The following is a 110,915-nucleotide window of genomic DNA, read 5'->3' as shown; positions in this document are numbered from 1 at the left end:
CACGGTCCGCGGGGCGCTGCTGTTCGAGACCGGCCTGCCGCCCCAGCTCTACGTGCCCGAGGAGGACCTGCGCACCGATCTCCTCGAGCCCAGCGACACCACGACGCACTGCCCGTTCAAGGGCGACGCGACCTACCGCAGCCTGCGCGTGGGCGACCGGGTGGTCACCGACGCGGTGTGGGCCTACCCCACCCCGATCGCCGAGTCGTCCTGGCTGGCCGGGCGCGCCGTGCTCGCGCCGGGGGCGGCCGACCGCTGGCTCGACGAGGACGACGAGGTCCTCGGGCACCTGCCCGACCCGTACCACCGCGTGAACCTGCGGAACACCAGCCGCCACGTCACGGCCGCCACCACCGACGGCGTGGCCGTGGCCGACGCGGCCGGGGGCATCCTGCTGGGCGAGACGGGCCTGGTCGACCGCTTCTACATCGCGCGCGAGGCGCTGCGGGGCACGCTGGAGCCCAGCGGGAAGCGCACCGTGTGCCCCTACAAGGGCGTCGCGACCTACTACTCGCTGCGCCTGGACGACGGGCGCCTGCTCACCGACGCGGCGTGGTCCTACGAGTCGCCGACCGACGAGTCGCGGGCGATCAAGGACCTCGTGAGCCTCGCGCACGACGACCTGGTGGTCACGGCGAGCTGAGCGTCCCCGGCTCGGCCTCCTGCGCGGCGTCGCGCAGCACCTGCGCCTGCCCGGCATAGCGCGCGGTCTCGGTGATCAGGTGCAGCAGGATCCAGCGGAGCTCGATGTGCCCGCGGCGGTCGTCGCGCACGGCGTCGTCGAGGGACTCGGAGCCGGCCAGCGCGTCACGGCCGCGCTCACACACCTCGAGGTACGAGCCGACGACGTCCTCGGGCTGCTCCACGTCGGCGAAGCGGAAGCCCGGATCGGGGTCGTCGACGTAGCTCGGCGCGTGCGCCGTCGGGTTGCCACGCTCCCCCCAGCGCTCCACGAGCCACGTGCGCTCGAGCTCGGTGAGGTGCTTGACGATCCCCAGCAGGCTGGAGCCCCGCTCGGCGGGGATGCGCCGGCGCAGCGCCGTCTCGTCCAGCCCGTCGAGGGCCAGGACGACCAGCGCCCGGAAGTAGTCGAGCCATCCCTCCAGGGCCTCGCGCTCGTCGGCCACCTCGGGTGGCGTGGGTCGGCGTTGCAGGGGTGCCTGGAACCGCACCGGCTCTCCCGGGGTCGCATCGTTCACACCTGACACACCCTCTGTCGTCAGCCGAGCGCAGATCGTTACATCCCGTGGCGCAGCGCGCCTCCTCGGTCACTCCTCGACGAGACGCTCCAGCGCCGGCAGCGCCGCCTCGAGGGCTGCGCGCTGCTCGGCGTCGAGCCGGTCGAGACGCTGCGCCAGCGAGGCCGTCCGCTCCGTGCGGATGTGCCGGATGGCCTGGTGCCCCTGGTCCGAGAGGTGGATCAGGGCCGACCGCGCGTCCTGGGGGTCCGGCGTCCGGATGAGCAGACCGGCCTCGTCGAGCGCCGCCAGCACCCGGCTCATGGTGGGCGGGGTGACCGCCTCCCGTCGCGCCAGCTCGGAGAGCCGCAGCGGGGCGGCGTCCTCCAGCGTCGCGAGCACCGACGTCTGCAGCGGCGGCAGGGCCGCGTTCGAGTCGACGCGGATGCGCCGGTTGAGCCGTCCGACGGCCAGCCGCAGGCGCGAAGGGAGGTCAGGGTCGGACGAACCGGACCTATCGGTCGGGTCGGCCTGTGTCCCGGTCGCGGAAGTGGACATACCTCATCGTCCCATCCCCACGGCCCCGACGGGCGAGGTGTCGCCGTCCGTCACGGCCGTGTCACGCGGTTGGGCCACCCGAGTCACAGCTCTGCCCGGGTCACAGCTTTCCCCGGGTCACAGCTTACGCAGCCGGATGCGCCGCACGGTGTGGTCGCCACCCTTGGTGAGGACGAGGTCCGCCCGCGAGCGGGTGGGGGCGATGTTCTCGCGCAGGTTCGGCCCGTTGATCTCGTCCCACAGGGTGGCCGCCTGGGCCCGGGCCGCGGTCTCGTCCATCTCGGCGTAGCGCCGGAAGTACGACGCGGGGTCGCGGAACGCCGTCTCCCGCAGGGCCAGGAAGCGCTCGACGTACCACCGGCGTACGTCGGTGGGGTGCGCGTCGACGTAGATGGAGAAGTCGATGAGGTCCGACACCGCGAGCGCGCTCGCCCGCTCGCCGGTCTGCGGGGCCGGCTGGAGCACGTTGAGGCCCTCGAGGACGAGGATGTCGGGGCGCGCGACGACCCGGTGCTCGTCGAGGACGTCGTAGGTCAGGTGCGAGTACGTCGGCACGGGCACCTCGGGCTTGCCCGCCTTGATGTCGGAGACGAACCGCAGCAGCGCGCGCCGGTCGTAGGACTCCGGGAAGCCCTTGCGCCGCATCAGCCCGCGCCGCTCGAGCTCGGCGTTGGAGTGCAGGAACCCGTCGGTGGTCACCAGCGCGACGTTCGGGTGGTCCTGCCAGCGCGCGAGCAGCAGCCGCAGCAGCCGGGCCGTCGTCGACTTGCCGACCGAGACCGACCCCGCGATCCCGATCACGAACGGCGTCGCCTGCTCGTCCTGGCGCAGGAACTGCCGGTAGGCGTCCAGCAGGCCCGCCGTGGCCCGGACGTGCAGGTCGAGCAGGCGTGAGACGGGCAGGTAGACCTCGCGCACGTCGTCGAGGTCGACGGGGTCGCCCAGGGAGCGCAGCTCCTCGAGCTCCTCGGCGGTGAGCGGCACGGCGCTGGTGTCGCTCAGCTGCGACCAGGAGTCCCGGTCGAAGTCGACGAACGGGCTACCGCTCACGACACGTTCCCCGCTCCGGGTTCCCGCACATGGCGGGCCATTGTTCTCGCGGGCGCCCGGTGCCGCGCCACCACGTGCGGCGCAGGTCACCGTCCGAGGGGTCAGGAACGCATCTGCGCGGTCGAGGTCAGCGCGTACTCCACGACGCACACCTCCGGCGGCAGCCCGAGCACGTGGACCACGGCCGCGGCCACGTGCTCGGGCGTCAGGCCCTGGGCGTGCATGCGCTCGCGGAAGGCGGCGACGTCCTCGCGCTCGGCCCCGTCGCCCGCCGTGAGGTCACCCGCCGTGAGGTCGCCCACCATGAGATCGGTGGCCACGAAGCCCGGAGCGACGGTGGTGACGCGCACGCCGCGCGCCCCCGCCTCGCGGCGCAGCGTCTCGTCGACGGCGTGGGCGGCGTGCTTGCTCGCCGCGTAGACCCCGCCGGCGGCCGAGGGCACGCGCCGCCCGGACATCGAGGAGATCGTCACCCAGCTCGCGCCCTCGCCGAGGCGGGGCAGCGCCGCCCGCGCGGTGGCGAGCAGGCCGTGCACGTTGACGTCGAACACCTCGCGCCAGCGCTCCGGGTCGGTCTCGCCCACGGCCCCGAGGTGCATGGTCCCGGCCGCGGCGACGACGCCGTCGAGGCCGCCGAGCTCCACGGCCAGGCGGTCCACGGCATGGGTCAGCGCCGCGGTGTCGGTGACGTCCGCGACCCCGACGACCGCGGCGCCCCCGAGCTCGTCCGCCAGCCCGGCGAGGCGCTCGGCCCGCCGTGCCACCAGCCCGACCCGCGCACCGGCGGCGACGGCGGCCCGCGCCGCGGCCTCCCCGATGCCCGAGGACGCGCCCGTCACCACGACCCGCCGGCCGTCCAGGGAAGCCACGCGATCACCGTAGCCCGGGCCCACGGCGTCGGGGCGGGCCGGGCACGCGGCTACGCTCGTCGATTGTGGTGAACGTGGCGACGAACGACCGGGTGGGGCGCGAGGAGCTCGACGCGTTCCTGCGCACCCGACACAAGGCGATCGTGGTGACGCGCCGCTCCGACGGCGGTGACCAGACCTCCCCGGTGACGCTGGGCATCGACGCGGAGGGCCGCCTGCTCGTGTCGACCTATCCCGAGCGGGCGAAGGTGACCAACGTGCGCCGCGACCCCCGGGTGGCCATGTGCGTGCTCTCCGACGACTTCGACGGCCCCTGGGTGCACGTCGAGGGCACCGCCGAGGTGCTCGACCTGCCCGACGCGCTCGAGCCGCTCGTCGAGTACTTCCGCTCGATCTCCGGCGAGCACTCCGACTGGGACGAGTACCGCGAGGCGATGGCCCGCCAGGGCAAGAGCCTGATCCGGTTGACGGTGCAGCGGTGGGGCCCCATCGCCACGGGCGGGTTCCCCGCCCGGTTGGCAAGCAGCTGACGGGGGACCCGGTACTCCGTGGACGTCCTCCTGTCGGTGCTCGGACTCATCGGGTTCGTCGCCGTCACCTTCGGCACCGCGATCTTCGTGGCGGCCGAGTTCTCCCTGACCAGCCTCGAGCGCAGCCAGGTCGACAACCACGTCGACGAGGTCGGCGACCGGCGCTCGAAGATCGTGCAGCGCGCGCACCGCAACCTGTCGTTCGAGCTCTCCGGGGCCCAGCTGGGGATCACGATCACGACGCTGATCACCGGTTACCTCTCCGAGCCCGCGATCGCGACCCTGATCTCCCCGCTGCTCGAGGACGTCGGCCTGCCGCCCGGCGCCGCGGGCGGGACGGCCTCGGTGATCGCGCTGGTCTTCGCGACCGCGCTGTCGATGGTGTTCGGCGAGCTGGTGCCGAAGAACCTGGCCATCGCCCGCCCGATGGGCACGGCGCGCATGGTGGCCGGCATCCAGGCCGGCTTCTCCCGGGTGCTCTCGTTCTTCATCAGTGGGCTCAACGGCTCGGCCAACTGGATCGTGCGCCGCCTCGGCGTCGAGCCGGCCGAGGAGCTGCGCTCGGCGCGCTCGCCCCAGGAGCTCGGATCGCTCCTCACCACCAGCGCCCAGCAGGGCACGCTCGACGAGGGCACGGCCGAGGTCATGGCCCGCTCCCTGCGGGTGGGTGAGCGCAACGCCGACGAGATGATGACCCCGCGCGTGCGGGTCGAGTCGCTGTCCCAGGACGACACCGTGGACGACCTCATCGCCGCGACGATCCGCACCGGCTTCTCGCGCTTCCCCGTCGTCGACCGCGACCTCGACGACATCCGCGGCGTCGTCCACGTCAAGCAGGCCTTCTCCGAGCCCCGCACCCGGCGCGCGACCACCAAGCTGCGCAACCTCATGCGCACCGCCACCACCGTGCCCGACTCCCTCGACGGCGACGAGCTGCTCGACCGTCTGCGCGGGGCCGGGCTCCAGATGGCGCTGGTGGTCGACGAGTACGGCGGCACCGCGGGCATCGTCACGCTCGAGGACCTCGTCGAGGAGATCGTCGGCGACGTCCGCGACGAGCACGACCGCGGCGAGGCGGCCCGGGTGCGCGGCGAGGGCGAGGACAGCTGGATCGTCTCCGGGATGCTGCGCTCCGACGAGATGGCCGAGGTCGTCGGCTGGTCGTTCCCGGAGAGCGAGGTCTACGAGACGCTCGCGGGCTACATCACCGCGGAGCTCCAGCGCCTGGCCAACGTCGGCGACGCGGTCACGCTCGACGACTGGCAGCTGATCGTCACGCGCGTCGACGGCCGACGCATCGCCGAGGTCCGCGTGGTGCGACCACCCAAGGTGCCCGCCGCGGTCGCCGTGAGCGGCGAGGAGGCCTCCCCGTGAGCGACGGCGTCGCCCTGCTCCTGATGTTCGCCCTGCTCGGGGCGAACGCGTTCTTCGTGGGCGCGGAGTTCTCGCTGATCTCCGCGCGCCGCGACCGTCTCGAGGCCCTGCACACCGAGGGCGCCGCGGGCGCCGGGACGGTGCTGCGGGCCTCCGAGCACCTCTCGATGATGCTGGCCGCCGCCCAGCTGGGCATCACGATCTGCTCGCTGGCCCTGGGCTCGCTCGGGGAGCCCGCGGTGGCCCACCAGCTCGAGGTCGTCCTCGAGCCGATCGGCGTCCCGTCGTTCCTGATCCACCCGATCGCGTTCGTGGTCGCGCTGACGATCGTCACGATCCTGCACATCGTGATCGGCGAGATGGTGCCCAAGAACATCGCCATCGCCGGGCCCGAGCGCACGTCGCTGTGGCTCGTGCCCGCGCTCGTCGCGTTCCTCAAGGTCACGCGCCCGGTGATCGTGGTGCTGAACTGGGTCGCCAACCACATTCTCAAGGCCTTCGGTGTGACGCCGGTGGACGAGCGCGAGTCGGCCTACACCCCGCAGGAGATCGCCGGGATGCTCTCGGAGTCCCGCGCCGAGGGCCTGCTCGACGCCTCGCAGACCCGCCGGCTGACCCAGGCGCTGAGCTCGGCGGAGCACACCGTCGCCGACGTCCTGATCCCGCTGGACCGGGTCACCGTGCTGCCCCCGAACCCCACGGTCGGCGCCGTGGAGGAGGCCGTGGCGCGCACCGGGTTCTCGCGCTTCCCCGTGCAGGCGCCGACCGCACCCGACGCCCACCCCCGCCTGGGGACGGACCCCCTGGAGCCGGGCACCACCCCGATCACGCCCGAGGGGGAGAACGCCGAACACGCGCCGGTCGTCGAGCTCGCGGGATACCTGCACGTCAAGGACGTGCTCGACCTCGGGGACGGCGACGGCGACGGGGCCTCGGACGACGAGGCCGCCGACCGCCCGGTGCCGGCCGATCGGGTCCGCGTCCTGCCGGAGATCTCGCTGTCGGCGCCGGTGGACGAGGCGCTGGCGGCCCTGCGGCGCGAGGGCTCGCACCTCGCCCGCGCCGTGGACGCCGAGGGCTCGACGGTCGGGCTGGTGGCCATGGAGGACCTCCTCGAGGAGTACGTCGGCACGGTCCGCGACAGCACGCACGTGACGAGGTCGGGGGCACGCTCGTGACGTCTGCGGAGATGCGGCGCGAGGTCCTGGTCGTCGGCGGCGGCATCAGCGGGATCGCCTGTGCCCGCGCGCTCACGGCCGCCGGGACGCCGGTGCGGGTGCTGGAGCGTTCGAAGCGCCTCGGGGGACGGATGGCGGCGCGGCCGCTGCCCGAGGGGGCCGATCACGTCGTCGACCTCGGCGCCGCCTACTTCACCGCGCGCGACGACGAGTTCGTCGCCGTCGTCGAGGACTGGCAGCGGCGCGGGCTGGCGGTCCCGTGGACCGACACGCTCGCCGCCCGCGGCGAGGACGGCACGTGGTCGTCGACGTCGGGCCCGCAGCGGTGGTCCGCGCCCGGCGGCCTGCGCTCGCTGGTGGCCGACCTCGCCGAGGGGGTCTCGGTCAGCACCGGCCACACGGTCTCCTCGGTGACCCCCGGCCCGGCGGTGGACGGGAAGGCCGCGTGCGCCGTCGTGCTCGCCATGCCCGACCCGCAGGCCGCCCGCCTGCTCGATCCCGCCCTGCGCGCGAGCGCGGCCGTCGCCGACCGGGCCTGGAACCCCGTCATCTCGGTGGCGCTGGGCTACGGGCACCGCGGCTGGGAGCGCCTGCCGGCGGCGTTCGTCAACGGCCATCCCGACGTCGACCTCATCGCCGACGACGGCGACCGCCGCGGCGACGGCGCCCCGGTGCTCGTCGCGCACTCCACCGCGGAGCGGGCGCGCCGGCACCTCGACGACCCCGACGGCGCGATCGGCCCGGTCGTCGCCGCGGTCACGGACCTTCTCGGCCTGGACGACGCGCCGGCCTGGACCCACGCGCACCGCTGGACGTATGCGAGTCCCGCCCAGCCGCGCGAGGAGGAGTTCTCCCTCGACGACGACCTCGTCGGGCTCTGCGGCGACGGCTGGGGCAGCCCGAAGGTCGAGACGGCCTGGCGCTCGGGCACCCTGCTCGGCCGGGCGATCGCGGCCCGCGTGTCCTGCTGACCGGCCGCTGACCGGCCGCTGACCGGCCGCTGACCGGCCGCCGTCGCGCTGCGGGACCCGGTCGTCGCGGCCGGTGACCGCCGACCGCGGGGTTCCTCCCGTCCGCCGTCGGGGAGGCAACCCGGCCTGGTCGGCGCGTCCGGTTCGTCTACTCTCGCTCACGGAACGGTTACGAGAAGGTCACGGCGCTCCCCACGACGGACCTTCGCTCCCCCGTCCGGCAGCACCGACCCCGACGGTGTCGCCAGGCCGTTCCGTGATCGGAAGGCAGAACGTGACACGGCAACGCTCCCCCTGGGGCCGTGACGCAGAGGCAGGCACGAGCCGACGCGAGCCCCGAACGGTCCCCTTCGTCATGCCCGAGGGCGCCGTCCGTGGCGCATCGCGCCACCGCTCCCCCGCCCGCTCCGCGATGCGCCACGGCGCCGTCGCGGCCGGGCTGACCGGCAGCGCGCTCGCGCTCGTCGGCCCGGCGGTCATCGCCCTGCCCGACCAGGACCCCCAGGACGCGGCCACCACGCTCGAGCTCTCCGCGCAGGGCGCCTCCCTCGCCGACACCGCGTCGGCGTCCTCGTCGTCCGTCGGCTCGGCCGTCACCCCCGTGAGCGAGCCGTCCGGGGGCGCCGCGTCCGCGGACCTCATCAAGGCCGCCGAGCGCGACCGCGCGGCCGACGCCGCCACGGCCCGCCGGGCCGAGGCGGACGCCGCCGCGCAGCAACAGGCCCAGCAGGCCGCCGCCGAGGAGGAGCGCACCGCCTCGGTGACCGGGTGCGGCGCGTCGGGCTCCTACGGCGGCGTCGCCGACTCCGTGCAGGAGGTCGGCAACGCGATGGAGTGCGTCTTCCCGGGCCACGACGTCCTGGGCGTCGGCAGCCGCGGCGGCCAGTCCGACCACCCGGGCGGCTACGCGCTCGACTTCATGACCACCAGCGGCGACGCGATCGCCGACTGCGTCATCGAGAACAAGGGCGACCTCGGGGTCGAGTACGTGATCTGGGACCAGCGGATCAACACCGGCTCGGGCTGGGAGAGCATGGAGGACCGTGGCGGCGCCACGGCCAACCACGAGGACCACGTCCACATCTCGTTCGAGCGCGGCGGCTCCCCCGACGTCTCGGCCCTGCGCAGCTGCGGCTGATCCTGCTCTTCACACGCCCTTGACTCACCTGGTCCACTGAGCGGGTGTCGACGGAGACGAGCGGGTCGAGCACGGACAGTGAGCTCGGGCGCCGGACGGTGCGCCGGGTCGTCTGGCGGTTGATGCCCCTCCTGGGGCTGCTGTACTTCATCAACTACCTCGACCGCGTCAACATCGGCTTCGCCGGGCCGAACGGCATGAACGCCGAGCTCCAGATGACGGCCACGGTCTTCGGGCTCGCGTCGGGCATCTTCTTCGTCGGCTACCTGCTGCTCGAGGTGCCCAGCAACCTGGCGCTGCACCGCTTCGGCGCGCGTCGGTGGATCACCCGGATCCTGGTGTCCTGGGGCATCGTCGCCTCGGTCATGGCGTTCGCGCCGAACGCGACGGTGCTGATCGTCCTGCGCTTCCTGCTCGGCGTGGCGGAGGCCGGCTTCTTCCCCGGCATCATCCTGTATCTGACCTTCTGGTTCCCGGCCGAGTACCGGGCCCGCGCGGTCGGCTGGTTCATGGTCGCGGTGCCGATCTCGACCGCGGTCGGGTCGACGGTCAGCGCCCTGATCATCTCCCTGGGCGACGGCCTCTTCGGGCTCTCGGGCTGGCGGGTGATGTTCCTGTTCGAGGGCATCCCCGCGATCCTGCTCGGCATCGTCACGTTCTTCGCCCTCACCGACCGTCCCGAGCAGGCGACGTGGCTCTCCGAGGACGAACGGTCGTGGCTGAGCCGGCGGCTGGCCGCCGAGTCCGCCGAGGTGGAGGCGGCCGAGCACTGGACCCTGCGCCGCGCCCTGACCGCGCCACGCATCCTGGTGCTGGCCTTCGTCTACTTCGGCGTCACCTACGGGCTCTATGCGCTCGGCTTCTTCCTGCCCACGATCGTCGCCGGGTTCGAGCAGCAGTTCGGGACCAAGCTCGGCATCGTCGAGAAGGGCCTGGTCACGTCCGTGCCGTACGCGGTGGCGGCGGTCGGCATGGTGCTCTGGAGCCGCGCGGCCGACCGCTCCGCCGCCCGCACCGACGGCGGGTTCCTCGCCGGCGAGTCGGGACGGCGCTGGTGGCTCGCCCTGCCGATGATCCTCGGCGGGATCGCCATCCCGATCGCGCTCTACCAGAGCAACCCCTTCTGGACAATGGCGGCGGTGACGGTCTGCGCGGTCGGGACCTGCTCGGCGCTGCCCACCTTCTGGCCCCTGCCCTCGCAGTTCCTCACCGGCGCGGCCGCGGCCGGCGGCATCGCGCTGATCAACTCCTTGGGGAACCTCTCCGGGTTCGTCGCGCCGTACGTCACCGGCGGGCTCGCCGACCTCACCGGCAGCCAGCGTGCCGGGCTCTGGGTCGTCGGCCTCGTGACGATCCTGGCGGCCGTCCTGGCGCTGGTCGTCGGGCGCACGCGTCACCCTTCCGCCGTAGCGGACTCCTCGGGTTAAGCTCCCCGCCACCCGCTCGACGGCGACGCGGATCACCACCTGACCGAGGCCCTGAGGGGGACGTGTGCCCGGACCGGACCGCACCGCCTGGTTGCGGCGCAAACCGATCGCCACCATGGCGGCCGAGACCGGCGCCGACGCCTCCGCGGGCCACGAGGGCGGGGACCTCAAGCGCTCGATCGGGCTCGGTCAGCTCGTGGCCATCGGCATCGGGTCGACCGTCGGCACCGGCATCTTCTTCGTGCTTTCCGAGGCCACTCCGAAGGCCGGACCCGCGGTGGTCCTGTCCTTCGTGATCGCCGGGATCACCGCGGGGCTCACCGCGCTCTGTTACGCCGAGCTGGCCTCGGCGGTCCCGGTGTCCGGGTCGTCGTACTCCTACGCCTACGCCACCCTCGGCGAGGCCGCGGCGATGGGCGTGGCCGCCTGCCTGATCCTCGAGTACCTCGTCTCCTCGGCCGCCGTCTCGGTGGGCTGGTCGGAGTACCTCAACGCCCTGCTCCAGAGCACGGTCGGCGTACGGGTGCCCGAGGCGCTGTCCGGGGCGCCCGGCGCCGGCGGCATCGTCAACCTCCCGGCGATCGTCCTCGTCGTCCTCTGCACCCTGCTGCTGATCCGCGGGGTGAGCGAGTCGGCCACCGCCAACGCGATCATGGTGGTGATCAAGCTCGCGGTCCTGCTGCTGTTCGTCGGGCTGGCGTTCACCGCCTTCTCCGCCGACAACTTCGCGGAGTTCGCGCCGCTCGGCGTCGGCGGCATCGGCGCCGCGGCCGGCACGGTGTTCTTCTCGTTCATCGGTCTCGACGCCGTGTCGACCGCCGGCGAGGAGGTCAAGGACCCACGGCGCACGCTCCCCCGCGCCCTGATGCTCTCGCTCGTCGTCGTCACCGTGGTCTACCTGCTGGTGGCCGTCGCGGCGCTCGGCGCGCAGCCGTGGGAGCAGTTCGAGGGCCAGGAGGCCGGGCTCGCGGCGATCCTCACGCAGGTGACGGGCGCCAGCTGGCCCGGGATCGTCCTCGCGGCGGGCGCCGTCATCTCGATCTTCAGTGTCACCCTGGTGACGATGTACGCCCAGAGCCGGATCCTGTTCTCCATGAGCCGCGACGGGATGCTGCCCCCGCTGCTCTCGCGGGTGAACCCGCGCACCCTCACCCCGGTGCCCACGACGATCCTCGTCGGCATCGCCGTCGCCGTGCTGGCCGGTCTGGTGCCGCTCGACGTCCTCGCCGACCTCGTCAGCGTGGGGACCCTGGTGGCGTTCAGCGTCGTGTCGATCGGGGTCATGGTGCTGCGCCGGACCGCGCCGGACCTCCCCCGCGGCTTCCGCGTGCCCGGCTACCCGGTGACGCCGGTCCTCTCGATCGCGGCCTGCGTCTACCTCATCCTCGGGCTCTCCTGGATCACCCACGTCGTGTTCGTCCTCTGGCTGGCGGTCGCCCTGATCTTCTGGTGGTTCTACGGGGCCCGGCACTCCCGGCTCATCGGGTCGACCAGCCCGGCCGGTCCGACCGAGGGGGCGTCGTCGTGACCGTGCTCGTCGGGCACATGCCCGGGACCGACCCCGACGCCGCGATCTCGCTCGGGACGCGGCTGGCGCGCGTGATCGGCGGCCCGCTCGTCGTCTGCACCGTCTCGCCGCCCGGGCACGACGACGCCCCGGAGGCCACCCCCGAGATCGAGGGTGTCGACGTCGAGGTCGAGCACATCGCGGACCGCTCGGTGCCCGGCGGCCTGGCCCGGGCTGCGCACGCACGCCAGGCGGACCTCGTCGTGCTCGGCGACGGCCCGCCCCGCCCGGGCTCGGTCGGCGCCCGCCTCGCGCGGGCCGCCGACGTGCCGGTCGCGCTCGCCGGGCACGTCGCGCTCGCCGACGGTCCCGTCACCCGTGTGACCTGCGCGTTCGGCCCCGGGCGCCGCGCCCGCGGCGTGCTCGCCACGGCTGCCGACCTCGCCCGACGGGCCGACGCCGCCCTGCGCGTCGCGTCCTTCGCCCCGCAGCGCGGGCCGACGGTGCCGCCGGAGGCGGGCCTGCACGCCGAGCGGGTGGTCGTCGAGCAGTGGCGCGAGCAGATGATCGGCGCGCAGCGCGAGGCGCTCCAGGGCCTGGGGATCGCCGGCGCCGAGACCGTCGCGGTCGCGGACGACACGGTCGAGGAGGCCGTGCGGTCGCTGGAGTGGGGCGAGGGTGACCTGCTCGTCGCCGGGGCCTCGCCCGCCGGCGCCGCCACCCGGCTGCTCATCGGCGACCCCGGCGCCGCCGTCCTCGAGGCCTCACCGGTGCCGATCGTCCTGTCCCCGGGGGCCACGGCGCTCTGAGTGGGTGTCAACGTCGGTTGACACCTCCTGCCCTGTCAACCTAGATTGACACGCATGGCTGATGCGACGGCGGTGGCGGCAGCGGCGTCCTCGCGGGACCCGACGACGGGTCTCGCGGCGGTGGTGTCCCTGCGGGCGCTCCTCGAGTCCCTCGAGGAGCTGCAGGTCCGCAACGCCCGCGACCAGGGCTGGTCCTGGCAGCAGATCGCCGACGGGCTGTCGGTCAGCCGGCAGGCGGTGCACAAGAAGTACCGCCGCAGCGGGGTCGTCTAGGGGATCGTCCAGGAGGTCCGACCATGTTCGAACGCTTCACCGATACGGCGCGCCGGATCGTGGTCCTGGCCCAGGAGGAGGCCAGCGAGCGCGCCGACGACCACATCGGCAGCGAGCACCTCCTGCTCGGCCTCTGCCGGGCGGGAGACACCCGCGGGGCGGCGCTGCTCGCCGCCCAGGGAGTGACCCTCGCGGTGGTCGAGGAGGACCTGCGCCGCGCGGGGCCACCCGGCCTGCCCGACCGCGAGGCGCTGGCCGGCGTGGGCATCGACCTCGACGAGGTCCGCGCCCGCGTCGAGGCGGCCTTCGGCCCGGGTGCGCTCGAGAACACCCGGGCCGCGGGCGGGCGGCGACGCCGGGTGTGGGGTCACATCCCCTTCGACCGCGGCGCGAAGAAGGTCCTCGAGCTCGCCCTTCGCGAGGCGGTGCGCCGCGGCGACCGGACCATCGGCTCCGAGCACGTCCTGCTGGGCATGCTCCACCGCGAGACCGGGCGCGCGGCGCCGCTGCTGCACGCCCGGGGCGTCACGCTGCACCAGATGCGGGCGGTCCTCGACGACGACGCCCCCGGGGCGGCCAGCGGCTGACCGCCCCGGGGTCGCCGAGTGATCGACGGAGCGATACGGACGTTGAGTGTCTGCGACGGCACGCCGCTGACATCCTCAGGACTCACTCGGCGAGCTCCTCCAGCGGCGGGCAGGAGCAGACGAGGTGGCGGTCGCCGTGGGCGGCGTCGATGCGCCGCACCGGCGGCCAGATCTTCGTCGGGCGCCCGCCGGCCGGGAACGCCGCCTCCTCGCGGGAGTAGGCGTGGTCCCACGCCCCGCCCAGCACCGAGCGGGCGGTGAAGGGCGCGTGGACCAGCGGGTTGTCGTCCGCCGGCCACTCCCCCGCCTCGACGCGGGCGATCTCGCCGCGGATGGCGATCATCGCGTCGATGAACCGGTCGATCTCGGCGAGGTCCTCGGACTCGGTCGGCTCGACCATCAGCGTCCCGGCCACCGGGAACGACATCGTCGGCGCATGGAAGCCGTAGTCGGCGAGGCGCTTGGCGACGTCGTCGACCGTGATCCCCGAGGCCTTGGTCAGCGGGCGCAGGTCGAGGATGCACTCGTGGGCGACCATGCCGCCCGGCCCGGTGTAGAGCACCGGGAAGTGCTCGTCCAGGCGCTTCGCGACGTAGTTGGCCGCGGCCACGGCGGTCAGCGTCGCGCGGCGCAGCCCGTCGACGCCCATGAGCCGGACGTAGGCCCAGGAGATCGGCAGGATCGACGCCGAGCCCCAGGGCGCGCCGGCGACGGGGCCGATCCCGGTCGCGGGACCGGCCGACGGCTGGGCCGGGTGGTTCGGCAGGAACGGCGCGAGATGCTCGACCACGCCGACCGGGCCGACGCCGGGGCCCCCGCCGCCGTGCGGGATGCAGAAGGTCTTGTGCAGGTTCAGGTGGCTGACGTCGGCGCCGAAGCGACCGGGGCGGGCGAGCCCGACCAGGGCGTTGAGGTTGGCGCCGTCGACGTAGACCTGCCCGCCGGCGTCGTGCACCGCCGCGCAGACCTTGCGCACGCGCGGCTCGTACACCCCGTGCGTCGACGGGTACGTGATCATGATCGCCGCGAGCGTGTCGGCGTTCTCCCCGATGACCTTCTCCAGGTCCTCGACGTCCACGTCGCCGCGGTCGGTGGTCTTCACGACCTTGACGCGCATGCCCGCCGAGATCGCGGACGCGGCGTTCGTGCCGTGTGCCGACGACGGGATGAGGCACACGTCGCGGTGCTCGTCGCCCCGCGAGCGGTGGTAGGCGCGGATCGCCAGGAGGCCGGCGAGCTCGCCCTGCGAGCCGGCGTTGGGCTGCAGCGAGACCGCGTGGTAACCGGTGAGATGCACCAGCCAGTCCTCGAGGTCCGTGATCACCTGGAGCATCCCCGGCGCGTCGGACTCCGGCGCGAACGGGTGCAGGTCGCCGAAGCCGGGGTAGGTGATCGGCTCCATCTCGGCGGTGGCGTTGAGCTTCATCGTGCAGCTGCCCAGCGGGATCATGCTGCGGTCGAGCGCGACGTCCTTGTCGGAGAGCTCGCGCAGGTAGCGCAGCAGCGCGGTCTCGCTGCGGTGGCGGTGGAAGACCGGGTGCGTGAGGTACGACGACGTGCGCTCCAGCGTGGCGGGCACGGCGTCGGCGGTGGCGGCGTCGAGGTCCGAGACGTCGAGGTCGCCCGCGCCCAGGGCGCGCCACAGGGACCGCAGGTGCTCGCGCGTCGTGCGCTCGGAGCAGGAGACGCCGACGTGGTCGGCGTCGACCTCGCGCACGAGGATGCCCTCGGCGCGGCAGGCGGCGACGGCGGCCGGGGCCTCGCCGGGCACGCGCACCAGCACGGTGTCGAAGAACTCGCGGTGCACCACCTCGACGCCGCCCTTGACCAGGCCGGCGGCCAGGACGGCGGCCATCCGATGGGTGCGCCGCGCGATCGTCCGCAGCCCGGTCGGCCCGTGGTGCACGGCGTACATCGCGGCGATCACCGCGAGCAGGACCTGCGCGGTGCAGATGTTGCTCGTGGCCTTGTCGCGGCGGATGTGCTGCTCACGGGTCTGCAGGGCGAGGCGGTGGGCGGGGTCGCCGTCGGCGTCGATCGACGTGCCGACGAGACGCCCGGGCAGCTGGCGCGCGAGGCCCTGGCGGACGGCGAGAAACCCGGCGTGCGGGCCGCCGAAGCCGAGCGGCACCCCGAAGCGCTGGGTGGAGCCGACCGCGACGTCGGCGCCCAGGTCGCCGGGCGGGGTGACCATGGTGGCGGCGAGCAGGTCGCAGGCGGCGATCACCGCGGCGCCACGGTCGTGCACGGCCTCGATCACCGCGCGGTGGTCGCGCAGCGCCCCGGAGGCGCCGGGGGCGGCGAGCAGGAGACCGAAGAAGTCGTCGGTGGGCAGCGCCACCCCTTCTCCCGTTGCTCCGCTCGCCCCGGAGGAGACGTCGACGATCTGCAGCTCGATGCCCAGCGCCTCGGCGCGCGTCTCCAGCACCGCGACGGTCTGGGGCAGCGTGTCGGCATCGACGAGGAAGCGGTTGGACTTCGTCTTGTCCGCCCGGCGCAGCAGCAGCATCGCCTCGGCCGCGGCGGTCGACTCGTCGAGCATCGAGGCGCCGGCGACGTCGAGGCCCGTGAGGTCGCAGACCATCGTCTGGAAGTTGAGCAGGGCCTCGAGGCGGCCCTGGCTGATCTCGGGCTGGTAGGGCGTGTACGCCGTGTACCAGGCCGGGTCCTCGAGGACGTTGCGTCGGATCACCGGCGGGGTGAGCGTGCCGTGGTAGCCGAGGCCGAGCATCGGCTCCAGCGTGGTGTTCCGCGCGGCCATCCCGCGCAGCTCGTCGAGCACCTGGGCCTCGGTCGCCGGCGGCGGCGGGGCGTGGCCGGTGGGGTCGTCCGACCAGTCGGCCGGGTCGGTGCGGATCGAGCTGGGCATCGCCGTGTCGGCGAGCTCCTCCAGCGAGCCGACCCCGATCGTCTCGAGCATGCGCGCGAGGCCCGCGGCGTCCGGACCGATGTGCCGGTCGGCGAAGGGCACCCCGTGCTCGAGCGCGGCGAGGGGAGCGGACTCCCAGGAGGAGCGGGCGGGCGAACCGTGCGGTGCGGACATGACGCCTCCGGTGGCAGGGCGAGCAGGGGCCTCGCACGCCGCGGACGTCGCCGTCCGTCGCGTACGGCCTCCCCCTCTGCCGCTGCCCGCTACCGTGCGGGCGCCTGAGAGCTTCGCCGGTGAGGTGGGCTCACCCTCGGCTTGCACCATCGGCGGGTGGTCGACCCCGGCCGGAACCGGGCCCGATCACCTCTTTCCAGAGGTCGTCTCCTCCGCGCGGTCTGGGATGCCTGAGAGGTTCCGGGGAGGAGTTGCTCCTTCGGCGCCTGCGGCCAGAGGCTTCTGTGTGCAGGTCTCTCCCGCGCGGTGTCCAAGTACGACGGGATGAGGGTAGCGCAGTCGGGCGGTCGGACCCAGCGTCCGCGTGGCCCGTGTCACCCGGTGGGTGTCAGCCGGCGGAGCGGGCTCCACGGTTGCGGCGCGAGGCCAGCTCGTCCTCCGGCGACGGGTCGACGACGGCGGTATCGGCCCGCTCGGCGGGGAAGCGTGCGATGCTGCCGGAGATCTCCCGCATGGCCCCGCCCACGGCGATCCCGAAGACGCCCTGGCCGCCCTGCAGCAGGTCGACGACCTCCTCCGGGGAGGTGCACTCGTAGACGGTGACCCCGTCGGAGAACAGGGTGATGCGCGCGAGGTCGCGCACGCCGTGGCGGCGCAGCTGCTCGACGGCGACGCGGATGTTGTTCAGCGAGACGCCGGTGTCGAGGAGGTTCTTGACCACCTTGAGCACCGCGAGGTCCTTGAACGAGTACAGCCGCTGGGAGCCGGACCCCGTCGCGGAGCGGATGCTCGGGACCACGAGCTTGGTGCGCGCCCAGTAGTCGAGCTGGCGGTAGGTGATGCCGACGATCTGACACGCGGCCGGCCCGCGGTACCCGACGACGTCACCCGAGGGCGGCCCGTCGCCGAACACTTCTTCGGCGAACAGCGAGCCCTGCTCGCCCTCCGGACCGAGGGGCTCGAGCTCGGGGCCGGCGGGTCCGCCGTCCTGACCACCGCTCACCGATTGCCTCCCTCGTTCCGTTGTGGCGCCGACGGTACGAGCGGCGGAGATGGGGGTCAACGCGACGCGCGGCGACTCTCGACCTTGACTTCAGGGTGAGAGTACAGCCCCCGTACTCCACGCCGTCCGACGGCTGACGTCTCGCGACGGAGGAGCGTGAGGTCAGCGCTCGGCCTTGGCGCGAGACTAGGTGTCGGCTCCGCGGAAGTCCTCCGGCGACACGGAGTCGAGGAACTCGCGGAACTTCTCGACCTCGTCCTCCTGCTCGTCCGGGATCACCAGACCGGCCTCGGAGAGCACACCCTCCTCGGCGTGGATCGGCACACCGACCCGCAGGGCGAGGGCCACCGAGTCGCTGGGGCGGGCGGAGACGCGGATGTCGCCGTCGAACACCAGCTCGGCGTAGAAGGTGCCCTCCTGCAGGTCGATGATCCGGACCTGCTCGAGCCGGCGGTCCAGCGCGCCGAGCACGTCCTTGAGCAGGTCGTGGGTGAGCGGTCGGGCGGGCTTGACGCCCTGCTGCTCGAGGGCGATGGCCGTGGCCTCGACGGAGCCGATCCAGATCGGCAGGTACCGGTCGCCCTCGGCCTCCCGGAGAAGGAGGATCGGCTGGTTCGCGGGGAGCTCGACCCGAACCCCCACGACACGCATCTCGCTCATGCGGCTCGCCTCCTTCGATCGACGGATCGAGACGCTACACGCTCGGGAACCCCTACGCGCGAGTCCGCGAGGGCCTCCGCGGGCCTCCGAGGGCTCCGTCGCCCAGCGGGCCGACGGCCGTGTGACGGCCCTGTGACGGGCCGGTTCAGCGCTTGAGACCGTGGCGCAGACCCGCCCCGACGAGCAGCGCGTGCAGCCGCCCGGAGAGCGCCGCCAGCTCGGCGGAGAGCTCCTCGGCGCGGCGGGCGGCCTCGGGGCCGCGGCTGCGGGCCACGGGGGTGACGAGCTGGGTGAGCAGACCCACCTCGCGGTCCGCGCTGGCGCGCGCCGAGCGCAGCAGGCGCGGCTCGACGCCGAGACGCGCCAGGGACGCCGCGGTGCGCGCGACCAGGACGTCCTCGGGCTCGTAGCGGCCGTCGGCGTCGGGACGCAGGATGCCGTGGTGCTCGAGGCCATCGAGCAGGGAGGCGTCCACGCCGTCCTCGGCGAGCAGCACGTCGCGGCTCACGGTGTCCCCGCGCGCGGTGCGGGCGCCGTCGGGGTCCTCGTCGGGCTCGACGCGGTCGGCCACCGAGGCGAGGCTGCGCACGCGGGCGGTGGCCGCGGCGCTCGGGCCGGAGGGCGTGGTCGGACCGCCGGGTCCGCCGGGGCCGCCAGGTCCACCAGGCCCGCCAGGTCCACCGAGTCCGGGTCCACCGGACTCCGGCGGCGCCGCCGTCGCGAGCGCGCCGTCGACACCGCCCGGGGTCTCCCCCGGCAGCGTCGGGCCGCCGTCGACGGGGTTGCGGTCGAACTCGTCGAGCCGGGCCCGGATGACCTTGAGGGGCAGGTAGTGGTCGCGCTGCGCGGACAGCACGAACCGCAGGCGCACGACGTCGGCGTGCGAGAACTGCCGGTAGCCCGCCGGGGTGCGCGCCGGACGGATCAGGCCCTCCGACTCGAGGAACCGGATCTTGGAGATCGTGATCTCCGGGAAGTCGGCACGCAGCGCGTCGAGCACCGAGCCGATCGAGAGGGGGGATCCCCCAGGCTCGGACAGCCCGGCGGCGGTCACTCCAGCCCCGCCCCCGCCCCGGCCGACCCGCCGTCACGGGGACCGGTGAGGAAGACGAGGCGGAACTTGCCGATCTGCACCTCGTCGCCGTTGGCGAGCACCGCGGTGTCCACCGGCTCGCGGTTGACGTACGTGCCGTTGAGGCTGCCGACGTCGACCACCACGAACTCCGCGCCGTCGCGGCGGAACTCCGCGTGCCGGCGGGAGACGGTGACGTCGTCGAGGAAGATGTCCGAGTCGGGGTGCCGCCCCGCGCTCGTGGTGTCCCGGTCGAGGAGGAAGCGCGACCCGGCGTTGGGGCCGCGCTTGACCACCAGCAGCGCGGAGCCCGCGGGCAGCGCGTCGACCCCGGACACCGGAGCGCCGCGGGACTCGGTCTCGGGCTCGGCCAGGAAGTCGGCCCGGAAGACCGACGTCGTCTCGCCCTGACGCTCGGGGGGGACCGGGGGACCGCCTGTGCTCACCGTGCTCCTCCGTCGTGTCGTGCTCGGTCTCGTGCTCGATCGAGGTGTCCCGCCCGTCCCCGGCCGGCTCGGGGACCCTGGAAGGGGGCCCCGTCCCCGGCCTCGGTGACGGATCGTCGCGAGGTGGCCGTCACGGTACCGGTCCCCGCCACGGGGTCGAGGCCCTCCCCACCCACCGTGAGCGAGAGTCCGCGTGCCGTGGCGGAGCGTCAACGGTGGCGGCCGTCCGGGGTCCCCGTACGAGGGCCCGCGGACGGTCAGGAGCCGTCGACGATCTCCTGGTAGGCGGCCGCGTCCAGCAGGTCCTCGAGGGCGCGCGGGTCGGGCAGGCGCAGCTCCATCATCCAGCCCGAGCCGTACGGGTCGGAGTTGATGAGCTCCGGGGTGTCCGCCAGCCCGTCGTTCACCGCGGTGACCTCACCGTCGAGCGGCGCGTAGATCTCCGAGACCGACTTGGTGGACTCGACCTCGGCGACGGACTCGCCGGACGACACCGTCGCCCCCACCGACGGCAGCTGGACGTACACGACGTCGCCGAGCTGGTCCTGGGCGTAGTCGGTGATGCCGACCCGGACGATCGACGGGTCGGCCTCGCTCGTGGTGATCCACTCGTGCTCGGCGGTGTAGCGCAGGCCCTCGGGGACCACCGGCGACTCCTCACGTCAGGGGTTGTGCTCGGTCCGGCCCGGGTTCTCCCCGGGCGGCGGCAGGCTAGAGCGCCGGGCACCGGCGGGCCAAGCCGGGACCGTGCACGTCACGCCGTCGCGACCGGTGACCGGACGAGTTGGACGAGGTAGAGCGCGCCCGACCACAGGTGCAGAGCGACCCCCCACACCGTGAAGGCGTAGGCGAACGGGCGGGCGATGTCGGCGCCGGGCCAGTCCATCTGCGCGAGCAGCAGCAGCGGGAACGCGTAGAGCAGGTTGAGCGTCGCGGCCTTGCCGATGTAGAGCACGGGGAAGGCCAGGTAGCCCTTGCGTCGCAGCAGCGGCAGCGCGAGCGAGACGACGACGTCACGTCCGATGATCAGGACGAGCACCCACCACGGCACGATCCCGCGGATGAGGAACGCGACCAGCGTCGCGACGGTGTAGAGCCGGTCGGCCAGCGGGTCGAGCAGCTCACCGAGGCGGCTGTACTGGTCGAGGGCGCGCGCGATCCGCCCGTCGAGCCAGTCGGTGATGCCGCTGGCGACCAGGACGACGAGCGCCCAACCGTCGGCCTGCGGACCCAGCAGCAGCCAGAGGAACAGCGGCACCCCGAGCAGGCGCACGAAGCTCAGCGCGTTGGGCACGGTGAGCCAGCGCTCGCCGGCGAGCTCGCGGAGGGTCACGGCGGCGAGTATCCCCCGGACCCTCCGGGCGCAGCAGGGTCAGCGCGCCGTCCAGCCCATGTCCATCGTCACCGGGGATCCGGTGAAGGTGGACCCGGCCGGGGTCTGCAGGAACGCGACCACGTCGGCCACCTCCGAGGGCTCGATCAGCCGCTTGCGGGCGTGCGGCGTGAGGATGACCTCCTCGATCACCCGGTCCTCGCTGATCCCGTGGGCGCGGGCCTGGTCGGCGATCTGCTTCTCGACCAGCGGGGTGCGCACGTAGCCGGGGCAGACGGCCGTGGCGGTGATCCGGTCCTCGGCGCCCTCGAGCGCGAGGGTCTTCACCAGCCCGAGGACGCCGTGCTTCGCCGAGACGTAGCCCGCCTTGTACGGCGAGGCGGCCAGGGCGTGCGCCGAGGCGATCGCGACGAAACGCCCGCCCTCCGGGGCCGCCCGCAGGGCCTCCCACGCGTACTTGGCCAGCAGGAACGGGCTGGTCAGCAGGATCGCCTGGAGGGCGTCCCAGCGGTCCTCGTCGAAGTCGGCCACCGGCGAGACGTGCTGGAAGCCCGCGTTGGGCACCACGAGGTCGAGGCGGCCGAACTGCTCGAGCGCCGTGTCGATCGCGGCGCGGTTGCCCTCGCGGGTGGTGAGGTCGGCGGCGAGGGAGGGGCCGGGGAGGGTCTCGTCAACTTTGAGGTCCACGCCCAGGACCGACCAGCCGTCGTTCGTCAACCGGTCGACGATCGCCCGGCCGATCCCGCTGCCCGATCCGGTCACCACCGCTGCTCGCTGCTCGCTGCTCATCCCCCGACCGTAAGGTGTCGCGCCGTGATCGCTCCCGCCAGCGGCCCCGCTCTGGGCCTGCCGGCTCAGCCCGCTCCCCCGGTCCCCGACGTCCGGCGCCTCGTCGTGCTGCGGGCCAACGGCCTCGGCGACTACGTCGTCGCCGAGCCCGCGCTGGCCGCCCTGCGCGCCACCTACCCCGACGCCGAGGTGACGCTGCTCGGCGCCCAGCACCACGTCGGGCTGCTCGCCGGCAGGCCGTCGCCGGTCGACCGGGTGGTCACCGTGCCCCTGATGCCCGGCGTGCGGGTCGGTCCCGAGCCCGACGCGAGCGAGGACGAGATCGAGGCGTGGGCCGCCGAGCAGCGGGCGTACGGCTACGACCTCGCGGTCCAGATGCACGGCGGCGGGCGGAACTCCAACGCGCTGCTGCTGCGGCTGGGCGCCCGCGTGACGGCGGGGTCGGCGACCCCGGATGCGCCGCGCCCCGACCGCTGGGTGCCGTACTGGCCCTTCCAGCACGACACGGTGCGCTGGCTCGAGGTGGCCGCCGCGGCCGGGGCCACGCCGACCCGGGTGGAGCCGTGCGTCGAGGTGACGGCCGAGGACCTGGCGTCCTCGCGCGCGGTGGTGCCGGCCGGCGACGCGCCGCTGCTCGTGGTCCACCCCGGCGCCACCGACGCCCGGCGCTGCTACCCCGAGGAGCGCCTCGGGGCGATCGCCCAGGACCTCGCCGACCGCGGCGCCCGGGTGGTCGTCGCGGGCGGGCCGTCGGAGGCCGAGCGGGTCGCCCGCGTGGTCTCGGGCATGCGCTCGACCCCCGAGACGGCCGTGGGCACGCTCGACCTGCCGGGACTGGTCGGGCTGCTGTCCCGCGCGACGCTGGTGCTCGGCAACGACTCGGGCCCGCGGCACCTCGCGGGCGCCGTCGGCACCCCGACCGTCGCCGTGTTCACCTACGCCAACCTCGCGGACGTGGCGCCGCTGACCCGCGTCTGGCACCGCGTGCTCGTCTCCTGGCACGGCGGGTGCCGCGTGTGCGGGATGCGGGTGCTCGACGGCTGGTGCGGGCACGAGGAGAGCGCGACCCACGACGTCGACGTCGCCGAGGTCCGCGAGGCCGCGCTCGACCTCTGGGAGCAATCAGAGGGAGCACGCCGATAGGGATGCTCCGCACGTGAGTGATCTGGGTCGTCCCGACGACCCGGATCACTCACGTGACGCGGAGCGTCCTCCCCTCCTCGGCGGCGACGATCTCGCCGACCACGGGGTGGCCGGGGATCTCGCCGGCGAGCAGCAGGCCGCCGGAGGTCTGGGCGTCGGCGAGCAGCAGGGCCATGGTCTCGTCGACGTCGAGGCGCGCGTGCGGACGCACCCAGTCGAGGTTGCGCCGCGAGCCGCCGGGCACGTAGCCGTCGCGGGCGGCCTCGCGGGCGCCGTCGAGGAACGGCACGGCGCTGCTGTCGATCACCGCGGTGACCCCGGAGGCCCGCGCGAGCTTGTGGGCGTGGCCGAGCAGGCCGAAGCCGGTGATGTCGGTGCCCGCCCGGATGCCCGCGGCCACGGCGGCGCGCGAGGCCTCGCCGTTGAGCGTGGTCATCACCTCGACGGCCGCCGCGAACGACTCGCCGGTGGCCTTGTGGCGGTTGTTGAGCACGCCGAGGCCGAGCGGCTTGGTCAGCGTCAGAGGCGTGCCCGGGCGGGCGGCGTCGTTGCGGATCAGCGCCTCGGGGTCGGCGATCCCGGTGACCGCCATGCCGTACTTGGGTTCCGGGTCGTCCACCGAGTGCCCGCCGGCGACGTGGCAGCCGGCGAGGTCGGCCACCGCCAGGCCGCCGCGCAGGACCTCGGCGGCGAGGTCGTAGGGCAGCACCTCGCGCGGCCAGCACAGCAGGTTCAGCGCGATCACCGGGCGCCCGCCCATGGCGTAGACGTCGGAGAGGGCGTTGGCCGCCGCGATGCGTCCCCAGTCGTAGGGGTCGTCGACGACGGGGGTGAAGAAGTCGGTGGTCGCGATCAGCGCGAGGCCGTCGCGGATCCGCACGGCCGCGGCGTCGTCGCCGTCCTCGAGCCCGACGAGGAGCTCGCCCTCGCGCGTCGTCGACGGGGACGGCATCAGCCCGCGCACCACGTCCTCGAGCTCGCCGGGCGGGATCTTGCAGGCGCAGCCGCCGCCATGGGCGTAGCCGGTGAGGCGCGTGGCAGGGGACGTCGCGGTCATGCCCCCGTTCTACAACCTGTGCAGGCCCTCCAGCACGCGCGCCATGATGTCGCGGGACGGGGCGCCCGAGGCGGCGACGGCCCGCGGGTGCACGAGCAGCAGGCCCGCGCCCACCATGTCGTCGATGATCACCCGGGCGACGCCCAGCGGCACCGAGAGCAGGGCGGCGACCTCGGCGACCGAGCGCGGGTCGCCGACCACGTCACCGAGCGCCACGTGCTCGGGGTCCTCCAGCGGCGGGCGCGGCGAGGGGATGGACACGAGGGTCTCGACGGCCAGGTCGGCGCGCGCCTTCGTGCGCCCGCCGGTGCGGACGTACGGACGCACGCGGGTGCGCGTGCTCTCCGGCGGCGGGGTCGCGGTGATGAACAGCGGCAGGGTCGGGGCGTCGTCGGCCTCGGGCTCCGGCGACGCCGCCGAACGGCGTAGCGGCGGCGCGGCCTGGGCGGGCACCACCGCGTCCTCGGCGGCCTCGCGCTCGGCCGCCCGGCGGGTGCGCCGGCGCTGCGAGCCGAACCGGGCCCCGGTCCGTCCGAGGGTGGAGTCCTCGGGCGTCTCCTCGGGGGCGGGCTCCTGGACGGGGACGGGCTCCGAGACCGGGCCCTGGTCCTCGGGGTCGTCCTGGACGATCCCGCGCGGGAAGCGGGCGCCGGTGCGGCCGACGCGCGTGCGACGACGCGGCCGGTCGGTGCCGTCGTCCTCGCTCACGCTCCGCTCCCCTCGGTGGTCCCGATCGGCGTATCCCACCGGCCGAGCCGCCTCGCGCGGCGGCCGGGATGGTGACCATGACGCGAGGGCGGGAGCCACGATAGAGCAGGTCTCGGCCCGATCACACGGTCTGCCCGGACCGCACCGCGAGCGGTGACCGAACGTGATGTCCCGGTCACACGGTGACGGCAGGATCACGGCCGCAGGACGACCCGATGTCAACCGGATCGGCCGCCGTGTCCAGCGACGACGGTGTCGGGTGGGGGCGCTAAGCTACTGCTCAGCCCCACCTTGACCTCTCTCCGTGGGGCTGTTCCCACCGAGACTCGGGGTCGTCGTCGTTCCACCCGGTTCGCCGGGACGTCGACCCCGAGTCTCGTTGTTTGTACTCATCAACCCTCCGAGCGACGGACCCGGATCCGCTCCCCCGCGAGGGCCACGACGTCCCCGGGCGCGATCTGCCGGCCGCGCCGGGTCTCGCTCCGGCCGTTGACCGTCACCTCGCCGGCCTCCAGCACCTCCCGCGCCGCCGCGCCGTGCTCGACCAGACCGGCGAGCTTCAGGAGCTGACCGAGGCGGATCCCCTCGTCGCGGATGTCGACGTCACGGACGGGCTGGCGCTCCACGCCCTCGAGTGTGCCGGGCGGTGCGTGCCTCCCGGTGGTGGGATGGCGCGCGATGGACGTCGTGCTGCTGGTGGTCGCGGGGCTGGGCGCCGGGCTCACCGGGTCGATGGCCGGGCTCGCGTCGCTGTTCTCCTACCCGGCACTGCTGGCGATCGGCCTCTCCCCCGTGGCGGCCAACCAGACCAACACCATCGCCCTCGCGGTCAGCAGCGTCGGCTCGATGCTCGGCTCCCGACCCGAACTGCGCGGGCAGGCACCCCGCGTCCTGCGCCTGCTTCCCCTGACGATCCTGGGCGGGGCCATCGGCGCCGGCCTCGTGCTCCTGACCCCGTCCGATGCCTTCGCCCTCATCGTCCCGTTCCTCGTCGCCGGCGCCTCGCTCGTGCTGCTCCGGCCCCCGCGGATCGACGCGGCTCCGGTGGCGACGCGCGGCGGGCGCGCCGCGACCGTCGTCGGGGTCGTCGCGGTGGGCGTCTACAGCGGCTACTTCGGCGCCGCCGCGGGCGTCGTGATGATGGCCCTGCTCGTGCGCGCCCTCGCCGACTCCCTCGTGCGCGTCAACGCGGTGAAGAACGTGCTGCTCGGCGCGTCCAACGCCGTCGCCGCGATCGCCTTCGCGGTGGTCGGCGAGGTCGCCTGGTCGGCCGCGCTCCCGTTGACCTGCGGGCTGCTCGTCGGCAACTACTGCGGCCCCGCGATCGCCCGCCGCCTCCCGCCGACGGTGCTGCGCCTCGGCATCGCCGTCGCGGGCCTGGTCCTGGCCGGGGTCCTCCTGCAGCGGGCCCTGACGACCTGAGCGCGCTACAGCGTCTGGCCCCCGTCGACGACGACCGTCTGGCCGGTGATCGCGCGGCTCGTGACGAGCCCGAGCACCGCGGCGGCGACGTCCTCGGGCGTGGTCTCCCGGTCGAGCAGGGCCGAGGCGGCGAGCTCGCGGCCGCGCTCCTCGTCGCCCGCCCACCAGCGGGTCAGCACCAGGCCCGGGGCCACCTCGTTGACCCGCACGGGCGCGAGCGCGTGCGCCAGCGAGCGGGTCAGGCCGTGCAGGGCGGACTTGCTCACCGCGTAGGGCAGCGAGGACCCCTTGCCGGTGAGCCCGGCGATCGAGCCGATGTTGACGACGCAGCCGTCGTCGGCGGCGCGCAGGTCGCCGGCCGCGGCGCGGGCGCAGTACCAGGGCGCCATGAGGTTGACCGCGAGCATCCGCTGCCAGACGTCGTCGGAGGCGCCGTCGAGGTCGTCGAGGGGCATCGGGACCGTCGCGCCGGCGTTGTTCACCAGCACCCCGATCGGCCCCAGTTGCTCGCGGGCCGCGGCGACCATCGCCCGGACGGCCGCGTCGTCGGTCACGTCGGCCTGCACGGCGACCGCCCGGCCGCCCTCGGCGGTGATCTCGTCGACGACCGACCCGGCGTCGTCGGCCGACCGGCGGTACGAGATCGCGACGGGGTGGCCCGCCCGGTGCAGCGCGAGGCTGCAGGCCCGCCCGATGCCGGTGCCGCCGCCGGTGACGAGCGCGGTCCTCACGAGCCGCTCAGCTGGCGCTTCACCTCGCCGGACACGCGCCGGCCGTCGGCCTGCCCGGCCACCTTGGGCTGCACGACCTTCATCACCGCGCCCATCTGCTTCGGGCCCTCCGCGCCGGTCTCGGCGATGGCCGCCGCGACGATCGCGGTGAGGTCGTCGTCGGAGAGCTGGGCGGGAAGGTAGTCGGCCAGCACGAGCTGCTCGGCGCGCTCGCGCTCGGCGAGCTCGGTGCGGCCCGCGCCGTCGAAGGCCTCGGCGGACTCCCGGCGCTTCTTCGACTCGCGCCCGAGGACGGTGATCACCTCGTCGTCGGTGAGCTCGCGGTGCTGCTCGCCCGCGACCTCCTCGGTGTTGATCGCCGACAGCGCCATCCGGATCGTCGAGACCCGGACCTGGTCCCGGGCCTTCATCGCGGTGGTGAGGTCGGTGCGCAGTCGTTCCTTCAGCTGTGGTTCTCCGGGATGGGACACGCGAACCACCGTAGTCACGTGAGGCGACGGAGAATCGGCGTCGGCATCACCCGCAGCAGCCGGCCGAGCGCCGCCCACGGCCACGTCGGCACGTAGGCGAAGGCAGGCGCCTTCTCGATCGCGTCCGCCATCGCCTTCGTGCCGGTCGCCGCGTCCACGGAGAAGGGCCGGCTCATCCCCCCGTTGAGCTCGGTGCGGATGTAGCCGGGCGCGAGCGTCGTCACCCGGATCGGCGTGTCCGCGACGTCCACCCGGATGCCCTCGGCGAGGTGCGAGAGCGCGGCCTTGGTCGCCGCGTAGGTCGTCTGGGCGCCCTGCAGGCCACGGTCGGCGGCCACCGACGAGACCACGACGAGGTGCCCGGCGTTCTGCGCGCGGAAGATCTCCATCGCCGCCTCGCACTGCGCGAGCGCGGCGACGAAGTTGGTCCGCGCCGTCGCCAGGTTGACGTCGAAACGACCGGTTCCGATCGGCGCGCCCTTGCCCACCCCGGCGTTGACGACCACGCGGTCGAGGACCCCGAGCTCGTCGCGCATCGCCCGGAATGTCGTGAAGACGGCGTCGTGGTCGTCGACGTCGAGCGTGGCGACGACGATCCGGACGCCGGTGGGCGCGAGCTCGTCGCGCAGGGCCTCGAGACGGTCGAGGCGCCTGGCGACGAGGGCGAGGTCGTGGCCGCGCGCGGCGAGCTCGCGGGCCATGCCCTCGCCCAGGCCCGCGCTCGCTCCGGTGATCAAGGTCCGCATGGGGCGCGAGCCTGTCAGGTCACCGGTGGGCGAGCACGTTCACCACCACGCCCTGCGGCGTGCGCACGAAGAACCGGCGCACGCCCCACGGCTCGTCGGTGAGCGGGTGGACGATCTCGTACCCGGCCGCCACGGCACCGTCGTGGACCGACTGCAACGCCGCGAGGTCGGCGACCTCGACCGACACGCGGCTGTCCTCCGGGGCGGTGGCGTCGCGGCTGATGAGCTGCACCTGGGCGGTGCCCGCGCTGTGGTTGACGACCCAGCCCATGTCCATCGGGGTGTCGAGCCCGAGGAGGCCGGTCCAGAACGGGGCGTCGGCGACGGGGTCGGCGACGGCGAGGTTGGCGACGATGCGACGCACGGTCGGGGTCATGTCCGGCAGCCTGCCGTCCCGGGGGCGTCGAGGGCTTGGAGGAATCCGACCCGCCACGGATCCCGTGGGTCTGGTGTTCTCCTGGACGTGGCGGACGACGAGCAGCTGCGCACCGCGCTGGTCGAGGACCTCGACGCGGGGTTCGAGGCGGTGGTGCGCGCCCACGGCGACGTGGTGCACGCCGTCGCGCGCCGGACCTCCGACCGCGCGGCCGACGCCGAGGACCTCGCCGCCGAGGCGCTCCTGCGGGCCTACCGCGCCCTGCGCGGCTACACCCCGGAGCGCATCGAGGGACTGACCCTGCGGCCCTGGCTCCTGACCATCCTGCTCAACACCGCCCGCAACGACCGTCGCGCCGCCGCCCGCCGGCCCCGGACCGACGGCGTCGCCCCCGTGCCCGACCGCGCGAGCCCGGCGCCCGGACCCGCTGAGCACGCCGAGACCGGCGACCTCGGCGACCGACTGGCCGGGCTGCTCGCCGAGCTGCCGGTCGCCCAGCGCACGGCGGTGGTGCTGCGCCACGTCGTCGACCTGCCCGTCGCCGAGGTGGCCGCCGTCCTGCACTGCAGCGAGGGCACCGCCCGGTCGCACGCCGCCCGCGGGCTCGCGGCGCTCCGGACCCGCCTGACCGCCGACACCACCGAGGAGACGGCATGACCGACGCCCCGACCGCCGACCGCCCGGCCCCCGACCCCCTGCTGTCCGGCCTGCGCGACCTCGCCGAGCCCGCCCCCGCCACCCTGACCGACCGGGTGGTCGACGGCTGGGTGCGCGCGCCGAGCCCGCTCGGCGAGGTGTACGCCGTCGCCGGCGCCGGCGGGGTGCGTCTCGTCCGGACCGCCGCCCACGCGGGCGACCTGGAGGTCTTCCTCGAGGACTACCGGACGCGCCACGGCCGCCCGGTGCGCCCGGCGACGCGTCCGCCCCGGGGCCTGCTGCCCGCCCTGCGCGGGACCGGCGGGCCGCCGGAGCTCGACCTCACCCACGTCGGCGACTTCGCCCGGAAGGTGCTCGCCGCGACGGCGCGCATCCCCGCGGGCCAGATCCGCCCGTACGGCTGGGTGGCCCGCGAGGCCGGGCACCCGACGGCCGTGCGGGCGGTCGGCACGGCGCTCGCCCGCAACCCGGTCCCGCTGCTCATCCCCTGCCACCGCGTGGTGCGCGGCGACGGTGGCCTCGGGCAGTACCTCTCCGGCGCCGGGGACAAGGCGACGCTGCTGGCGGGCGAGGGCCTGGACCTCGACCGGGTCGCCGACCTGGCCGCCGCGGGCACCCGCCTGATCGGCAGCGACACCACCGGCGTCGTCTGCTTCCCGTCGTGCCACCACGCGCGCCGGATCACCGACGCCCACCGCCACGGGTTCGCGAGCCTCGACCGGGCCCGCGCCGCCGGCTACCGCCCCTGCCGCGACTGCCGCCCCTGACCCATGTGCGTGATCTTCTGAGCGATAGCTCAGAAGATCACGCACGTAGGTCCGTCCCTCCGTGAGTGAAGCTCCCGGCCATGGCCGGGAAGTTCACTCACGGGTCCGGCCACTCCGTGAGGGCGGCGCGGTAGACGGCGCGGGCGCGGTCGAGGACGGCGCGGTGGTCGGCGAGCTGGGCGTCGCGGCGCCCGGGGTCGAGGCGACCCTCCTCGACCACCAGGCGCTCCAGGCGGTCGAGCAGACCCAGGCACCACCGCACGTCGGCCTCCCGGGCGACGCGCCGCCCGCCCACCTCGACGTGCACCGCCGAGGTGTGGGCGAACACCGGCCGCGCGGGGTCCATCGGGTGCGGCCCGCCCCGGGCGCTCGCTGCGAGCCACAGGGGCCCGTCGACAGGGACCTGCGCGGTCAGCGTGACGTCGGGACCGTCGACCGCCCGCCGGGCCAGCTCCCCGTCCGGGCCGTGGAGCACGAGCTCCTGGGCCCCGCTCCCCCGGACCCGCGCGCGGACGTCCAGGACGTCGCCCGCCTCGGCGTCCAGCACGGAACCCGGACCGGCGCCGTCCACGGTCAGCGTCAGGAACGGCCCGTTCGTCGCCATTGTTCGCCCCGCCCGGACGGCGTCGCGGACCGCCTCGGCCGACACCGGCGCGTCGCCCAGGTCGGCGTACATGCGGACCCAGCCCGGGGGGTTCGACGCCACGCCCGGGCCGTGGGCGAACGAGAGGAAGACGTCGCTGCCCGCCACGGCCGCGGGGCGCAGGCCGCTGCCGAGCAGGCGGTGGAAGAGCTCCGCGCCCGCCGTGTCGTCGAAGCACGACACCACCTCGAGGCCGTCGACCAGCCCGAGGGCCACGTCGGCGACGAGCTCGCGGGCCTCGACCGTCCGGTGCGGGGCGAGGAACGGGCCGTAGGGGTCGTCGGGATCGTCGCCGAACCCCGCGAACACCGGGTGCGCATAGGCCACCGAGGCGGCGGCGTCCCGCAGGTCCGCGCAGGCCTCGGCGTTGGGCGGCCAGTCGTGCGGGTGCTCGGTGCCGGGGTGCCCGGTCTGGTACCGGATCGGGGGCCGCGACGGCGCGAGGGCGTGCACGTGCCCGAGCAGGTCGTTGCGGAACTCGACGGACGCACGAGCCACGGCGTCCCCGGTCCACAGGTCCTCGCCGACGGTGCTCTCGAACAGCGCCCGGTCGTAGACGTGCGGGCCACCGAGGTTGCCGGCGGTGAGGTTCATGAGCTCGAGGCCCTCGCCGCGCTGCATCGCCCGGGCCCGGGCGGGGTCGACGACGAGGTCGCCGGAGTAGTTCAGGTGCACGTGCAGGTCGGCCGACCGCCACCCCTCGGCGGCCGGGTCGACGAGGCGCTCCGGCTCGAGATCGACGCCCTCGACGGAGCCCACGGTCACCGTCGTCGTCACCGGCGCGTGCTCGGGCCCCCGGGTGCACGTGACCGTGAACGACCCCGCGGGCACCTCGAGCACCGTCTCCCGGGCGTGGAAGTACGGCCGGTGCGCGCCGTCGTGCTTCGGCGGCACGCCCTCGGGCCACCAGCCGCCGCCGGCCTCGTCGACCACCGACCACCGCGACCACGCCGAGCTCCGCACCCGCAGGGACGCCGCGGGCCGCACCTCCACCGCGCCGGCGACCTCCAGCGCGCCGACCCTCAGCTCCGGCCCGTCGACGTCGACCGTCACCACGGCCGCGCCGCCGGCCTCGACCGTCACCGGGGTCCCGGCCACGTCCAGCTCGACGTCGACGAGGGAGTCCACGACGACGTCGAGGGTCACCGCACGCCCGGCGCACGCCAGCCGGGGCGCCCCGACCCGCGGGGTGACGGTGCCGCCGGCGTCGACGTCGAGCACCACGAGCCCCGGCGCGGGCGTGTCCCCGGCGACCCGCCGGATCGCGGCCGGCCAGTCGCCGCCCGTCGCCGCGAGCGCGTCGGTGAGGTCCCCGAGGCGGGAGAAGCGCGCGAGCCGGAAGAACTCCGGCAGCTCGTCGTCCCCCCATCCCCAGCCCCGCTGATCGCGCAGACGCCGGTAGTGGGCGAGCGCCTCGATCGCCGCCGCGGGCAGGTCGAGCACCTGGTCGTCGTCACAGCACATCAGCAGCAGCAGATCATCAGTGGCTCACCGCGCGGTGAACCCCGCGTCGACGGGGAGCGCCACGCCGGTGACGTAGCGGGCCTCGTCGGAGATCAGCCAGGACACGGCCGCGGTGATGTCGCCGGGCTCGAGGAGCCCGACGGGCAGCAGGTTGCCGACGTCGGGCACCTCCCCGGCGGGCGGGTCGGTGAACAGGGCGGCGACGGCGTCGTTGAGCACCATCGTCGTCGCGACGCCCGAGGGGTGCACCGAGTTGACGCGGATCGAGTGCGGCGCGAGCCAGTGCGCCCACCCGCGCACGAGCCCGACCAGCGCGTGCTTGCTCGCGATGTAACCGTCCATCTGGCCGCTGCCGTCGCCGCCGCGTCCGGACAGGCCCATCGACGAGCTCGTGACGACCACCGCGCCGCCCCGTCCCTGCGCGATCATGGTCGGCGCGGCGACCTGCACGGTGTTCCAGACGCCGACGGTGTTGACGTCGAGCTGGTCGCGGAACGCCTGCGCGGCGCTGACCTCGGGCGACGCCATCCCGATCCCGGCGTTCGCGAGCACGGCGTCCACGCCGCCGAGCTCCTCGACCCCGGCCGTGACGGCCTTGCCGATGGCGTCGGCGTCGCGGACGTCGGCGACGTGGGCGCTCACCCGCCCGCCGTGCTCACGGATGCCCGCGACGGTCTCGTCGAGGTCCTCGCGGGTGGCCATCGGGTAGGCGACGCCGGCCAGCGGCGCGCAGATGTCGACGGCGATCACGTCGGCGCCCTCGGAGGCGAGCCGCAGCGCGTGGCTGCGGCCCTGCCCCCGGGCGGCGCCGGTGACGAGCACGACCCTGCCCACCTGACGCCCGGTGCGTTCGGTCATGGTTCGACCGTAGCACCGGGTGGTTGCAAAAATGAACCAGGCGTCACACCGGGGTCTTCTCCCCCGCCTCGACGGGCACCGTGACGACGTTGCCCCCGGGCGGCAGCGGGCAGGTCGCGAACGCGCTGAACGCACACGGCAGGTTGATCGTGCGGTTCAGGTCGATCCGCACGGTGCCGTCGGCGGCCGGCTCGTCGGTGCTCAGGGTGCGCCCGCCGCCGTAGGTCGAGTGCCCGGACGTCCCGTCGCGGAAGTGGAGCTTGAGCTCCCCTGCCTGCCCGGCCAGCGCGACGAGCTCCTGCTCGGCGCCACCGGCCGTGAAGCGCACGGTGCCGACGGCCGTCGGGTGGAAGCCCAGGCCGTCGATCACCGTGTCGACGTCGATGCGCTGCGGCACGTCCCAACGCTCGAACCGCCCGGTGACCACCCACGACGCGTCGACGGGGAACGCCGGCACCCCGGAGAACCGCTGCCGGGTCGGCGCCTGCGGGTCGCGGACCCGCAGCGCGACGTGCTCCTCGCGACGGATCACCTCGACCCGACGCTCGCCCACGGTGACGAGCACGCCGGGCTTGCCGTCAACGGGCTCGACGCGGGCCGTGCCGTCCACCACGGCACCGTCGACGACGATGCCGTCCGCAGCCCGGGCCGCGATGTCGGCACCGCCGTCACGCGCGCGCCAGGTGCCCGGCAGGTCCTGGTACGAGCGGGGCTCGCCCACCAGCCAGTGCAGCCCGGTGAGGCTGAGCCACCCGTGCGGAGCGCGCAGGACGTCCTCGCGCTCCGCGTGCCAGGCGGCCCACTCGCCGGCGAGATCCGTGTCCGCGGCGCCGACCGTCGCCGTCACGCCGAGGTCGTCTCGCGGCGCGGCAGCACCCAGCCGGGACGGACGAAGTGGCACGTGTAGCCCCAGGGCTGCTTCTGCAGGTAGTCCTGGTGCTCCGGCTCCGCCTCCCAGAAGGCACCGGCCGGCTCCACCTCGGTGACGACCTTGCCGGGCCACAGGCCCGACGCGTCGACGTCGGCGATGGTGTCGTGCGCGACGCGCTCCTGCTCGGGGTTCGTGTAGTAGATGGCCGAGCGGTAGCTCCGGCCGATGTCGTTGCCCTGGCGGTCCCGGGTCGACGGGTCGTGGATCTGGAAGAAGAACTCCAGGATCTCGCGGTAGGAGATCACCTCGTCGTCGAACACGACCTCGACGGCCTCGGCGTGGTCGCCGTGGCGACGGTAGGTCGCGTTCGGGGTGTTCTCGTCCCCCGAGTAGCCGACCCGGGTGGAGAGGATGCCCGGGCGCTTGCGCAGCAGCTCCTGCGCGCCCCAGAAACATCCACCGGCCAGGATGGCGGTCTGTGTGGCCACTGATGGACCTCCTCGGTCTCGGCGTGCTTACGGACGAACGCACGCCGGCCGGGCGGTGTTCCTCATCTCTCCGGGCCGACCACCGAGCGGAAGCGGACCGGCGCCTCGAGCAGCTCGTACGGGCCGTGCTCGCCCTCGCCGTCGAGCGCCAGCGCGTCGCCGGCGCGCAGCGTGTGCCGGGCGTCCCCGTGGCCGTAGACCAACGCGCCCTCGAGGACGTAGAGGACGAGACCCCCGGTGTGCCGCTCCGACGGGGCCTCGTCCAGCAGGGCGGACACCGGCACCGCGAGCGCGTCGGCCAGCCGCGCCAGGGTGGACAGGCTGCACGACGTCCGGCGGTGCTCGATCTTCGACAGCATCGCCTTGGAGATCCCCGCCCGGGCCGCGAGGGCGCCGTTGGACAGGCCGAGCGCCTCGCGGCGGCGACGGACCTGGGCGGCGACCGTGTCCTCGGGACTCGGTCCGGGCACGGCGTCGGCGAGCGCGTCGGTCATGTCCTCCCGCCCCCGAACCGATCCCTCCGGTCCGTCACCCCACAGCGTCGTCCGACGGGACGTGCCGTGGGTTACGGCGGCGTTTCCGCTCGTCCCCCGACGGGTCGGCCGCGATCGGATGACCGGGGGTGACATGCTCCGCACCGTGAGCGAGCAGCGCATCGAGGTCCCCCGCTGGATCGAGGCCGAGCCGGCGACGATCTTCGACGTGCTGCGCGACCCGCACGGGCACGTCGCCATCGACAGCTCGGGGATGCTCATGCAGGCCACGGGCGAGCCGGTGGAGGCCGTCGGCGACCGCTTCACCGTGCACATGGACCGCGAGGCGCTCGGCGACCGCCCCCTCGGGCGCTACGACGTCGACGTCGTCATCACCGTCTACGAGCCCGACCACGAGATCGCCTGGACGATCGAGGGCCAGGTGCGCCCCTACATCGGGCACGTCTACGGCTACCGCCTCGAGCCCGTCGAGGACGGCACCCGGGTGGTCTCGTACTACGACTGGTCGTCCATCCACCCCGAGTGGGCCGAGCGCGACATCTTCCCGGTGATCTCCGAGCAGGCGCTCAAGGCGACGCTGGGCATCCTCGCCCGCACCGTCCAGAAGCGCTGACCCGCAGCGGGGGTCAGCCCCGCAGGAGGACCTCGGCGCCGACGTCCCAGGTGTCGGTGCGGACCATGAGCTGGACGCGGTCGATGCGGACCGTCAGCGGCAGCCGCGGGGCGAGGGCCTCCTCGGCGGCCCGCAGCACCGCCAGGGGCGCGGCGCGGCGCAGGCCGACGGTGAGGTGCGGGACGAGCTCGCGCTCCTCGGGGGCCAGGCCGGGAACGTGACGACGGGTCCGGTCGGCGATCTCCCGGAACGGCGCCACCGGATCCGGCGCGAGCCACAGCACCCGCGCCCCGAACCACCGCAGCGCCCCGAACGTGCACGGGAACGGCGCCACCGGGGCCACCGCGGCGCGCAGGGCGTCGACGGTCGCGGGCGTGACGGCCGCCGGCTCGACGAAGGGGTACACGAGCGTGAGGTGCGCGCCCAGCCCCCGCCGGGCCGTCGGGTCCAGCTCGTCCCGGAACGGGCCGACCAGCGCGTCCGCCCCGGGCACGAGGGCGGCGACCATGGTGCGGCGGGCGTGCGGCGCGAGCGGGACGGCCTCGTGACTCAGGGGTCCAGCGGGGCGAACCCGCCGAACGCCCGCCGCCAGCGGTGCGCGTCGTCGCACTGCCACCAACCGCCGACGGGGTCGTCGTCGGCGACCACCCAGTACATGTCGAGACCGCACGTGGGACAGAACATGCGTGACTGTAGGCCCGACGCCGGACGGGTCCGCAAGTCGTGCGCGAACCACCGCATCGACGCGCGGGGGCCCGCGAGCTCCTGGGCCGGCCGGAACCCGCTGCGCTCGGCCACGCGCAGCGAGGCGGCGTTGTCGGCGTCGATGCGCAGGACGGCCAGGGTGGCGGTGGTCCGGGTCGCGAGGAACGCGCACATCAGCGCGACGGCCCGCGACCCGAACCCGCGGCCCCGCCAGGGCGGGAAGACGCTGTAGGACAGGTTCGCCGCGCCCGCCGGGAGCTCGGGCTGCACGAGCTGGACCTCGGCGGTCCCCGCCAGGGCCCCGGTCGCGGCGTCCCGGACACCCCAGGCGAGCTTCGTCCCGCCCCGGTACCAGTCGCCGCGCCAGTCCTCGGCGCGCTCGCGGATGTGCCGCTGGGCCGACGCCGGTGTCGCCGGGCCGCCCGCCAGCCGCCGGACGATGGCGTCGTCCTCGCCGGCCACGAGCGCCGCGGCGTCGCCGGCGGTCATCACCGCCAGGGTGATCACGCCGTCGGTCAGCATGCGGGCCTCGCGGCGCCTACCCGGCCCGCTCCTCGGTGTAGTCCCGGTCCCGCGTGTAGCGGGGCACGCCGTCCCTGTTCACCCCGGCGTGGGTGTAGACGAGGATCGTGACGCGGTAGATCTCGGTGCCGTCCGGTTCGGTGCGGACGAGCTCCCGCGACCCGACGATCTCGACCTCGGCGGGCGGGCCGCCGTCCGGACCGGGCGGGCGCTCGACCCCGCCGTCGTAGCGACCCGGGCCGGCGATGACCAGATGCATGCCGGCAGCCTAGGCCCGGTCGTCGCCCAGGAACACGTGCTCCGGGTGGGGATGGCTGAGGAAGTCGTGGTGCGAGATGTCCCAGCCGTAGGCCCCGGCGAGCGTGAACACCAGGATGTCGCCGGCCCGCAGCCGCGCGACCGGGACGTCGCGGGCCAGGACGTCCTTCGGGGTGCACAGCTCCCCCGCCACCGTCACCCGGTCGTCGGTGACCGAGGGCCGGGGCACCGACGGGTCCCAGCGCTCCACGGGCAGCACCGTGAACGGGTGGCTGTGCTGCCAGGAGACGGGCAGCCGGAAGTGGTGGGTCCCGCCCCGCACGAGCGCCCACGCCGTGCCGTGGGTGCGTTTCACGTCGAGCACCTCGACGGCGTAGCTCCCGGATGCCGCGGTGAGGTAGCGCCCGCACTCGAACTGGATCTCGCGCCAGTGGGCGGGGACCGAGTCGACCCAGTCGCCGAGCCCGCGGGTGAAGCCGTCCCAGTCGAAGCGGTGGGCGGGGTCCTGGTAGTCGATCCCGATCCCGCCACCGACGTCGAGCACCTCCACGACGACCCCGAGCTCCTTCTCCCAGCCCACGACGGTGTCGCGGTAGAGACCGAGCATCTCCAGGTGGGTCTCGGCGGAGAGGTTGTTCGACAGCGAGTGCAGGTGGAAGCCCGCGAACCGCAGGCCCGGCAGCGTGGTGGCGGCCTCCGTCGCGGCGGGGAGATCGGCCTCGTCGATGCCGAACTGGGTCGGGCGCCCGGCCATCGCCAAGGTGGCCGACGGGAACGGGCCCGCGAGGTTGACGCGCAGCAGCACCTCGGCCGTCGTCCCGCGGGCCACCGCCGCGGCGGAGATCCGGTGCAGCTCGAGCACGCTCTCCACGTGCAGGCGCGTGACCGCGGCGTCGAGGGCCTGGCCGATCTCGGACGGTGTCTTGGCCGGCCCCCCGAAGAGGATCGGCGCGGCGGGGGCGACGGCCCGGACCTTGGCGATCTCGCCGCCGGAGGCGACCTCGAAGCCGGCGACGATCGGCGCGAGGGTGTCGAGGACCGGGGCGGCGCTGTTGGCCTTCATCGCGTAGTACATGCGGCACCGCGGCGGGAGCGCGGCCACGACCTCGGCGACGTGCCGGCGCAGGCCGTCGAGGTCGTAGGCGAACAGGCAGACGGGCTCGTCGCGGGCGGCCCGGTCGCGGAGCAGGGCGTCGAGGGTGGTCACGTCGAGGATGGTCACGGGGCCTCCGGGTCGGCACGGACGCCACGGTGGGCCTCGAGGTGGGCCTCGAGGTGGGCCCGCAGGGCCCGGGCGGCGATCCCGCGCTCCTCGCCGAGCACGAAGGCCCGGACGCCACGGGCGGCCCACGCCCGGTGGTCGTCGGCGGTCCGGGGGATGGCGCAGAACTCCACGCCGTGCGCCCGGCACGTGTCGGCGATGCGGGTGAGGGCCTCGCGCACCACCGGGTGCCGCGTCTGCCACGGCACGCCGTAGGACTGCGAGAGGTCGGCGGCGCCCTCGAGGACGAGGTCGACGCCGGGCACCGCGAGGATGTCGTCGAGGGCGTCGACGCCCTCGGCGTCCTCGATCATCGCGACGACCATGATCTCGGCGTTGGCCCGGGCGAGGTACTCGCCGAGGTCGAGGCGCCCGAAGCCCGGCACCCGCCCGCCGTTCAGCGACCGCATCCCCTCCGGCGCGTACCGGGCGGCGCGGACGGCGGCGGCGAGGTCGTCGGGGGTCCGCACGTGCGGGACGACGACGCCCATCGCGCCGGCGTCGAGTGCGCGCAGGATCGCGCCGGGGTCGGCCTCCGGGACGCGGACGAACGGGGTGAGGTCCACCGCCTCCGCCGCGCGGACGAGGTTCTCCAGCTCCTGCGGGTCGACGAGGGCGTGCTCGCTGTCGAGGACGACGAAGTCGTAGCCGGCGCACCCGATCATCTCCACCAGCGCCGGGGCCGGGACGGCGCAGAAGAGCCCGTGGACCTCCCGGCCCCCGGCCAGGGCTGCCCGGACGGCGTTGGGGCGCAGCATCAGCGACCCCCGAACCGGTGCAGCGGGTTGGACACGCGGTGCAGGGCCAGCTCGGTGTCGGGCGTGAGCCGCCGGGTGGTCAGCTTCTCGACCTCGAGGGTGGGCGCGGAGAGGTCGAACGCCCCGGAGCCGTGCCGGCGGTCGTGGGCCCGGACCCGCGTGGCGACGATCGTCCAGAACTCCGTCTCGTCCATCAGCCCGTGCGAGGCGAGGAACAGCCCGAGCTCGCCGAGGTTGACGAAGAAGAACGCGTCGAGCAGGAAGTCGGTCACGAGGGTCGGCTCGTCGGTCTCGACGAACGAGTTCCGGTTGGTGTGGTGCGCCGGCGGCGGGGCGAGCACCGGGGCGTCGTCGGGGTCGGCGAGCAGGCGCCGGCAGAACCGGACGCCGTCGTGGAAGTCCTTGAGCGCCACGCGCGCGGGCAGGCCGTCGCGCAGGACCAGCGACATGTTCTGGGCGTGCGACTCGAGCGCCAACCCGTGGGCCACGAGCAGGTGCACCAGGGGCAGCGCGACGGCGTCGACGAGGGCCTCGACCCACGTCCGGGCGCCGTGCGCGGCGAGCCAGGGCGCGATCAGCGGGGTGCCGTCGTCCTCGGTCGTCGTCAGCCCGGTGACCGGGACCGCCCGCTCTCCCGTGTCGAGCCGCGACGCGAGGCTCGTGCGCCAGATCGCGGCCAGCGCACCCTCGGTCTCGGCGCGGACGAGGTCCGACGGGGGCGCCGGGACCACGGCGACGCCGTGGACCTCGCCGAGCACGATCACCCGCGCGTCCCGGGCGAGGAAGTCGTCGCGCGCCACGATGCGGGCCAGCCAGTCGGAGATCGGGGCGGCGTTGCGGACCGTGTGCGGGGCGAGCCGGCGGGACGTGGAGGTGTTCGTGATCGAGAGCGCCGTCTTGAGGTGGCTGCGCGCGGGGTCGTCGCGGCAGCTCAGGGTGCGGATGGACTGCTGGGGCGAGAACGACGCGGGGTCCGGGCCGAGGGCGACCAGGCGGCCGTCGGCGAGCAGGTCGGCGAAGGCCCGCCGGAGGCGCTCGCGCCACTGCCACGGGTGGACGGGCAGCCACGCGTAGTCGGCCGGGTCGCCGCCGGCGTCGTGGATCCGGGCGTCGAACGCGGCCGCCGCCGTCGGGCCCAGCTCGGCACGGGGATCCGGCGGGTCGACGGACGAGGTGGTGACCTCGGCGACCGAGCGGTGCGCGGCGACCCAGAACGGGTGGAGCACCGGGAGGAACTCGGGGCCGTAGGCGACGTCGTCGTCGAGGTCGAAGCCGATCCGCGACTTGTAGGCCGGGTGGTAGCGGTGCCCGTCGGTGATCAGGCCCTCGAGCGCCTCGTGGTCGGCGTCGGCGAGCAGCTGGTGGCGGCCCGCCCGCACGTACTCGGCCAGCACGTCCTTGACGCGCGTCTCCTCGAGCTCGACGGCGAAGCGCGCCAGCTGCTCGGGGTGCTCACCGCCGAGGATCGCGGCACGGACCTCGCCCAGGAACTGCGGCAGCGACGCGGCCTCGGCCACCGCGCCGTCGGCGTCCTCGCGACGCACCGGCTCCGCCGACAGACGCACGCGGTCGAACCCGACGGCTCGGTCGGCCTCGAAGAGATAGCGGACGGGGCGGCCGTCGCGGTCGATCCCGGCGATCACGTGCTCCCGGCCGTCCGCCGACACGTCCGCCGCACCCTCGTAGACCAGCGAGGCGAGGGTCTGGCGGAACAGGCGGCGGCGGACCGCGGTCGCGGTGGGTGCGCGCAGCGCGGGCACGAGGACGTCGTCGACCCGATCGGTCATCCCGCGGCCTTCCTGATCGGGTTGGACAGGTCGACGTAGAGGGGGCTCTCCCCGCGTCCGGCGAAGCGGCTCAGGAGGTTCGCCTTCGCCGGCAGGGCGGGGCTCGTGAGCAGGTCGGCAGCGTACGGAGCGCCCGGGCCGGCGACCTCCGCGAGCACCTCGGCGACCACCCGCCACAGCGCCGGTTCCCCCGGCGGGAGCGCGGCGCCGAGGGCCGCGACCACGCTGGTCAGCCCGTTGACCACCGCGTGGTAGCGCAGCCGCTGCCACGCCTCGTCCTCGTCGTAGACCAGCGGGCTCGCCGCGTCGAGGCCGGCGGGGAGGCGGTCGCGGCTCACGTGCGCACCCTCCATGTCCCGCACCCAGAACCGCGCGGGGACCCCGTCCTCGGTGTGCAGCAGGGTGTTCTGCAGGTGGGCCTCGAAGCCGAGGCCGTGCGCGCCGAAGATCGTCAGCATGGGCACCAGCGAGACGCCCAGGTACGCCCGCAGCCACGCCTCGGTGTCGCTCCCGGCCGCCCGGACCTCCCCGACGAGCGCCGGCTCCTCGCCCCGCGGCCCCGGCTCGAGGAGCCCCGCGAGCACGCGCGGGGCGGCGGGGTCGACGACGAACGGGTTCTCGCGGAACAACGTGACCAGGTCCTCCGCCTCGTCCTCCCCCACCGCGGCCGGGTCGACCCCCCGCCACCCGGTCTCGATCAGCACCTCGAACCCCGGCGCAGGCCACCCCGGCCGCAGGGACGACGCCAGCCGGCTCGCGTCGACCGCGCGCCGGGCGTGCTCGACCGGGATGGTGCGCACGAAGTTGGTGATCCGCAGGTGCAGCGGGAGCTTCCAGGCGGTGGGGAACGCGGGGTCGCAGACGGTGCGCACCGACGAGGTCGGGTAGACGGGTGCCCCGAGGGAGCCGAGGTCCCGGAGCCGCCCGTCGGCCAGCAGCGCCGACGTCCCCGGCAGCCCGCGCAGGTGCGTGATCTGCCAGGGATGGACGGGCAGGACGGACCAGCCGTCGGGGGCGTGCGCCGCGACCTCGCCGGGGGTCCAGGGACCGGGCGCGACCCGCTCCTCCACGACGAGGTCGGGGTGGACGGCGAGGTGGTGGCGCCGGAAGGACACCCCGAGCTCGGGGGCGAAGCGGTCGGCGGTCTCGTGGTCGACCCCCTCGATGCTCTTCGGCGCGGGGTGGAAGGGGTGCCCGGTGCGCACGGCCTGCTCGGCGTGCCGGGTCCGGCCGGCGGCGTCCGCAGGCTCCGGGCGGACCGGGGCGGCGAGGTAGCGCGCCGTGCGGGCCACGCTGGTGCGGACCTGCGCGCCCAGGGCCCCCACCCGGTCCGTCGGGGCACGGCACGGGTCCGGCAGGGCCGGGTCCGGCAGGGCCGGGTCAGGAAGGGCCTCGTCGAGCAGGGTGAGCAGGAGGTGGACGAACTCCTCGTGCGACACCGGCCGGGTGTGCGACCCCGTGTCGAGGACGATCTCCTCGCCCCACCGGTGGTGCCCCGACGGCGACCACCCGATCACCTCGGCGACCAGGGCGCCGCTCTCCAGCAGGTCGAGGCGCCAGGGCCCCGGCCCGCCGGGCGGGAGCTCGAGCTCCCGCGCCGCCGCGTTGAGCAGCCGCTCGCGCGCGGCGGCCCGGGCCCGGACGACGGCGTCGGCGGGGAGGGACGGCGCGGTCATGGGTCCATCCTCCGACGGCGTCCGTCGCGTCACGCCACCCCGGGTGGGAAGCGTTGCCGACGGGCCGTGGGAGAAAGTGCGGGAATGGATCCTCAGCCGTTCAGGAATGCCTCGACGGCGAGCCACACCGCGAACACGAAGAACAGCACCGCGGCGCCGATCCGGATCGCCCTCTCCGGCAGGTTCCGGCCCAGCACCCGGCCCAGGATGATCGCCAGGCCGTCGGCCACGACCATGCCGATCGTCGAGCCGAGCCAGACGCCCGTGACGCCGCCGGTGCCGGGGTACTGGGTGGCGAGCGTGACGGTGGCGAGCATCGTCTTGTCGCCGAGCTCGGCGAGGAAGAACGCGACCCCGACCGTGACGAACGCGGAGCGCGTGGTGGCGCCGCTCTTCTTCTCCTCGTCGGCGGAGAGCGAGTCGCCGCGCAGGGTCCACAGCCCGAACACGACGAACGCGACGGCCGCCGCGAGGGAGATCCAGAAGGTGGGGAGCGTGGCCCCGAGCAGGTAACCGACGCCGACCGAGACCGCGTGCGTGACCGCCGTGGCGGCGGTGATGCCGAGCAGCACGGGCAGGGCCCGGAAGCGGGTGGCGAACGTCAGCGCCATCAGCTGGGACTTGTCACCGAGCTCCGCGACGAAGATGACGGCGAAGCTCAGGGCAGCGGCGGCCAGGAAGCCGGTCACGGGGGCGCGCTCCTCTCGGTCGGATCGGACCGAGGGCGCATGCTCCGGCCCGAACCCGTTGCACGGGTCGGTGCCGAAGGTCTCGCCCGCCACCGATACAACCGGCGGCCGCCGCGGCCGGACGCAGGGCGTCAGTGTGTCGACCGCGATGTTGGGAGCTACTCCCCTTCGCTGCGACGAACGTAGCACCCGTTCGCCGCGCACTGCGATTCCCGGTGGCACTCCTCACCGGGGTCGCCGGCGCGAATTCGAATATTCGGCGTGCCGAGATCTCGAATTCGCCGGCACCGATCGACACGTGTCGGCGGGGCCGAGGCATGATCGCCGGATGGCCACGGTCGAGGAGCTCATGCAGCGCAACCTGCTCGGGGTGTTCAACGAGCGCGACGCCGCGCGCCGCCGGGAGGCGATCGCCGCGGTGTACGCCGAGGACGTCCTGTTCCAGGACCCGGAGGGCCTCGTGCGGGGTCGCGACCAGATCGACGCCAAGGTGTCGGCGCTACTGGACGGCGCGCCGGACTTCGCGTTCCGCCCCACCGGCCTCGTGCGGGTGAGCGGCGACCTCGGCGTGCTCCCGTGGGGCTTCGGGCCCGCGGGCGGCGCGCCCGTCGTCACGGGCACCGACATCGGCCTCGTCGAGGACGGCCGCATCGCCCGGCTCCACACCCTGCTGGACTCCGGCTCCTCCTGACCGCCCGCCCCGCCATCGGGGAGCATGGGCCGATGCAGCAGGACGGTGAGCGGCTGGCGGGCCTGCCGCCGGTGCGGGCGGTGCCGGCCGGGGAGGTCCGGGCGGCGCTGGCCGGGACGCCGACGGTCGTGGTCCTCGACGACGACCCCACCGGCACGCAGACCGTCCGCGACCTCCCGGTGCTCACCCGCTGGAGCCCCGACGACGTCGACTGGGCCCTCGCGCAGGGAGCGCCGGCGTTCTTCGTCCTGACCAACACCCGCAGCCTCGCCCCCGACGACGCCGCGGCGCGCACCCGCGAGGTCGTGCGGACGTGCCTCGACGTCGCCCGGCGCCGCGGCGTCGAGGTGATCGTCGCCAGCCGCAGCGACTCGACGCTGCGCGGGCACTTCCCGCTCGAGACCGACGTGGTCGCCGCCGAGATCGGCGCCGAGGCCGTGGTCCTCGCGCCCGCCTTCCCCGACGCCGGGCGGGTCACCCTCGACGGCGTGCACTGGCTGCGCGAGGGCGACACGCTGACCCCGGTGGCCGAGAGCGAGTTCGCCGCCGACGCCACCTTCGGCTACCGCCACTCCCGCCTCGCCGACTGGGTCGCGGAGAAGAGCGGCGGGGCGATCCCGGCCACCGACGTCGCCGAGGTCGGCATCGCGAGCCTGCGCGCGGGCCCGGTGCCGCTGCCCCGGGCCCGGGTGATCGTCCTCGACGCCGTGGTCGACGACGACCTGCGCGCCGGGGTGCTCGCGATCCTCGCCGCCGAGCGGGACGGCGCCCGGTTCGTCTACCGCGTCGGCCCGTCGTTCGTCCGCGCCCGCGTCGGCCAGGGCGAGCAGCCGCCGATCGCCGACGCCGACCTCCGTGACGCCGTCGGGACCGGTCACGGGCTCGTCGTCGTCGGCTCGCACGTGGCCCGCACCAGCCGCCAGCTCGACCGGCTCGGTGCGCGGCGGGAGCTCGCCCGCGTCGAGATCGACGTCCCGACGGTGCTGGCCTCCGACCCGCGGCACCTCGACGACGTGGTCGCGGAGGTCGCGACATCCCTCGAGCACCGCACCACCGTGCTGAGCACCTCACGCACGCTCGTGACCGGGCGCGACGAGGCCGAGAGCCTGGAGATCGCACGCCGGGTCAGCGCCGCCCTCACCGGGGTCGTCGGGCGGATCGTCGCCGCGAGCCCGCCGGCCTACGTCCTCGCGAAGGGCGGGATCACGTCCTCGGACGTCGCGACCGAATCGTTGCGGGCCGACCGGGCGTGGGTGCGCGGATCGCTGCTGCCCGGGATCGTGTCGCTCTGGGCGGCGGCGAGCGGCCCGCCCCTGGTGGTGTTCGCCGGGAACGTGGGCGGCGAGGACGCGCTCGCCGACGTCGTCGACCGCCTCGAGGAGGCCGCATGCGCGTGATCGTCACCGGCGGGGCCGGGTTCCTCGGGACGCTGCTGTGCCGCCGCCTGCTCGCCGGGCCGGTCGCGCTCGGCGGGGCGGCGCCGGCCGACGTCACGCGGCTCGTCGTCGTCGACCTCGTCGCACCGGCCGACGACGTCGCCGCCGACCCGCGGGTCGAGGCCCTCACGATCGACTTCGGTGCGGGCGGGCTGAGCCGGACCCTCGCCGACGAGGCGGATGCGGTCTTCCACCTCGCGGGGGTGGTCAGCGGCGCCGCCGAGGCCGACTTCGATCTGGGCATGCGCACCAACCTCGACGGCACCCGCGCGGTGCTGGAGTACGCGCGCGGCCACGCCGTGCCCCCGGTGCTCGTCTTCACCAGCTCGCTCGCGGTGTTCGGCAGCGATCCGGCGATCGGACCGGTCGGCCCCGTCGACGACGACACCCTGCCGCGCCCGCAGTCGAGCTACGGCATCCAGAAGTTCGTCGGCGAGCAGCTCGTCGCCGACTACACCCGCAAGGGTTTCGTGCGCGGCCGGACGGTGCGGCTGATGACGGTGTCGGTGCGGCCCGGCCGTCCCAACGCCGCGGCCTCGAGCTTCCTGTCCGGGATCATCCGCGAGCCGCTGGCCGGCGAGCGCGCCGTCTGCCCGGCGCCGCCGGACATGCCGGTGGCGCTCTCGTCGCCGCACCGCACGCTGGAGGGCATCCTCCGGGCCGCCGAGGTGGACGACGCCACCTGGGGCAGCCGGACCGCGATGAACCTCCCGGCGCTCACCACCACGCCGCGCGAGATGACCGCGGCCCTCGACCGCGTCGCCGGCCCGGGCACGAGCGCGCTCGTCGACTGGGTCGAGGACCCGGCTGTCGTCGCCATCGTGGGCAGCTGGCCGTCGCGGTTCGAGACCCCGCGCGCGGCGGCGCTCGGTCTGGCCGCGGACACGTCGTACGACGAGATCGTGCGCGCCTACCGGGACGGCTGAGCCCGCGCCCCGGAGGTGCGGGACGCGGGCCCAGGTCCGTCAGCGCCGGGGTCCGTCAGAGGTGGGTCAGCACCGCGTCGGCGGTGGAGACCTCGTGGTCCGGCGGGGCCGCCTCCACGTCGATCCAGGTCAGGGTGCCGTCGTCGATGATCGCCGCGTAGCGCGACGACCGGACGCCCAGCCCGAAGTCCGAGGCGTCGATGCTCAGGCCCATCGCCGTGGCGAAGAGCGCGGCGCCGTCGGCGAGCATGATCACGCTGTCGCCGACCCCCTGGTCCTTCGCCCAGGCGCCCATGACGAACGGGTCGTTCACCGACACGCAGACGATCCGGTCGACGCCCTTGGCGCTGATCTCCTGGGCCTTGGCCACGAAGCCCGGGAGGTGCGCGTCGCTGCAGGTCGGGCTGAAGGCGGCGGGCACGCCGAACAGGACGGTGCGGCCCGTCCCGAAGAGCTCGCCGGAACGCACGGGGTTGGCGCCGTCGGCGCCGACCGTCGCGAGCGGCACGTCGGGGATCTTGTCTCCCACTGAGATCATCGTTCAGGTTCTCCTTCTGGGAACGGCCGGTCGCCGTCGGGTGTCCGAGTGACGGTTCGTCCTCGTCGACGACCGGGTTCACACTGTCGTCCCCGGACCTCCCACGGAAGGGCCCACCATGGGCAGGATCGTGCTGTACATGTGGATGTCCCTGGACGGCTTCGTCACCGGACCGGAGGACGGGCCCGATCAGGGCCTGGGGATCGGCGGGGAACGGCTGCACGAGTCCCTGGTCCTCGCTGCGGGCGACGATCCGGCCACCGCCCGAAGCGACGACGACGTGGACGCCCTCGTGCTCGCCGAGGCGATGGCCACCGGCGCGGTCCTCACCGGCCGGCGGACCTTCGACCACGCCGGGCACTGGGGCGGCGACCACCACGACGGCGTCCCGATCATCGTGCTGACCCGCTCCGTCCCGGATGCGCCCGCCCCCGGCCACGCCCGCTACGTCACCGACGTGCGGGAGGCCGCGGCGGCGGCCCGGGAGGCCGCGGGCGACCGGGACGTGCTGCTGCACGGCGCCGAGGCGGCCCGGGCGTTCCTGCGGGCCGGGGAGGTCGACGAGCTGGCGCTGCAGGTGGTGCCTGTCCTGCTCGGGCAGGGCCGGCGCCTGTTCGACGACATGCCCGCCGAGCTCGTCGAGCTCGAGCCGATCCGCACCCTCGACGGGCCGGGGACGGTGGCCCTGCGCTACCGCGTGCTCCCCGGCACCGAGTCCGGGGAGGAGTCGTGACGGCCCTGTGTCTGGACATGACCGTCTCCCTCGACGGCTTCGTCGCCGGCCCGGACGACGGCCCCGACGCGCCCCTGGGTCGCGGCGGGTTTCGCCTGTTCAACTGGCTCGACCGGCGCCACGACCCGGGGCCGAGCGGCGAGGTCTACGCCGAGGCGACGGCCACCCGCGCGGTGCTCGCCGGGCGCCGCACGTACGAGCTGGCTGGACGCTGGGGCGGCGACCACCACGACGGCGTCCCGATCGTCGTGCTGACCCACGACGTCCCCGACGAGCCGCCGCCGGGGACCGTCGAGTACGCCACCGACCCGACGGAAGCGGCGGACCGGGCGCGTGCGGCGGCCGGGGGCGGCGACGTCCTGGTCCTCGGGGCCGGCGCGGCGCAGGCCCTGCTGCGCGTCGGTGCGCTCGACGAGATCGCCTTGCACGTCGTGCCGGTCCTGCTCGGCCGGGGGCGCCGCCTGTTCGAGGGTCTCCCGGCAGAGCTCGTCGAGCTCGAGCTCGTACGGCGGCGGGAGACCCCGGACACCGAGGACCTGGCCCGGCGGGTCACGCACCTGCGCTATCGCGTTCGGAAGGGACGTTGACCTCGGCGGTACCCGTGGCGGCCCCGTGGCTCAAGCGGCGCGGGCGCGGGCGCGAGCGCCCGCACCGTAGTCATTCATCCGAGGGCTGTAGACGGAGGCTTGGCTCTCGCTTGAAGACGTAGTAGCCCACGGTCTTCCCTTTGACAGAAACGTTCTGCCCGGTCGAGAGAAACTTGTCGCGACTCTCCTGGCCCTGCTCCACGAAAGTGAAGGATGCGGTCAGCAAGTCCCATCCTTCTCTGCACACCGCATTGAGGACCTGCGACGGATCGTGAGTGCGTTGCGCAGTCGTTCCGCCGGTCATGGCAAGGATGATGGCCTGCTGACTCATGACATCGACGGACGTCTGGAACACCAGGTCACCGTTCGCGAAGGCCTGCTGTGCCTGGCCGACCGGGGACTCGTGGAACTCACGCCGCTCCTTCTCAGCTTCCTTGGCTAGCCGACGCTGTTCCTGCTCCTTCTCCCACGCCTCGGCGCGGGCTTTCTCCTCGCCAGAGACCTTGAACAGCACTGTCACAGCCCAGACGCGAGGTCCCCGAGAGCCCTGACGACGAGGGCGTCGTCGCCGGTGTCGAGGCCGTGCACCACGGCGTAGCAGGGGCCCACGCGTCGCCAGTCGCGGGCGCGGACGGTCAGGTCGGCGCCGTACGCCTCGATCACGGCCGGGGCGACGCCGGTGTCGAGGAGCAGCCACTCCAGATCCTTGGCCGGGTCGCCGGCGCGCGCGTCGCCCCAGTCGATGACGCCCGTGAGCCCGCCGTCGGCGGCCAGGACGTGCTCGGCCCGGAGATCACCGTGGACGACGGCGTCGGCCGGTGCCACGCGCAGACGGTCCAACGCGGCGCGCAGCCGGCGGTCGTCGGGCAGACGGGGCGCGACCTCGTCCTCGAACCGCGCGACCGACCGGTCCCGCCACCCGCGGGTCGTCGCCGGGTCCGGGAGCCCGTGCGCCACGGCCCCGTCGACGGGGACGTCGTGCAGCGCGCGCAGGAACGCCCCGAGCCTGCGCCCCTGGTCGGCGGACGGGGCGTCGAGCGCCGTTCCGGGCACCCACGGATGGCGCACGGTCAGCGGCGTCTCGCCGACCACGACCGGCCGTGGCACGGGGAGCGGGAGCCACGCCGCGAGCCACGGCAGCAGGCGCGCCTCCCGCCGCAGCCCCGCCTCGGCAGCGGGACGCCGGGCCGTGCGCTCGACCCACCGGCCGTCGACCAGGACGGCGTGGGAGTCCCAGCCCGAGCCGAGCGGCACGCGCCGGGACGGCGTCACGGGTCCGGTGGACCGTGCCCGGCCGTCACGGGACTCACTTCTTCCCGGCCTTCTTCGGGATGTAGAGGTCGGTGAGGGTGCCTTCGAAGGCCTCGGCGGCCATGCCGATGGTCTCCGAGAGCGTCGGGTGCGGGTGGATCGTCAGGCCGATGTCGGCGGCGTCGGCACCCATCTCGATGGCCAGCGCGGCCTCGGCGATGAGGTCGCCCGCCGCGGGGCCGACGATGCCGGCACCGAGGATCCGGTCGGTCTCGGTGTCGAAGAGGACCTTGGTCGAGCCCTCCGAGCGCCCGAGCGACAGCGAGCGGCCGGACGCCGCCCACGGGAACGTCCCCGAGCCGTACGACAGGCCGCGCGCCTTCGCCTCGGTCTCGGTGACCCCGACCCACGCGACCTCCGGGTCGGTGTAGGCGACCGACGGGATGCAGCGGGCGTCGAAGGCGCTCTTCTGCCCGGCGGCGACCTCGGCGGCGACCTTGCCCTCGTGCACGGCCTTGTGCGCGAGCATCGGCTGGCCGACGACGTCGCCGATCGCGAAGACGTGCGCGACGTTCGTCCGCATCTGCGCGTCCACCCCGACGAAGCCGCGCTCGTCCACCGAGACCCCGGCCGCGTCGAGGTCCAGCGCGGCGCCCAGGGGACGCCGCCCGACGGCCACCAGCACGGCGTCGAACGTGTCGGTCTCGGGCGCTGTCTTCCTCCCCCCGGCCGGGCCCTCGAACGACACCACGAGACCCTTCTCCGTGGCCTCGACGCCCGTGACCTTGGTGGAGAGGTGGATGTCCTCGTAGCGCGCGCCGATGTGCTTGGCCAGCGGGCCCACGATGTCCTTGTCCGCGCCGGGGATGAGCTGGTCCATCAGCTCGACCACGGTGATCCTCGAGCCCAGCTCGGCGTACACCGTCGCCATCTCGAGGCCGATGATCCCGCCGCCGAGGACGAGCAGGCGCTCGGGCACGTCGGCGATCTCGAGCGCCGAGGTCGAGTCGAGCACGCGCGGGTCGTCGTGGGGCACGAACGGCAGGCGGACCGGCTCCGAGCCCGCGGCCACGATGACCTGGTCGAAGCCGACGACGGTGGTCGCACCGTCGGGCGCGGTGACCTCGAGGCGGTGCGGCGAGAGGAACCGTCCCGTCCCCTGCAGCGTCGAGACCTTCCGCTGCTTGGCCAGGCCCTTCAGCCCGCCCGTCAGCCGGTCGACGACGCCGTCCTTCCACGTGCGGAGCTCGTCGAGGTCGATCTCCGGCGCGCCGAACTTCACGCCGTGCCCGCTCATCTCCTTGGTCTCGGCGATGACCTTCGCCGCGTGCAGCAGCGCCTTCGACGGGATGCAGCCCACGTTCAGGCAGACCCCGCCGAGCGAGTCGCGGGCGTCCACCACCAGGACCTCGAGCCCGAGGTCGGCGGCCCGGAACGCGGCCGTGTACCCGCCCGGCCCCGCGCCGAGCACGACCAGCCCGACGTGGCGATCCGCGTCACCGACCGCACCGTCGTCCGCGGCCGCCGGCGCGGTCTGGTTCCGCGACGGCACCCGCTCGGAGGCGCCCGTCTTGGCGACGGGTGCCGGCGTCGCCGGAGCCTCGACGTCGCTCGGCGTCAAGACCAGGATCGGTGTGCCCCGCGAGACCGTGTCGCCGACCGCGACGCGGATCTCGGTGACCGTCCCGGCGGTCTCGGCGGGGACGTCCATCGTCGCCTTGTCGGACTCGAGGGTGAGGACCGGCTCGTCGAGGGCGATCTCGCTGCCCACGGCGACGTGGATCTCGATGATGGGGACGTCGGTGAAGTCGCCGATGTCGGGGACCTCGACGACCACGGTGTCAGCCACGGCGAATCTCCTCGGCAGGTGTCACAGCAGCAGGCGGCGCTCGTCGCCCATGGTGTGGGCGAGGTGGCGGGTGAAGCGCGCGGCCAGGGCGCCGTCGATGACGCGGTGGTCGTAGGACAGGCACAGCGGCAGCAGGGTGCGCGGCACGAAGGCCTCGCCGTCCCAGACCGGCGCGACGCGCGAGCGCACGACACCGAGGATGGCGACCTCGGGCGCGTTGACGATCGGGGTGAACGCCGTGCCGCCGATCCCGCCGAGGCTGGAGATCGTGAACGTGCCGCCGCTCATGTCGTCGGCCGTGAGCTTGCCGTCGCGCGCCCGCGCCGACACCTCCCCCAGCTCCTTCGACAGCTCGACGATGCCCTTGCGGTCGACGTCGCGGATGACGGGGACCACCAGCCCGCCCGGGGTGTCGACGGCGACGCCGAGGTGGAAGTAGCGCTTTATGATCAGCGCGTCCTTCTCGGGCGTGAGCGAACTGTTCAGCGTCGGGTAGGCCTTGAGCGCCGAGACCGACGCCTTCATGAGGAACGCGAGCAGCGTGACCCGGTAGCCCTCGGCCTTGCCCTGGGTGTCGAGCTCCTTGCGGAAGCGGTCGGTGTCGGTGATGTCGGCGTCGTCGTTGTGCGTGACGTGCGGGACGTTCAGCCACGAGCGGTGCAGGAACGGGCCCGAGATCCGCGTGATCCTCGACAGCGGCTGCGTCTCGACGGGCCCGAACTTCGAGAAGTCCTGCGCCGGGATCTCGGGGATGCCCGAGCCGCCGGACGGGGCCGCCGCCGGGGCCGCGGCGGGCGCCTGCGCGGGGCCGCGGACGTAGGCCAGCAGGTCGGACTTGGTGATCCGTCCCTTGGGCCCGGTGGCCGGCACCTGGTCCAGGTCGACCTCGAACTCGCGGGCCAGCTTGCGCACGCTCGGGCCCGCGTGGACGGGGAGCCCGGAGCCGTTGCTGGAGCCCTTGCCCGAGCCGTTGGTGGACGGTGCCGGCGCGGCCGCGTCTGACGAGGCCTTCTCCGTCTCGGGCTCCTGCGCCGTGATCTCGGCGTCGGCGGCCGCGGGCGCGTCCTTCGGCACCGGGGCGTCGGTCTCGGTGGGGCCGTCCTCCACCGGCTCGCCCTCGGCGGCGTCGAGCCGCAGCACCGGCGTACCCTGGCTGACGGTGTCGCCGACGGCCACGAGCACCTCGGTGACGCGCCCGGCGTGAGACGACGGCACGTCCATCGTCGCCTTGTCGGACTCGAGCGTGGCCAGCGGATCGTCGACGGCGATCACGTCGCCGACCGCGACGTGGAGCTCGATGATCGGGACGTCGGTGAAGTCGCCGATGTCCGGGACCTCGACCTGTGTTGTGGCGGGGGCCGTCATGGGATGCCTCGCGGTCTCGTCGATCTCGTCGGGGGTCAGGCGTGCGCGGGCGCGGGGCGCTCGGGGTCGATGCCGTAGCGCTCGATGGCCTCGGCGACCTTCTCGGTCGGGACGGCGCCGTCGCGGGCCAGGGCGGACAGGGTCGCGACCACCACGTAGCGCCGGTCGACCTCGAAGAAGTCGCGCAGCGCCTTGCGGTAGTCCGAGCGGCCGAAGCCGTCGGTGCCGAGCACGGCGAAGCGCCGGTCGCCGACCCACTCGCGGATCTGGTCGGGGAAGGCGCGCATGTAGTCCGTCGCCGCGACCACCGGGCCGGCCGGGCGGTCGGCCAAGCACTGCTCGACCCACGAGAGCCGGGGCGTCTCGGTGGGGTGGAGCATGTTCCAGCGGGTGACGTCCATGCCGTCGCGTCGCAGCTCGGTGAAGCTCGGCGCGCTCCACACGTCGGCGACGACGCCCCACTCGTCCTCGAGCATCTCGGCGGCGGCAATCACCTCGCGCAGGATCGTCCCCGAGCCCATGAGCTGCGCGCGCGGCTTCTGCTTGGCACGGCTCCTCCGGGCTCCCGCCGCCGCTGCGCCGCCACCCGCCCGCCCGGTGCCCTCCCGGAAGAGGTAGAGACCCTTGACGATCCCCTCCTCGACCCCCTCGGGCATCGCGGGGTGGTGGTAGTTCTCGTTCATCAGGGTCAGGTAGTAGAAGACGTCCTCCTGCTCGGCGTACATCCGCCGCAACCCGTCCGCGACGATCACCGCGACCTCGTAGGCGAAGGTCGGGTCGTAGGACACGCAGTTGGGGATCACCGACGAGAACAGGTGCGAGTGGCCGTCCTCGTGCTGCAGGCCCTCGCCGTTGAGGGTCGTGCGCCCGGCGGTGCCGCCGAGCAGGAACCCGCGGGCGCGCAGGTCGCCCGCGGCCCACGCGAGGTCGCCGACACGCTGGAACCCGAACATCGAGTAGTAGATGTAGAACGGGATCATCGGGACGTCGCTGACGGAGTACGCCGTCGCCGCCGCGATCCACGAGGACATCGCGCCCAGCTCGTTGATGCCCTCCTGGAGCAGCTGGCCGTTCTCCGCCTCCTTGTAGAACATCAGCTGGCCGGCGTCCTCGGGCGTGTAGAGCTGCCCGACCCGGGAGAAGATCCCGAACTGGCGGAACATGCCCTCCATGCCGAACGTGCGCGACTCGTCCGGGACGATCGGCACCACGCGGTTGCCGATCTTCTTGTCGCGCAGCAGCGTGTTCAGGACGCGGACGAACGCCATCGTCGTGGAGTTCTCGCGGTCGCCCGAGCCGGCGAGCTGGCCGCCGAAGGCGGAGAGGTCGGGTACCTCCAGGGCCTCCGACGTGCGGCGGCGCGCGGGCAGCGACCCACCGAGCGCCTCGCGGTGCTTCCGGAGGTAGATCCCCTCCTCGCTGTCGGGTTCGAAGCGCAGGTAGGGCAGCGACTCGATGGCGTCCTCGTCGATCGAGAGGTCGAAGCGGTCGCGGAAGAGCCGCAGGTTCTCCTGCGCCATCTTCTTCTGCTGGTGCGAGATGTTCTGGCCCTCGCCGGCCTCGCCCATGCCGTAGCCCTTGACGGTCTTGGCGAGGATCACCGTGGGCCGGTCGGGCTCGTCCACCGCCGCGGAGTAGGCCGCGTAGATCTTCGACGGGTCGTGCCCGCCGCGCGTCAGCGCCCAGATCTCCTCGTCGGTCCAGTCCTCGACCATGGCCGCGGTCTCCGGGTAACGGCCGAAGAAGTGCTCGCGGACGTAGGCGCCGTCCTTGGACTTGAAGGTCTGGTACTCGCCGTCGACGGTCTCCTCCATCAGACGCCGGAGGTGGCCGTGCTCGTCCCTGGCGAGCAGCTGGTCCCAGCGGCTCCCCCAGATGACCTTGACGACGTTCCAGCCCGCGCCCCGGAAGACGCCCTCCAGCTCCTGGATGATCTTCCCGTTGCCGCGTACCGGCCCGTCGAGGCGCTGCAGGTTGCAGTTGACGACGAAGATCAGGTTGTCGAGGTGCTCCCGCCCGGCCAGCGAGATCGCGCCCAGCGACTCGGGCTCGTCCATCTCGCCGTCGCCCAGGAACGCCCAGACGTGGCGGTTCTCGGTCTCGGCCAGCCCGCGGCCCTGCAGGTACTTCAGGAAGCGGGCCTGGTAGATCGCCATCAGCGGGCCGAGGCCCATCGAGACGGTCGGGAACTGCCAGAAGTCCGGCATCAGCCACGGGTGCGGGTACGACGAGAGGCCGCTGTGCCCCTTCCCCTGGCTGCCCGCCTCCTGCCGGAAGGAGTCCATCTGCTCCTCGGTGAGGCGGCCCTCGAGGAAGGCGCGCGCGTAGATGCCGGGCGAGGAGTGCCCCTGCATCATCACGAGGTCGCCGCCGTGGCCGGCCGACGGTGCGTGCCAGAAGTGCTGGAAGCCGGTGTCGTAGAGCGTCGCCGCGGACTGGAAGCTCGCGATGTGCCCGCCGAGCTCGGAGGACTCCTTGTTCGCGCGCAGCACCGTCGCGACGGCGTTCCAGCGGATGGCCGAGCGGATGCGGTGCTCGACTGCCCGGTCACCCGGGTGCGGCGGCTCGTCCTCCGGCGCGATCGTGTTGACGTAGGGCGTCGTCGCCGAATAGGGCACGGGCGCGCCGGCCGCGCGGGCCTGCGCGATCAGCTCGTCGAGCAGGTCGTGGGCGCGCTGGGGGCCCTCCACCGCGAGGACCGACTCGAGCGCCTCCCGCCATTCGTCGGTCCCGGTCGGGTCCTGGTCGTCGTCAACCATGCGCGCAGTCCTGTCAGGGCTCGGAGGGTGTGCGGGGAGTGCTCACGTGGCGCCGAATCGTCATCGTCTCCGGGACCCCACCTGGTCAGGGACCCTGCGTCAACCGCCGTTTCGAGCACGGGAAGGTCTGGTTCCCCGCGCCTGACCGGAGATGTCACGGCGGAGCGCGCCATCTCGTCCTGGGAGACATGAGCACATCGAAGAAGCGGGTCCTGGTCATCGGCGCCGGCTACGCGGGCGCGACGGTCGCCGTGCGGCTGGCCGGCCGCTCGCGAGGGCGGGCCGAGGTCACGGTGGTCAACCCTCGCCCGCAGTTCGTCAACCGGCTCCGTCTGCACCACGTCGCCATCGGCCGCGCGGTGCCCGCCCCCGACCTGCGCCGGATGCTGGGGGCGGGGGTCACCCTCGTCGAGGGCCACGTGACGACGCTCGACCCGGACGCCGGGCGCGCCACCGTCGCCGGGCCCGACGGCGTGCGGACCCTCGCGTTCGACCGGGTCGTCGTGGCCACGGGCAGCACGACCGCGGCCGCGCCGGTCCCGGGCGGTGAGCTCGTCCACGCCGTCGGGGACCTGGAGTCCGCCCACCGGCTGCGCACGGCGTTCGCCGCGCTGGCCGCGGGCACGCCCGTCAGCGTCGTCGGCGGCGGGTTCACGGGCCTGGAGACGGTGGCCGAGCTGGCCGAGAGCCGCCCGGACGTGCCGGTGCGGCTGGTGACCGCGGGCGAGGTCGGCGGGTGGTTCACCCCACCGGCGGCGGAGCACGTGCGCCGCACGTTGGAGGATCTCGGCGTGGAGGCGCTCGGCGGGACCCGGGTGCGGGCCGTGGCGCCGGACCGCCTGGTGCTCGAGGACGGCGCCGAGGTGCCGTCCGGGCTCACCGTCTGGTGCGGCGGGTTCGCCGCGCCCCCGCTGGCCCGCGACGCGGGGATCGCCGTCGACGACCGGGGCGCGATCCTCACCGACGCCGCGCTGCGCTCGCTGTCGCACCCGGCGGTCCTGGCCGTGGGCGACGCCGGGCACACGCCCGCGCCGGACGGCGCACGGTTCAGCATGTCCTGCCAGTTCGCGTTCCCGTCCGCCGCGCACGCCGCCGACGCGCTGGTCGGGGACACCGTGATCGGGTTCGACGGTGCCGTCGACGATCGGCCGCTCGACCTCGGCTTCACCGCCCGCTGCGTCAGCCTCGGACGCCGCCACGCCGTGCTGCAGCCGACCACCACGACCGACGTGGCCCGGGGACGCGCCGTGACCGGACGGGCGGCGGTGCTGGCCAAGCGGTTCCAGGTCCGGGGCACCGTGGCCGCGATCGGCCTGGAGCGGCGCCTGCCCGGGGCGATCCGCTGGCCGCACGCCGACCGGCCGGTCCAGGACGCCCCGACGACCGCAGGATCGGCGCCGTGACCCGCACCGAGGAGTTCACCGCGCTGCGCCCGCTGCTCTTCGCGATCGCCTACCGGATCCTGGGCAGCGTCAGCGAGGCCGAGGACGCCGTCCAGGAGACGTGGCTGCGCTACGAGTCGTCCGCGGTCGAGCCCGCGTCGGTGAAGTCGTACCTGTCGGCCGTGGTCACGCGGCTCTCGATCGACGTCCTGCGCTCGGCCCGGGTCCGGCGGGAGTCCTACGTCGGGCCGTGGTTCCCCGAGCCGCTGCTGACCGACCCCTACGAGGACCCGGAACGCTCCGCCGAGCTCGCGGACTCGGTGTCGATGGCGGCGCTGCTGCTGCTCGAGCGCCTGAGCCCGCGGGAGCGGGCGGTGTTCGTGCTCCGGGAGGTGTTCGCGTTCGACTTCCCGGAGATCGCCGCGGCGGTGGGGCGCTCGGAGGCGGCGTGCCGCCAGCTCGCGGTGCGGGCCCGCCGGCACATGGAGGAGGGCCGGCCGCGGTTCGCGGCGGACCGGCGGGAGCGCGAGGAGCTCGCGGCCCGGTTCTTCGACGCCTTCGCCGACGGCGACCTCGACGGGCTCCGCGAGCTGCTCGCCCCCGACGTGCAGGCGGTCAGCGACAGCGGCGGCAAGGGCCCGGCGCTCGCCCGGCCGGTGGTCGGGTCCGAGAACGTTGCCCGTCTGATCGGCGGGTTCGCCGCCCTCATGCCCGGGATCGTCGACATGGGCCCGCGCACGATCAACGACCAGCCCGGGGCGATCCTGCGGGACCAGGAAGGCAAGATCGTCGCGATCATCGTGCTCGACGTCCTCGAGGGGCGGATCCAGACGATCCGCACGGTGATCAACCCCGACAAGCTCGAGCACCTCGGACCGGTCGCCGACGCCTGGGGCGTGCGTGCGGACGCGATCGCCCGGCGGCATCGGCGAGACTCCGGGGCGTGAGCTTCTTCGTGCGCCCCGCGGGCACCGGCGACCGGTACGACTTCGACGGCACGACCTTCACGGTGAAGGCGGACGGCGGCGACACGGAGGGACGCGTCGCGGTGATGGAGCAGGAGGCGCCCGCCGGGCTGACGGTGCCGGCGCACACCCACGACGGCGAGGACGAGATGTTCTACGTCCTCGAGGGCGAACTGGCGGGGTTCTGCGGCGACGAGCGCTGGACGGCCTCGGCGGGCGCGTTCCTCTTCCTGCCCCGCGACGTGGAGCACGGCTTCGAGGTCGTGGGCGACGCCCCGGCGCGGGCGCTGACCATCGTCGGCCCGGCGCGGTTCGATGCGCTGGTCATGTCGCAGGGGCGCCGGCTGGACGGGTGATCACTCGCTCGCCGCGCGCAGCAACGTCCACAGGGTGCCGCCGAGGGCGTCCGCGGACTCGGCGCCGATCTGGGCGCGCAGGCGCTCGTCGACGCCCGCGATGACGCTCGCGGCGGCCCGCGCCAGCCGCTCCCCCTCGGCCGTGACGTGCAGCTCGGCGGTCCGGCCGCGCCCGGGGTCGGTGTCCCGCACGACGGCCCCGCGCTGCTCGAGGGCGTGGAGCGTCGCCTGCATGCTCTGCGGCGTGATGCGCGCCCGTCGGGCGAGCTCGCTGTAGGACATGCCCGGGTTCGGCCCGAGGTGCCCGAGCGCCGAGAGGTGGCGCAACGAGATCCCCTCGGCCTTGAGCCCGGCCTCGACCTCCTCGCGGATGCGGCCGCCGAGGGTCATCAGCAGGAACGCGGGGCTGGTCGCGCGCGGTTCTCCCCCGGCGGCTGCCTGGCTCACGGTCTCCCCTCCTGGCCTCGGTTTCAGTGCCACTGTAGGTTGTTGCAGCCAGACTGAAACCACGGAGGTGGCGATCATGCGTATCCAGATCGTGCTGTTCGACGGATTCGATCCCCTCGACGTCCTCGGCCCGTTCGAGGTCTTCCACATCGGGGCCGGCCTCACCGGCGGCCGGCTGACCGTCGAGCTCGTCAGCGCCGAGGGCGCCCGGCTGGTGCCCAGCGGGCTCGAGGCCGTCTCGCTCACCGCCACCGCGGCGCTGGACCCGGCGGCGGACCTCGTCGTGGTGCCCGGCGCGGTCGGGGCGCTCGCGCTGGACCCCGAGGTGGACGGCGGCGACCTGGTCAGCGCCGGCAACGTCACCAGCGGGATCGACCTGGCGCTGCACCTGATCGAGCGGGAGGTCGGCCCCCAGGTCGCCCACGCCGTCGAGCAGGTCATCCGCCACGAGCGGCGCGGCACGGTGTGGCGGGCCGCAGGGGTCGCGGTGACCGAGGCGTGACCGCGGTCCTCCTGTCCCTGCACGTCCTCGCCGCGATCCTGGCCGTCGGGCCGGTGTGCGTGGCGGCGAGCATGTTCCCGCCGGAGGCCCGGCGGGCCGCGGCGGACCCGGACGCCGGAGCCCGACTGCGGGTGCTCGGGCGCATCTGCCGGACCTACGCGCTGATCGGCATCGCCGTCCCGGTGCTCGGCCTCGCCACGGCGGCGGCCATGGGCGTGCTGACCGAGGCGTGGGTGCTCGTGTCGATCGTGCTGACCACCGCCGCGGCGGGGGTGCTCGCCGGCGTCGTGCTGCCCCGCCAGCGCGCGCTGCTCGCCGCGAGCGGGCCCACCGATACGGTCACCGCCCTCACCGGGCGCCTGGCCGGGGCCACGGGCGTGTTCAACCTGCTCTGGGCGACGGTGACCGTGCTGATGATCGTGCGCCCGGGGTCGACGACGGGGGTGTGACGCGGGGTCGGCGCCTCAGAGCGGGGCGTCGCGCAGCGCGAGCACCACGCGCATGACCCGCTCGACCGCCGTCTCGAACAGGGCGCCGCGCAGCTCGCCGCGGTCGGCGAGGTTCTGGCCCGCGAGCTCGACCATCGTCTCCGGCCCCACCCGCGCGACCAGCAGCGCGGCGACCTCCTCCAGCTCGAGGCCGGGGTTGTCCAGGCGCGTCAGCGCGAACTCGACGATCAGTTCCTCGTCCCGCACGGCGAACCCCTCCCCCTCGCTCCCACGGTAGTCGGCCGCTCGCGCGTCCGTCATCCCCGACGGGTCGGGGAGTCGAGCACCTAGAACGGCGGCGGATCGTCGGCGGAGCTCCGGTCCGGCGCGGTCGGCGGCGCGGACGGCGGCTCGCCCGACGGCGCGGGCCCGGCGGTCCTCCTGAGGAAGGTCCGTCGCCAGCTGACGTCGTCGGTGTCGGGGTCTCCGTGGGGGCCGTCGACGGGCAAGGGCCGTGGGCGCGCGGCGGGCCGTGGTCGCGGCAGCGGCTCGAGGATCTTCTTGGGGCGGGTGGTGTGGTGGACGCCCGCGCGGGTGCGGATGGTGAAGCGCCCGGGCGCGGGTTGGCGGATCCGCCAGCGAGCGTGGTGCTTGGCGCGGTGGTGGTGCAGGTCGACGACCCCGAGGTTGGCGTGCACGCTGGGCCCGCCCAGGGCGTGGTCGATGGTGTGGTCGAGCTCGGCGCGGTGGGCGGGGCGACGGCAGGCGGGCACGATGCAGTGCCGGTCGCGGACCCGGACCCAGCGGTCGGTCTCGGCACGGGGCCGGCGGCGGATGTGGTCGTCGGGGCCTGCCCGCGGCGGACCGTCGCGGCCGGCTCCCAGGCGCTGGTGGAGCTCGGTGAGCAGGGACGCCCAGTCGCCGGTCCGGGTGCGGTGGTCGACGGGAGTGAGGGCAGCCAGCACCGTCGTCGGGACCTGGAGCTCGACGATCGCGCTGCACGGCTCGCCCCGTGGTCGGGGCCCGGTATCTCGGCGAGGCCCGGGGCGGCGCCGCGCGAGCAGGACGCGCTGCAGGCGGCCGTCGTCGTCGGTGAGCACGATGCGCCACTCGCCGCCGTGGTGGCGGTGCAGCAGGGCGCGGGCGTGAGGGGCGAGCACGGTGCCGTAGCCGGGCACCGCGGCGGGGTGCTCGTCGAGCCCGAGGGCGGTGGTGAGCCGCAGCCGCAGTTCGGTGGTGCCGGAGCGGACGCGCCCGGAGCGGGGATCGGGGCCCTCGATCATCGGCGGCAGGTCGGGGAGATCGGGGAGGTCCAGCAGGCCCTGCCCGGGGCCAGGCGTGCCGGGCACTTCGGCCGGACCTGTGCCGTCGGTCGGAGCGCCGTCGTCCGGCCCGCCGTCGTCCGGCCCGCCGTCGTCCGGCCCGCCGTCGTCCGGCCCGTCGTCGTCCGGCCCGCCGTCGTCCGGCCCGCCGTCATCGGGGTCGTGATCGTCGTGGTCGTGATCGTCTGGGCCATCGTCGGTGGGCCCGTCGTCACCCGGCCCGCCGTCACCCGGCCCGCCGTCACCCCGCTCGGTGGCCTGCCGGTGGTACTCGGCCGCGAGCAGGAGAGCGACGTCCCGGTCGGTGAGCCCGGCGGTCGTCCCGTCGAGCAGGCGTGCGGCGACCTCGGCGCGCAGCGCCCCGATCGGCGTCAGCACCCCGAGCCCACGGACCGCCGCGGCCAGCGCGTCGACCCGGTCGCGCATCGCCAACCCCGTGGGCGCAGCCAGGTCGCACACCGAGAACGTCGCGGTCCCCGTCGGGTTCGGCGAGAGGATGACGCGGGCGTTCTTCTCCGCACGCCGGGCCCGCCGCGCCGCCCACTCGGGATCGAGGGCCGCCGCGGTCTGCTCGATCCGCCGGATCAGCTCCCCCACCGGCAGCTCCGGCGCCTCGGGCAGCACCACCTGGCACACGTGCCGGGCGTGGTCGTCGGCGAGATCGCGGGTCCACTCGCAGAACCGGGTGGCCTTGGGCTCGTCGAGCCACCCCTCCCACAGCGCCTCCCCGACCGCCGGCAACCGGTCGGCCAGGTCCTCGGCCAGATCGAGCTTGCGGCTCGCCATCGTGCGGGACCAGCCCAGCACCGCGGCGACCTCGTCACCGGAGAACTCGTCCACCGCCGCGAGCCGCTCGCACCCCTGGGCCCGCGCCCGCCCCAGGTGGTGCATCGCGTCCAGGACCCGGGCCGCGCCCCGGCTCTGGGCCCGGGCGCACCCGCGCAGATAGGCAGCGAGGTCCTCACCGGTCAGCGCCGCCGGCGACAGCCGCTCCAGGGCAGCGACCAGCCCCACCCCGGGCGGCAGGGCATCCAGCTCGGCCGCCCGGCCGGAGCGGACGTCCTGGTCGGTGCTCACACCCGGAACGCTAACCGCGACCCCTGACAGTCCCGGGGCGCCGACGACCTCGGCGGCCCCACCGACAGGTCACGGAAGGACAACGATCGCCAGCTCATGGACGCGATGGCTCAGCGGACGGACCCGAGGGTCGGCCCGACGGTCCAGTCGCGGAAGGCGACCTCGGCGGGCCGGGTGATCGTGGGCTCGCGGGCCAGGCCGGTCTTCAGGTAGCTGGTCTGGCCGGGATAGAGGGTGCCGCCGGGCGGGTGGTAGCAGCCGACCTCCTGCTCGCCGTCCTGCCAGGCGCTGACGCTGCCCTCGTCCGGGTTCGCGGAGAACCGGACCCGGACGACGACGTCCGACCAGCGACCCACCGGCGCCGGACCCAGGCTGCGCGTGAACGTGGACGGGCCCGAGGGGTGGCCGTGGCCGCCGTGGAGGACGAGCTGTCCGTTCCACACCCGCAGGTCGACCGGCGCCGAGCCGGGGCTGTCGTTCTTCCACTGCGTGATCACCTGGCGGCTCGAGCCATTGGCCGGGAAGGCCTCGTCGAGCCGCACGGAGAACGCGAAGTAGAGCTCGTCGCCCTCCTCGAGCGCGGGCACGGCGGGTTCGAGCTCGGTGCGCTGGTAGGGACCGGACACCGCGAAGCGCAGCGCGTCGCCGTCCATCCGCGGCGGCGTGGTGCCGACCGTGTTCCACGGGGTGGCGCGGAAGGCCTCGGGGCCGTCGGCGAGCCACAGCGGGGCGGCCGGCGCGGTCGTCTTCGGGGTGGCGACGGCCGGTGTCGGGGTGACGACGGCTCCGTCGCTCTGCGGAGCGGCCGCCACGTCGGGGTCGGGCTCCTCGACGCGATCGGACGCCGCGGCTGTCGCGGGGCCGGGACCGGTATCGGGGCCGCCGTCCGAGCCGGGTCGCTGGGACGGCGGACCGTCCGCGGAGGTGAGCTCGACGGTGGAGGCCAGCGCTCCCCCGGCGACGACGCTGGCGAGCGCCACGGCGGTGAGGTTGCGGGCGTTGCGCGGGGGCCGACGGTGAGAGGTCCCGCCGGTCATCCGACGGAGCCGGGCCTCGACCTCACCGTGACGGTCGAGCAGGCGATGTTGCGGCATGCGGTGTTCCTCCTGGTCACCGGAGGATGCCAACGCATCACGCCCCGACAAACGCTTGTGCGCAATCCGATGTCGCGGCGGCCCATCGAGATACGCCGTCTGCCGCGCAGAGCTACCCGCGGTGACCCAGTACCGGTCACGACCGTCGACCGGGGCCCACCACGCCCCTCGTGCACAGTGAGCGGATGGCGTCCCGCTCCGATTCCTCCGATGTCTGGTCCGGCACGCTGGTCCTGCCCGGTCGCACCGTCGTCCGCGGACGCGGCGTGCGGGACCCCGTTCCCGGCGGCCTCGAGCCCGACTTCGGCCTCTACCTCGGCGTCGACTACACGCCGCGCTGGGAGCACGAGCGCCTCGAGTGGCCCGACTTCGGCGTCCCGCGCGATCCGCTCGCCGCGGTCCGGGCCATCGAGCGGCTCTACCGGCGGGCCCACGGCGGCGAGCACGTCGAGACCGCCTGCAGGGCCGGCAAGGGACGCACCGGCACCGTCGTCGCCTGCCTGGCGATCCTCGACGGCCTCACGCCCAGCCACGCCGTGAGCTGGACGCGCGAGCACTACCACTACCGCGCGGTGCAGACGCCCTGGCAGCGGCGCTGGGTCCTGCGCTTCGCCGAGATGTCGCGGCGACGCGCCTAGGTCACATCTGCTCCCGCGCGAAACCCTGCGCCTGGCGCGCCCAGAAGTCGCGGGCCGTGTCGACGTGGGCGCGGTAGCGCAGGTAGCCGTCCGCATAGCAGCCCTGCGCGTCCCGCGAGGGCTCGACGGTCCGCGACGGCGCGGCCCACGCGGCGGGGTCGAGGTCGTCGCCGAGGGCCCGCGCAGCCGTCACGGCCGCTCCCCGCGTGCCGAGACCGGGGTCGTCGGGCACCTCCAGGGGGCGGTCGAGGACGTCGGCGAAGATCTGCGCCCAGGGCCCGGACTGCGAGCCGCCGCCGCAGGCCACGAGCCGTCCCTGCGCGTCGGCCGACGAGGACGCGCGCTCGAAGCAGTGCTTGGCGGTGTAGGCGATGCCCTCGCACACGGCGCGGACGACGTCGCCGCGCCCCGTCCCCAGCGTGACGCCCTCGATCTGCCCCCGGGCGCGGGTGTCGACGAACGGCGCCCGCTCCCCCGAGGCCGCCAGGAACGGCAGCGCCGAGACGCCCCCCGCGCCCGGGCCCGTGCCCGCGAGCAGGTCCTCGAGGGCGTCGATGCCGACGCCGAGGAAGTCGAGCAGCCAGTCGAGCCCCGCGGTGCCGACCATCGCCGGCATGGCCCGCAGCCAGAGCCCGTCCTCCGGCGTGCAGAGCCACATCCCGGCGGGGTCGGGCACCTCGTCCGGGTCGACGCGGTCGGTGAACACCTCGCAGGCCAGCGTCGTGCCGATGATCAGGAGACCGTCGCCCGGCGTGGAGAGCCCGGCCCCGACCGCGCAGGCCGGCAGGTCGAACGGCCCACCGGTCACCGGGGTGCCCTCGGGCAGGCCGAGGAGCTCCGCGCCGCGGCGGTCCAGGGCGAAGACGGTGCCCGACGGCGCGGGGTCCGCGAGGAGCCCGCGCCGCTCGCCGAGCCCGCACGCCGCGAGCGCGCCCTCGTCGTAGGTCCGGGAGACGACGTCGAGGAAGGGCAGCGACGCGTCCGAGGCGTCGACGGTGATCTCGCCGGTGAGGCGCTGGACCAGGGCGTCGACGCAGTAGCCCGCGACCACGGCCCGCTCCAGCGACTCCGGCTCGTCGCGTCCGAGCGCGGTGAGCAGCGGCGCGTGACATCCGGGGAACAGGCCGACGCCGGTGCGGCGGTAGACCTCGGCGACGGTGCCGTCGTCCTGCCAGCCGCGGACCACGTCGGCGGCCCGGTCGTCCAGCCAGGAGATCGGCGGGCGCGTCGCGGCGCCGTCGGCGTCACGCAGCCACAGCCCGTCGCCCTGCCCCGTGAGGGCCAGGGCCCGCACGGGCTGCCCGGCGTCGGCCACCACGCGGCGCACGACGTCGACGACCGAGGAGACGACGTCCTCGAGGTCCTGCTCGACCCGGCCGTCGGCGAACTGCTCGAGCCGCGACGCCTGCTCGGCCGACGCCAGCTTGCGGCCCGCGTCGTCGTACGCGTCGGCCTTCGTCATCGACGTCCCCACGTCCACTCCGACGATCACGACGCCACCCCCTCGGTGCGTGCGCGGGCGATCTCGTTCGCCGGATGCCGCAGCGGCTCGCCGCGCAGGAACCGCGCGGCCTCGCCGGCGGAGATGGACGCCGCGCGGTGCGCGGTCTCCTTCGTCGCCCCGGCGAGGTGCGGTGTGGCGACGACGTTCGGCGCGTGGTGGAGGGGCCAGTCGTCCGGGGGCGGTTCGACGTCGTAGACGTCGAGCGCGAGCCCGCCGAGCCGTCCGGAGCGGAGGGCCTCCGGGAGGGGCTCGTAGTCCAGCAGGCCGCCGCGGGCGGTGTTGACCAGGACCGCGCCCTCGGGCAGCAGGTCGAGCTCGCGGGCGCCGATCATGCCGCGGGTCTCGTCGGAGAGCCGCGCGTGCAGGCTGACCACCGACGAGGAGCGCAGCAGCTCGTCGAGCCCGACGAGCCGGACGCCGTCGGCGCCGGCCGTGGCCTCGTCGGTGTAAGGGTCGGCGACGAGGACGGTCGCGCCGAACGCGCCGAGCACCCGGGCGACGATCCGGCCGATGGCGCCGTACCCCACGAGGCCCACGGTGGCGCCGTCGAGCTCGCGACCGGCCTCGTCGTAGGCGTAGAGGTCACCGCGCCAGACGCCGTCGCGCAGCTCGCGGTCGGCCATCGGGATGCGGCGCAGCGCGGCGAGCGTCATGCCCACCGCGTACTCGGCCGCCGCCGCCGCGTTCCGGCCGGGCGCCTGCGCGACGGCGACGCCGGCCCGGTCGGCCGCCGCGAGGTCGACGTTGACCGGGCCGCCGCGGGACACCGCGACCATCTCGAGGTCCGGCGCCGCGTCGAACACCCGGGCCGTGAACGGCGCCATCTGCGTCAGACAGACGCGCGCACCGTCGAGGGCGGCGACGAGGTCGTCCTCGGTCCCCGACGCCTCCTCCACCCGCGCGCCCTCGGGGCCGACCGGGCCGAAGGGCTCGTGGGGCCAGCCCGCCGTGAGGTGGGCGATGTCGAGGTCACCCACGTCGGGCTCGGCCCGCAGGGCCTCGTCGAACAGGGTGGAGACGACGAACTCGTCCCCGGCGGCGAGTACGCGCGTCATCGGGCGGCTCCGGTCGGTACGCCGTCGAGCAGGGCGAGGATCTCGCGGTGGGCCGCGGGGACGCCGTCGGCGACCCGGGTGGTGAGCTCCATGGCGTCCGGCTTCGGCGGGTAGGTGGGGTTCGGGATCGCGACGACGGTCATGCCGGCGGCGTGGGCGGCACGGATGCCGTTGCTGGAGTCCTCGACGCCGACGCAGGCGGCGGGGTCGACACCCAGCCGTCCCGCGGCCTCGAGGTAGACGTCGGGGCTCGGCTTGCCGCGCGGGACCTCGGCACTCGAGACGGTGGCCGTGAACGTGGTGTCGAGCCGGTGGCGCGCGAGGACGGCGTCGAGCAGCCGGCGGGCCGCCGAGGTGCCCAGCGCGATCGGCACCCGCTCGGCGACCTCGCGCACCATCACCACCGCGCCGTCGTAGGGCTCCATCCGCCCCTGCTCGAGCGCCTCGACCATGTCGTCGACGACGGCCCGCTCGGCCGCGGCGGCGTCACCAATGCCGGCGCGTCGGGCGAGGTGGTCCGCCCACTCCGGGGCGCTCATGCCCTGGACGTGGCCGGTGTCCTCGGCGGTCCAGGTGACCCCGGAGCGGGCCGCGTAGCGGGTCCACATCTCCTCCCAGAGGTGCTCGCTCTCGATGAGCACCCCGTCGAGGTCGAAGACCACGGCGGCCGGAGCGATCCGGTCCGCGGGGCCGGGAACGTCACCGGTCATCGTCTCTCCCCACATCGGTCCTGGGAAATTAACATCGTCGATGTGATCGAAGAAAGAGACGATGCACGACCACCCGCACCGCACCCGGAGTCGACTGCGGGATGCTGGGCCCCGTGAGCGGCCGACCGCCCGCGCCCCGCGCGGTGCACGCGAGGACCAGCCGCCAGGAGCGGATCGTCGATCACGTGCTGGCGGCGGGCTCGGCGAGCGCGGCCGAGCTGGTGGACCTCACCGGGGTCAGCCTCATGACCGTGCACCGCGACGTCGACGACCTCGCCCGCCGCGGGCTCGTACGGAAGTACCGCGGGGGCGTGTCGGCCCAGCCGACCTCGGTGTTCGAGGCGCACTCGGAGTACCGGCGGACCGTGCACCGGGCCGAGAAGGCGAGGATCGCCGACGCCGCCCTCGCCATGGTGGAGCCCGGTTCCTCGATCATGGTCGACGACTCGACGACGGCGTTGGCCCTGGTCGAACGCCTGGAGGACGTCGGCCCGCTGACCGTGGTGACGAACTACCTGCCAGCCCTCGAGATCCTCAAGACGATCCCCGAGGTGCGCCTGATCGCCCTCGGGGGCGACTACTCGCGCACCCACGACTCGTTCGGCGGGATCGCCGCCACGGAGTCGATCACGCGGATGTCGGTGGACGCGGCATTCGTGTCGACGTCGTCGATGACCGGCTCGATGACCTACCACCAGGAGCAGGACATCGTGCTGGTCAAGCGCGCGATGCTCGACGCCGCGGCACGCTCGGTCCTGCTCATGGACTCGAGCAAGGCCCCGCGTCGTGCCCTGCACCAGCTCCGGCCGCTCGACGCGTTCGACGCGCTCGTGGTGGACGACGGTGTCGGCGACGAGCTGCTGCTGGAGATGCGCGAGCACGTGGAGGTGACGGTCGCAGCACGCTGAACGGCCCATCTTGCTTGTGAAGTTCACACCGAACTTGGTACATCTGAGTCGCCGCTGACGAGCGTGGAGGTCCCCGATGGTCCGCTCCGACCGCACGTGGATCGGGATCGACCTCGGCACCCAGAGCGTCCGCGCCGTGGCCGTGGACGACGTCGGCGCGCTGCGGGCCGGGGCCTCGCGCCCGCTCGGGAGCCGGCGCACCGCCGGGCCCGAGGGGTCCGCCCGCCACGAGCAGGACCCGCGCGCCTGGTGCCGGGCCGTCGACGACGTGCTCGCCGAGGTGGTCGCCGCGGTCGATCCCGGCTCGGTCGGCGGCCTCGCCGTGGACGGCACGTCGGGCACCGTCGTGCTCGTCGACGACGACGGCACCCCGCTCTCGCCCGGGGTGATGTACGACGACGCCCGCGGGAGCGACCGCGTCGCGCGGGTCCGCGAGGCGGGCGCCGCCGTCTGGGACCGCCTGGGCTACCGCGTGGGCGCCACGTGGGCGCTGCCGACCGTGCTCGCGCTGCGCGACGAGCAGCCCCATAGCCGGATGAGCCGGGTGCGCCACCAGACCGACGTGATCACCGCCCACCTCGTCGGCCACGACGTCCCCACCGACACGAGCACCGCGCTCAAGACCGGCTACGACGTGCTCGACGGACGGTGGCCGGCCGCGGTGCTCGCCGAGCTGGGGCTCGAGGTCGACGCGCTGCCCGACGTGGTCCTGCCCGGCCAGGCCCTCGGCGGCGTCGGCGCGGACGTCGCGGCGGCCACCGGGCTGCGCCCCGGCACGCCCGTGCTCGCCGGCATGACCGACGGCTGCGCCGCCCAGCTCGGGGCCGGCGCCGTGCGTCCCGGCGACTGGAACGCGGTGCTGGGCACCACGCTCGTCCTCAAGGGCGTTGCCGACCACCTGCTGCACGACCCCACCGGCACCGTCTACTGCCACCGGGGGCCCCAGGCCGGCTGGTGGTTCCCCGGCGGGGCGTCGAGCACCGGCGCCGCGGTCCTGGCCGAGCTGATCGAGCCGTCGCGCTTCGAGGAGTACACCGAGGCCCTGCTCGCCGACCCGCCGGCCGACCTGCCCGTCGTCTACCCCCTCGCGGGCAGCGGGGAGCGCTTCCCGTTCGCCGCGCCGGACGCCCGGGGCTTCTGGCTCGACGGTGACCGTCCCCGCCCGCTCGACGAGCTGGTCGGCGCCGTCGGGGAACGCACCGCGTTCGCCGCGCTCGCCGAGGGCGTCGCCTTCGTCGAGCGTCTCTGCCTCGACCACGTCACGGCCCTCGGCGCCGACACCGGCGGCCGCCGCACGATCACCGGGGGCGCGACCCGCAACCGGTGGTGGAACCAGCGGCGCGCCGACGTCCTGTCCACGGCGCTGGAGCGCCCCGACCAGGCCGAACCCGCGATCGGGATGGCGCTGCTGGCCCGCGCGGCGGTCGACGCCGACGGCGGCGAGCCCGACCTCGTGGCCGCCGCGGCCGCGATGGTGCACACCGCCGAGGTCGTCGAGCCCCGGGACGACACCGCTCTCGACGAGCGCTACACCGCCTTCCGCGGCGCGCTCCGGGAGCGCGGCTGGATCACGGAGGACGCCCCATGACCGAGCTGGTGCTCGTCCGCCACGGCGAGACGGTCTGGCACGTCGACAACCGGTACGCCGGCCGCTCGGACGTCGAGCTCACCGACCGGGGCCACGACCAGGGGGCGCAGCTCGCCCGCTGGGCGGCCGACGCCGGGCTCGACGCCGTCCTCACCTCGCCGCTGCGGCGTGCCCACGAGACCGCCGCCCCGGCCGCGCGGGCGGCCGGGCTGACCTGTCGTGTCGACCCGCGCCTCGTCGAGGTCGACTTCGGCCAGGGTGACGGGCTGACCCGCGACGAGATGCGCGAGGCGTTCCCCGACGCCCTCGAGGCGTTCGTCGGGTGTCCGGCGAGCCATCCCCTCCCCCGCGGCGAGGCCGGCGAGGCCGCCGTCGCGCGCGCCCTGCCGGTGCTCCGCGAGGCGGCCGAGGAGCACCCCGGCGGCCGGGTCCTCGTCGTCGCCCACCAGTCGCTGCTGCGCCTGCTCCTCTGCGAGCTGCTCGAGATCCCGCTCGACCGCTACCGCACGGTCTTCCCGCGGCTGGAGAGCGCCGCCCGCACCGTCGTGCGCCTCGACGGCGACGCGCCGCCGGCGCTGCTGGCGCTCAACGTCCGGTGCGACTGACGAAGTCGCCGACGGTTCGCGAGCAGTCACGTCTGGTGATCCGGTCACCTGCTTTCGTATGATGCGCGTCACACGGAAGACGGACACCCTCCTCGCGGAAGGCCGGTTCCCCCGATGCAGCCTGCTCCGAGCACACGGCCCGCTCCGACCGCGAAGGAGACCCGCCGCGTCGCGGGGGCGACCCTGATCGGCACGTCCATCGAGTGGTTCGACTTCTTCGTCTACGGCGCGGCGGCCGCGCTGGTGTTCGGGAAACTCTTCTTCCCGACCGCGAACCCCCTCACCGGCACCCTGCTCGCGCTGTCGACCTTCGGCGTCGGGTTCATCGCCCGCCCGTTCGGCGGCGTGATCTTCGCGCACTTCGGGGACCGGATCGGCCGCAAGTCGATGCTGGTGCTGTCGGTGGTGATGATGGGCGGCGGCACGTTCCTCGTGGGGCTGCTGCCCAGCTACGAGGCGATCGGGCTCGCCGCGCCGATCATCCTGGTGCTGCTGCGGATCGTGCAGGGCATCGGCCTCGGTGGCGAGTGGGGCGCGGCGGCGGTGATGGCGGTCGAGTACGCGCCACCGAACCGCCGCGGGTTCTTCGGGAGCTTCCCGCAGACCGGGGTGCCGGCCGGCATGCTCCTCGCGAACCTCTCGCTGCTGATCGTCTCGGCCGTCCTGTCCGACGAGGCCTTCCTCTCCTGGGGCTGGCGCATCCCGTTCCTGGCCTCGATCGTGCTCGTCGTCGTCGGCATCGTGATCCGGCTCAAGGTGGCCGAGTCCCCGGTCTTCGAGCAGGCCCGGTCGGCCGGGAAGATCGAGCGGCAGCCGGTGATCGCCGTGCTGCGCCGCCAGCCGCTGAACGTCCTGCGCGCCGCGGGCCTGCGCTTCGCCGAGAACAGCACGTTCTACATCCACACCACGTTCGTCCTGACCTACGGCACCATCGTGCTCGGGCTGGCCCGCAGCGACCTCCTGCTCGCGGTCATCATCTCGTCGGCGCTGGGGCTGGTCAGCATCCCGTTCTACGGCTGGGCGTGCGACAAGTACGGGCGACGTCCGGTGGTGCTCTGGGGCTCGGTGGTGCTGCTCGCCATGAGCTGGCCGTACTTCTGGGCGCTGGACACCCGCTCGCTGTTCCTCATCGTGGTGGCGACGGTGATCGCGGTGAACATCGGCAACTCGGCCGTCTACGCGCCGCAGCCCGCCTACTTCTCCGAGCTGTTCGAGCCGGAGGTGCGCTACAGCGGGGCGTCGATCGGGGCGCAGGGCGCGAGCGTGTTCGCCGGCGGGCTGGCCCCAGTGATCGCCACCGCGCTGCTCGACGCGACCGGCGGCTGGGGCTGGATCGCGGTGTACATGTCGGCGATGGTGCTGATCACGATCGTCACGGCGCTCTTCTCGCCGGACCCGTACCTGGCGGCGCTCAAGAGGGGCGAACCGGTCTCGGTGTGACCCGACCGTCCGTCACCGCCAGGATCGTCGGATGACGGTCGGCTCGGCACTGGGCGGTGCGTTCATCGACGACCGGGACGGGCCGTTGCCGGCGATGCTCCTGGCCCTGACCGTGCTGGCCGGTGTGGTCGACGCCGTCAGCATCCTCGCCCTCGACCGCGTCTTCGTGTCCTCGATGACCGGCAACCTCGTCTTCATCGGCATCGGGCTCGCCGGCGTCGAGGGCTTCTCGGTGGTGTCGCCGCTGGTGTCGCTGGGGTCGTTCGTCCTGGGGGTGCTGGCCGGGGCGTGGATCTGCCGGCGCTCGGGCGGGCACCGCGGACGGGCCCTGCGCAACGTGACGGTCTACAAGGCTGTCCTCGCCCTCCCGGTCACGGTCCTCGTGGTGGCCGTCGGCGACGTGCTCCCGGCGGGCGTCCGCACCCTGGTGATCGTGCTGCTCGCCGCCTCCATGGGCGGTCAGCTCGCCCTGATCCGCTATCTCAAGGTCCCCGACCTGCTCACCGTGGTGCTCACCCTGACGATGACCGGGGTGCTCACCGAGCGCGGCGCCGGCCGCGGCGACCCCAAGGTGATCCGCCGGGGGCTCGCGCTGGTGGCCTTCACCGTCGGCGTCCTCGTCGGGGCGCTCCTCGTCCGGCTCGTCTCCGTGGGCGCGGCCCTGGCCTTCGGGCTCGCGATCATCCTGGGCGTCGGGCTGACGATCCATCTGCTGTCCCGCCGCGAGGGGGCGTGGGCGACGCCGAGGTAGCCGCAGCGGGACCGCATCCCGCGGCCTACCCTCGGTGTCCGTGATCCCCGCCGCCGTCCGCCCCGCGACGGCCTGAGCCCTGGTGCTCCGCCGCGCCCGCATCCGACCCGCCACGTCCTTCACGACGGCATCGGTCTCGCTGGTCGCGATCTGCGCCGCGGCGGGGGTCCCCGCGCCGCTCTACGTCGTCTACCAGCAGACCTACGGGCTCTCGACGATCGCGCTCACCGGCGCGTTCGCGGTCTACATCCTCCCGCTGCTCGTCGCGCTGCTGTGCTGCGGCAGCCTCTCCGACCACCTGGGCCGGCGGCGCGTCGCCGTCCCGGCGCTCCTCGTGGGCGCGGCGGCGTGCCTGGTCCTCTCGACGGTGGACTCGTCGGCACCTCTGATCATCGGACGCGCGGCCCAGGGCCTCTCGATCGGCCTCGCCCTCAGCGCGCTCGGGGCGTTCGTCGTCGACCTCGCTCCCCCGTCGCGTCCCGGGCTGGCCGGGGCGATCACCAGCGGCGCGCCCCCCCGGGGGCATCGCGATCGGGTCGCTCGCCTCGGGGGCCGCGGTGCAGCTCGCGCCGGAGACCGCGCCCACCGTCTCCTTCCTGGTCACGGCGGGACTGCTGACGGTGGGCGCCCTGGCGGTGGCCGTGCTGCCCGAGACGATCGCGCGCCGCCCCGGGGCCCTGCAGTCCCTGCGGCCGGTGGTCCGTGTCCCGTCGAGCGCCCGCCCGCTGTTCCCCGCGGTGTGCCTGCTCATCTCGGCGACCTACGTCCTCGGCGGCTTCACCCAGGCGCTGGCGCCCTCGCTGGCGGTCTCGGTCCTGGGCCGGAACGACCTGTTCAGCGGCGCGGTGGCCGTGGCCGTCTACCACCTGGCCGGTCCCGTGGCGGGGCTCGCCGCCGACCGCCTGGCCCCGTCGCGCGCGCTGACCGGTGGCGCGGCCGGGCTGGTGGTCGGGATCGCGGGCTACATCGCGGCCATCGCCGTCGGGAGCTTCGCGGTGTACCTCGTGGGCGCGGTGGTCGCGGGAGCGGGCTTCGGCGTCGCGTTCGCCGGCGCGATGCGGGTCCTGCTCGACCGCAGCCCGGAGGGCGCGCACGCCGGGACCCTCGCCGCGGTCTACCTGTTCTGCTACCTCGCGGCCGCGGTCTCGAGCCTGCTGGCCGGGGTGGCCGTCGAGGTCTGGGGCCTCGCCCCGGTGGCGACGGTCCTCTGCGGCCTGGTCATCGCGATGGTCGCGGCCGGGGCGCTGGGGTCGGCGCTCCGACTGCGGACGGCGTGACCTCGCGCAGCTCGTCGACCCCGGGGTCGTCGGTGGACGCCCACCACGGCGCGGAGGGGACCGCCGCCCCCGCGAGGTCGACACGCCGCCCCGGGGCCGGCAGGGCGAGCGCCACGCCGTGGGCCGCGGCGGCGCGCAGGGCCCGCTCCGCGGGCTCCGCCCAGGGGTGGAACCCCAGCACGAAGGTCGCCCAGTGGATGGGCAGCATGACCGCTCCGCCGAGGTCGACGTGCGCCGCGACGGCCTGCTCCGGGGTCGTGTGGATGTCGGGCCACAGGTCGGCGTAGGCACCGATCGGGAGCAGCGTCAGGTCGAACGGGCCGTGCTCGTCGCCGGTGCGGGCGTGGGCGTCGGTCGGGCCGGTGTCGCCGCCGACGTAGACCGCGTGCTCCGGCCCGGCCACCTTCCAGGCCGCCCACTGCGTGGTGTTGCGGCGGAAGGACCGCCCGGAGAAGTGGCGGCACTCCAGGCAGGTCAGGGTCAGGCCGGCGACGTGGACGACGTCTTCCCAGTCGCCCTCGACCACCCGCTCCGACGGGATGCCCCAGGACCGCAGGTGCGCGCCGACCCCGAGCGTCGCGACGAACACCGCGTCGGTGCGGTCGGCGAGCGCGGTGACCGTCGGCCGGTCCAGGTGGTCGTAGTGGTCGTGGCTGAGGAGGACGACGTCGAGCGCGCCCAGCTCCCCCAGCGAGGCGGGGACCCCGTGCAGCCGGCGGGGCCCGAAGCGGGGCACCGGCGACGTGTACTCGGACCAGACGGGATCGATGAGGAGCCGGCGTCCGTCCACCTCGAGCAGCACGGTCGCGTGGCCGAGCCAGGTGACCGCGAGCGCGGAGCGCTCACGCCGGGGGTCGTGCGTGACGAGCGGGATCGGTCCCGGCGGCCTGCCGCGCGGCGACCGGTTGAGCAGCATCGTCGCCAGCTGCCGCAGGGTGAGGTCCGGCCGGGGCAGGCCGGGCTCGCGGTTGGCGAACGCCCCGTCGCGGGCGTGCGGTGACCGTGCCGCCGAGCGACGCAGCTCGGCGCGCGAGGCACCCATGTTGCGACGGATGTGCCGACCGAGGACGGCGAGGGCGAGCAGGGACGCGGCGACGGCCGCGCGCAGCACGCCGGGGAGCGAGCGGGGCACGCCTCGACGATACGGACGAGATCACCGGGCGCCGTGTGTCCCGCACCGGTGGGACACACGGAGGAGACGGCGGACGTCACACCGCCCGATGAACCGCACCCCCTTCCCTGTCTCCTATCAGGAGATTATGTTTCACAGTACGACCCATCAGGTCCGAGAGAGAGGAACCGCCCGTGTGCGGGATCGTCGGACTCCACCTGCGTGACGCGGAGCTGTACCCGCAGCTCGGCCGCCTGCTCGAGTCGATGCTGTGCGGGGTCGTCGAGCGCGGCCCGGACTCGGCCGGGGTCGCCGTCTACGGCGACACCCGCCGCTGCCCCGAGGGCTACGCCGCCGTCTCGGTGCTCCTGCCGCCGGGCGCAGACACGAGCGGGCTCTCCGTCGACGGGGCCCTCGTCACCCCGGCCGGCGACACCACGATCGTCGGCGCCCCGGTCGACGTCGACACCCTCGTCGAGCGCGTGCGGACGGCGTTCCCGACCGCGGTGGTCATCGGCTCGGGCCACGACCTCACCGTCTACAAGGGCACCGGCCACCCCCGCGACCTCGCCGCGACCTACGACCTCGCGGACGCCCACGGCTGGCAGGGCCTCGCCCACACGCGCATGGCCACCGAGTCGGCCGTGACCCCGGCCGGCTGCCATCCGTTCTCGGTGGGCCCGGACCAGTGCCTCGTGCACAACGGCTCGTTCTCCAACCACGCGACGGTCCGCCGCGAGCTCGAGCGCGAGGGCGTCCGGTTCGACTCGGCGAACGACTCCGAGGTCGGCGCCCGCTTCGTCGCCTCGCGGCTGGCCCAGGGCGAGGACCTCGAGAAGGCGCTGCTCGCGCTGCGCGAGACGTTCGACGGCTTCTACACGCTGCTCGTCACCAGCGCCGACGGCTTCGCCGTGGTCCGCGACCCCATCGCCTGCAAGCCGGCCGTCGTCGCCGAGACCGACGCGTGGGTCGCTATGGCGTCGGAGTTCCGCGCCCTCGCCGGCCTGCCCGGCATCGAGTCCGCCCGGCTCTACGAGCCCGAGCCCGGAAAGGTCTACGCATGGCAGCGTCAGTGAACGATGGGCTGGCCGACGACACGATCACGTTCGACCTGGCGTCGGACCAGGTCCGGGCCCTGAACGCCGAGCTCCACGATCCGTCGGGGAAGGTCTACGAGGTCCTCGACCCGGCCGGCGCGCACGCCGTCGCCGCCGGCATCGACCGCGGGATCACCGTCGACGTCCGCGGGCACGCCGGCTACTACGCCGCCGGCATGAACGACGGCGGCACGGTCACCATCCACGGCAACGCCGGCACCGGCGTCGCCGAGAACATGATGTCCGGGACGGTCCGCGTCACCGGGGACGCCTCCCAGTCGGCGGGCGCGACCGCGCACGGGGGGCTGCTCGTGATCGGGGGCTCGGCGTCGATGCGCTGCGGCATCTCGATGAAGGGCGTCGACATCGTCGTCGGCGGCTCCGTGGGCTCGATGAGCGCGTTCATGGCGCAGGCCGGGCGGATGGTCGTCTGCGGCGATGCGGGCGACGGCCTCGGCGACTCGATCTACGAGGCCCGGCTCTACGTCCGCGGCGCCGTCGGGGCCCTCGGCGCGGACTGCGTCGAGAAGCCGATGCGCGACGAGCACCGCGCCGAGCTGGCCGAGCTCCTCGCCGCCGCGGACCTCGACCACGACCCGGGCGAGTTCCGCCGCTACGGCTCGGCCCGGCGCCTCTACCACTTCACCTCTGAGCACTCGGGGAGCTACTGATGGACGCCGCGGGCAGGGGACTGCGCGAGTCGGCCACGTTCGACCGCGCCACCATCGCCGGCATCCAGCACGCCGCCGCGAGCGGCGTCTACGACATCCGGGGCTGGGGCGCCAAGCGCGCACTCCCCCACTTCGACGACCTGCTCTTCCTCGGCGCCTCGATGTCGCGCTACCCCCTCGAGGGCTACCGCGAGCGCTGCGACACCGACGTCGTCCTCGGCGACCGCCACGCGACGTATCCGCTGCACCTCGAGACGCCGGTGACCATCGCCGGGATGAGCTTCGGCGCGCTCTCGGGCCAGGCCAAGGAGGCCCTCGGCCGCGGGGCGAGCGAGGTCGGCACGTCGACCACCACCGGCGACGGCGGCATGACCCCCGAGGAGCGGGACCAGTCGAAGACGCTGGTCTACCAGTACCTCCCCAGCCGCTACGGCATGAACCCGACCGACCTGCGCAAGGCCGACGCCATCGAGGTCGTGCTCGGTCAGGGCGCCAAGCCCGGCGGCGGCGGGATGCTGCTCGGCCAGAAGATCTCCGACCGCGTGGCGGGGATGCGGACGCTGCCCGCGGGCATCGACCAGCGCTCGGCGTGCCGCCACCCCGACTGGACGGGTCCCGACGACCTCGCCATCAAGATCCTCGAGCTGCGCGAGATCACCGACTGGGAGAAGCCGATCTACGTCAAGGTCGGCGCGACGCGCACGTACTACGACGTGAAGCTCGCGGTCGCCGCCGGCGCCGACGTCGTCGTCGTCGACGGGATGCAGGGCGGCACCGCCGCCACCCAGGACGTGTTCATCGAGCACGTCGGCATCCCCACCCTCGCTGCGATCCCCCAGGCGACCCAGGCGCTGCAGGAGCTCGGCGTGCACCGCAAGGTGCAGCTCGTCGTGTCCGGCGGCATCCGCACCGGCGCCGACGTGGCGAAGGCGATGGCCCTCGGTGCCGACGCCGTCGCCATCGGCACCGCCGCCCTCATCGCGCTCGGCGACAACGACCCGCAGTACGCCGCCGAGTACGAGGCGCTCGGATCGGCCGCCGGGTACTACGACGACTTCCAGGACGGCCGCGACCCCGCCGGGATCACCACCCAGGACCCCGAGCTGTCCGCGCGGCTCGACCCCGTCCGGGCCGGCAAGCGCCTCGCCAACTACCTGCGGGTGCTGACCATGGAGGCCCAGACGATCGCGCGCGCCTGCGGCAAGTCCCACGTGCAGCACCTCGAGCCCGAGGACCTCGTCGCCCTGACGATCGAGGCCGCCGCCATGGCCCGCGTGCCGCTCGCGGGCACCGACTGGATTCCGGGGCGTGAGCGATGAGCACCAGCACCGACACCGCCGAGGTCGTCGTCGTCGGCGGCGGCCTCGAGGGCTGCGCCACCGCCTGGGCGCTCGCGGAGCGCGGCGTCACCGACGTCGTCATCGTCGAGCGCTCCACCGTGGGCGACGGCGGGACCGGCAAGTCGTCCGGCGTCGTGCGCTGCCACTACGGCGTCGCGTCCCTGGCCGCCATGGCCACCCAGGCGCTCGACGTCTTCGAGAACGCCGAGGAGATCCTCGGGGCGGACGTCGGCTTCCACCAGACCGGCTACGTCGTCGGCGTCGGCCCGCAGAACGTCGAGGCCCTGCACGCGTCGATGGCGAACCAGCGCGCCGTCGGCGTCCGTACCGAGGACATCGACCGCGCCGAGGTGCAGCGCCTGTGGCCGGTGGCCGACCTCGAGCCCTTCGCCGCCTTCGCGTGGGAGGAGCGCGGCGGGTACGGCGACGCCTACCAGACCGCCCAGGCCTTCGCCGGGGCCGCGCGCCGGGCCGGCGTCCGGCTCCGGCAGGGCACGACCGTCACCGGGATCCTCTCGGCGGGCGACGAGGTGACGGGCGTGCAGCTCGCCGACGGAGCGCGGATCCACGCGCGCCGCGTCGTCCTCGCGGCCGGGCCGTGGTCGGTGCCGCTGCTCGCCGCGCACGGCGTCGACCTGCCGATCACCGTCCACCGTGAGCAGATCGTGCTCATCGACCCCGGTCAGGACCTCGGGCCGGTGCCGGTGTTCTCCGACTTGGTCTCGCTGCAGTACGTCCGGAGCGAGGCGAGCGGCGGGGAGATCCTCTTCGGCAACTCCGACCTCGCCGAGCTCGAGCCGGCCGACCCCGACCGGTACTCCAACCAGGCCAGCTCCGACTTCCTCGACCTCGCGGTCGAGAAGGTCGGGACGCGGTTCCCCGGCCTGGAGAGCGCGTCGATCGCCTCGACGTACGCCGGCTGCTACGACGTCACCCCGGACTTCAACCCCGCGATCTCCGAGACGCCCGTCGACGGCCTGTTCGTCGCCGCCGGGTTCTCCGGGCACGGATTCAAGATCGCGCCGTCGGTGGGGCGGCTGGTCGCCGACCTCGTCGTCGACGGCAAGAGCAGGGACGTCGACATCCCGGAGTCGGACTTCCGGCTGTCCCGCTTCGCCGAGGGCGACCTGCTGCGCAGTCCCCATCCCTACGTCGGCGCCGGTCAGATGCGGTGACGGCATACTGAGCCCCATGAGCCGCCGCGACGTCCCCGGCCCGAGGGTGAACGGTCCGACGGTGGACCCGGCGGGCGGGGACGGCGCCGGTCAGGGTGTCGATCACGGCCCGGCGGCTCGCGAGGTCGATCGCCCGGCGTCGCAGGAAGGCCGGCTCGAGCGGGCGATCGGCGCGGAGGTCCGCGCCCGGCGGCGGGCCTCCGGGGCCACGCTGGCCGAGATGGCGGTGCGCACCGGCATCTCGAAGCCGATGCTCTCGAAGATCGAGCACGCGCAGATCTCGTGCAGCCTCACGACCCTCGCCCGGCTCGCCGACGCCCTCGACATCCCCGTCACCGCCTTCTTCCGGGGCGCCGACGTCGACCGCGAGGCGGTGCACACCCCGGCCGGCGCGGGCGCGCGGATCGTCGCCCGGGGCACCCGCGTCGGTCACGACTACACGCTGCTCGGCGGCCTGCGCGGGCAGCACAAGCGGATGGAGGCGCACCTCGTGACGCTCACCGAGCGCAGCGAGGTGTTCCCCCTCTTCCAGCACCCCGGCACCGAGCTGCTGTACATGCTCGAGGGCCACATGATCTACAGCCACGGCGGCGCGAGCTACGACATGCGCCGCGGCGACGCGCTCCAGCTCGACGGCGAGGGCGTCCACGGTCCGACCGAGCTGGTGGAGCTGCCGATCCGCTTCCTGTCTGTCGTCGCCCATCCGGACACGGGCCCGCACGGCGACTGACGCGGCGTCCTCACACGTGCTGGCCCGTGATCGTCAGTTCGTCATCGTCTCGGGCAACCACAGGACCAGGTCCGGAACGAGGGTGAAGAGCACGACGAGGGCCAGCAGGGCCAGGACGAACGGCCACACCCCGCGGAAGACGTCCTCCGTCCGCGCGCCGGTCGAGCGGGCCACGATGAACACGTTCAGCCCGAGCGGCGGGGAGACGAGCCCGATCTCGGCGAGCAGCACCACCATCACGCCGAACCACACCGGTTCGTAGCCGAGCTCCTCGACCACCGGTAGGACGATCGGCACGGTCAGCGCGAGGATCGCCATCTGGTCCATGACGGCTCCGAGCACCAGGTAGCCGACCGCGATACCGAGGAACACGACGACCGGGGGCGCCGGGATCCCCGCGATCACGTCGACGACGTCGCCGGTCACCCGGCTCAGCGTGAGCACGTAGCCGAAGATGTGCGCCGACGCGATGATCAGCATGATCATGGCGGTGGAGCACAGCGTCTCCCGCAACGCCGCGCGGATGCCCGCGAGGTCGAGGCCGCCGCCGACCAGCCCGAGGACGAGGGCGCCGACCGCCCCCAGCGCCGCCGCCTCGGTGGGCGAGGCGAGGCCCAGGTAGATGCTGCCCGTGACCAGGACGAACAGGACGGCGACCGGACCGATCGCGGTCAGCGTCCGCAGCTTGGTCGCGAGCGGGTACCGCTCCCCGCGCGGCGCCAGGCCGGGACGACGCCAGACCAGCAACCAGGTCGTCGCGACGAGCGCGACGACCACGAGGGCGCCGGGCACGAATCCCGCGATGAGCACCTGGCCGACGCTCTCCTCGGCGACCACGGCGTAGAAGACGAGGATGATGCTGGGCGGCACCATCGCCGCCAGCGTGCCCACGACCGCCACCAGACCGTTCGCCAGACGAGGGTCGTAGCCCCGTCGGCTCATCTCCGGGACCGTCGTCGACGCGAGCGTGGCCGCGGCCGCGGTGCTCGACCCCGAGATCGCCGCGAACACGGCCCCGGACAGGGTGGTGGCCACTCCGAGGCCCGCCGGTGTCCGTCCGACCCAGGTCCGCGCGCTGTCGAACAGGCTCGTCGCCACCCCGCTGTGCAGCACGAACTGCGCCATGAGGATGAACAGCGGGATCGGGGAGAGCGTGTAGGCCGCCGCGGTGGTGTAGGGGGTGACCTCGAAGAACCCGATCAACGCCGGGAACCCGCCGTGCAGGAGCAGGCCCACGCCGCCGGCGATGCCGATGGCGAAGCCGACGGGGACCCGGATGAGCAGCAGGACGAGCAGCAGGACGACGGCGACGAGGGCGATCATCAGTGCCCCGCCTCCGTCGCCGGCGGCTCCGTCCGGGTCTCACCCGCCGGCTCGGTCGGGTGGACCACGAGGTCGTGGAGCAGCCGCACCAGGAGGACCCCCGCGCCGAGCGGGACCATGATCGTCGAGGTCCAGACCGGCCAGGACAGCTCTGCGCCGCCCGGCGGCGGGACGTCCCCGCCCGCCCAGGCGCCGGTGGTCAGCGCCATCCCGCCCCAGGTCAGCGCCGCGGCGAAGAGCACGGCCAGGACGCCGCCGACGACGTCGCACCAGCGCTGCGCCCGCGGCGGCATCGCGCGGTACAGCATGTCGATGCGGACGTGGGCGCCCACGCGCACCGTGTAGGGCAGGGCCAGGAAGAAGACCGCGACGAGCAGGTAGTCGGTGGTGAACGCGAACGCCCAGGCGATCGGCTGGCCCACGACGTAGCGCAGGACGACGCCGAGCACCACGAGCCCGGCCAGCGTCAGCAGGGCGACCGCGGCGACCGCGGCGAGCGCGTCCTCCACCCGCCGCAGTCCGGCGTCGAGACCGCTCACCGAGCGATCCCCGACACGGCCCGCTGCGAGGCGAGCAGGTCGTCGAGCGCGACCCGACCCGGCAGCCCCATCTGCTCCATGGCGGCGACCCACTGCTCGCGGACGGGAGCGACGGCCTCGCCCCACCGTCGGGTCTCGTCCGGCGTCAGCTGGTGGAACGCGAGGCCTCCCTCACGCAGCCGCTGCTGGGCCCGCGCGTCGTAGGCCGCCACCTCCCCGCAGAGGTGCCGGGTCGTGTCGCGACCGGCCCGGTCCATGACGCCCCGCAGGTCCGGGGGCAGCCCGTCCCAGACCCGCTGCGCGACCGAGTAGGTGATCGTGAAGCTGCCCAGCTGCGCACCGAGCGTCGAGTTGGTGGCGGCTTCGTCCAGGCGGTAGGGCAGGGCGCTGAGCGGCCCCAGCACGGTGCCGTCGACCGTCCCCCGCGCGATCGCCTCGTACAGCTCGGTCACCGGCATCGCCACGGGCGCGGCGCCGAGGTCCTGCACGGTGCGGTCGATCGTGCCGCCGGACGAGCGCAGGGTCAGCCCGACGACGTCGGCCGGGTCGGTGACCACGCGCCCGCCGCCGGTCATGACCTCGTAGCCGGTGACCACGCCGACCACGAGCGGGCGCAGCCCGTCCGGCGCGAAGTCGGCCCGCCAGAGGACGCCGCCCTCGGCGAGCAGGGGCTCGAGCGCGAGCGCCGCGCGGCACGGGTCGGTGCTCATGCCCGGCAGGTCGGCGACACCGGAGAGCGGCAGCTGGGTCGAGACGTAGCCGGGCGAGATCATCGCGACGTCGATGACACCCGCGTCGGCGAGGGTCACGAAGTCCTGCGCAGCACCGAGGTTCTCCGACGGGTAGTACTCGAACTGCAGCCGGCCTCCCGAGAGCTCGGTGGCGCGATCGACGAAGAACCGCGCACCGTCCCGGGAGAAGGGGTGCGAGGTCGGGAAGGAGTCGGCGACGACCAGCGTGTACGCCTCCGGCGCCCCCTCGCGCTCGGCAGCGCATCCCGTGGCGACGAGTCCGAGGGCGGCGAACAGGGCGAGGAGGCGACTCCACCGGTGCACCATCGTCGTCACCTCGGTCGGCCCCCCTCGTGGGCACGGCGATCCAGGTCGGCCCGCACGCCGGGGCCGTGGCTGTCGAGCTCCGGGGCGTGCGTCGCCGCGGCGGACCCGCTGCGCGAGAACCGCACCGGAGATCGCGCCTGCCGTACGGTCCCCAGCCGCGGGTGCTCGCGGCGGGGGAAGAAGTCGACGGCGTCCAGGTGGGGGTCGTCGAAGAGGTCCGCGACCCCGTTGACCGGTGCGATCGGCACCTGCGCGCGCCGGCAGACGTCGAGCGCCTCGTCCGTGGTCAGGGTGGCGAGGCGCCCGTCCAGCCATTCGTAGAGCTCGTCGATGTGCCGGCTGCGCCCGGAGATGGTGGCGAAGCGGGGGTCGGCGGCGCGCTCCGGCGCGGCGAGCGCCTCGAACAGCGCGCGCCAGTGCGCGTCGGTGTAGGGCAGCACGCCCACCAGCCCGTCGCGCGTGCGGTAGGGGCGGCGGAAGGGTGAATCGGTGCGGGGGTAGCCCGCCTCGCCGCGGGGCGGGTCGAAGACGTAGCCGCCCTGCTGCTCGACCAGCAGGAACTGGACCATGGTCTCGAACATCGGGACCTCCACGGCCTGCCCGCGACCCGACCGGGCACGCTCGACGAGCGCGGCGCAGATGGCACTCGTCGCGAGCAGCCCCGTCACCTTGTCGGACACGGGGCTGCGGACGAACTGCGGGTCCCCGCGTCCGGTCTGGGTGGCGGCCAGACCCGACACCGCCTGGATGACGTCGTCGTAGGCGGTCTGCGGCCCGTACGGACCGTCGGAGCCGTAGCCGTGCATGGAGCAGACGATCACGCCGGGGTTGACCCGGCGCAGCGTCGCGTGGTCGATGCCGAGTCGCTCGTCGGAGCCCGGTGGCCGGTTGTGCGCCACGACGTCGGCCTCCTCGACGAGGAGCAGGAGCCGGCGGTAGTCCTGCGGGTCGCGCAGGTCGAGGACCACGCTCTCCTTGCCGATGTTGGCGTTGAGGAAGACCGGCCCCAGCCCGTCGCCGTCCCGGTCGCCGACACCGCGGACGATGTCCCCCGACGGCGGCTCGACCTTGATGACACGCGCCCCGAACTGGGCGAGGACCATCGTGCTGAACGGCCCCATGAAGGTCGACGTCAGGTCGACGACGGTAACGCCCGCCAGCGGGCCGCCGGCGCTGTCCGGAGGGGGCGTCGCGGAGGTCATGGCGGCCCCTTCCAGGGCCCCTGGGTGGGCCGCGTCACCCCGACGGACGGCCTGACCGTACTCACGCGGTACCAGGAACTCCACGTGCGATCGGTGGTCTGTTCCGTCCCCGCCCGGCCCCGACGCCCGCCTTCCCGTGAGCCGCACCACTCGGGCTGGAGTGTGCCGCGGCGGCACGGTCGACGGTGGTGCGGACAGCGACCGCACCCGACGGGACGACGACCATGTTCACCACCTACCGGCGGCGCCGGCAGCTCTCGAGGGTCAGGCCCGGCGACGGCAGCCCGCTCCAGGACTTCCGCCTCTGGCAGATCCTGGGCCGTTCCCTGTTCGCTCTCGAGCTCCCGGACGGCTCCGGGCACCGCCACCTCTTCCAGGTCGACGTGCGGCACTCGGCGGACAGCACCACCGCGCGGAGCCCCGCCTCCCTCTACCGCGACGGCGTGCAGGTCGCTCGCGCGAACCTCCCCGCGACCTTCACGGTGCCCGGCGGCGTCATCGAGGTCGCCACCAGCCAGTACGGGCTCAGGCGCATGCACCACGTCACCGACGACGGCGCCGAACACGTGCTGCGCCCCCACCCGCGGACCCAGGAGGGCCTGCGCGCCCGGTTCGGCGAGCGGTTCCCGCGCACCAGCACCGTCCTCGGTGCCGTGGCCGTCGTCGTCTTCCTGGCCGCGGGCGCCGTCGCGCTCCTGCAGGGCATCGACACGGTCACCCACAGCCCGGTGATCGCCCAGCACCTCGGCACGTTCACCTCGCCGATCCGCCTCTCCACCGGCGGGACGATCGCCGTGGGGTTCGCCGGGGCCCTCGCGGCCACCGAACGGGCCCTGACGTTCCGGAGCCGGTGGCTCATCCGGCGCTGACGCCGGGACACCGGTCAGTCGAAGATGACCGCGGCTCCCCGTCGTCGCAGGTCGGCGAGGCCGTCCTTCATCGCCTGCAGCTGCTCGGCGGTGTGCCCCGTCCAGCCCTCGAGCTCGCCGATGACCCGGACGGGCTCGCGGGTCCGGTAGGAGCGGGTGGGGTTGCCGGGCAGCTTCTTGTCGGTGACGTTCGGGTCGTCCTCGATCTCACCCGTGGGCTCGACGAGGTAGATGCGCGCCGGCCCGTCGCCCGGCGCCATCTCGGCGCCCCAGGCCGCGGCGTCGAGCGTGGCGGTCACGTAGACGTGGTTCATGATCCGCCCCGCCTCGTAGTTCGACTCGCGGCCGGGGACCAGCAGGTCGCCGACCGCGAGGTCCGCCCTGGTCCCGTGCAGGAGGACGCCCTGCTCGTGGACCTCGAACGGGGTCGGCCCGCTGCTCGTGTCCTGCTCTCCCGCCATGACCGCTCCCCGGTTCGCCGCCCGCTCCGCCTGCGGGCGGAGATTCTCCGGCGCCGGTGAGGGCTTGCCGCAAGCCCCGTCCCGCGCTATACGTTGACCACGGCAGGACCGACCGTCACGGGCGGAAGCCGGTGTCGATGGTGAGGCGCCCGCCGACCGCCCGCGAGACGCACGCGCAGAGCCGGGTCGAGTCCTCCTGCTCCGCCGCGTCGAGGAAGACGTCGCGGTGGTCGACGACGGGGGCGTCGCCGAGCACGCCGACCGTGCACAGCCCGCACTCGCCGCGCAGGCAGTCCCACACCATCTCCACCCCGGCGTCGTGCAGCGCCGCGAGCAGCGTGCGGTCGCGCGGGACGTGCACGGTCAGACCGTGGTCGCGGACCTCGACGTCGAACGCCTCGGTCGGGTGCCGCCCGGCGGTCCCGAAGGTCTCCGTGCGCAGGCGCCGCGCCGGGCGGCCCTGCGCGGCCCAGCACGCCCGCACCGCGTCGGTCAGCCGCGGCGGACCGCAGACGTACACCTCGCCGTCGGGGTGCAGCGCCGCGATCTCGGCGGCGAGGTCGAGCCGCTCGCCGTCCTCGCCCGCCGCGGTCACCACGGCGTCGCCGAGGAGACCGCGCAGGTGGTCGACGAACGGCATCGCCGCGCGCCGGCGTCCGGCGTAGGCGAGGCGGACCGGGGCCCCGGTCCGATCCTGCTGACGGGCCAGGACCTCGGCCATGCCCACCAGTGGGGTGATGCCGATGCCGCCGGCGACGAGCAGGTAGCCGGGCCGCCGCGGGTCGAGCTCGAAGTGGCTGGTGGGGTGGCGCAGCTCGAGGCGGTCGCCCGCCGCGAGCCCGTGCACCCGGCGCGAGCCGCCGCGGCTGTCCGGCAGCAGCTTCACCGCGATCCGGTAGGCGCCGTCCTCGGGCGCCGCCCCGACCACCGAGTACGACCGCACCACGGGGAGCCCGTCGATCTCCAGCGCGAGGTCCAGGTGGCTGCCCGGTGGGTAGGCGCGGGCGCCGTCGTCGGGGACGAGCTCCACCTGGCGCACCTCGTCGGCCACGGCCCGCACCGCGCGGACCCGGGCGCCGACGAAGGTGCTGCTCACGACCCGCTCCGGGCGCGGTCGGCCTCCGCCCGTGCCCGCGCGACCTCGCGCTCCGCGCCGTCGCCGGGGTCGGCGCGGTCGTGCTCGGCGATGTCGCGCTCGGCCCGCGCGCCGGCCTCGGCGTAGGAGTCGTCCTCGGCGGCGAGCATCAGGTCGATCATCCGGCGGGCCCACATCGCGCCGCCGTCGATGTTGAGGTTGTAGAACTCCTTGTCCGGGTGGGCGTCGATGGCGCGCTGCTGGGCGGCGAGCACCTCCTCGTCCTCGGCGAACACGCCGGAGACGCCGTCGCGCAGCAGCGTGGTGATCCGCTGGTCGCCCAGGGCGTAGTTGCGGGCGAAGGCCCAGAAGTAGTGCGTGGAGCTGGGCGACTCCGGGGTCATCGTGTTGAGCACGAACCCGTTGACGCCCTGCGAGCGGTCGCCCTCGGGCGCGCCGGTGCCCGTGGGGGCGACGCCGACGTCGATGGCGATCGTCCCGGGCGGGGTGAAGTGGATGATCTGCCAACGGTCGACGTTCCCGGCCGGCGCCCCGCGCCACTCGAGCTGTCGCGCCCAGAACGGCGGCGCCTCCACGTCGATCATCCAGCGGGTGACGGTCACGGTGCCCTTGCCGTGGGTCACCTCGAACGGCGACTCGGCCACCGACCGGTGCCCGATGCTGCCGCCGTGCACGAACGTCTCGTGGGTGAGGTCCATGAGGTTGTCGACGATCAGCTTGTAGTTGCAGTCGACGTGGATGAGCCGGCCGTCGCCGGCCCATGCGGGGTCGTCGTTCCAGTGCAGGTCGGGGATCGTCGCCGGGTCGGCGTCGGCGGGGTCGCCGGTCCACACCCAGACGAAGCGGTGGCGCTCCGCGACGGGGTAGGAGCGCACGCGGGCCGACGGGTTGACCGTCTTCTGCGAGGGCATGAACGTGCAGCGGCCGTCGGCGTCGTAGCGCAGCCCGTGGTAGCCGCACATCACCTCGTCGCCGAGGAGCTTGCCCTCCGACAGCGGCAGCAGGCGGTGCCAGCACGCGTTCTCCAGCGCGCGGGCCTCGCCCGACGGCGTCCGGAACAGCACGAGCGACGCCCCGGCCACGGTGCGCGGGAGCAGGTGGGCGCCCACCTCGACGTCGTAGGCGGCGGCGTACCAGGCGGCGCGGGGCCACTCGCGGCGGGCGAAGGTCTCGGGCGCGGCGCGCAGCGGGCTGGGGGTGGCGGTCACGACGGCTCCTCGGTGGTGGTGGTCGTCCGAGCGTGCGGACGCCCCGCGGCCACCCGCCACGACCCCTCCCGGCATCCGGGAGATCGATGTCTCGACCGGGCCGCGCGGTGGTGTCATGACGGCGTGGTGGAGCTCGACGTGGACCCGTTCGCCCTCGACGTGCTCGCCGACCCGCTGCCGGTCGACGCCGCGATCCGCGAGGCGGCGCCGTTCGTGTGGCTGCCGGCGCACGGCGTGTGGGCCACCGGGCGCCACGAGGAGGTGGCGGCGGCGTTCCGCGACCCGGAGACCTGGTCGTCCGCCGCGGGCACCGGGCTCACCGACATCCGGCGCGGCGAGACGTGGCGGCCACCGAGCGTCCTGCTCGACGCCGACCCGCCTGCCCACACCCGCGCCCGCCGCGTGATGAACCGCGTGCTGCAGCCGCGGGCCCTCGCCGGGCTGGCCGAGCGCTTCGCGGCCGCGGCCGAGGAGGTCGTCGACGACGCCCTGGCCGCGGGCGAGGTCGACGCCGCGATCGCCGTGGCCGAGCGGTTCCCGATGACGGTCCTGCCCGATGCGGTCGGCATGGCGCCCGAGGGCCGCGAGTACCTGCTGCCCTACGCCGACCTCAACTTCCAGTCGATGGGCCCGCCGGGGGTGCTGCGCGACGAGGCCGAACGCCGCGGCGAGGGCGCCCGGGAGTACGTGGCGTGGCAGATGCGCCGCGAGGCCCTGTCCCCGGACGGGATCGGCGCGGCCATCCACGCCTACGTCGGCTCCGGCGACATCACCGCCGACGAGGCCGCGCTGCTCGTGCGCTCCTTCCTCTCCGCGGGGATCGACACCACGATCCTGGCGTTCGCGTCGGTGATCCACGAGCTGGCGCGGCGGCCGGCGCAGTGGGCGGCCCTGCACGACGATCCCGGCCTCGCGCGGGCGGCGTTCGAGGAGGGGCTGCGGTTCCACACGCCCAGCCCGGTGATCGGCCGCACCGCCACCCGCGAGGTCGAGGTCGGTGACGGCGTGGTCGCCCCCGACACCAAGATCCTGCTCATGCTCGGCGCCGCCAACCGGGACCCGCGGCGCTGGGACGACCCCGACGCGTTCGACCTCCACCGACGGGCCGCCGGCCACACCGCGTTCGGCGCCGGCGTGCACAACTGCGTCGGCCAGGTGATCGCGCGGATGGAGGCCGAGGCCCTGCTCGGGGCCCTCGCCCGGCGGGTCGCACGGCTCGAGCCGGCGGGCGACTCCACCCCGCGCCTGTCGAACTGGCTGCGCGGCTTCGCGTCGGTGCCGGTCCGGTTCGTCCCCGCCTGAGCCCATCCACCCTTCCGGCATCCGGAAACGTGTGTTGGGTCGATCACAGAGCGTCCCCCAGACTCCGACGCGCCCTCGAGCACACCCGGAGTTGACATGGACGTCACCGACCCGGCGCCGCCGCCCGCCACCGCGCCGCCTCCCACGGCCCTGGCGGCCGCCCGGAGCGCGAGCACCGGCCCGGTGGTGGCCCGCGCGCTCGGCCTGCTCGCCGCGTTCTCCGACGACCGCCCGACGATGACGCTCAGCGAGCTCGCCCGTCGCGCCGAGGTGCCCCTGTCCACCGCGCACCGGCTCGTCGCCGAGCTCGAGGCCTGGGGCGCGGTCGAGCGCAACGGCGCCGGGCGCTACCAGATCGGGCTGCGGCTCTGGGAGGTCGGCGCCCTCGCGCCGCGCGGGCCGGGGCTGCGCGAGCGCGCCCTGCCCTATCTCGAGGACCTCTGCCAGGTGACCCGCGAGAACGTGCAGCTGGCGGTCCGCGAGGACGACGAGGTCGTCTACGTCGAGCGGCTCGCGGGCACCCGCGCGGTCGGGGTGCTCACCCGGGTCGGCGGCCGGTTCGCGCTCACCGCCACCGGCGTGGGGCTGGTGCTGCTCGCCCACGCCCCCGCCGACGTCGTCGAGCGGGTGCTCGCCGGGCCCTTCCTGCGCCACACGCCGTGGACGCTCTCCGACCCCGTGCACATCCGTGAGGCGCTCGCCGCGGTCCGCGAGCGCGGCTACGCCGTGAGCGACCGGCAGGTCACCGCGGACGCCGTCTCCGTCGCCGCACCGATCCGGGACGCCTCGGGCGAGGTCGTCGCCGCCCTGTCGGTGGTCGCGCACCGCGGCACGCCGCCGGTGTCGGTGCTCGCGCCGCTGGTGCGCACCAGCGCGAGCGGCGTCTCGCACGCCCTCGCCGCCCGCCCGGGTCGCCGGCCCGCGCGCATGCCCGCCTGATCCCCCGCCCGATCCCCCGCCCGATCCCCGACACCTGATGCCCGCCCGCTCCCGATGCCCGAGGAGGGCCCCGTGACCACCACCCCGCCCGACGCCGCACCACCCTCGGGGCGCGAGGTCCGCAAGGTCGCCTTCGCGAGCCTCGTGGGCACGTCCATCGAGTGGTACGACTCTACATCTACGGCCTCGCCGCCGTCACGGTGTTCGCGCCGCAGTTCTTCCCGAACGTCTCGTCGCTCACCGGCACGCTCGCGGCGTTCGCGACGTTCGCCGTCGGGTTCCTCGCCCGCCCCATCGGCGGCGTGGTCTTCGGTCACCTCGGCGACCGCATCGGCCGCAAGGCCACGCTCGTCACGACGCTGGTGACGATGGGTGTGGCCACCACACTCATCGGCGTCCTGCCCACCTACGCGACGATCGGCGCGCTCGCCCCGATCCTGCTCGTGGTGCTGCGCCTCGTGCAGGGCTTCGCGGTGGGCGGCGAGTGGGGCGGGGCGGTGCTCATCTCGGTGGAGCACGCGCCCGAGTCCAAGCGCGGCTTCTACGGCAGCTTCCCCCAGCTCGGGGTGCCGATCGGTCTGATCGCCTCGAACGCGATGTTCCTCGTGCTGGCCGCCTCGATGTCCACCGAGGCCTTCGGCTCCTGGGGCTGGCGCATCCCGTTCCTGCTCAGCGCACTGCTGGTCGGCGTCGGGCTCTACGTGCGGCTGCGCATCGAGGAGAGCTCGGAGTTCGTCGCGGTCAAGAAGTCCGGGTCGATGGCCCTGCCGCTGGCGTCGGTGCTGCGCCACCACTTCCCGCAGGTGCTCTGCGGGATCGCGATGTTCACCGGGATCACCGGCATCGGCTACATGGCCGCCACGTACTCCATCCAGTACGGCACCAGCTCGCTCGGGCTGCCGCGGGCCGCGCTCATCGGCATCGTCCTGGTCGTCGCCGTGATCGAGGTGCCGATCATCCTGTGGTTCTCCGCCGCGTCCGACCGGTGGGGGCACGGCCGCACGATCCTCTTCGGGGCCCTGGCCACCGCCGTCGTCGCCGCCGCGTTCCTGCCGCTGCTCGCGAGCGGGTCATTGCTCCTCATCGCCGTCGCGGTGGCCGGTGCGCGCTGGGCGTCCGCCCCGATGTGGGGACCGTCCGGGGCCCTGGCCGCGGAGTGCTACCCCGTCGCCATCCGCTACAGCGGCGCCTCGGTGGGCTACCAGCTCGGGTCGATCGTCGGCGGTGCGCTCGCCCCGATCATCGTCACGCTGCTGCTGGCGTCGCCGCTGGGGATCGTCGGGGCGTCCGGTTACCTCGTGATCATCACCCTGCTGACCGGTGTCGGTGCGCTCGCCGCGTCCCGGCTGATCGCCCGCGCTCCCGCCGCCGAGAGAGCCGGCGTCTGAGCGAGGACCGGGTCAGGACGAGGCCGAGCGCTCCAGGCCGAGCATGCGCATCGCGTTCTCCTTGAGGATCAGCGGCCGCACCTCGTCCTTGATCTCGAGCTTCGCGAAGTCGGCCTGCCACCGGTCGGGGGTGAGGACGGGGAAGTCGGAGCCGAACAGCACCTTGCGCTTCAGCAGCGAGTTGGCCGCCTTCACCAGCTGCGGGGGGAAGTACTTCGGCGACCAGCCGGAGAGGTCGATGTAGACGTTGGGCTTGTGCGTGGCGATCGAGATGGCCTCGTCCTGCCACGGCACCGAGGGGTGCGCGAGCACGATCGTCAGGTACGGGAAGTCGGCGGCGACGTCGTCGATCAACATCGGGTCGGAGTAGCGCAGCTTGATGCCCCGTCCCCCGGGCAGGCCCGCACCGATCCCGGTCTGCCCGGTGTGGAACAGCGCGGGGACGCCGAGCTCCTGGATCGCGTCGTAGAGCGGGTAGAAGCGCACGTCGTTCGGCTCGAAGGCCTGCAGGCTGGGATGGAACTTGAAGCCGCGCACCCCGTGCTCGTCGACGAGACGCCGGGCGCGCGCCACCGCGGCCTTGCCCGCGTGCGGGTCCACCGAGCCGAACGGGATGAGCACGTCGGGGTGCTCGGCGGCCTGGTCGGCGATCTCCTCGCTCGACAGCGGCGCGTGCCCGGTGCCGGCGGGCGCGTCGACGGTGAACACGACCGCGGCGGTGCGCCGGGCGCGGTAGTGCTCGGCGATGTCGGCCACGGTCGGCGTGCGGTCCTGGTCGGCCCGGAAGTACTTGGCCGACGCGTCGAGCAGCTCCTGGTCGACGGAGAAGCAGCCGTGGCTGTCCTGCTCGACGTGGACGTGCACGTCGATGGCGTCCAGCTGGTCGAGGTCCATCAGGGTGTCCTCACGGGAGGTCGGTGCCGGCCGTGGCGGCCGGCGAGGGCGGTCAGGACGGAGTCGTGGCGGGCGGGATGCGCCCCTCGCGGGGCTCGGCGAGCGCGGCGAGGCACCGCTCGAGGGCCCGGGCGAAGGACGTGGCCTCGTCGTCACCGAGCGCGGCGATCATCCGCCCCTCGACGTCGTCCACGGCCCGGTGACACGCGACCAGGGCCTCCTCGCCCCGCTCGGTGAGCCAGGCCCGCAGGATCCGCCGGTTCTCCCCGTCGACGCGACGTGCGATGAGGCCGTCACGCTCCATCGCCGTGACGAGCAGGTGCATCGCCTGCGGGGTGACGTAGTGGCGCCGCGCGAGCTGCGCCGACGACAGCCCGCCCCGGTGCTCGAGGAGCGACAGCGCCGTGTACTGCTGCAGCGACATCCCGAGCGGCCGCAGGACCTCCTCCATCCGCGACCGCTCGGCCATCTCCAGGCGCTTGACCAGGTACGTCAGGCGCTGGCCGCCGGCGACGGCGGTCCGGGTCGCGGGTTCGGTCACGGCGTCAGCATATCAATACACTTGATATGGGACGTGGCCTTGACCACTCCGGAGGCGCTCTCTAACGTCAAGTTCCTTGATACTCCGCCGGTCCTGCGGCCGTCTCCCGCCACGAGCAGACAGGGCACCCGCCATGACTCAGACCCACCGATCGGGGCCACAGCTCCGCCGAGCCGTGCTGTCGAGCTACCTCGGTAGCGTCATCGAGTACTACGACTTCCTGCTCTACGCGACGGCCTCGGCGCTCGTGTTCAACAAGGTCTTCTTCTCGAACCTCGACCCGCTGGTGGGCACGGTCGCGAGCTTCGGCACCCTCGCCACCGGCTACATCGCCCGGCCGCTGGGCGGCATCATCTTCGGTCACTTCGGCGACCGGATCGGCCGCAAGAAGATGCTCGTGCTGAGCATGAGCATCATGGGCGTGGGCAGCACCCTGATCGGCCTCCTACCCACCTACGCCCAGATCGGGGTCTGGGCCCCGATCCTGCTGGTGCTGCTGCGCGTTGTGCAGGGCATCGCGATCGGTGGCGAGTGGGGCGGCGCGGTCCTGATGTCCGCCGAGCACGCCACCTCGCGGCGTGGCCTCTGGGCCAGCTTCACCAACGCGGGCGCGCCCAGCGGACTGGTGCTCTCCAGCCTCGTGCTGGCGGCCTCGGCCTCCTTCACCGGCGAGGCGGCGTTCCTCGCCTGGGGCTGGCGCATCCCGTTCCTGCTCAGCGTCGTGCTGCTCGGCGTCGGCCTGTTCGTCCGCCTCCGCGTCGCCGAGACCCCCGTGTTCGAGGACGCCGCGCGGATGAAGCCGGCGTCGCCGCCGCTGATGGACGTCCTGCGGCACCACCCGCGCAACCTCGTGCTCTCCATCGGCGTCGGGTTCGCCGCGTTCGCCGTCCAGGGCACGCTCACGACGTTCGTCATCTCCTACGCCGTGCAGGCGGGCTTCCCCCGCCCCACCGTGCTCAACGCGCTCACCCTCAGCTCGGTGGTCGCGATCTTCGGGATCATCGGCTTCTCGGCCCTGTCCGACCGCGTCGGCCGGCGACCGGTGGTGCTCGCCGGTGCCGCCGCGACGGGGCTGTTCGCCTTCCTGCTCTTCCCGATGATCGACAGCGGGGCGGTGCTGCTGCTGACGCTCGCGGTGGTCATCGGCCAGGGCGTCCTGCACCCCGCGATGTACGGGCCGCTCGCCGCGCTCTACGCCGAGCTCTTCTCCACCCGGTCCCGCTACACCGGCGCGTCGCTCGGCTACCAGATCGCCGGGATCGGCGCGGGCATCGCGCCCGTCGTCTTCGCCTCGGTGCTCGCCGGTGGCGGCGGCTCCGTCACCGTCGCGATCATCCTCGCGGCGTGCTGCCTGCTCACGATCGTCTGCACCGTCTCGCTGCGGGAGACGTCGTCCGACGACCTCGCCGACGACCCGGGGATCACCGCGTCCGACGCCGTGACCCGCTGAGCGCGATCGACCCGTCGAGGGGTTGGCGCGAACCGTGCCCTCAGGACACGGTCCGGCGGCACGGTGGCGCGGCTCCGTCCGAGCTCGCCGGACGGTCGATCCAGAACGGCCGATCACGCGGGAGGCGATCGAGATCCGGAACCGCGCTGTCCGGGCTACGGTGATCGATCACTGACCGCCCTTGCGAGACGGAGCCCGCCGGTGACCCTGGTCCTGCACGACGACCTCTTCGACGCCCAGTTCGTCCGCGCCCTCGCGTACGCCCGCTCGGGCGGCGCGGAGATCGGCGAGTGCGTGGAGACCGCCCGGCGGATCACGAAGACCGACGGCGAGCTCTGGTACCGCGAGTGGCTCGCCACCGCCGAGCGCGCCGAGCAGGCGGCAGTGGCGAGCACGGCGGCCGGCGACTCCGTGAGCGCACGGGACGCCTACCTGCGCGCCTCGAACTACTACCGCACGGCTGGGCTGTTCCTCATGGGCACGCCCGTCGACGACCGGCTGCGCAGCAGCTCGCACAAGCAGACGGAGACCTTCCGGGCGGGCGCGGCACTGCTGGACGCGCCGCCCGAGATCCTCGCGATCCCTTACGAGGGCACGACGCTGCCCGGCTACTTCTTCCGCGCCGGGGACGCGGGTGACGACACGCCCCGCCCGACCGTCATCCTCACCAACGGCTACGACGGCACCGTCGAGGAGCTCTACTTCGCCAACGCGGTCGCGGCGCTCGAGCGCGGCTACCACGTCCTCGCCTTCGACGGGCCCGGGCAGGGCTCGGTGATCCTCGACCAGGGGATCCCGTTCCGCCCGGACTGGGAGAACGTCGTCTCCCCCGTCGTCGACGTCGCCGTGGCCCGCCCCGAGGTGGACGCCGAGCGGCTCGTGCTCATCGGCTGGAGCTTCGGCGGCTACACCGCGCCGCGGGCGGCAGGCGGCGAGCACCGCCTCGCCGCCTGCGTCGCCGACTCCGGGCCCTACGACCTCTACGACACCGTCATCGCCCGCGTGCCCGGGGTGCTCGCCCACCAGCTCCCGGACGGCAACCGCCTCATGCTGTCGGTGCTGGAGAAGGCCCTCGAGTCGACGATGAAGAAGCCGTCGGCGGGGTGGGCGCTGCGGCGCAACCTCTGGGTGCACGGCGTCGAGGACCCGATGGCCTACGTCGAGCTCGCACGGCAGTACTCGATGAAGGGCCGCGAGCACCTCGTGCGCTGCCCGACGTTCGTCTGCCGCACCGCGGGCGACGACATCAGCGCGGGCGCGCAGGAGCTCGCCGACCACCTCACCTGCCCCACCGAGTTCGTCGAGTTCGGCCACGACGACGACGTCACCGGGCACTGCGAGATGACCGGCCGTGCGGTGTTCCACCAGCGCCTGTACCGCTGGCTCGACGGCGTCCTCGCCGGTGGTTAGACGCCCGTGCGCACGGAGTCGTGCCAGGGGATCACGAGCTTCTTCACCGTCGTGACCGCGACGTAGAGCAGGGACCCGAGCACGGCGAGCAGCACGATCACCGCGAACAGCCGTGGCGCGTCGAGGGCGTTGAGGCTCGACACGACGAGGTAGCCGAGGCCCTCGCTGCCGCCGAGGTACTCCCCCACGATCGCGCCGATCACCGAGAAGACGATGGCGACCTCGGCGCCGGCGAACACGTAGGGCAGCGTCGTCGGGAGCTCCATGTTGCGAAACGTCGCCCAGCGTCCGGCGCCGAGCCCGCGCATGACGTCCCGGTGACCGCTGTCGACCGAGCGCACGCCCAACATCACGTTGAGCATGATCGGGAAGAACGCGAGCAGGGCGGCCATGACGATCTTCGAGGTCGGCCCGAAGCCGAACCAGATGACGAAGATCGGCACGAAGGCGACCTTCGGCACGACCTGCAGGGCGACCAGCGCCGGCTGCACCGCCCGCTGCAGCCAGGCGACACGGCCGAGCACCGCCCCGACGGCGACCCCCACCAGCAGGGCGATGCCGAATCCGGCGACCACCTCCAGCAGCGTGATGCCGATGTGGCCCCAGATGTCGTCGCCCGCGAGCAGCTCGCCGAGCGCGCCCGCCACGGCGGCCGGGGCGGGGAGGATGAACTCCGAGACCCCGACGACGGAGACGGTGAACTGCCAGATCCCGAGGAGGGCGAGCAGCATGATCGGCCCCGAGACCCAGGGCAGCCGCCGCATCCAGGGCGCCTCCGTCTCGCCGGTCGGCTCGGCCGCCGACACCGCGCCGTCGGTCCTGCTCTCGATGGTCGTCACGGCTCAGTCCTCCTGGTCCAGCTCGCGGCGCAACGCGACGACGAGCTCGCCGAACCCGGCGGTCGCCTCGACCTCGGCCTCCCGGGGACGGGGCAGGTCCACCGGGGTGATCGAACGGATGCGGCCGGGCCGCGGCGTCAGCAGCACGACGCGGTCCGCGAGGAACACGGCCTCCGAGATGGAGTGCGTCACGAACACCACCGTCGCCCCGGAGACGGCGTGGATCTGCTGCAGCTCGAGGTTCATCCGGTCCCGGGTCATCGCGTCGAGCGCACCGAACGGCTCGTCCATGAGCAGGACCGACGGGTCGCAGGCCAGGGCCCGGGCGATCGCTGCGCGCTGGCGCATGCCGCCCGAGAGCTCGCGCGGGTAGGAGTCCTCGAAGCCGGTGAGTCCGACCGTCGCGCACAGCTCGAGCGCGCGGGCCCGGCGCTCGCCGCGGGACACCCCGCGCAGCTTGAGCGGCAGGGCGACGTTGTCGACGACGGTGAACCAGGGGAACAGGTTGGCCTCCTGGAAGACCAGGCCGAACTCGGCGAACACGGCATCGTCACGCCGTCCGCCCACCCACGCGGAGCGCCCACCGGCCTCGACCGTGCCCGTGGTGGGCGCGAGCAGCCCCGAGAGCACCCGCAGCAGGGTCGTCTTCCCGCACCCCGACCGCCCGACCAGGGAGACGAACTCACCGGCGGCGATGTCGAGGTCGATCCCCGAGAGGGCATGCACCTCCCCGCGCCGGGTCGGGTAGACCTTGTCGACGCCCGTGACGCGCAGGCCGACGGCGCGCCCCGGATCGGGGGGCGCCACCGGAGAGGGCTCCGACCGCCGGGCCACGGTCTGCTGGGTCATGGTTGCTCCTGTCCTCGCGGTGCTCACGGTCCCGGCCTCAGGAGGTCCCGGCCGGCGGGATCCCGGTGTCCAGCCACTGCGCCGGGTCCAGGCCCGGGGGCAGCTGGCCGATGCCCGTGATCTCGTCGTAGGTCTGCCGCCAGCGCTGTGGGGAGATCCCCACCGGGGTCTCGCCCGCGGTGTAGGAGTCGACGTAGCCCGCGAGCGCCAGCCGCGCCGTCGCCGGGTCGCCCAGCGCGGGCACCCGGTACTTCGACGAGATCGCGGCCATGGTGGCCGCGAAACCGTTCGCCTCGTCGGCCGCGATGAACCGCACGGCGTCGTCGATGGCGGCCATGTAGCGACGCAGCTTGTCCCGCTCCGCCGGGTCCTGCGCGGTCGCCCGGGACGTGGCGTAGACCTGCGCTCCCGCGCTGATCGCGTCGTTCGGATCGAAGACCACGGCCTCGGGCCGTGTGCGCTGCAGCTGCACGGACGTGTCCAGCGAGACGATGTAGGCGTCGATGCGCCCGGAGGTGAGCAGGTCGAACACCCCGGGGGCGAGCCCGACGACCTGGCGGCGGACCTCGGCGGGCGGCACCCCCGCCGAACCGGCCACGAGGTCCAGGGTGATGGAGCTGGTGCCGCCCTCCGACGGGGTGCCGACGAGCTTGCCGCGGAACTGCCCCGCCTGGGTGATCGGGTCGTCGGCCGCGGAGACCATGCGGATGGTGCCGCGGTGGATGACCTCGCCGAAGGCGACCAGCGGGGCGTTCCGGCTGCCGGCCGCGATCATCGTCTCGATGTCGCCGATCCGGGTCACCTCGGCCGATCCGGCGAGCACGGTCTGGATGGCCGGCGCCGAGCCCTGGGTGGTCTCGAAGGTCACGTCGAGTCCCCGCGCGGCGAAGAACCCCTGCGTGTCCGCGATCAGCTCGGCGGAGTAGGACAGCGACTCCAGCGGCAGGATGTTCAGGAACGTCATGCGCTGGCGGCCGTCGTCGGTGGTGTCGCCGCCGCCGCAGGCGGTGACCACCGCGCACGCGGCGAGCACCACGGCGAGCAGGCGCAACACCCGTCCTCGTCGAGCTCGGATGGGGGTCATCGGGGAGCCTCCTCGCGACGGTGCGGTCGGGTCGTGGACGAACGGGTCCCGGGCGGTGGGGCCGGAGCGCCCCGCTCGAGCAGGAAGGTCCTCGCGGTCCCGCCGAGGACCGCGGCACGGTCGGCCGGACCGAGCGCGGCCAGCAGGCGCTCCGTGCCGTCCCCGTGGACGTGGGGGTGATCGCCGGCGTAGAGGACGAGCGAGGCCGGGTCGAGGATCTCGAGGGCCTCGGCGAGCTCGTCCGGGTCGGCCGGCAGGTGGGCCGGGGTCGAGGTGAGGCGGACCTGCGCGCGCAGGTACTCCGAGGGCGGGCGGGTCACCCAGGGGACCTCGCGCCAGATGCCCTTCCACTCCTTGTCCAGGCGCCAGAGCAGGGGTGGCAGCCAGGAGAAGCCGCACTCGGCGACGACGACCCGCAGCGCGGGCAGCCGGCCCAGCACCCCCTCGACGACGAGGCTGGTCAGATGCCCCTGGGCGATCTGCCCCTGGGCCAGGTAGTCCTGCAGGTAGGTGTGGGTGAACCCGGTGGTGGTCGCGGCGGAGCCGGCCCGGCCCCAGGCGTGCAGCCCGGCGACGAGGCCGTGCTCGGCGATCGCCTCGAACACCGGCAGGAACCGGCGGTGCCCGTAGCGGTGGTCGTGCCCGCGCACAGGCAGCACGACCTGCACGAAGCGGGGGTCGCCGGCCCGGCGGTGGATCTCCTCGACGGCGGCCTCCGGATCGCCGGACGGGACGGCGATGCTGCCGCGCAGCCGGGGGTCGTGGTCGAGGAACGTCGCGGTGACCCAGTCGTTGAGGGCCCGGCACAGCGCTGCGTCGTAGTAGGGGTTGCGGCTGACGTCGAACGCGGAGGTCGCGCTCAGGACCGCCACGTCGACGGGCGTCCCGCCGGGGGCGGGCACGTCGAGCACCTGCGTACGCAGCGTCGCCACGTCGGCCGGCGCCGGGACCGTCACGGCGCCCGGCGGGTAGGCGCCGGCCTGCGTCGGGTCGAGGCGCAGCGCGGCACCCTCGACGTAGTCGCGCCAGTAGGCGGGCAGGTACGGCGCGAGGTCGGCCAGGGACGCCGGGGCGACGTGGGTGTCGGCGTCGACCGCTCCCCCGGCGATCACGGGGCGTCCCCGGGGAGGTCGACGCCGTAGAGCGCGGCCGCGTTGCGGGCCATGATCGGGCGCCGGACGTCGGCGGGGAGCACCCGCAGCGCGGTCACCGGGTCGTCGAAGTCCCAGTGCGGGTAGTCCGAGGCGAACAGGATCCGGTCGGTCAGGCCGGCGTGGCGCAGCGTCGTCGCGAGGTGCGCGAGGTTCTCCGGCTCGTCGATCGGCTGGGTGGTGAACCAGCAGCGCTCGCGGACGATCTCCGACGGCGGGCGGTGCAGCCCCGGCACGTCGTCGCGGAACGCGGCCCACCCCGAGTCGAGGCCCCACAGCAGCGACGGCAGCCAGGTGATCCCGCCCTCGACGAGCACCAGCCGCAGATCCGGGAGCTCGTCGAACACCCCGCCGGCGACGAGCGAGGTGAGCGCCATGGCCATCGCGTTGCCGTACCAGCCGTGCTGCTCGAGGTAGAACGACGGCCAGCCGTCGCCGCGGTGGCCCTCGGTCCCGCCGAGGTGCATCCCGATCGGCAGCCCGGCCGCGGCGGCCGCGGCGTAGACCGGCCGGTACTTGGCGTCGGCGACCGGTAGGTGCGTGCCGCTGGGGAAGAGCACCTGGACGAAGCGGGGATCGCCCGCGCGCCGCTCGATCTCGGCGACGGCGTGCTCGGGCGACTCGTGGGGGATGCAGATGCTGGCGCGCAGCCGGGGCTCGGGGTCGAGGAAGTCGGCGACCTGGATGTCGTTGAGCGCGCGGCACAGGGCGGCGGCGTACGCGGGCTCCTCGGCGCCCCAGGTGTGGCCCTGCAACGGGATCAGCACGCCGGCGACCAGGTCGTAGGCGTCGAGCAGCTGCTCGCGCAGCAGCCCCAGGTCGCTGCCGGGCGGGCCCGACGACGGGTGGGCGTCGGCGCGCATGCCGCCGTTGCGCACCCGCGGGTAGATCGCGGGCGGCGGGGCCCCGCGCACCCCGAAGCGCTCGTAGCGCCGCCGCCAGGGCGCGGGCAGCTCGACGGCCAGCCGCGCCGGGACCACCGCGGGGTGGATGTCCGCGTCCACGACGGGGGTGCGGGGGCGACGGCCCGCGGGTCGTGGCACGGCGGGATCCGGCCCCTCGGCGGGGGCGTGGGTGCCGGGCGCGGAGACGGTGGTCATGCGGTCTCCTCCGGGTCGGTGGGGCGACGTGCGGCGGTGTCGACGACGACCACGCGGTCCTCGACGGTCACCGCGAAGGTGTCGGCGACGTAGGGCCCGGGGACGCGCCCGGTGGCCGGGTCGACGGCGACGACCTCGGTGGTGTAGCTGCGGACGGGCGCCTCGCCCGGACCGAAGTAGGACCGGCCGGTGGTGACGTCGTACTCCCAGCCGTGCCAGGGACAGGCGACGAACACCCGGTCGGGGTCGAGCGCGACCTCACCGGGCGCGCCGGCCACGGCGAGCGGCGCGGCGCGGCCCCGGCAGAGGGGCCCGCCCTGGTGCGGGCAGTGGTCGGCGAGCGCGTGGTACTCGTCGCCCACCCGGAAGATTCCGATCGAGCGCTGGCCCACCTGCACCACCCGGTGCTCGCCGGGCGCGAGCTCGTCGGCGCCCATCACCGCGACCTTCACTGCTCCTCCTCGGTGCGTGCCACGAGCTCGACGACACCCGCGGTCGCGTCGAGCCGGACCCGGTCGCCGGTGCGCAGCACTTCGACCGGGTCGTCGTCGAGGTCGGCGAGGGCGGGCACGCGGGTGACGACGGCCCCGAGGGCGGCCTTCGTCGTGGTGACCGCGAAGACCATCCCGATCGGCGCGGTCCCGAGCAGCCGCGTGGTCTGGAAGAAGCCCGACCAGCCCGAAGAACCCTTGGCGCCGGGGAAGACGAGGATCCGGCCGGTGAAGCAGACCCCGGCGAGGGGGTGACGCGCCTCGGTGATCGTCCCGGTGGCCGGGTCGATCCCGCCCCAACCCGAGATCGTCTCCGGCGAGACCAGCACCTCGCCGGTGACCACGCCGGGCACGACGGTCCGGCCGCGCAGCACCACCCGGGCCGGGGCCGGCCGCAGGCCGGTCACGAGAGGTCCCCGCGCCAGCGGCCGGTGACCGCGGCGTCGACGCACTCGGCGGTGGTGCCGAACCACGCCTGGATGCCGAGGATGGCGGGCAGGTAGTGCGCCTGCTTGGCCGAGTCGGTGGCGAACACCCGGGTGCCGACGGGTGCGGCGCGCGACATGGCCGGGCAGGAGTCGGTGAGCACCCGTCCGCCGGCGGCCTCGATGACGGCGGTGTGGCCGGAGCGCTCGGCGACCACCGCGAGCGCCCGCGGCGCCATGATCCAGAGCTGGGTGCCGTCGGCCAGGCGACGTCCGTCGAGGGCCCGGGCGACGTCGTGGATCTGGTCGAGCGACGCATGCGGGCAGCCGAGCAGCACGAAGTCGACGTCGGTGTCGCTGCCCTGGTCGTTGAGCCGTTCGTACGCGGCCCGCTTCTCGGCCTCGCCGAACACCACCGGCTCGGGCACCCGGCGCCCGCCGAACGCCGCGGTCACCGTCGGGGCCTCGGGGGTCACGCCGACGACGTGGTACATCTCGACGCCGCCCGACGACGCGGCGGCGGCGCCGAAGTGCTTGAGGTCGGTGAGATCGGGCAGCGCGTGGTCGCCGGTGATCACCGGGCGGGCCTCCTGCACGACGTCGCCGACGGCGTAACCGAGCAGCCCCCAGTCCCGGAACGAGGAGACCGGCGTGTCCACCCGCACGAGGTGTGTGCCGAAGCGGTGGGCGTCGTGGTGGTTGCCCCAGCACGGGATGCGCCCGGTGAGGCTCGCGGCGCCGGTGGAGGCGCCGCCCTCACAGTTGGTGCGGGCGCCGAGCACGCTGTTGGCGTAGACGACGGCCGAGGACTCCATCCACGCGCAGTGCTCGCCGCGCACCGGGAGATTGCCCACCTGGTAGGGCGTGCAGGTCGCGAGCACCGACACCCCGCGGGCGCCGACGAAGGCCTCCCCGTCGGTCTGGAGCTCCACGAACTCCGGCGGATAGGGCACCGTGCCCACCGAGTCCGGCCCGAAGCCCTGCTGCAGCTGACAGGTCGGCACGGCCATCGGCGGGATCGGCAGCGTCTCGTCCGCGTCGAGGTTGATGATCGAGAACGCACGGTCCCAGCCGCCCTCGGCGACCAGACGGGCCTTGACCGGCGAGGGCTGGGTGGTGGTGCCGGCGACGTTGCGGACGGTGCAGAGGCGCTCGGCGTCGAGGGCCTGCCCGTAGCGCACCAGCAGGTCCATTGCGGCCGCCACCGCCGGGCCCTCCGCGCCGTCGCGCATGCGCTGCTCGTCGTCGGTGAGGATCATCGGAGGCTCGGCTCAGTCATCGACGTTCTCCCGGATGCGGTCGTGGAGCTCGGCAGCCCGATCGGCGTGCACCGCGTGCACGCTGCCGTCGGAGCCCGCCATGTCGAGGGCGTGCGCGGCGGCGTGGCCCATCGCCGCGCAGGGCCCCATCACGCGCACGCTCGACAGCGCGGCCGCGTCGCCGTCCACGCAGCGCCCGGCGACGAGCAGGTTCGCGACCTCGGGAGGCGCCATCGAGCGCAGCGGCACGTAGTGCAGGTGGTCCTCGCCGAAGGTCTCCCAGACATAGCCGTCCGGGGTGTCGTGCAGCTCGATGGGCCAGGCCGTGCGGGCGACGGCGTCCGGGAAGCGGGTCCCGGCCCGGACCTCGTCGACGGTGAGCTGGTGGACGGCCTGCACCCAGCGGGTCTGGCGACGCCCGGGCAGCCCGTAGGAGCGGACGGCGGCCTTGCCGAAGACCTCGGGGAACTCGGCCCGCAGGAACTCGACGACCCGGTCGGCCTGGGCCTTGCCCTCCAGCTGGGCCTCGGCGGCGGCGATCGGGTCGAGGGGCGCCTCGATGTGGGTCATGTTCAGCACGGCGGTGCCCCGGCCGGGGAAGAAGAACGCGAGGCCGTCGTGGCGGCGCAGGCCGTACTCGGCGGCCTTCGCCCCGACCCGGGCGGAGAGGTCCGCGGGGTCGGGCGGCTCCGACTCGTCGAGGTGCTCGACGACGAGCTGCTGACTCCCGTAGATCTCCCGGTCGGGCAGGCGGCAGGGCAGCCCGGCCGCCCAGCTCAGTGCGGCGTCGCCGCTCGCGTCGACGAAACCGTGGGCACGCACGTCGACGGGTCCGTACCGGGTGGCGAAGCGGGCGCCGACGACGCGGTCGCCCTCGCGATCGACCCCGGCGAGCGACGCCCCGGTGAGCACCTTGATCCCGTGGGCCCGGACGGTGTCCTCCACCCACCGGCCCAGGCGGACCTCGTCGTACCCCACGGTTGTCGTGTGGCCGACGCGGTAGAACAGGTCCCCGCTCGCGCCGAGGTCGGCGAAGACGTCCTCGAGGAGCCCGTAGGTCAGCCGGCGGTGCTGTGGCGCGTTGCCGAAGACACCGCAGAACAGGCCGATCAGGGAGTTCACCATCTGACCGCCGAGCACCGGCAGCGAGTCGACGAGGACGACGTCACGGCCGAGCTTCGCCGACTCCACCGCCGCCGACAGTCCGGCGATGCCGGCCCCGACGACACAGACGTCGGCGCGGACCCGGTGGTCGGCCGGATCGGCGGGATGGGCCGGCCCCTCCCGCACCACCGTGCGGACCGGGAGGTCGGTGAGCGGGTGTGGCATGTCACGCACGCTAGGCAGTGCTCTGGACCACACGGAAATAGACAACCGGCCTGCACGGGCATCAACCGCGTCGATACTTCCAGGTCAGCGGGTCACAGCTCCGCCGACAGCTCGACGAGCAAGGACCGCAGCCAGCGGTGCGCGGGGTCGTTGTCGAGGTCGGCGTGCCACCAGAACCGCTCGCAGATCGTGCCGGCGCCGTCCTCGGCGTCGGTGCCGGGGCACTCGCGGACGACCAGCCCGAGGCCCGCGGCGACGTCGCGGGCGAGCCGTTCCTGCACCAGCGCGACCCGGTCGGTGCCGGCCACGAGGTGGGGTACGGCGAGGTAGCTCTCCACCCGCACGCGGGTGTCCGGCTCGACGCCGAGCCGGGTGAACTGGCGGGTGATGGGCGCCGCGGCGGAGAACCCGCGCTCCGGCGCGAAGGGCACGACCCACGGCATCACGGCCAGCCGGGCCGCGGTCAGCTCCTGGTGCACCGCGAAATTCGCGGCGTCCATGAGGAGCACCCAACGATCGGTGAAGAGGTCGACCGAGCGCAGATCCGGGCGGTCGAAGCGCGCGGCGGGCGGCGCGATCATGCCGTCGATGAGCCTGATCGTCTCGCCGATGTCGGCGGAGAACGACTCGCGCACCAGCCGCAGTCGCAGTTCCACGCCGGGCGCGCGCCGGGCGAGCGCCCCGGACAGCGCGGTCCCGAGGACGGCGACGGTGTAGTCGGCGATGAGCAGGCTGAAGCCGCGGCGCGAGGCCAGGGGGTCGAAGTGGTGCCCGGTGCCGAACAGGCGCTCCGCCGCGGTGCAGACCCCCTCGACCTGGTCGGCGAGCTGGATCGCGAGCGGCGTGAGGACGTAGCCGCCCGCGTGCCGGGTGAGCAGCTCGTCGTCGAAGTGGCGACGGAGCCGGGACAGCGCGGCGCTGGCCGCCGGCTGGGAGACCCCGATGCGGGCGGCCGCCCGCGTGACGTTCCGTTCGCGCAGCAGCTCCCGCAACGACACGAGCAGGTTGAGGTCGAGGTTGGCCAGGTGGGCCGACGGTGCCCGCACGGCGTGGAGCCTGACCGGCGACGGAGGCCGGCGTCCAGGGTGCGCGGCGCGCCGACGGCCGATCAGCGTCGTCCCGACGGCTGGGTCGACGGCTGGGTCGACGGCTCGCCGATCGTCTCGTCCAGCAGGTCGAGCACCGCCCGCCACGCCCGGGCGGTGTGGGCGGGGTGGTACGCCACCCCGGGCACCGTGGCCGTCGTGTGGGTGGTGCCCCCGGTCGGCGAACCATCGGGGTGGGCCGGCGCGGCCCAGAACGCGTGCTGGGCGCCGCCGTAGACGTGCACACGCCAGTCGACCCCGGCGTCCTCCAGCGCCGTCGTGAACGCCAGGACCTGGTCAGGCGTGCACAGCGGGTCCTCGGAGCCGGTGGCGAGCAGGAATGTGGCGCCGACCGCGGCCCAGTCCTCGGCGCGGGCGGGCGGCAGGCCGGGGTGGACGACGGCGACACCGCGGAACGGCACCCCGGCACGGGCGAGCTCGAGGACGACGGAGCCGCCCGCGCCGTACCCGAGGGCGGCGAGCCGGCCCGGGTCGGCGCCGGGCTCGGCGAGCAGCACGTCGAGCGCGGCGTGCCCGACGGCCCGCATCCGGTCGGCGTCGCCGATCAGCGGCAGGACCCGCGCCAGCATCGCCTCCGGGGCACCGCCGAACCACCGGCCGCCGTGGTAGTCCATCGCCAGGGCCAGGTGGCCGCGCTCGGCGAGGTGGTCGGCGCGGCGGCGCTGGAAGTCGTCGAGACCGATCCCGTCGTGCCCGATCAGCACCGCGGGCCACGGTCCCGCACCGTCCGGCCGTGCCATGTGCCCGACCATCACCAGACCGTCGGCGTCGTACGTGACCTCGCGCGTGGCGACCATGCGTTGCTCCTATGTCAAGCCGCCGTGGGCTGCGAGGCAGGCACGGTGGTCGTCGGGGGTTGGAGGAGGTTGAACACGACGCGGGCCAGGCGTCGTTTGAGGGCTCGTAGGGCTTCCATGGTGGTGTCGCCTCGGGCGCGTCGCCGCTGGTAGTAGGCCTGCCCGAGACTGTTGGGCAGACGGGTCTGGGTGACCGCGATGCGGTGCAGAGCGACGTTGAGTTGCCGGTTGCCGCCGCGGGCGAGGCGGTGGCGGTCGGTGCGCCCCGAGGACGCCGGGATGGGGGCGGCGCCAGCGTGCATCGCGAAGCAGGCCTCGGAGCGGAACCGTCCCGGCCGGGCGGTCTCCCCAACGATCTTCGCCGCGGTCAGCGCCCCGCACCCGGGCAGCTCGAGCAGCCGGGGCGCGGCCTGCCGGGTCAACGTGGTGATCTCACGTTCGAGGGCCCGGATCCGCAGGGTGCGCTCACGGATGTCGGCGAGCAGCTCACCGGCCAGCCGGGCCACCATCCCGCTGTGCTGCTCGGCCACCCGCGCCGCGAGCGCGTCGAGCAGACCGATCTCGCCCAGGCGCCGCGCGGGCGGGTCGATCCCGGGGTCGAGCTCGTGCAGGTGCCAGCCCAGCCGGTTCTGCATCCGGGTGCGCTCGGCGACGAGGTCCTCGCGGTGATCGACCAGCAGCTTGAGCTCTCGCGAGCTCTGGTCGTGCTCGGCGACGGGCAGGTCGGGCTCACGCAGCGCGGCCCGCGCGATCGCCAGCGCGTCGATCGGGTCGGACTTGCCCCGCGTGCGCGCCGAGGACCGGGCGCCGGCCATCAGCTTCGGCGGCACCCGCACCACCTGCTCCCCGGCGCCGAGCAGGGCCCGCTCCAGGCGGGTGGAGACGTGCCGGCAGTCCTCGACCGCCCAGGTCCGCTCGCCCGCCGCGTGCCGGGCGGCCCAGCCGACCAGAGCGCGGTGACCGGTATCGGTGGCCGACACCGTGCGCTTGGCCAACTCGCGCCCCAGCTCGTCGGCCACCACCGCGGTATGGGTGTCCTTGTGGACATCGACCCCGACCGTGAGCACCATCGAGAGGTCTCCTCTCTTGAGCCGTGAGGGACACAGCTGGGCCGGCCGGCGGACACACCTCAGTGGGGGCGCAGCCACGCTCCTATCAAGTCACGCCGGCCGGTCCCAGCCACGGATGATCGGCACAACGCATGCTCGCCAGCCTCTAGGGCGGCACCGACGCTAAGAGCCAGATCACCAGCAGCCAGGTTCCCAACCACCGCAACAGCGGCGAGCTGACCCTGACACTGAGCCGACGCTAGCCAGCGTGCCGCGTGCGGAGACGAGGGTTCGCTCTCGGCCGAACGCACCATCCTCGGGAGCAGGGGTTCGAGAGATCAGCCTCTCGGGGTAGACGACCCCTGCCGGACTGTGGGCTGGAGCCGGACCGGACGGTATACGCGAGTACGCCGCAGGTCCGGTTCACCAGCGCAGCCGGAGGGGCCGGCCCCGCTTCCGCGCACGCCGCGAGGCGCCGCGGGGGCGGGGTCGCGCCGCCCCACCGGCGAGGACGGACAGCTGTACGGTGTGGCGCAGGTCGACCGCACGGCCGTGACCCGGACACGGGGCGCCTGTTCCACAGCGTTCTCCTCGGTCCCGTGCTTCATGTGCATCCCCGACCTCCGCCAGCCGGTCAACAGGGCAGATCGCCGCGCCCGTCGCGTCGGCCCTGCCCGACAGCGCGCACGCTCTCTCGCGCCTCGTGCCCACCGGCCCCTCAACGAGCGGGGAGCACACCCATGACCTCCGGGCATCACGACCACCTCGTCGCCGCCCTGCGCACCGCGGCCCGGGACCTGGCCCGGCGCCGCAGCGTCCGCGACCTCGAGCAGACCCTCCAGCAGATCGTCGCCTCGGCCGTGGTCACCGTCCCGGGATTGGACGCGGGCAGCATCTCGATCACCGAACACGGGCGCATCGAGACCCGCCATCCCACCAGCGAGAGCATCCGCAAGCTCGACGAGAAGCAGAGCGAGCTCAACGAGGGCCCGTGCATCACCGCGATCGAGGACCCTCCCGAGACCGGCACCGTCGTCGCCCAGGACCTCGCAGGGGCCGACGCCGACCGCTGGCCACGGTTCGCCCCCTACGCCGCCGAAGCCGGCTACCGGGCCCTGATGTCGACCCAGCTCTCGGTCGACGGCGGCGTCCGGGCCGCGCTGAACCTCTACTCGGCCGAACCCGACGCCTTCGACGAGGAAGCACAGACGCTGGCCGGACTGTTCGGCATCCAGGCCGCAATGCTGCTCTACGGCGCGAACACCGCCGTCCACCTGCAGCGCGCCGTGGACAGCCGCGACCTCATCGGCCAGGCCAAGGGTCTGCTGCGCGAGCGCTTCAAGGTCGACGACGAGGGCGCCTTCCAGATGCTGGTCACGTCCTCCCAGGACACCAACATGAAGCTCACCGCCGTCGCGCAGTGGCTCCTCGACAACGCCGACGCCTCCGGCTCCCGCCCCGAGGTGGGCGGGACACGCCGATAGACCGACGGCCGGCGCGGGACGCCCTGCCTCAGAGCAGCCGGGCGTCGGCGAGCCACGCCCTGGCGTCGGGCGCCCCGAGATGGACCAGGTGCAGGGCGATCCCGCTGGTCTGCGCTCGGTCGCGGACCTGCGCCAGGACCTCGAGGCCGGCACCGTCGCAGGCAGGCACGCCCGACAGGTCGACGACGACCACGCTGGGCTCGCGGTCGAACTCGCGCCGGAGGTGTTCGCCGAGCTCCGTCGCGTCCGGTGCGCTCACCGAGCCGGAGACGGTGATGATCACGCCGTGCGCGGCGTCGACGGGACGGACGGCGATGTCCGCCCCCTCACGACGCGACGGCGCCTCCGGCGACATGGGTACGGGACGATCGGCGGTAGTCATGACGTGTCTCTCCTGCAACAGGCCCGGAAGTCGTGACCGGCTGCTGCTGAACCGTCCGGGCCAGGCGTTACCCCGGGACGCCCCGTCGATCACACGACGTCCCGAGGTGGCCCCGAACGCCTCGCGGGCTGCTCCGGGCGGAGCAGGCTGGGCGCCTCAGGACTCACCGAGCAGCGGCAGCACGTGCCGTCGGAAGAACTCGGCGTCGGACGGGTTCGAGAGCGTCCCCGCGACCGCTTCCTGCGGCACCCACCGCGCCTCCGGATTGGCCGCGTCACGGGGCTGCAAGGTGGCCTCGGGGCTGCGGAACAGGAACAACGTGATCGTCTTGCGCTCGGGCAGGCCGTGGCCGAAGCCCCACCGGGTGTACGACCCCAGCTCGCGCACGAGCTCGAGGTCGGCGAGCCCGCACTCTTCGTCGATCTCGCGCCGTGCCGCGTCGAGCACGCCCTCGCCGGCCTCGACGTGGCCCTTGGGCAGCGACCACGTGCGCGCCCGTTGACGGACGACGACCACCCGGCCCTGCGGATCGACGATCACTCCGCCCGCGGCGTGGCTCCGAAGCACGGTCGGAGTGTGCCCGGTCGGGCCTCCCGGGACGCGGGACGATCGACGCGCGGTCCGCGGAGGGTTCGGCCAGAATCCCCCTCGATGGACAGCGCTGAGCACGTAGCGATCACGGCTTTCGACGAGGCCGCCCGCGCCCTGGCCGCCGGACGCGATGCCCGGCCGACCGGGGACAAGGTCAGCGAGGTCGGCAAGCCCGACGTCGCCCACGCCGTGGCGACCATGCTCGACGCCGCCGTCCGGCTCCTGCGCTCGGTCGATCTCCAGCCGCCGGCAGCCGGAGGACCGGGCCACTCCATGCAGGCCATCGCCCAGCACATGGACGCCGGCGCCGAGCTCGCCCGCCGCATGGCGTCGAGCCGAGGGTTCGACAGCAGCCACGTCACCCACCCGGAGCCGCGCTCCACGAGCGAGTAGACGTCGGCTCCGCCGTCCGCGTCGACACCGACGGTGTTCCCCGTTCAGTGCACCGCGGCCTTGAGCGCGACGATGACCGAACCCACGAGGATCGACGCGAGGGTCCAGGCCACCCGGACGGCCGGTCGACGGTGCGTCGAGCGCCCGGCGAGGGCGCTGCAGAGTCCGAGCACCGCGACCCCGACCCAGAGCGTGATGTCGATGCGGGTGGAGAGGTCGACACCCATCAGCGCCAGCACCAGAAGCACGACCCCTGCCACGAGCCCCGGGACGGCGGCCCAGGAGCTCTGCTGCAGCGCCGCCCGGACCTCCTGGGCCGACGATGCCGCGACGCCGGTGTAGGCACGGCCCACCACCTCGGCGTACGCCTCGGCCAGGAAGATCACGACGCCGGTGCCCGCGACGGTCAGCGCCGTCACCCACGGACCCGGCTCGTGGTCGCCGAGGTAGGCGAGCACCGACATGGCGATCACGGTGCCGTAGATCGCGGCACGGACCCGGCCGGCGGCGTGCTCGCCCGCCCTCGGCGGTGTCGTGGCGGTGCGTTCGACCATGCCGGAAGGGTAGGGCGGCCGGCGCCGGACACGGCTCCCCCGCGGGGGATGAGCGGGGGGGCGCACCGCGGGCGAGCGCGCCACTCATCCCGCGCGGGTGAACCGGATCCCGGCGGTGGTTCCTAGCGTCGGCACCATGCTGACGATGGACGGATCACGCGGCGGCGACGTCTCGGACCGGCGCGATTTCGCCGACGCCGACCGCGGCTTGATCGGGACCCTCGAGCCGATGGTCATCACGGCCGCGGACGGCCGGGTCGTGTGGGACATGGACCAGTGGTCCTTCCTCGACACCGAGTGTCCGGACACCGCCGACCCCAGCCTCTGGCGGCAGGCGCAGCTCACGGCGAAGCACGGGCTCTACGAGGTCAGCGAGGGCATCTACCAGGTCCGCGGCTTCGACATGTCCAACATGACCCTCGTCGAGGGCGACCGCGGCATCATCGTGATCGACCCCCTGATCTCGGCCGAGACGGCGGCCGCCGCGCTGGCGCTCTACCGCCGCCACCGCGGCGACCGCCCGGTGTCCGCCGTGATCTACACCCACGCGCACCTCGACCACTTCGGCGGCGTGCTCGGGGTCGTCGACGCCGACACCGACGTCCCGATCCTCGCCCCCGAGCACTTCCTCGAGCACGCGGTGTCGGAGAACGTCTACGCCGGCGTCGCCATGCTGCGCCGCAGCTACTACTACGCCGCGATCCACCTCGCGAAGGGCCCGACCGGCACCGTGGGCATCGGCCTGGGCGCGGGTGGGTCGACCGGCACCCCCGGTCTGATCGCCCCTACCCTCGAGATCACGCACACCGGCCAGGAGGAGACGATCGACGGGGTGCGGATGGTCTTCCAGATGACCCCCGGCACCGAGTGCCCGGCCGAGATGAACCTCGCGTTCCCCGACAAGCGGGCGCTGTGCATGGCGGAGAACGCCACCCACAACCTCCACAACCTGCTGACGCTGCGGGGCGCGCAGGTGCGCGACCCCCGCATCTGGTCGCGCTACCTGGCCGAGGCCATCGACCTCTTCGCCCGCGACAGCGACGTCGTGTTCGCCTCGCACCACTGGCCGACCTGGGGCACCGAGG

Annotated in this window: 117 protein-coding genes, 1 pseudogene and 1 riboswitch (2 of these 119 only partly in view); of the genes and pseudogenes, 48 read left to right on the top strand and 70 right to left on the bottom strand. The window is 74.2% G+C overall.

Annotation, left to right across the window (positions count from 1 at the left end; all coding sequences use genetic code 11):
* Positions 1-643, top strand: partial view of a DUF427 domain-containing protein gene (locus OG774_RS04735; protein WP_328307165.1) — the 3' portion only. The gene continues 146 nt to the left of window position 1, outside the view; the window shows 643 of its 789 coding nt (coding positions 147-789); its start codon lies off the left edge, out of view; it ends in the stop codon at positions 641-643.
* On the opposite strand, the gene OG774_RS04730 is transcribed toward OG774_RS04735, so the two are convergent.
* The 4 genes from OG774_RS04730 to OG774_RS04715 all read right to left on the bottom strand — a co-directional run bounded on the left by OG774_RS04730 (position 630) and on the right by OG774_RS04715 (position 3,655).
* Positions 630-1,199 (bottom strand): mycothiol transferase, encoded by a 570-nt coding sequence (locus OG774_RS04730; protein WP_328307163.1) that lies wholly within the window; start codon positions 1,197-1,199, stop codon positions 630-632. The two genes, OG774_RS04735 and OG774_RS04730, sit on opposite strands and share 14 nt — an antisense overlap.
* Before the next feature lie 69 nt (positions 1,200-1,268).
* A complete protein-coding gene (locus OG774_RS04725; RefSeq protein WP_328307161.1) occupies positions 1,269-1,736 on the bottom strand; it encodes a MarR family winged helix-turn-helix transcriptional regulator in 468 nt (155 codons plus the stop codon).
* 117 nt (positions 1,737-1,853) lie between these two features.
* On the bottom strand, positions 1,854-2,786 hold the full coding sequence (gene coaA / locus OG774_RS04720) for a type I pantothenate kinase (protein ID WP_274194752.1): 933 nt from the start codon (positions 2,784-2,786) through the stop codon (positions 1,854-1,856).
* A 101-nt stretch (positions 2,787-2,887) separates the two neighbouring features.
* Positions 2,888-3,655, bottom strand: coding sequence for an SDR family oxidoreductase (locus OG774_RS04715; RefSeq protein ID WP_328307157.1), 768 nt, complete (start codon positions 3,653-3,655; stop codon positions 2,888-2,890).
* Between the two features lie 65 nt (positions 3,656-3,720).
* Here OG774_RS04715 and OG774_RS04710 point away from each other — a divergent pair, with 65 nt between their 5' ends.
* From OG774_RS04710 to OG774_RS04660, 10 genes are all read left to right on the top strand, one after another.
* Entirely contained in the window at positions 3,721-4,185 is a 465-nt protein-coding gene (locus OG774_RS04710) for a PPOX class F420-dependent oxidoreductase (RefSeq protein WP_442873943.1), read from the top strand.
* 18 nt (positions 4,186-4,203) lie between these two features.
* The gene (locus OG774_RS04705) at positions 4,204-5,559 is read left to right on the top strand and encodes a hemolysin family protein (protein WP_328307155.1); all 1,356 of its coding nucleotides are present in this window, start codon (positions 4,204-4,206) and stop codon (positions 5,557-5,559) included.
* Positions 5,556-6,737: a hemolysin family protein gene (locus OG774_RS04700; RefSeq protein WP_328307153.1), complete on the top strand. Its 1,182-nt coding sequence runs from the start codon at positions 5,556-5,558 to the stop codon at positions 6,735-6,737. The genes OG774_RS04705 and OG774_RS04700 overlap by 4 nt, the downstream gene beginning before the upstream one ends.
* Positions 6,734-7,708, top strand: a complete 975-nt coding sequence (locus OG774_RS04695) for an NAD(P)/FAD-dependent oxidoreductase (RefSeq protein ID WP_328307151.1) — start codon at positions 6,734-6,736, stop codon at positions 7,706-7,708. Before OG774_RS04700 ends, OG774_RS04695 begins: the two co-directional genes overlap by 4 nt.
* A 355-nt stretch (positions 7,709-8,063) precedes the next feature.
* Positions 8,064-8,846, top strand: a complete 783-nt coding sequence (locus tag OG774_RS04690; protein ID WP_328307149.1) for a hypothetical protein — start codon at positions 8,064-8,066, stop codon at positions 8,844-8,846.
* A 122-nt stretch (positions 8,847-8,968) separates the two neighbouring features.
* Positions 8,969-10,273 (top strand): MFS transporter, encoded by a 1,305-nt coding sequence (locus OG774_RS04685; protein ID WP_328310781.1) that lies wholly within the window; start codon positions 8,969-8,971, stop codon positions 10,271-10,273.
* 115 nt (positions 10,274-10,388) lie between these two features.
* The gene (locus tag OG774_RS04680) at positions 10,389-11,801 is read left to right on the top strand and encodes an APC family permease (RefSeq protein ID WP_328310779.1); all 1,413 of its coding nucleotides are present in this window, start codon (positions 10,389-10,391) and stop codon (positions 11,799-11,801) included.
* Complete coding sequence (locus OG774_RS04675; RefSeq protein WP_328307147.1) at positions 11,798-12,589, top strand: universal stress protein; 792 nt, start codon at positions 11,798-11,800, stop codon at positions 12,587-12,589. The genes OG774_RS04680 and OG774_RS04675 overlap by 4 nt, the downstream gene beginning before the upstream one ends.
* A 54-nt stretch (positions 12,590-12,643) precedes the next feature.
* Positions 12,644-12,862: a helix-turn-helix domain-containing protein gene (locus OG774_RS04670; protein WP_328307145.1), complete on the top strand. Its 219-nt coding sequence runs from the start codon at positions 12,644-12,646 to the stop codon at positions 12,860-12,862.
* Between the two features lie 23 nt (positions 12,863-12,885).
* Positions 12,886-13,449, top strand: coding sequence for a Clp protease N-terminal domain-containing protein (locus tag OG774_RS04660; protein WP_442873942.1), 564 nt, complete (start codon positions 12,886-12,888; stop codon positions 13,447-13,449).
* Positions 13,450-13,531: 82 nt separating this feature from the next.
* On the opposite strand, the gene gcvP is transcribed toward OG774_RS04660, so the two are convergent.
* The 8 genes from gcvP to OG774_RS04620 form a co-directional block, all read right to left on the bottom strand.
* Positions 13,532-16,492, bottom strand: a complete 2,961-nt coding sequence (gcvP, locus tag OG774_RS04655; protein WP_328307143.1) for an aminomethyl-transferring glycine dehydrogenase — start codon at positions 16,490-16,492, stop codon at positions 13,532-13,534.
* Between the two features lie 207 nt (positions 16,493-16,699).
* Positions 16,700-16,804: riboswitch (glycine riboswitch) on the bottom strand.
* 76 nt (positions 16,805-16,880) lie between these two features.
* The gene (locus OG774_RS04650) at positions 16,881-17,495 is read right to left on the bottom strand and encodes a MerR family transcriptional regulator (protein ID WP_420791795.1); all 615 of its coding nucleotides are present in this window, start codon (positions 17,493-17,495) and stop codon (positions 16,881-16,883) included.
* A 186-nt stretch (positions 17,496-17,681) separates the two neighbouring features.
* A complete protein-coding gene (locus tag OG774_RS04645; RefSeq protein ID WP_133828637.1) occupies positions 17,682-18,155 on the bottom strand; it encodes a bifunctional nuclease family protein in 474 nt (157 codons plus the stop codon).
* 145 nt (positions 18,156-18,300) lie between these two features.
* Positions 18,301-19,209 carry a MerR family transcriptional regulator gene (locus tag OG774_RS04640; protein WP_328307138.1) on the bottom strand — a complete coding sequence of 303 codons (909 nt, stop codon included), beginning with the start codon at positions 19,207-19,209 and terminating at the stop codon, positions 18,301-18,303.
* Positions 19,206-19,673 carry a glycogen accumulation regulator GarA gene (gene garA / locus OG774_RS04635; protein WP_274194739.1) on the bottom strand — a complete coding sequence of 156 codons (468 nt, stop codon included), beginning with the start codon at positions 19,671-19,673 and terminating at the stop codon, positions 19,206-19,208. Before garA ends, OG774_RS04640 begins: the two co-directional genes overlap by 4 nt.
* A 257-nt stretch (positions 19,674-19,930) precedes the next feature.
* The gene (gene gcvH / locus OG774_RS04630; protein WP_328307135.1) at positions 19,931-20,320 is read right to left on the bottom strand and encodes a glycine cleavage system protein GcvH; all 390 of its coding nucleotides are present in this window, start codon (positions 20,318-20,320) and stop codon (positions 19,931-19,933) included.
* A gap of 107 nt (positions 20,321-20,427) precedes the next feature.
* The gene (locus OG774_RS04625; RefSeq protein WP_274194737.1) at positions 20,428-21,006 is read right to left on the bottom strand and encodes a CDP-alcohol phosphatidyltransferase family protein; all 579 of its coding nucleotides are present in this window, start codon (positions 21,004-21,006) and stop codon (positions 20,428-20,430) included.
* A 39-nt stretch (positions 21,007-21,045) separates the two neighbouring features.
* The gene (locus tag OG774_RS04620) at positions 21,046-21,795 is read right to left on the bottom strand and encodes an SDR family oxidoreductase (protein WP_328307131.1); all 750 of its coding nucleotides are present in this window, start codon (positions 21,793-21,795) and stop codon (positions 21,046-21,048) included.
* Between the two features lie 24 nt (positions 21,796-21,819).
* Here OG774_RS04620 and OG774_RS04615 point away from each other — a divergent pair, with 24 nt between their 5' ends.
* On the top strand, positions 21,820-22,938 hold the full coding sequence (locus OG774_RS04615; protein ID WP_328307129.1) for a glycosyltransferase family 9 protein: 1,119 nt from the start codon (positions 21,820-21,822) through the stop codon (positions 22,936-22,938).
* A 49-nt stretch (positions 22,939-22,987) separates the two neighbouring features.
* Here OG774_RS04615 and selD read toward each other — a convergent pair whose 3' ends face one another.
* The 3 genes from selD to OG774_RS04600 form a co-directional block, all read right to left on the bottom strand.
* Entirely contained in the window at positions 22,988-23,995 is a 1,008-nt protein-coding gene (gene selD / locus OG774_RS04610; RefSeq protein ID WP_328307126.1) for a selenide, water dikinase SelD, read from the bottom strand.
* Between the two features lie 9 nt (positions 23,996-24,004).
* Positions 24,005-24,703, bottom strand: coding sequence for a DUF742 domain-containing protein (locus OG774_RS04605; protein ID WP_328307124.1), 699 nt, complete (start codon positions 24,701-24,703; stop codon positions 24,005-24,007).
* Between the two features lie 392 nt (positions 24,704-25,095).
* Positions 25,096-25,329 carry an RNA-binding S4 domain-containing protein gene (locus tag OG774_RS04600; protein ID WP_328307122.1) on the bottom strand — a complete coding sequence of 78 codons (234 nt, stop codon included), beginning with the start codon at positions 25,327-25,329 and terminating at the stop codon, positions 25,096-25,098.
* Between the two features lie 52 nt (positions 25,330-25,381).
* On the opposite strand from OG774_RS04600, the gene OG774_RS04595 reads away from it, so the two are divergent.
* Positions 25,382-26,125, top strand: a complete 744-nt coding sequence (locus tag OG774_RS04595; protein WP_328307120.1) for a sulfite exporter TauE/SafE family protein — start codon at positions 25,382-25,384, stop codon at positions 26,123-26,125.
* A gap of 5 nt (positions 26,126-26,130) precedes the next feature.
* Here the strand turns inward: OG774_RS04595 and OG774_RS04590 are convergent, their stop codons facing one another.
* The 4 genes from OG774_RS04590 to OG774_RS04575 are packed head-to-tail and all read right to left on the bottom strand — an operon-like array spanning position 26,131 to position 28,448.
* Positions 26,131-26,856, bottom strand: a complete 726-nt coding sequence (locus OG774_RS04590; protein WP_328307118.1) for an SDR family NAD(P)-dependent oxidoreductase — start codon at positions 26,854-26,856, stop codon at positions 26,131-26,133.
* Positions 26,853-27,326, bottom strand: a complete 474-nt coding sequence (locus OG774_RS04585) for a GatB/YqeY domain-containing protein (RefSeq protein ID WP_328307116.1) — start codon at positions 27,324-27,326, stop codon at positions 26,853-26,855. Before OG774_RS04585 ends, OG774_RS04590 begins: the two co-directional genes overlap by 4 nt.
* Positions 27,327-27,340: 14 nt before the next feature.
* Complete coding sequence (locus OG774_RS04580) at positions 27,341-28,072, bottom strand: SDR family oxidoreductase (RefSeq protein WP_328307114.1); 732 nt, start codon at positions 28,070-28,072, stop codon at positions 27,341-27,343.
* Between the two features lie 19 nt (positions 28,073-28,091).
* Complete coding sequence (locus OG774_RS04575; RefSeq protein ID WP_328307112.1) at positions 28,092-28,448, bottom strand: VOC family protein; 357 nt, start codon at positions 28,446-28,448, stop codon at positions 28,092-28,094.
* Positions 28,449-28,535: 87 nt separating this feature from the next.
* On the opposite strand from OG774_RS04575, the gene OG774_RS04570 reads away from it, so the two are divergent.
* The gene (locus OG774_RS04570; RefSeq protein WP_328307110.1) at positions 28,536-29,105 is read left to right on the top strand and encodes an RNA polymerase sigma factor; all 570 of its coding nucleotides are present in this window, start codon (positions 28,536-28,538) and stop codon (positions 29,103-29,105) included.
* On the top strand, positions 29,102-29,872 hold the full coding sequence (locus OG774_RS04565) for a methylated-DNA--[protein]-cysteine S-methyltransferase (RefSeq protein ID WP_328307108.1): 771 nt from the start codon (positions 29,102-29,104) through the stop codon (positions 29,870-29,872). The genes OG774_RS04570 and OG774_RS04565 overlap by 4 nt, the downstream gene beginning before the upstream one ends.
* A 97-nt stretch (positions 29,873-29,969) precedes the next feature.
* Here OG774_RS04565 and OG774_RS04560 read toward each other — a convergent pair whose 3' ends face one another.
* From OG774_RS04560 to OG774_RS04540, 5 genes are all read right to left on the bottom strand, one after another.
* Positions 29,970-31,979 (bottom strand): CehA/McbA family metallohydrolase, encoded by a 2,010-nt coding sequence (locus OG774_RS04560; RefSeq protein ID WP_328307106.1) that lies wholly within the window; start codon positions 31,977-31,979, stop codon positions 29,970-29,972.
* Between the two features lie 24 nt (positions 31,980-32,003).
* Positions 32,004-32,837 carry a mycofactocin-coupled SDR family oxidoreductase gene (locus tag OG774_RS04555; RefSeq protein WP_328307104.1) on the bottom strand — a complete coding sequence of 278 codons (834 nt, stop codon included), beginning with the start codon at positions 32,835-32,837 and terminating at the stop codon, positions 32,004-32,006.
* A gap of 43 nt (positions 32,838-32,880) precedes the next feature.
* Positions 32,881-33,684: a DUF1684 domain-containing protein gene (locus tag OG774_RS04550; RefSeq protein ID WP_328307102.1), complete on the bottom strand. Its 804-nt coding sequence runs from the start codon at positions 33,682-33,684 to the stop codon at positions 32,881-32,883.
* Positions 33,681-34,196, bottom strand: coding sequence for a peptide-methionine (S)-S-oxide reductase MsrA (gene msrA, locus OG774_RS04545; RefSeq protein WP_328307100.1), 516 nt, complete (start codon positions 34,194-34,196; stop codon positions 33,681-33,683). Before msrA ends, OG774_RS04550 begins: the two co-directional genes overlap by 4 nt.
* A gap of 62 nt (positions 34,197-34,258) precedes the next feature.
* On the bottom strand, positions 34,259-34,690 hold the full coding sequence (locus tag OG774_RS04540; protein ID WP_328307098.1) for a helix-turn-helix domain-containing protein: 432 nt from the start codon (positions 34,688-34,690) through the stop codon (positions 34,259-34,261).
* Positions 34,691-34,835: 145 nt separating this feature from the next.
* Here OG774_RS04540 and OG774_RS04535 point away from each other — a divergent pair, with 145 nt between their 5' ends.
* Positions 34,836-35,303: an SRPBCC family protein gene (locus OG774_RS04535; RefSeq protein ID WP_328307096.1), complete on the top strand. Its 468-nt coding sequence runs from the start codon at positions 34,836-34,838 to the stop codon at positions 35,301-35,303.
* Between the two features lie 13 nt (positions 35,304-35,316).
* Here OG774_RS04535 and OG774_RS04530 read toward each other — a convergent pair whose 3' ends face one another.
* The 8 genes from OG774_RS04530 to OG774_RS04495 form a co-directional block, all read right to left on the bottom strand.
* A complete protein-coding gene (locus OG774_RS04530) occupies positions 35,317-35,811 on the bottom strand; it encodes a 2'-5' RNA ligase family protein (protein WP_328307094.1) in 495 nt (164 codons plus the stop codon).
* Positions 35,812-35,852: 41 nt separating this feature from the next.
* Positions 35,853-36,530, bottom strand: coding sequence for a GNAT family N-acetyltransferase (locus tag OG774_RS04525; RefSeq protein ID WP_328307092.1), 678 nt, complete (start codon positions 36,528-36,530; stop codon positions 35,853-35,855).
* 16 nt (positions 36,531-36,546) lie between these two features.
* Positions 36,547-36,789, bottom strand: coding sequence for a hypothetical protein (locus OG774_RS04520; RefSeq protein WP_328307090.1), 243 nt, complete (start codon positions 36,787-36,789; stop codon positions 36,547-36,549).
* Positions 36,790-36,798: 9 nt separating this feature from the next.
* Positions 36,799-38,010: a type III PLP-dependent enzyme gene (locus tag OG774_RS04515; protein ID WP_328307088.1), complete on the bottom strand. Its 1,212-nt coding sequence runs from the start codon at positions 38,008-38,010 to the stop codon at positions 36,799-36,801.
* A complete protein-coding gene (locus OG774_RS04510) occupies positions 38,007-38,807 on the bottom strand; it encodes an HpcH/HpaI aldolase family protein (RefSeq protein WP_328307086.1) in 801 nt (266 codons plus the stop codon). Before OG774_RS04510 ends, OG774_RS04515 begins: the two co-directional genes overlap by 4 nt.
* The gene (locus OG774_RS04505) at positions 38,807-40,594 is read right to left on the bottom strand and encodes an IucA/IucC family protein (protein ID WP_328307084.1); all 1,788 of its coding nucleotides are present in this window, start codon (positions 40,592-40,594) and stop codon (positions 38,807-38,809) included. Before OG774_RS04505 ends, OG774_RS04510 begins: the two co-directional genes overlap by 1 nt.
* The gene (locus OG774_RS04500; RefSeq protein WP_328307081.1) at positions 40,591-42,270 is read right to left on the bottom strand and encodes an IucA/IucC family protein; all 1,680 of its coding nucleotides are present in this window, start codon (positions 42,268-42,270) and stop codon (positions 40,591-40,593) included. The genes OG774_RS04505 and OG774_RS04500 overlap by 4 nt, the downstream gene beginning before the upstream one ends.
* A 92-nt stretch (positions 42,271-42,362) precedes the next feature.
* A complete protein-coding gene (locus OG774_RS04495; RefSeq protein ID WP_328307079.1) occupies positions 42,363-42,959 on the bottom strand; it encodes a TMEM165/GDT1 family protein in 597 nt (198 codons plus the stop codon).
* Positions 42,960-43,287: 328 nt separating this feature from the next.
* Here OG774_RS04495 and OG774_RS04490 point away from each other — a divergent pair, with 328 nt between their 5' ends.
* From OG774_RS04490 to denD, 3 genes are read left to right on the top strand one after another with little or no spacing between them, the layout of a single operon-like run.
* On the top strand, positions 43,288-43,650 hold the full coding sequence (locus OG774_RS04490; protein ID WP_328307077.1) for a nuclear transport factor 2 family protein: 363 nt from the start codon (positions 43,288-43,290) through the stop codon (positions 43,648-43,650).
* Positions 43,651-43,682: 32 nt separating this feature from the next.
* Positions 43,683-45,047, top strand: a complete 1,365-nt coding sequence (locus OG774_RS04485; RefSeq protein ID WP_328307075.1) for a four-carbon acid sugar kinase family protein — start codon at positions 43,683-43,685, stop codon at positions 45,045-45,047.
* Positions 45,038-46,012 (top strand): D-erythronate dehydrogenase, encoded by a 975-nt coding sequence (gene denD, locus OG774_RS04480; protein WP_328307073.1) that lies wholly within the window; start codon positions 45,038-45,040, stop codon positions 46,010-46,012. Before OG774_RS04485 ends, denD begins: the two co-directional genes overlap by 10 nt.
* Before the next feature lie 55 nt (positions 46,013-46,067).
* Here the strand turns inward: denD and OG774_RS04475 are convergent, their stop codons facing one another.
* Complete coding sequence (locus OG774_RS04475) at positions 46,068-46,550, bottom strand: peroxiredoxin (RefSeq protein ID WP_328307071.1); 483 nt, start codon at positions 46,548-46,550, stop codon at positions 46,068-46,070.
* Between the two features lie 118 nt (positions 46,551-46,668).
* On the opposite strand from OG774_RS04475, the gene OG774_RS04470 reads away from it, so the two are divergent.
* Complete coding sequence (locus OG774_RS04470; RefSeq protein ID WP_328307069.1) at positions 46,669-47,283, top strand: dihydrofolate reductase family protein; 615 nt, start codon at positions 46,669-46,671, stop codon at positions 47,281-47,283.
* Positions 47,280-47,870 carry a dihydrofolate reductase family protein gene (locus OG774_RS04465; RefSeq protein WP_328307067.1) on the top strand — a complete coding sequence of 197 codons (591 nt, stop codon included), beginning with the start codon at positions 47,280-47,282 and terminating at the stop codon, positions 47,868-47,870. Before OG774_RS04470 ends, OG774_RS04465 begins: the two co-directional genes overlap by 4 nt.
* Positions 47,871-47,940: 70 nt before the next feature.
* On the opposite strand, the gene OG774_RS04460 is transcribed toward OG774_RS04465, so the two are convergent.
* The 5 genes from OG774_RS04460 to aceE are packed head-to-tail and all read right to left on the bottom strand — an operon-like array spanning position 47,941 to position 55,094.
* Positions 47,941-48,390 carry a hypothetical protein gene (locus OG774_RS04460; RefSeq protein ID WP_328307065.1) on the bottom strand — a complete coding sequence of 150 codons (450 nt, stop codon included), beginning with the start codon at positions 48,388-48,390 and terminating at the stop codon, positions 47,941-47,943.
* The gene (locus OG774_RS04455) at positions 48,387-49,142 is read right to left on the bottom strand and encodes a phosphotransferase (protein WP_328307063.1); all 756 of its coding nucleotides are present in this window, start codon (positions 49,140-49,142) and stop codon (positions 48,387-48,389) included. Before OG774_RS04455 ends, OG774_RS04460 begins: the two co-directional genes overlap by 4 nt.
* 34 nt (positions 49,143-49,176) lie before the next feature.
* Positions 49,177-50,970, bottom strand: coding sequence for a dihydrolipoyl dehydrogenase (gene lpdA / locus OG774_RS04450; RefSeq protein ID WP_328307061.1), 1,794 nt, complete (start codon positions 50,968-50,970; stop codon positions 49,177-49,179).
* Positions 50,971-50,991: 21 nt separating this feature from the next.
* The gene (locus OG774_RS04445) at positions 50,992-52,335 is read right to left on the bottom strand and encodes a 2-oxo acid dehydrogenase subunit E2 (protein WP_328307059.1); all 1,344 of its coding nucleotides are present in this window, start codon (positions 52,333-52,335) and stop codon (positions 50,992-50,994) included.
* 35 nt (positions 52,336-52,370) lie between these two features.
* Complete coding sequence (aceE, locus tag OG774_RS04440) at positions 52,371-55,094, bottom strand: pyruvate dehydrogenase (acetyl-transferring), homodimeric type (protein WP_328307057.1); 2,724 nt, start codon at positions 55,092-55,094, stop codon at positions 52,371-52,373.
* 188 nt (positions 55,095-55,282) lie between these two features.
* Between aceE and OG774_RS04435 the strand changes: the two genes are divergently transcribed.
* From OG774_RS04435 to OG774_RS04425, 3 genes are read left to right on the top strand one after another with little or no spacing between them, the layout of a single operon-like run.
* Positions 55,283-56,497, top strand: coding sequence for an NAD(P)/FAD-dependent oxidoreductase (locus OG774_RS04435; RefSeq protein WP_328307055.1), 1,215 nt, complete (start codon positions 55,283-55,285; stop codon positions 56,495-56,497).
* Positions 56,494-57,423, top strand: a complete 930-nt coding sequence (locus OG774_RS04430) for an RNA polymerase sigma-70 factor (protein ID WP_328307053.1) — start codon at positions 56,494-56,496, stop codon at positions 57,421-57,423. The genes OG774_RS04435 and OG774_RS04430 overlap by 4 nt, the downstream gene beginning before the upstream one ends.
* A complete protein-coding gene (locus OG774_RS04425; RefSeq protein WP_328307050.1) occupies positions 57,420-57,797 on the top strand; it encodes a cupin domain-containing protein in 378 nt (125 codons plus the stop codon). The genes OG774_RS04430 and OG774_RS04425 overlap by 4 nt, the downstream gene beginning before the upstream one ends.
* Here OG774_RS04425 and OG774_RS04420 read toward each other — a convergent pair whose 3' ends face one another.
* Complete coding sequence (locus OG774_RS04420; protein WP_328307048.1) at positions 57,798-58,244, bottom strand: MarR family winged helix-turn-helix transcriptional regulator; 447 nt, start codon at positions 58,242-58,244, stop codon at positions 57,798-57,800.
* Between the two features lie 76 nt (positions 58,245-58,320).
* Here OG774_RS04420 and OG774_RS04415 point away from each other — a divergent pair, with 76 nt between their 5' ends.
* Positions 58,321-58,746 (top strand): hypothetical protein, encoded by a 426-nt coding sequence (locus OG774_RS04415; RefSeq protein WP_328307046.1) that lies wholly within the window; start codon positions 58,321-58,323, stop codon positions 58,744-58,746.
* Complete coding sequence (locus OG774_RS04410) at positions 58,743-59,195, top strand: hypothetical protein (RefSeq protein WP_328307044.1); 453 nt, start codon at positions 58,743-58,745, stop codon at positions 59,193-59,195. The genes OG774_RS04415 and OG774_RS04410 overlap by 4 nt, the downstream gene beginning before the upstream one ends.
* Before the next feature lie 15 nt (positions 59,196-59,210).
* Here OG774_RS04410 and OG774_RS04405 read toward each other — a convergent pair whose 3' ends face one another.
* From OG774_RS04405 to OG774_RS04395, 3 genes are all read right to left on the bottom strand, one after another.
* A complete protein-coding gene (locus tag OG774_RS04405) occupies positions 59,211-59,495 on the bottom strand; it encodes a hypothetical protein (RefSeq protein WP_442873941.1) in 285 nt (94 codons plus the stop codon).
* A gap of 26 nt (positions 59,496-59,521) precedes the next feature.
* Positions 59,522-61,573: a DUF222 domain-containing protein gene (locus OG774_RS04400; protein WP_328307041.1), complete on the bottom strand. Its 2,052-nt coding sequence runs from the start codon at positions 61,571-61,573 to the stop codon at positions 59,522-59,524.
* 110 nt (positions 61,574-61,683) lie between these two features.
* Positions 61,684-62,667: a heparin lyase I family protein gene (locus tag OG774_RS04395; RefSeq protein WP_328307039.1), complete on the bottom strand. Its 984-nt coding sequence runs from the start codon at positions 62,665-62,667 to the stop codon at positions 61,684-61,686.
* A gap of 185 nt (positions 62,668-62,852) precedes the next feature.
* Here OG774_RS04395 and OG774_RS04390 point away from each other — a divergent pair, with 185 nt between their 5' ends.
* A complete protein-coding gene (locus OG774_RS04390) occupies positions 62,853-63,305 on the top strand; it encodes a protein-tyrosine phosphatase family protein (RefSeq protein ID WP_328307037.1) in 453 nt (150 codons plus the stop codon).
* A 1-nt stretch (position 63,306) separates the two neighbouring features.
* Here the strand turns inward: OG774_RS04390 and OG774_RS04385 are convergent, their stop codons facing one another.
* The 3 genes from OG774_RS04385 to OG774_RS04375 are packed head-to-tail and all read right to left on the bottom strand — an operon-like array spanning position 63,307 to position 66,541.
* On the bottom strand, positions 63,307-64,797 hold the full coding sequence (locus OG774_RS04385; protein ID WP_328307035.1) for an FGGY-family carbohydrate kinase: 1,491 nt from the start codon (positions 64,795-64,797) through the stop codon (positions 63,307-63,309).
* Positions 64,794-65,864 (bottom strand): 2-hydroxyacid dehydrogenase, encoded by a 1,071-nt coding sequence (locus OG774_RS04380; protein ID WP_328307033.1) that lies wholly within the window; start codon positions 65,862-65,864, stop codon positions 64,794-64,796. Before OG774_RS04380 ends, OG774_RS04385 begins: the two co-directional genes overlap by 4 nt.
* Positions 65,861-66,541: an HAD family hydrolase gene (locus tag OG774_RS04375; RefSeq protein ID WP_328310773.1), complete on the bottom strand. Its 681-nt coding sequence runs from the start codon at positions 66,539-66,541 to the stop codon at positions 65,861-65,863. The genes OG774_RS04380 and OG774_RS04375 overlap by 4 nt, the downstream gene beginning before the upstream one ends.
* 146 nt (positions 66,542-66,687) lie before the next feature.
* Between OG774_RS04375 and OG774_RS04370 the strand changes: the two genes are divergently transcribed.
* The 7 genes and pseudogenes from OG774_RS04370 (at position 66,688) to OG774_RS04345 (ending at position 73,143) form a co-directional block, all read left to right on the top strand.
* On the top strand, positions 66,688-67,482 hold the full coding sequence (locus tag OG774_RS04370; protein WP_328307031.1) for a DeoR/GlpR family DNA-binding transcription regulator: 795 nt from the start codon (positions 66,688-66,690) through the stop codon (positions 67,480-67,482).
* Between the two features lie 76 nt (positions 67,483-67,558).
* A complete protein-coding gene (locus OG774_RS04365) occupies positions 67,559-69,070 on the top strand; it encodes an FGGY-family carbohydrate kinase (RefSeq protein WP_328307029.1) in 1,512 nt (503 codons plus the stop codon).
* On the top strand, positions 69,067-69,675 hold the full coding sequence (locus tag OG774_RS04360; RefSeq protein WP_328307027.1) for a histidine phosphatase family protein: 609 nt from the start codon (positions 69,067-69,069) through the stop codon (positions 69,673-69,675). The genes OG774_RS04365 and OG774_RS04360 overlap by 4 nt, the downstream gene beginning before the upstream one ends.
* Positions 69,676-69,789: 114 nt before the next feature.
* Positions 69,790-71,115: an MFS transporter gene (locus OG774_RS04355; RefSeq protein WP_328307025.1), complete on the top strand. Its 1,326-nt coding sequence runs from the start codon at positions 69,790-69,792 to the stop codon at positions 71,113-71,115.
* A 31-nt stretch (positions 71,116-71,146) separates the two neighbouring features.
* Positions 71,147-71,866, top strand: a complete 720-nt coding sequence (locus OG774_RS04350) for a YoaK family protein (RefSeq protein ID WP_328307023.1) — start codon at positions 71,147-71,149, stop codon at positions 71,864-71,866.
* Positions 71,867-71,948: 82 nt separating this feature from the next.
* Positions 71,949-72,359 (top strand): annotated as a pseudogene (locus tag OG774_RS29800) (MFS transporter); the annotation flags it as partial.
* A gap of 64 nt (positions 72,360-72,423) precedes the next feature.
* Complete coding sequence (locus tag OG774_RS04345) at positions 72,424-73,143, top strand: hypothetical protein (RefSeq protein ID WP_328307021.1); 720 nt, start codon at positions 72,424-72,426, stop codon at positions 73,141-73,143.
* Here OG774_RS04345 and OG774_RS04340 read toward each other — a convergent pair.
* Entirely contained in the window at positions 73,085-74,275 is a 1,191-nt protein-coding gene (locus tag OG774_RS04340) for an MBL fold metallo-hydrolase (protein WP_328307019.1), read from the bottom strand. The two genes, OG774_RS04345 and OG774_RS04340, sit on opposite strands and share 59 nt — an antisense overlap.
* Before the next feature lie 173 nt (positions 74,276-74,448).
* Here OG774_RS04340 and OG774_RS04335 point away from each other — a divergent pair, with 173 nt between their 5' ends.
* The 5 genes from OG774_RS04335 to OG774_RS04315 are packed head-to-tail and all read left to right on the top strand — an operon-like array spanning position 74,449 to position 79,267.
* Entirely contained in the window at positions 74,449-75,330 is an 882-nt protein-coding gene (locus OG774_RS04335) for a glutamine amidotransferase (RefSeq protein ID WP_328307017.1), read from the top strand.
* Positions 75,315-76,022: a glutamate synthase gene (locus tag OG774_RS04330; RefSeq protein ID WP_328307015.1), complete on the top strand. Its 708-nt coding sequence runs from the start codon at positions 75,315-75,317 to the stop codon at positions 76,020-76,022. Before OG774_RS04335 ends, OG774_RS04330 begins: the two co-directional genes overlap by 16 nt.
* On the top strand, positions 76,022-77,341 hold the full coding sequence (locus OG774_RS04325; RefSeq protein ID WP_328307014.1) for an FMN-binding glutamate synthase family protein: 1,320 nt from the start codon (positions 76,022-76,024) through the stop codon (positions 77,339-77,341). Before OG774_RS04330 ends, OG774_RS04325 begins: the two co-directional genes overlap by 1 nt.
* Positions 77,338-78,537: an NAD(P)/FAD-dependent oxidoreductase gene (locus tag OG774_RS04320; protein WP_328307012.1), complete on the top strand. Its 1,200-nt coding sequence runs from the start codon at positions 77,338-77,340 to the stop codon at positions 78,535-78,537. Before OG774_RS04325 ends, OG774_RS04320 begins: the two co-directional genes overlap by 4 nt.
* Before the next feature lie 16 nt (positions 78,538-78,553).
* On the top strand, positions 78,554-79,267 hold the full coding sequence (locus OG774_RS04315) for a helix-turn-helix domain-containing protein (RefSeq protein WP_328307010.1): 714 nt from the start codon (positions 78,554-78,556) through the stop codon (positions 79,265-79,267).
* Between the two features lie 33 nt (positions 79,268-79,300).
* On the opposite strand, the gene OG774_RS04310 is transcribed toward OG774_RS04315, so the two are convergent.
* From OG774_RS04310 to OG774_RS04295, 4 genes are read right to left on the bottom strand one after another with little or no spacing between them, the layout of a single operon-like run.
* A complete protein-coding gene (locus tag OG774_RS04310; RefSeq protein ID WP_328307008.1) occupies positions 79,301-80,590 on the bottom strand; it encodes a TRAP transporter large permease in 1,290 nt (429 codons plus the stop codon).
* Positions 80,590-81,129 carry a TRAP transporter small permease gene (locus OG774_RS04305; protein ID WP_328307006.1) on the bottom strand — a complete coding sequence of 180 codons (540 nt, stop codon included), beginning with the start codon at positions 81,127-81,129 and terminating at the stop codon, positions 80,590-80,592. The genes OG774_RS04310 and OG774_RS04305 overlap by 1 nt, the downstream gene beginning before the upstream one ends.
* Positions 81,126-82,187 carry a TRAP transporter substrate-binding protein gene (locus tag OG774_RS04300; protein ID WP_328307004.1) on the bottom strand — a complete coding sequence of 354 codons (1,062 nt, stop codon included), beginning with the start codon at positions 82,185-82,187 and terminating at the stop codon, positions 81,126-81,128. The genes OG774_RS04305 and OG774_RS04300 overlap by 4 nt, the downstream gene beginning before the upstream one ends.
* Positions 82,188-82,192: 5 nt before the next feature.
* Positions 82,193-83,389 carry a CaiB/BaiF CoA transferase family protein gene (locus OG774_RS04295; RefSeq protein ID WP_328307002.1) on the bottom strand — a complete coding sequence of 399 codons (1,197 nt, stop codon included), beginning with the start codon at positions 83,387-83,389 and terminating at the stop codon, positions 82,193-82,195.
* A gap of 188 nt (positions 83,390-83,577) precedes the next feature.
* On the opposite strand from OG774_RS04295, the gene OG774_RS04290 reads away from it, so the two are divergent.
* Positions 83,578-84,258: a hypothetical protein gene (locus OG774_RS04290; protein WP_328307000.1), complete on the top strand. Its 681-nt coding sequence runs from the start codon at positions 83,578-83,580 to the stop codon at positions 84,256-84,258.
* 14 nt (positions 84,259-84,272) lie between these two features.
* Here OG774_RS04290 and arr read toward each other — a convergent pair whose 3' ends face one another.
* The 3 genes from arr to OG774_RS04275 all read right to left on the bottom strand — a co-directional run bounded on the left by arr (position 84,273) and on the right by OG774_RS04275 (position 87,023).
* Positions 84,273-84,719, bottom strand: coding sequence for an NAD(+)--rifampin ADP-ribosyltransferase (gene arr / locus OG774_RS04285; RefSeq protein ID WP_328306998.1), 447 nt, complete (start codon positions 84,717-84,719; stop codon positions 84,273-84,275).
* 115 nt (positions 84,720-84,834) lie between these two features.
* On the bottom strand, positions 84,835-85,815 hold the full coding sequence (locus OG774_RS04280) for a PDR/VanB family oxidoreductase (protein WP_328306996.1): 981 nt from the start codon (positions 85,813-85,815) through the stop codon (positions 84,835-84,837).
* Complete coding sequence (locus OG774_RS04275; protein ID WP_328306994.1) at positions 85,812-87,023, bottom strand: aromatic ring-hydroxylating dioxygenase subunit alpha; 1,212 nt, start codon at positions 87,021-87,023, stop codon at positions 85,812-85,814. The genes OG774_RS04280 and OG774_RS04275 overlap by 4 nt, the downstream gene beginning before the upstream one ends.
* Before the next feature lie 123 nt (positions 87,024-87,146).
* On the opposite strand from OG774_RS04275, the gene OG774_RS04270 reads away from it, so the two are divergent.
* From OG774_RS04270 to OG774_RS04260, 3 genes are all read left to right on the top strand, one after another.
* Entirely contained in the window at positions 87,147-88,325 is a 1,179-nt protein-coding gene (locus OG774_RS04270) for a cytochrome P450 (protein WP_328306992.1), read from the top strand.
* A 96-nt stretch (positions 88,326-88,421) separates the two neighbouring features.
* Entirely contained in the window at positions 88,422-89,264 is an 843-nt protein-coding gene (locus tag OG774_RS04265) for an IclR family transcriptional regulator (protein WP_442873940.1), read from the top strand.
* A gap of 161 nt (positions 89,265-89,425) precedes the next feature.
* Positions 89,426-90,652, top strand: a complete 1,227-nt coding sequence (locus OG774_RS04260) for an MFS transporter (RefSeq protein WP_328306990.1) — start codon at positions 89,426-89,428, stop codon at positions 90,650-90,652.
* Between the two features lie 12 nt (positions 90,653-90,664).
* Here OG774_RS04260 and couO read toward each other — a convergent pair whose 3' ends face one another.
* Positions 90,665-91,546, bottom strand: coding sequence for a 4-hydroxyphenyl-beta-ketoacyl-CoA hydrolase (gene couO, locus OG774_RS04255; RefSeq protein ID WP_328306988.1), 882 nt, complete (start codon positions 91,544-91,546; stop codon positions 90,665-90,667).
* A gap of 52 nt (positions 91,547-91,598) precedes the next feature.
* A complete protein-coding gene (locus OG774_RS04250; RefSeq protein WP_328306985.1) occupies positions 91,599-92,087 on the bottom strand; it encodes a MarR family winged helix-turn-helix transcriptional regulator in 489 nt (162 codons plus the stop codon).
* 133 nt (positions 92,088-92,220) lie between these two features.
* Here OG774_RS04250 and OG774_RS04245 point away from each other — a divergent pair, with 133 nt between their 5' ends.
* Positions 92,221-93,537, top strand: coding sequence for an MFS transporter (locus tag OG774_RS04245; protein ID WP_328306984.1), 1,317 nt, complete (start codon positions 92,221-92,223; stop codon positions 93,535-93,537).
* Between the two features lie 201 nt (positions 93,538-93,738).
* Complete coding sequence (locus tag OG774_RS04240) at positions 93,739-94,947, top strand: alpha/beta hydrolase family protein (protein WP_328306983.1); 1,209 nt, start codon at positions 93,739-93,741, stop codon at positions 94,945-94,947.
* On the opposite strand, the gene OG774_RS04235 is transcribed toward OG774_RS04240, so the two are convergent.
* From OG774_RS04235 to OG774_RS04180, 12 genes are all read right to left on the bottom strand, one after another.
* Positions 94,944-95,786 (bottom strand): ABC transporter permease, encoded by an 843-nt coding sequence (locus tag OG774_RS04235; RefSeq protein WP_328306981.1) that lies wholly within the window; start codon positions 95,784-95,786, stop codon positions 94,944-94,946. The genes OG774_RS04240 and OG774_RS04235 overlap by 4 nt on opposite strands.
* A gap of 3 nt (positions 95,787-95,789) precedes the next feature.
* Positions 95,790-96,635, bottom strand: coding sequence for an ABC transporter ATP-binding protein (locus tag OG774_RS04230; RefSeq protein WP_328306979.1), 846 nt, complete (start codon positions 96,633-96,635; stop codon positions 95,790-95,792).
* Between the two features lie 37 nt (positions 96,636-96,672).
* Positions 96,673-97,719 carry an ABC transporter substrate-binding protein gene (locus OG774_RS04225; RefSeq protein ID WP_328306977.1) on the bottom strand — a complete coding sequence of 349 codons (1,047 nt, stop codon included), beginning with the start codon at positions 97,717-97,719 and terminating at the stop codon, positions 96,673-96,675.
* Complete coding sequence (locus tag OG774_RS04220; RefSeq protein WP_328306974.1) at positions 97,716-98,831, bottom strand: amidohydrolase family protein; 1,116 nt, start codon at positions 98,829-98,831, stop codon at positions 97,716-97,718. Before OG774_RS04220 ends, OG774_RS04225 begins: the two co-directional genes overlap by 4 nt.
* Complete coding sequence (locus OG774_RS04215) at positions 98,828-99,970, bottom strand: amidohydrolase family protein (RefSeq protein WP_328306972.1); 1,143 nt, start codon at positions 99,968-99,970, stop codon at positions 98,828-98,830. Before OG774_RS04215 ends, OG774_RS04220 begins: the two co-directional genes overlap by 4 nt.
* Positions 99,967-100,422: a Rieske (2Fe-2S) protein gene (locus tag OG774_RS04210; protein WP_328306970.1), complete on the bottom strand. Its 456-nt coding sequence runs from the start codon at positions 100,420-100,422 to the stop codon at positions 99,967-99,969. The genes OG774_RS04215 and OG774_RS04210 overlap by 4 nt, the downstream gene beginning before the upstream one ends.
* On the bottom strand, positions 100,419-100,868 hold the full coding sequence (locus OG774_RS04205) for an aconitase X swivel domain-containing protein (protein ID WP_328306968.1): 450 nt from the start codon (positions 100,866-100,868) through the stop codon (positions 100,419-100,421). Before OG774_RS04205 ends, OG774_RS04210 begins: the two co-directional genes overlap by 4 nt.
* Entirely contained in the window at positions 100,865-102,145 is a 1,281-nt protein-coding gene (locus OG774_RS04200) for an aconitase X catalytic domain-containing protein (RefSeq protein WP_328306966.1), read from the bottom strand. Before OG774_RS04200 ends, OG774_RS04205 begins: the two co-directional genes overlap by 4 nt.
* Before the next feature lie 12 nt (positions 102,146-102,157).
* Complete coding sequence (locus OG774_RS04195; RefSeq protein ID WP_328306964.1) at positions 102,158-103,474, bottom strand: FAD-dependent oxidoreductase; 1,317 nt, start codon at positions 103,472-103,474, stop codon at positions 102,158-102,160.
* Positions 103,475-103,566: 92 nt separating this feature from the next.
* Positions 103,567-104,520 (bottom strand): LysR family transcriptional regulator, encoded by a 954-nt coding sequence (locus OG774_RS04190; RefSeq protein WP_328306962.1) that lies wholly within the window; start codon positions 104,518-104,520, stop codon positions 103,567-103,569.
* Between the two features lie 62 nt (positions 104,521-104,582).
* Complete coding sequence (locus tag OG774_RS04185) at positions 104,583-105,377, bottom strand: dienelactone hydrolase family protein (RefSeq protein WP_328306960.1); 795 nt, start codon at positions 105,375-105,377, stop codon at positions 104,583-104,585.
* A gap of 14 nt (positions 105,378-105,391) precedes the next feature.
* Positions 105,392-106,447: an IS110 family transposase gene (locus tag OG774_RS04180; RefSeq protein WP_328306958.1), complete on the bottom strand. Its 1,056-nt coding sequence runs from the start codon at positions 106,445-106,447 to the stop codon at positions 105,392-105,394.
* A gap of 719 nt (positions 106,448-107,166) precedes the next feature.
* Here OG774_RS04180 and OG774_RS04175 point away from each other — a divergent pair.
* A complete protein-coding gene (locus OG774_RS04175; protein WP_328306956.1) occupies positions 107,167-107,910 on the top strand; it encodes a GAF and ANTAR domain-containing protein in 744 nt (247 codons plus the stop codon).
* Positions 107,911-107,938: 28 nt separating this feature from the next.
* On the opposite strand, the gene OG774_RS04170 is transcribed toward OG774_RS04175, so the two are convergent.
* Both OG774_RS04170 and OG774_RS04165 read right to left on the bottom strand, forming a co-directional pair.
* A complete protein-coding gene (locus OG774_RS04170) occupies positions 107,939-108,292 on the bottom strand; it encodes an STAS domain-containing protein (protein ID WP_328306954.1) in 354 nt (117 codons plus the stop codon).
* A 156-nt stretch (positions 108,293-108,448) separates the two neighbouring features.
* The gene (locus OG774_RS04165; RefSeq protein WP_328306952.1) at positions 108,449-108,859 is read right to left on the bottom strand and encodes an NUDIX domain-containing protein; all 411 of its coding nucleotides are present in this window, start codon (positions 108,857-108,859) and stop codon (positions 108,449-108,451) included.
* Positions 108,860-108,943: 84 nt separating this feature from the next.
* On the opposite strand from OG774_RS04165, the gene OG774_RS04160 reads away from it, so the two are divergent.
* Positions 108,944-109,276, top strand: coding sequence for a hypothetical protein (locus tag OG774_RS04160; RefSeq protein ID WP_328306950.1), 333 nt, complete (start codon positions 108,944-108,946; stop codon positions 109,274-109,276).
* 44 nt (positions 109,277-109,320) lie between these two features.
* Here the strand turns inward: OG774_RS04160 and OG774_RS04155 are convergent, their stop codons facing one another.
* Positions 109,321-109,830: a hypothetical protein gene (locus OG774_RS04155; RefSeq protein ID WP_328306948.1), complete on the bottom strand. Its 510-nt coding sequence runs from the start codon at positions 109,828-109,830 to the stop codon at positions 109,321-109,323.
* 145 nt (positions 109,831-109,975) lie between these two features.
* On the opposite strand from OG774_RS04155, the gene OG774_RS04150 reads away from it, so the two are divergent.
* Positions 109,976-110,915, top strand: the 5' portion of a protein-coding gene (locus OG774_RS04150) for an alkyl/aryl-sulfatase (protein WP_328306946.1). Its footprint extends 872 nt past the window's final position; only the first 940 of its 1,812 coding nucleotides appear in the window; it begins with the start codon at positions 109,976-109,978; its stop codon lies beyond the right edge, outside the window.

The sequence above is a fragment of the Actinomycetospora sp. NBC_00405 genome (assembly GCF_036044095.1).
In the GTDB taxonomy this organism is placed as follows: domain Bacteria; phylum Actinomycetota; class Actinomycetes; order Mycobacteriales; family Pseudonocardiaceae; genus Actinomycetospora; species Actinomycetospora callitridis.
This window is presented reverse-complemented; position numbering and strand designations above follow the sequence as displayed.

Coding starts and splice junctions, on each gene's coding strand:
- OG774_RS04725 (WP_328307161.1), bottom strand. CDS start 1,736: ATGTCCACTTCCGCGACCGGGACACAGGCCGACCCGACCGATAGGTCC.
- OG774_RS04690 (WP_328307149.1), top strand. CDS start 8,064: ATGCCCGAGGGCGCCGTCCGTGGCGCATCGCGCCACCGCTCCCCCGCC.
- OG774_RS04685 (WP_328310781.1), top strand. CDS start 8,969: ATGCCCCTCCTGGGGCTGCTGTACTTCATCAACTACCTCGACCGCGTC.
- OG774_RS04680 (WP_328310779.1), top strand. CDS start 10,389: ATGGCGGCCGAGACCGGCGCCGACGCCTCCGCGGGCCACGAGGGCGGG.
- OG774_RS04670 (WP_328307145.1), top strand. CDS start 12,644: ATGGCTGATGCGACGGCGGTGGCGGCAGCGGCGTCCTCGCGGGACCCG.
- OG774_RS04660 (WP_442873942.1), top strand. CDS start 12,886: ATGTTCGAACGCTTCACCGATACGGCGCGCCGGATCGTGGTCCTGGCC.
- gcvP (WP_328307143.1), bottom strand. CDS start 16,492: ATGTCCGCACCGCACGGTTCGCCCGCCCGCTCCTCCTGGGAGTCCGCT.
- OG774_RS04645 (WP_133828637.1), bottom strand. CDS start 18,155: ATGAGCGAGATGCGTGTCGTGGGGGTTCGGGTCGAGCTCCCCGCGAAC.
- OG774_RS04620 (WP_328307131.1), bottom strand. CDS start 21,795: ATGAGCAGCGAGCAGCGAGCAGCGGTGGTGACCGGATCGGGCAGCGGG.
- selD (WP_328307126.1), bottom strand. CDS start 23,995: ATGACCGCGACGTCCCCTGCCACGCGCCTCACCGGCTACGCCCATGGC.
- OG774_RS04595 (WP_328307120.1), top strand. CDS start 25,382: ATGGACGTCGTGCTGCTGGTGGTCGCGGGGCTGGGCGCCGGGCTCACC.
- OG774_RS04580 (WP_328307114.1), bottom strand. CDS start 28,072: ATGCGGACCTTGATCACCGGAGCGAGCGCGGGCCTGGGCGAGGGCATG.
- OG774_RS04575 (WP_328307112.1), bottom strand. CDS start 28,448: ATGACCCCGACCGTGCGTCGCATCGTCGCCAACCTCGCCGTCGCCGAC.
- OG774_RS04565 (WP_328307108.1), top strand. CDS start 29,102: ATGACCGACGCCCCGACCGCCGACCGCCCGGCCCCCGACCCCCTGCTG.
- OG774_RS04560 (WP_328307106.1), bottom strand. CDS start 31,979: ATGTGCTGTGACGACGACCAGGTGCTCGACCTGCCCGCGGCGGCGATC.
- OG774_RS04555 (WP_328307104.1), bottom strand. CDS start 32,837: ATGACCGAACGCACCGGGCGTCAGGTGGGCAGGGTCGTGCTCGTCACC.
- OG774_RS04540 (WP_328307098.1), bottom strand. CDS start 34,690: ATGACCGACGCGCTCGCCGACGCCGTGCCCGGACCGAGTCCCGAGGAC.
- OG774_RS04530 (WP_328307094.1), bottom strand. CDS start 35,811: ATGGTCGCCGCCCTCGTGCCCGGGGCGGACGCGCTGGTCGGCCCGTTC.
- OG774_RS04525 (WP_328307092.1), bottom strand. CDS start 36,530: ATGCTGACCGACGGCGTGATCACCCTGGCGGTGATGACCGCCGGCGAC.
- OG774_RS04520 (WP_328307090.1), bottom strand. CDS start 36,789: ATGCATCTGGTCATCGCCGGCCCGGGTCGCTACGACGGCGGGGTCGAG.
- OG774_RS04510 (WP_328307086.1), bottom strand. CDS start 38,807: ATGCTGCGCCCCAACGCCGTCCGGGCAGCCCTGGCCGGGGGCCGGGAG.
- OG774_RS04505 (WP_328307084.1), bottom strand. CDS start 40,594: ATGACCGATCGGGTCGACGACGTCCTCGTGCCCGCGCTGCGCGCACCC.
- OG774_RS04500 (WP_328307081.1), bottom strand. CDS start 42,270: ATGACCGCGCCGTCCCTCCCCGCCGACGCCGTCGTCCGGGCCCGGGCC.
- OG774_RS04490 (WP_328307077.1), top strand. CDS start 43,288: ATGGCCACGGTCGAGGAGCTCATGCAGCGCAACCTGCTCGGGGTGTTC.
- OG774_RS04485 (WP_328307075.1), top strand. CDS start 43,683: ATGCAGCAGGACGGTGAGCGGCTGGCGGGCCTGCCGCCGGTGCGGGCG.
- denD (WP_328307073.1), top strand. CDS start 45,038: ATGCGCGTGATCGTCACCGGCGGGGCCGGGTTCCTCGGGACGCTGCTG.
- OG774_RS04475 (WP_328307071.1), bottom strand. CDS start 46,550: ATGATCTCAGTGGGAGACAAGATCCCCGACGTGCCGCTCGCGACGGTC.
- OG774_RS04470 (WP_328307069.1), top strand. CDS start 46,669: ATGGGCAGGATCGTGCTGTACATGTGGATGTCCCTGGACGGCTTCGTC.
- OG774_RS04445 (WP_328307059.1), bottom strand. CDS start 52,335: ATGACGGCCCCCGCCACAACACAGGTCGAGGTCCCGGACATCGGCGAC.
- aceE (WP_328307057.1), bottom strand. CDS start 55,094: ATGGTTGACGACGACCAGGACCCGACCGGGACCGACGAATGGCGGGAG.
- OG774_RS04435 (WP_328307055.1), top strand. CDS start 55,283: ATGAGCACATCGAAGAAGCGGGTCCTGGTCATCGGCGCCGGCTACGCG.
- OG774_RS04415 (WP_328307046.1), top strand. CDS start 58,321: ATGCGTATCCAGATCGTGCTGTTCGACGGATTCGATCCCCTCGACGTC.
- OG774_RS04405 (WP_442873941.1), bottom strand. CDS start 59,495: ATGACGGACGCGCGAGCGGCCGACTACCGTGGGAGCGAGGGGGAGGGG.
- OG774_RS04395 (WP_328307039.1), bottom strand. CDS start 62,667: ATGCCGCAACATCGCCTGCTCGACCGTCACGGTGAGGTCGAGGCCCGG.
- OG774_RS04390 (WP_328307037.1), top strand. CDS start 62,853: ATGGCGTCCCGCTCCGATTCCTCCGATGTCTGGTCCGGCACGCTGGTC.
- OG774_RS04380 (WP_328307033.1), bottom strand. CDS start 65,864: ATGACGCGCGTACTCGCCGCCGGGGACGAGTTCGTCGTCTCCACCCTG.
- OG774_RS04365 (WP_328307029.1), top strand. CDS start 67,559: ATGGTCCGCTCCGACCGCACGTGGATCGGGATCGACCTCGGCACCCAG.
- OG774_RS04360 (WP_328307027.1), top strand. CDS start 69,067: ATGACCGAGCTGGTGCTCGTCCGCCACGGCGAGACGGTCTGGCACGTC.
- OG774_RS04355 (WP_328307025.1), top strand. CDS start 69,790: ATGCAGCCTGCTCCGAGCACACGGCCCGCTCCGACCGCGAAGGAGACC.
- OG774_RS04350 (WP_328307023.1), top strand. CDS start 71,147: ATGACGGTCGGCTCGGCACTGGGCGGTGCGTTCATCGACGACCGGGAC.
- OG774_RS04330 (WP_328307015.1), top strand. CDS start 75,315: ATGGCAGCGTCAGTGAACGATGGGCTGGCCGACGACACGATCACGTTC.
- OG774_RS04325 (WP_328307014.1), top strand. CDS start 76,022: ATGGACGCCGCGGGCAGGGGACTGCGCGAGTCGGCCACGTTCGACCGC.
- OG774_RS04320 (WP_328307012.1), top strand. CDS start 77,338: ATGAGCACCAGCACCGACACCGCCGAGGTCGTCGTCGTCGGCGGCGGC.
- OG774_RS04315 (WP_328307010.1), top strand. CDS start 78,554: ATGAGCCGCCGCGACGTCCCCGGCCCGAGGGTGAACGGTCCGACGGTG.
- OG774_RS04310 (WP_328307008.1), bottom strand. CDS start 80,590: ATGATCGCCCTCGTCGCCGTCGTCCTGCTGCTCGTCCTGCTGCTCATC.
- OG774_RS04300 (WP_328307004.1), bottom strand. CDS start 82,187: ATGGTGCACCGGTGGAGTCGCCTCCTCGCCCTGTTCGCCGCCCTCGGA.
- OG774_RS04295 (WP_328307002.1), bottom strand. CDS start 83,389: ATGACCTCCGCGACGCCCCCTCCGGACAGCGCCGGCGGCCCGCTGGCG.
- arr (WP_328306998.1), bottom strand. CDS start 84,719: ATGGCGGGAGAGCAGGACACGAGCAGCGGGCCGACCCCGTTCGAGGTC.
- OG774_RS04265 (WP_442873940.1), top strand. CDS start 88,422: ATGGACGTCACCGACCCGGCGCCGCCGCCCGCCACCGCGCCGCCTCCC.
- couO (WP_328306988.1), bottom strand. CDS start 91,546: ATGGACCTCGACCAGCTGGACGCCATCGACGTGCACGTCCACGTCGAG.
- OG774_RS04245 (WP_328306984.1), top strand. CDS start 92,221: ATGACTCAGACCCACCGATCGGGGCCACAGCTCCGCCGAGCCGTGCTG.
- OG774_RS04230 (WP_328306979.1), bottom strand. CDS start 96,635: ATGACCCAGCAGACCGTGGCCCGGCGGTCGGAGCCCTCTCCGGTGGCG.
- OG774_RS04225 (WP_328306977.1), bottom strand. CDS start 97,719: ATGACCCCCATCCGAGCTCGACGAGGACGGGTGTTGCGCCTGCTCGCC.
- OG774_RS04215 (WP_328306972.1), bottom strand. CDS start 99,970: ATGACCACCGTCTCCGCGCCCGGCACCCACGCCCCCGCCGAGGGGCCG.
- OG774_RS04200 (WP_328306966.1), bottom strand. CDS start 102,145: ATGATCCTCACCGACGACGAGCAGCGCATGCGCGACGGCGCGGAGGGC.
- OG774_RS04195 (WP_328306964.1), bottom strand. CDS start 103,474: ATGCCACACCCGCTCACCGACCTCCCGGTCCGCACGGTGGTGCGGGAG.
- OG774_RS04185 (WP_328306960.1), bottom strand. CDS start 105,377: ATGGTCGCCACGCGCGAGGTCACGTACGACGCCGACGGTCTGGTGATG.
- OG774_RS04180 (WP_328306958.1), bottom strand. CDS start 106,447: ATGGTGCTCACGGTCGGGGTCGATGTCCACAAGGACACCCATACCGCG.
- OG774_RS04175 (WP_328306956.1), top strand. CDS start 107,167: ATGACCTCCGGGCATCACGACCACCTCGTCGCCGCCCTGCGCACCGCG.
- OG774_RS04170 (WP_328306954.1), bottom strand. CDS start 108,292: ATGACTACCGCCGATCGTCCCGTACCCATGTCGCCGGAGGCGCCGTCG.
- OG774_RS04160 (WP_328306950.1), top strand. CDS start 108,944: ATGGACAGCGCTGAGCACGTAGCGATCACGGCTTTCGACGAGGCCGCC.
- OG774_RS04155 (WP_328306948.1), bottom strand. CDS start 109,830: ATGGTCGAACGCACCGCCACGACACCGCCGAGGGCGGGCGAGCACGCC.